A 115,343-nucleotide genomic window follows, 5' to 3' on the forward strand; every position below is an offset into this window, starting at 1 on the left:
TAACTGCACTCGTTATGTTTACTGGATTTGCAACGCTACTTGGAACTCTCCTTTCAGATATTATTCTAAGCATCGTTGATCCACGTATTCGTATTGATTAAAGAAAGGAGGGTTTTTAATGTTAGCAAACCCTAAAAAACAAACTGAAGTTATTCATTACGAAAAAAGTCCTTCTGGTTTCTCTATTATGTGGCGAGAACTTCGCAAAGATAAATTAGCAATGTTTTCACTTTTTTTCCTAGCAATCTTATTACTAGCGGTATACGCAGCATCTTTTATTATGAAACAAGAAGATATTGTACGAGTTGATTTATTCGCCATTTATGCCCCTCCCTCTGCTGAACATTGGTTAGGAACAGATTACGGAGGACGCGATATTTTCGGCCAACTTATTATTGGTACACGTAACTCATTTACAATTGGACTAGCTATTACTATTCTTTCTTGTTTGATTGGTCTTTCAATTGGATTAATTGCCGGTTATTTTGGAGGAACTATTGATAATATCATTATGCGCGTTATCGATTTTGTCATGGTTTTACCATTTTTAATGCTTGTAATTGTTTTTATTACACTTGTTCCTACATTCAACATTTTTACTTTCATTTTAATTATGACCGTTTTCTTATGGACAGGAAAGGCAAGATTAATTCGCTCAAAAGTATTAACTGAAAAAGAACTCGATTATGTCTCTGCATCAAAAACATTAGGAACACCAAACTGGAAAATCATTCTTTTTCAAGTACTACCTAACTTAAGCTCAATTATCATTGTCAGTGTTACATTAAATCTTGCTGGAAACATCGGCATTGAATCTGGTCTAACTTTCTTAGGGTTCGGTCTACCAGAAAGTACACCAAGCCTTGGTACACTTGTTAGTTATGCTAGAAACCCAGATGTATTACAAGAGAAATGGTGGATTTGGTTACCCGCATCAATCATGATTTTAACATTGATGCTGTGTATAAATTTTATTGGCCAAGCGCTACGCCGCTCGGCTGATGCAAGACAGAGAAAAGGATAAGGGGTGGAGAAGATGACGAATAAACCAAATTTTTTCAAAGTATTAAGTACACTTGCAGTTTCAACATTACTACTTTCAGCATGTGGGGGCAGTGGGGGTAGTGAAAAAACTAGCAGCACAAAAAAAGTAGATACAAATAAATTTAGTACAACTGTTAAAAATGACAAAAAAGAAATTAAAGATGGTTCATTAACATATGGTCTTGTTTCTAACACACCATTTGAAGGCCTTTTAAACTTCGCTGTATATGAGGGAGATCCTGATAATCAAGTCCTTACAATTTTCGATGAATCTTTATTATCAAATGATAAAAACTGGGAATACACTAATGATGGAGCTGCTACATATGAACTTTCTGAAGATAAAAAGACAATTACACTAAAAATTAAAGATAATGTAAAATGGCATGATGGGAACCCTGTTACTGCTGAAGATTTAGAATATTCTTACCTGGTGATCGGTAGCAAACTATATGCTGGTTCTCGCTATGACTCTCAAATGCAAATGATTGAAGGTATGGAAGATTACCATAATGGAAAATCTGAAAAAATTTCAGGTATAAAGGTAACGGATCCAAAAACAATTTCTATTACATTTAAAGAACCAAACCCTTCAGTGAAAACAGGACTTTGGACATACCCTCTCCATAAGAAATACTTAGGAGATGTACCAATCGATAAATTAGCAGAATCTGATAAAATCCGTAAAAATCCAATTGGCTTTGGGCCTTTTAAAGTGAAGAAAATTACGCCAGGGGAATCCGTTGAATTTGAACGTTTTGATGACTATTATGGTGGAAAGCCAAAACTGAAAAGCATGGTTTTAAAAGTTGTCAATCCTTCCGTTGTTAACGCATCCTTAAAAAACGGCGATATTGACATTGCTGAAGTAAGTGCAGATCAATATCCAAATGTAAGTCAATTAAAAAATGCACAATTACTCGGCAAAACCGATTTATACTATAGTTATATCGGCTTTAAATTAGGGCATATGGATAAAGAAAAAGAAGAAGTAGTCATGGATAAAGATAAATTTAAAGATGTTCGTGTACGTCAAGCAATGGCGTATGCTATTGATCGAAAAGAAATTGGTGAAAAATTATATCATGGCCTACGTTATCCGGCTAACTCACCAATCCCACCATCTCTACCAAAATATCATAACAATAAAGTTGGTTCTTATGATAAAGATGTAGAGAAAGCTAAAAAGTTATTAGATGAAGCTGGCTATAAAGATACGAACGGAGATGGATTCCGTGAAGATCCGAATGGTAAAGAATTTAAAGCTAATTTCTTATCAATGAGTGGTAGCGATGTAAGTGAACCACTCGCAAAATTCTTTATTCAATCTTGGAAAGACATCGGCCTAAAAGTAGAGCTTCTTGATGGTCGCTTACATGAATTTAACTCATTCTACGATATGATTAAAAAGGATGATCCAAAAGTTGATATTTTCTCTGGAGCTTGGGGAACTGCATCTGACCCAGACCCTTCTGGTATTTGGGCTAAAAATGCATCGTTCAATTACACGCGTTGGTCTAATGACAAAAATAATGAATTATTAAAACAGGGTATTTCTCCAGCGGCTGCTGATGAAAAGTATCGTAAAGACGTCTACGATAAATGGCAAAAATTAATTCATGATGAAGTACCATTAATTCCACTTCATTATAAATTCGATTTAAAAGGTGTAAACAACCGCGTAAAAGACTATAAATATACACCAGAAGATCAATATAAATGGGGTAACGTTAGCGTAACAAGCGATAAAGCAGAAACAGAGAAATAAGAAAATAGCTCCTAGCACTAAGATACATGCTAGGAGCTATTTTTTATTTATAATACTTCTCTTGCTATTAATAACAACCAATTCCTTCCCTACTCTAAAATTAAAAGATTTGATGAACCATCTTTATTAAAATAGCTAACGTAACAGATGCAGCAAATCCGCCTAAACAAATTAAGCTTACCCCTTGACTATATGATAAATTTTGCAATGATTTCATTACTTCCACCCTCCCTATCTCCCCTTTGATACTCTTATTTTACCAATGGGAAAAATTTCATAACATCGATTTTTCTGACAACAAACTTACAAATTTGTAAGTTAACGATTTCCCTTTAAACTTATATCTAGTATTTCCATAATCTCCCCCCTCTATACATCAAAAAAGACCTCGAATTATATCAAGGTCCTGCTTACACTACATAATATCTCACTCAACTTATTTTATCCCGCTATTCGCCGGGCAGTAAGACCCCCACCTCAAAATTCAGTGAAAGCAAAGAAGTTAGGTCGGGGATGAACAAAACCCCCACTGATTAAAGCTTCACTTTATAATCATCACCGGGCATTTCACACGCTTTGCTATTTTATGACTTACACTACCAAGCACCATCTCTTGCAGTGTATTTAGCCCTCTACTCCCAGCAATAATAAGATCTATATCTCCTGTATTTACATATTGAACAATCGTATCTCCTGGATCGCCATGTAGAATCGTAATTTTGTAGGAAATGTTCTCTTTCTTTAATAAACCCTCAATCTCTTTTAATTTATCTTTTCGACTAGCTGATATTGTTTCTAAATCCGTTTGTCCTTGTATAATATCTGACTTTGCCGTTCTATTATCTACTACGTACACAACTTCAACATGTGTTTCTTCGCTAAATTTCGCAATATATGTTGCATGCTCGGCTGCTCGAAGTGCATGTTCAGAACCATCGCATGCTAATAAAATTTGTTTGTACATATGCTGAATCCCCTTTTCGTTATCCTACCCGTATTATATAATAAAGCCCCCTAAAAAGGAGGCTTCTAACTAGCAATTCTCTTATTATAAGTAGCTAAATTCGCAACGAGCTTCGAGCTACGTTCATTTAACCCTGTGATCCTTACTTTCACACCGTTCTGTTCATACTTCATTATAACTTTATCAATTGCCGCTACTGCTGAATCATCCCATACGTGTGCGTTAGTAAAGTTCATCTCAATTTCTTTCACATCTTCATTGTATGAAAAAGCATTTATATACTCTGCCGTAGATGCGAAGAATAGTTGGCCGTGAATTTCGTATATTTTCTTATTTTCAATATACAAATGTTTCACGTGAATCTTTGCCATATTGAATGCAAATAAAACTGCACTAATTATCGTTCCGATAATTACACCTAATCCTAAATTATGTGTAATTATGACAATCACAACTGTTACGATCATAACAAATGCGTTTCCTTTTGGTACTTTATGAATCGTCGCTACAGAGTTCCAATCAAACGTCCCAATCGAAACCATAATCATAACTGCAACTAAAGCTGCCATCGGAATATGAACAACGTAATCACCTAAAACAAATAGCAATACGATTAAAAAACCACCGGCTACAAACGTCGATAATCTCCCGCGACCACCTGATTTAATGTTAATAACAGATTGTCCAATCATTGCACATCCTGCCATTCCTCCGAAGAAACCAGCAACAACGTTCGCAATCCCTTGTCCACGTGCCTCTTTATGCTTATTACTTTCCGTATGTGTCATATCGTCTAAAACCGACGCCGTTAATAATGACTCTAGTAAACCTATAACCGCTAGCATAACTGAATACGGTAAAATAATTGCTAATGTCTCAAGTGTAAATGGAACATTAGGAATACTAAAGAACGGTAATTCTTTCGGTAAGCTTCCCATATCCCCTACTGTTTTTAACTGTAATCCGCTCATAAGTGCAATGCTTGTCACAATAATAATTGAAATAAGTGTAGACGGAAGAGCCGTCGTAATACGTGGAAATAAATATATAATTGCAAGTCCTAATGCGACAAGTGCATACATTTGCCAAGTTGCATTTTTAAAATGCGGCAATTGCGCTGTAAAAACTAAAATTCCAAGTGAATTTAAAAAACCACTCATAACGGATTTAGGAACAAACTTCATAAATGAGCTCAGCTTGAACACTCCAAAAATAATTTGAACAATACCTGTTACTATTGTCACAGCAAATAAATATTGCAAACCGTGATCCTTCACAAGAGTGACCATTAATAATGCCATCGCACCCGTTGCCGCCGAGATCATCCCTGGTCTTCCGCCGACAAACGAAATTGTAACCGCAATACAAAAGGCCGCGTACAATCCAACCGTCGGATCTACACCTGCAATAACAGAAAAAGCTATCGCTTCAGGAATTAATGCTAAAGCAACAACAACCCCCGATAGCACGTCCCCTCTCATATTTGAGAACCATTCATTTTTTATAGTTTGAAACAAAGTAACACTCCTCCACTCTTTTATCATTTGATTTTCTCCATAAGAAAATCAAGGCCGACTGCACGAAGGCTATTATATAACGAGCAAAGGATGTTGTGCTATGTAAAAGTTTCCTAAAGAAAAGACGCTACCTTAGCAGCGTCTTTTCTCATTTTATTAATGTCCACCGTGACCTTGACCACTTTCCTGAACAATCTCTAACCTCTCATCTAATATCCCTTGTGTTTCAAATGAGATATCACTAGTACTTCCTAATAGGAAACCATGGTTATACGGTCCAAGTGTTGGGTCATCCTTAAACTTCGGCTGAATAGTAGCAAGGAAGTCATAAACTGGTTGTTTTGCTTTTCCTTCCTCAAGCAAAACAACAGGGGCATGTTTACCCATATGTGAAAACGGTGCTCCCGCAATTGCTAAGTCTGGTGTTTTGCTTGAAACAAATGACAAACCGTGACCTGGTTTTGTGAATCCCCAGCCAAATTTCGTTTTTTCATCTTTAAATTTCGCAAATGCAACCGAATTTTCTGTTGGAGTCTCCCCACTAATACGCGTTACTTTCCCGTATTTACTTAACTCTTTTTCTACTTCTTTCGAAACGATTTTTTCTGGTCCTAACACATATATATTCGCTTTATCTTTTCTCGTCTTTAATGCCTCTATTGTCGCTTCTGGCACTTTATTTTTTTCAGTATATAGAAGAGGTTCCGGCATATGAGAAATCCAATTTACAGCTGGTGTTGTATATAAACGTCCTTCTTCTTCAGACGAACCGATAATAACGCTATTTGGATAATTTCCTGTTATATCGGCATATTCTTTATCAACATCTTTAGCAAATTTAGCTGGGTCCGTTTCTTTTATTTGCTTTACTTTATATTCTTTTAATTGCTCTAGGCTAGATGCCCCTATATCCCCCATCACCATAATTTGCGTTCCATCTTTCGTTCCGAGCGGATTTAATCGTTTTATTTCTTTTAACGTCATTTCGGGTACCTTTTCTTTTTCTATAAATAAAATCGGTCCGTTATTCGGGTGATGAATAAGATCCGCACTTGCAATACCTAATTGCCACTCGTTCACTGGCACTAAAATAATAGCGCCTGGCTGATTCTCTTTATGCGTTGCTGGCCATATCGTTTGCGAAGTTAATACTGCCATTTGCAGAGGATCATTTGTATTTAATCTCGTTACATTTTTTAAACTTGTCGTTAATAAATCATTCGATGCACCTTGATTCATTTCTTTCGGCGCAGTTACCTCCTGATTCATTTTCATTTCCTTTTGCTCTGTTTTCTTCTCTTCTGTAGATTCATGATTTTTATGATCTGTACTCGTTTGTCCGCATGCCGCAAGACCGACTGCTGCAATTATTGTTATCCCCAAAATTCGGGTCATCTTTTTCACTATATCGCCTCCGTATTATTCGTTTTCGAGCCAATATTATTACCTAAAATGGAATTTCAACTTTACAATAACAAGCAATTCTGAAGAAATTATGCAGATGCATTATAATCTGCACCATTTCTTCATGATTTTGACTTACAATTTAAGTAATAACTACAAATGCGGAGGTACTCTATGATCGATATACTACTCGTAGATGATGAACCGAGAATGCTTGAATTATTAACGCTTTATCTTACTCCAATCGGATATAACTGCGTATGTGCAGTATCCGGAGAAGAAGCTATTTCACATATAGAAAATCGAAACTTCAAATTTGTTTTACTCGATATTATGATGCCAAAGATGGACGGGTGGGAAACTTGCAAAAGAATTCGATCATTTAGTAACGTTCCTATCATTATGGTAACTGCTCGTGATCAAACGGTAGATGTCGTTCAAGGGTTAAAACTTGGAGCAGATGATTACGTGACGAAACCATTCCACGAAGAGGAGCTCTTCGCAAGAATTGAAGCTGTTTTACGCCGAACCAATCAACATGCACAAATCCAATATCACGGCATTTTATGGGATGAGGCCAAGCATTTCATTTCTGTCCATAATGAAGAACTTCTTCTCACCCCAATCGAATTCTCTTTACTCGGATTATTTTTACGTCATGTGAACTACGTATTAAGCCGTGATCAGCTCATTGAACGAATTTGGGGATTAAATACAAATACAGAAGATAGAACAGTCGATTCACATATTCGTAATTTACGTGATAAATTACGAAAAGTAAATTTCCCCATTGATCACCATTTAAAAACTGTTTACGGAGTAGGATATCGATGGATTGATATTGAAAACTAAGGAGCAAAACGATGAAGCGAATTTCTATTCAACTCGGATTTTATTTTCTAATTGTTACACTTTTAATCGAAAGTGTTCTATTTGTCTTGCTCTATTATAGCCTTGTAAACAATAGAGTGAATGAAGAAATGACTGCTTTATTAAAGCGTGGAAATAGTCACCGAGATGTCCTTGAAAAATATTTTGACAGGCAAACAATCTCCCATGTTGCTTTAATGGAATCCGAAGCTGAAACAACTGTTATTATTACAAATGCAAATAAGGAAATACTAGCTAAATCCAATGAAATAAATACTACTATAAAAAAACATATTGAAGGAATGCAAACACGAACAGATCATGATGGAGCAATTATAGAGAATCATTGGAAAACATCTAATTATATATGTACAGTTAGCCCAATTGTAGTGGCAGGAAAAACGGAAGGCTATGTATATATGTTTCTCGGGACGGAATCAATCGAAGAAATGGTTAACGGGCTCACACGGCAATTCATTATCGCTGGAGTCATTACTTTCCTATTAACAGCCATCACCATTTTTCTATTATCACGTTTGTTAACAAAACCATTGTTACACATGAAACAAGCGACTGAAAAAATGAGTAAGGGCGATTTATCCGTTTCATTAACAACTACTCGAAATGACGAAATTGGTGAACTAGCACAATCTATCCAAACTCTCGCAAATGATTTACATTATATGAAAACGGAGCGAAGTGAATTTCTAGCAAGTGTTGCTCACGAATTACGAACACCATTAACGTACGTAAGAGGTTATGCTGACATTGCATCAAAAGAAAACACACCCCCAGAGCAACGTTTACGATACTTATCCATTATAAAAGACGAGTCTGATTATATTACAAACTTAGTCCAAGATTTATTTTCACTCGCTCAAATGGAAAAGCATAACTTTTTCATTCAAGTACAGGAAGTGCATTTACACACCTTCCTTACTCGCATCACTGAAAAAATAAATGTGATGTACGGAGAAAAACAAATTAAAGTTGTTTTCACATGTCCTTCCTCACTCTTAGTAAAGCTAGATGAGCAACGCTTTGAACAAGTTATGGCTAACATTTTAAATAACGCGTATAGACATTCAAAAGAACATTCTCATATAAATATTTCTGTTACAGAAGAACATAAACGTATTTCCATAACAATTGAAGATGAAGGCGAAGGGATTCCGCCTGAAGACCTCCCTCACATTTTCGATCGCTTTTACCGTGTTGATAAAGCGCGCTCTAGAGCTACAGGAGGCACTGGTTTAGGGCTCTCCATCGTAAAAGAAATCTTAGAACTACACGGCGGGAATATTACTGTCACAAGTGAAATTGATCACGGATCTTGCTTTACAATTTCATTGCCATCTATATAGAAACACGACTATCATCAATAGTCGTGTTTTCTTATCCTTTAGGACTTTACTTTATAATATAAATTTACGAATTGGCCAAAACGTTTCGTATCCGTTAAAGTTAAATTAATTTCTGGATTCTTTTCTTTAAATAACGGAACTCCAGAACCTAATATGTGAGGTGTAATCGTAACAACATATTCATCAATTAAATTATTCTTAAAAAATCCTTTCAGTAGACTCCCTCCACCGACCATCCATATTTTAGATCCTTCCTGCTCTTTCAACCTTTTTGTAAACTCTAATACATCTTCATTTACAAACTCTACATGTTCGTTTGAACCTTTTTCTGAATTAGAAAAAACATAACATTTTTTATCTAGGTACGGGAATGTTTCCGTATGCTCTACCACATAATCGTACGTTCTCTTTCCCATAATTATCGTATCAATTGTTTCGTACATTTCTGTATAACCGTTGTCTCCCTCACCTTCTGTTTCCATTAACCACTCTAAATCATCATCTTCTTTCGCGATAAATCCATCTAAGCTCGCTGCAATAAATAAAACAATTTCACGTGACATATCTTTTCCTCCTTACAGCTTCTATTGATAAAATCATCTTATAAGCACTATACTAACCATAAAACATGACAACTTATGTCATGTTAAAAAAGAAAAAGGTGATATCCTTGTCAAAAGCAAAACGTTTACTAGACATTCTTATATTTGCTTCTGCAAAAAAAACATTTACAGCTCAAGAAATAGCTGATGAATTTAATATTTCCGTTCGTACGGTCCATAGATATATTTTAGATTTAAGTGATATGGGATTACCCATTTACGCTGAACAAGGTCGTAATGGAGGATATAAAGTATTAACAAGCAGCATGCTTCCCCCCATTTTATTTACCGAAGAAGAAGCGGTCTCCATCTTTTTTGCTTTCCAATCTTTAAGCTACTATCGTAACTTGCCTTTTAATACAGAAATCAATTCTGTTACTCATAAACTGTATAGCTCTCTACAAAATGATGCGAAAGCTAAAGTTGATAAAATACGTTCTTATATCGCTTTTTGGAATCCGAAAAGAACAATTGATACACCTCTATTAAACGAAGTGTTAACTGCCGCTATTGAAAATAAAAATTTACACTTTCAATACGAATCTAAATCGGGGATAAAAACAAAACATGTTCATCCTATCGGTGTATATGCTCATGATGGGCTATGGTACTTACCATCCTATGACTTCAGCAGAAAAAAAGTATTACTGTATCGCGTTGATCGTATTCTTTCTATATTATCAACAGAAGAAAATAAAGATACGTTCATGAATTTAGAAGAATGGTTCGAATCTAACTCTAACGTAGTACACACTCCTATCCAATTACATGTTTTATTAACGACAGAAGGCGTGCGCCAATGTAAAAGCGTTCCTTACCTTGAAGAATTCGTGGTAGTAAACGAAGACGGGACAGGTTATATACATTCAACAATTGATAAAGGTGAAATTAACTTTATTACCCCTTTATTTTATAGACTTGGAAAAGATGCACGAGTTTTAGAACCGAAAGAATTAATAGATGGTTTACGTATACGTGCGAAAGAAATTTTACATATGTATGAAGACGAAAAAAGCTGCTAAATATAAGCAGCTTTTTAGTCTAGTTGTTCCTATTATGTTTACTATTGACGAATATCGAACCACCAACGATATTCCGCATTCATATTTTCAGTGCCCCCATTCCCCCTGTAATGGAAAGCATCAAGAAAGATTGAATCTAGTTTATCCTCATCTACAAAATAACCTAAATTAACCTTTACCGTTTGTCCTGGTGTAATACTACCAATATTATAAAAGCTTTTCCCGTCTCCGTGAGGTTCCAAGTAATCAACTTCGCCCGTCATAATACGCGTTGCGTCCATTCCCTCTTCTTTAGCGTAGTTCCATGCATTCCCTTCAAATTTAAGCTGTTTTATAGATGGATGCATATAGATTTCTTCTGTCACCTGTTTACCTATATTTTTCACTGTTGTTGTCAAGTAGACAAATTTAACATTAACTAATTTCGAATCTACTAATGTATCAATTGAATCTTTACCATTCCCTAATTTATATACATCCCGTCTGTACGATAGCAATTTTCCCGTCTGATCTAAAGCCTTCTTCTTGCTTAATATCCCTAAGCCAAGTTCATTAAAGTTCTCTTGTTTAAAATCTTTAATCGAATCAAAAACTTCAACTTTTTCTATCACATATTCAATTTGGCTGTTATCCATAGATATCGTTACTGGAACCTTTTGTCCTATGTGAAATAGTCGTTTACTATCTTTTTTCAAAGGAATCACCTTAGTTTTTTTAGGTTCATCCGCTTCACTAAAATACTTTTTATCATAATCTGTTATATGTGCTGCCTTTTCTTTTGACGTAGGCTCAAGTGAAATGTTCCCTAACACATCCATCATTTGTTCTTCATTTACATCTGATCCAATAAAACTTTCTAACATAATCCCTTCTTTCTCAAAAAAGAGAAAGACCTTCCTATCAAACATTACATTGTTGTTTCCAGTTTCTTTATGAACAATTACTGCTTTCCTGCCATTTATCTCTTTTTCTTCATAGCTTTTTGAATATAAAGTTTGAAAGTCCGCATTTCCCCCTACTCTCCAAAGAGCGAATGAAAATCCACCCATTGCGTCGTTATCTTTAAATGAATATTTCATAGCCGAGTCATCGATTGCTTCCATATTTTCTGGTAATTTACCAACCTTCAACTTATACCACTTATCAATATTTTTCGATTCCTTATTCGTTACTGAAACATTTACTTCGTAATTTTGTTTTTGAACAATCATATTATAGACTTTTACTGCACCAAAAACAGTTGTCGGCATACCAATCAATAAACAGGCCGCAGCGATTAACATACGATGTCTTTTACGCTTTGTCTGTGGTTGCTCGCCTTTCAGCTTCATTTCCTCCATAAACAATTTCTTTTTGTGCGTATATGTATGTGAAAATTCATGTTGTTCATCCAGTTTATCAAAATCATCTAAAGCAATTTTTTCAGCAAGATCATACATTTCTTTGGAGTTCTTTGAATTCGTCATTTTGTATACCTCCTATAATACTTTGTACTCGTTTTCGAGCGCGCTCAAATTGCTTGCGGACATTAGCCTCTGTTATCCCCATTACACTTGAAATTTCTTGATACGTTAAGTTATAGAAGACTTTGTACTTAAACACTTGTCTATTAGATTCATTTAGCTCTTTTAGCAATGTATCAATCTGAACCTCAGACATTATACGTTTTTCCCACTCTTCAATATTTTCATCTACTACCTCTGTTGATTCTCGTTGATATTCTTCTAAAAATGTTTCATGTCGTTTATTTTTCCGGTAACTATCAATCGCCTTGTTTTTCGCGATCCTCAAAATATACTGTTTAAGCTCTTGAGTGTTCAAACTATGCAGCTTTTCCAAATTCTTATAAAGAGTAATAAACGTCTCTTGAACTGCATCTTCAGCCTGCTGAATATTATTTAAAATAGAATAAGCTACATAATAAATTTTTTGCTCATACAACTCGTATAGCTCTTCCATCTTTTCGTAATCTTTGTTTGTAACTTTCATATAATTCCTCCTCTCATTCTATATAACGAATGAGCGATATACTTTGTGACACTGCAGAATTTTTTAATAGAGAAAATTGAATAATAGAATAAAGAAAAGCCCAATTTCTCTATTTTAACTGAGAAATTGGGCTTTTTAATATTAGAATTTTCCTGACTGTCCCCTTAAGAAAACCCCTCTTACGCCTTTTCGCTATGTATTATTTTCTCTATTGCTTCTTTTAATAAATTCTTTGTCTCTTCAAGGTTATGATTCTGCTGTTCTCCTGGCTGCACCGTATAAAACTCAGCAAACGAACGCTCTTTATATCTCGGCACAACATGCATGTGATAATGAGTTAACTCGTTAAAGATTCCACCATTTTGATAAAGTGAAACTTTAATCAGTGGGGGTTTTGTTCATCCCCCACTGATTATTAGTTGAACCAATCGGGCTTTTACGGGCAGTTGGATTCCCAACTAACTTCTTTGTTTTCACTGAATTTTGAGGTAGGGGATCTTACTGCCCCGTTAATGCGGGGCAAATTGTAACTCCGTCTGGTTTATATAATAACTTAATAGCCTTTGAAATAAGCTTAGAAGCATCCATAATCGATTTCGCTACAACATCATCTAATTCGTCCACTTCTAAAACATGCTTCTTTGGCACAATTAAAGTATGTCCTGGGTAGAAAGGCGCATGGTCTAAAAAACAAGTTACATAATCATCTTCATACACTTTATATATAATTTCTTCTTCATTTGCTAATTTACAACCTAAACATTCCATCATTCTTCCCCCTCTGCCAAAAACATAAAAACGTGAGCGCCCTATTCTCACGTTTTTATGTTTCACTTTACTAATTCAATTGTTTCTGTAACTTTTATACTATCCTTTATAGATTGAACAATTGTGCAATTTTTCACCGCAAGTTGCAGCGCCTTGTCTAATTGCTCTTCTGTAATGTTTTGCGCTTTAATTTTATAGTGCAAATGAACACTTTCAACTGGTTTTGATAAAGCTTCACTTCTACCAATTTCAGTTTCAATTGTAAACGTATCGTATGCAATACGTTTCTTTTCTAAAATCGTTCGAAAAACAATTGCACTACATCCTGCGATAGAAGAAACGAGTAATTGTAACGGTGAATATCCGTTTTCTTTCCCAATCGCTAATTGACCATACGATAAATCTGCCTCTATATCATCATGCTTAATTTTTATTTTCATACTTTGCTTCCATCTCCACTTTCATCGGTTTCTTCCGTTTCTTACTCATATAATAATATATGTAGCAGAAAATGATAAATGGAATACCACAATATAACGCCATTCGTTGTTCTGGAATAAACGCTAAACTAATAACAACGATACTATTTGTAATTAAAGCTAAAATTGGAACAAGCGGGTATAGTGGTGTTCTATACTTTAAGTCCTCTAATTTTCCGCCGCCTTTTAAATACTGACTTCTAAAGCGAAGTTGTGATAAAGCAATAATGATCCAACTTGAAACAGCCGATAAACCAGCTATAGATAATAAGTACATATATACTGTATCTTCTGCAAGGAAGCTTGTTAATAAAGAAAGGCCCGCTACTGCAATTGTTACGACTAACGCTGTAATCGGAATACCACGTTTATTTACTTTCTTGAAAGAAGTTGGTGCCATTCCTTCATTTGCAAGTGACCATAGTATACGCGTTGCTGCATATAACCCTGAGTTCGCTACAGATAGAAGAGCTGTAATAATAACGAAGTTCATAATATCAGCTGCATATGGAATACCGATTTTATCAAATACAACTACGAATGGGCTTTCAATTATCCCTGCTTCTTTCCAAGAAATTAACCCTACTAAAATTGTCATTGTTAAAATGAAGAATAACATAATGCGCCATACTGTATTACGAATCGCACGTGGAATTGTTTTTTCAGGATTCTGACTCTCTCCTGCTGCAATCCCGATTAACTCTGTTCCTTGGAAGGAAAAGTTAACTGTAATCATCGTAAGAAGCACTGCAGCTAGTCCATTTGGGAATAGCCCACCATCACTTACAAAGTTAGAGAAAAGAGGCGCTGCTTCTTTTCCATCGTATGGTAAGAATCCTAGTAATGCGCTACCACCAAGTAGAATGAATGCAATAATTGTAACTACTTTAATACTAGAGAACCAAAACTCTAATTCAGCATAACTCTTCGCTGATATTGCATTTGAAGCATATAAAATAACTCCGAATACGAGACACCATACCCAAACATCAACATTCGGAAACCATCTTTTCATCATTAAACCGATCGATGTTAATTCTAATCCTACTGTTACTGCCCATCCAATCCAGTATAGCCAACCGATCATAAATCCAGTTCCTGGTCCAATAAACTTCGTCGCATACTTTTGGAAAGATCCTGAAACTGGCATTGCTACCGTTAGCTCTCCAAGACAAAGCATTGTTAAATACATAATAAATCCGCCCACTAAATATGAAAGGATGGCTCCCCCTGGTCCAGCCTGATTAATGGTGTAACCTGAACCTAGAAAAAAACCAGTTCCGATTACACCACCTAGTGCGATCATAAATAAATGTCTACTCTTCATCGTACGATGTAATTGCTCATTCGTTGTTTGCTGCATCTTAATCCTCCCCCTACAAGTACCCCTATCTCTTTTTAAAATTTTCTGATAATAAAAATATACACGAAAGCGATTACAATTTCTATATAAAATTAAAACTTTTCTGATAAAACAATATAAAAATTCAAATATTAAGAGCTCGCAATACTAATTTGAGGAAAAAAAGGATTTATAAGGAAAAAACTCTTACATTTTTTTGTAAGAGTTAACGTATTTCTAATCTTCTAGATAAAATTGATAAACCGTAGTTTACAACAAAATACATACAGGCTGCTAGTATAAATGTTGGAATCATATAATTTACATTCTGCCCGCTAATAATTTGAGCATTATGCATAAGCTCTGGCAATGATATAACAACCGCTAATGACGTATCTTTTAACAATGAAATAAATTGACTAACAAGCGGGGGGACCATTCTTCTTAATGCTTGCGGCAAAATAATATGCCCAAGCGCTTGCACATACGTTAATCCAGAAGACCTTGCAGCCTCAATCTGCCCTTTTTCGATAGATAATAGACCGCTTCGAACAATTTCAGATATCATTGCCGCTTCAAATATTGTTAAAGCAACAATTGCAGCTGTTATAATTTCTAACTTCAATCCCGCTTCCGGAAGTGCAAAATACGTAAAAAATATAATTAAAAGTAGCGGTAAATTTCGAATGACTTCCACGATAAAGCCTAATATTTGTGAGACGACAGGTATTTTCGTATAGCGCAATATTCCTATTACACTACCAATAATAAAGCTAAGTACAATTGCTATGAGCGCTACCTCTAACGTTATGAGTAATCCTTTTAATAAAAAGAGGATATGATCACCTGTTATCGCTCCTTTAAAATCCATTTATACCGCCTCCTTTGCCAAGCGTTTTTCTAAATAACGCACTAGCATACTTAGCGGAATTGTTAATACTAAATAAAACATCCCGACAAATATATATACATCAAACGTAACGAACGTCTTCGTTGAAATTAAGTCTCCTTGATACATTAAATCCGTTCCAGCAATAATTCCGAGTATTGAAGAGTTTTTTACTAAATTGAGAAATTGATTTCCTAGAGGAGGAATGACGATTTTCATCGCTTGAGGTAAGACGACATGATACATCGCTTGCGTATAAGTTAATCCTGAAGAACGTGCTGCTTCCATTTGACCTTTCGCGACTGATAAAATACCAGCACGAATTACTTCCGCAATAAAAGCCGCTGTATAAACTGTAAGCGCAACTGTCCCTGCTACAAAACCGTTGAAAGTAATTCCTATTACAGGCAAAGCAAAATAGAAAATGAATGCAATTAATACGAGTGGAATATTTCTAACAAACTCTACATAGGCAGAGCCAATCCAATTCAAAATACGAATAGGTGAAATTCGCATCACTGCCATAACAATTCCTAAAACAAAACTTCCTATTAGTGCAACTACACTAGACATAACCGTATATTTAAATCCTTCTAAATACATATCAATGTTATTCGTTAATATAGAAAAATCAGGCACATATTCTCCCCTCTTTCTTTACAAGAAGAGGATGAGTACTCTCATCCTCTCACTCTTACTATTTATCACGAGAAATAAAGTTTCATTTTACTTCTCTTGTTTTTGACCAATCCATTTTTCATACAATTTATCGTATTCTCCATTCGCTTTCATATCTTTTAATAAACTATTAATCTCTTTCGTTAAATCGTCTGCACCTTTTTGTACTGCAATTCCATACGGTTCATCCGTGAAAATTTTCCCTACAACTTCATAATTAGAATCTTGTTTTGCCATTCCGTAAAGAATCGCATTATCTGTAGTTAAAACATCGCCTTTACCTGCTTTTAACGCTGTAAATGCCTCACTATAATTCTCAAACTCTAATACTGTTGCTTCTGGTGATTTTTGGCGAATGTTATTTGTAGATGTTGATCCTTTTACAGCTAATACTTTAACGCCTTGTTTTATATCATCAATGCTCTTAATATTGCTTCCTTTTTTCACAAGTAACGATTGTCCTGCTTTAAAATATACATCTGAGAAATCTACTTCTTTTTTGCGTTCTTCCGTAATTGTCATTGTCGCAATAATTGCATCAATATCACCATTTTTCAGTAGTGGAATACGCGTTTTAGACGTTACTTCTTTTAATTCTAATTTCTTTTCATCTCCAAGGATTTTTTTCGCAAGCGCCTTTGCGATATCAACATCAAACCCTTCTACCTGTCCTGTCGAAGGATTTTTCAAGCCAAATAAGTTCGTATCATTCTTCACCCCAACTACTAGTTTCCCGCGCTTTTTAATTTGCTCAACAGCCCCGTCTTGCTTCGTATTCGTTTCTTTCGCCTCATCTTTTTTACTTCCGCACCCGGCAACGACAAGTACGAATAAACATGAGAATACGATTAAGGTAAACAACTTTTTCATTTTAAGCATAAAATTCCTCCTTTAATGATTTAACACTCTTCTTAAAAATAGACGCGCTCTTTCCTGTTCAGGATTTGCAAAAAATTGTGTTGGTGTCGTATCTTCAATAATTTGACCATCATCCATAAATAAGATCCGATCTGCTACTTCTCGCGCAAATCCCATTTCATGCGTGACAACGACCATTGTCATTCCTTCTTTAGCTAGTGTTTTCATAACATCAAGTACTTCCCCAATCATCTCCGGATCAAGAGCAGAGGTAGGCTCATCGAATAGCATAATTTCCGGCTGCATTGCGAGCCCCCTAGCGATCGCTACCCTTTGCTGTTGACCTCCGGATAATTGATGAGGATATACACCTGCCTTCTCCGGGATTCCTACTTTCTCTAAATAAACCATCGCTGTTTTTTCTGCTTCTTCTTTTGAAGTTTTATTTACTTTAATTGGTGCTAGTGTAATATTTTGCAGAACTGTTTTATGTGGGTATAAGTAAAAATGCTGGAAGACCATACCAATATTTCGGCGTAATTCATTCATATCTGTTTTTTTATTGTGTACGTCTGTATTTTGTACGATTAATTCTCCATCGGTAATCGCCTCTAACTGATTTATACACCGAAGCAATGTACTTTTTCCTGATCCTGAAGGACCAACAACTACTACCACTTCACCTTTTTTCACTTGCATATTAATATTCTTCAAAACTTGGAAGTTACCATAATATTTATTTACATTACGAAACTCTATCACCATACTCCCCCCTCCCCTAAACAAAGCATGTACATTCTTTTTATATTCAAAAATAGGCAAAAAAATAACTTTCATCTTCATTTTGTCCATAAAAAAGAGCAAAGGGATCTCCCTTTGCTCCTTCATTTCTATTCTCTTAAGATACTTCTTCTTTCTTGTCTTTCCCGTATTCATGCTCCCAGAAATCAGCATTTTTAATTCCTAATTTCTGCGGATCGAACACTGGATCTTTTCCTTCTTTTTTCTGCTTTTCATAATCCTTTAATGCGATCAATGCCGGTTTTTGTAATAATAGAATCGCAATAATGTTAACCCATGCCATAATTCCTACACCAATATCCCCTAAAGCCCATGCTGTTTCTGCTGTTTTTACACAACCGTAGAATACAACTCCTAAGAATACAAACTTTAGTACGATAGACATCCAAGGACGGTCTTTATCACGATTTAAGTAAGCTATATTCGTTTCTGCAATGTAGTAATAAGCCATAATTGTTGTAAATGCGAAGAATAGTAAAGAGATTGCTACGAAACCGTTTCCAAATCCAGGGAAAACAGATTCTACTGCTGCCTGTGTATAACCAGGACCTGGCTGTGCACCATTTAATTTATTGACGATAAAGTTTTTTCCGCTTGCATCAAATACGTTATACATGCCTGTAATAATCATCATAAATGCTGTCGCTGAACAAACAAATAATGTATCAATGTAAACGGAAAATGCTTGTACTAACCCTTGTTTAGCTGGATGCGATACTTCAGCAGCTGCTGCTGCATGGGCCCCAGTTCCTTGCCCTGCTTCGTTTGAATAAATACCACGTTTTACACCCCAAGAAATTGCTAAACCAATAATCCCGCCAAAAGCTGCTTCTAATGCAAATGCACTTTTTAAAATTAACATGAAAGCGTCTGGTAATTTTTCAATATTCATACCTACAATTACACAAGCTACTAAAATATAGCCAAGCGCCATAAACGGTACTACAACTTGCGCTACGTTAACAATTCGCTTAACTCCACCAAAAATAATAAGTGCTAATGCCGCTACTAATACCGCCCCTGATACAGAAGTATTAATACCAAAAGCTGTTTCTAGACTTACAGCAATACTATTCGCTTGAACACCTGGAAGCAGCATTCCTGTTGCAAGAATTGTCGCTGCGACGAACACTAATGCGTACCATTTAACACCTAGTCCTTTTTCAATGTAATAAGCAGGACCACCGCGGAATTGCCCTTGATGCTTCGTCTTATATATTTGTGCAAGCGTCGATTCTACATATGCAGAACCAGCTCCTAGAAAGGCTACCGCCCACATCCAAAATACAGCGCCTGGACCACCAAAGGCAACAGCCGTTGCAACACCGGCAATATTTCCCGTTCCAACGCGCCCTGATAACGAAAGTGCTAACGCTTGGAACGAAGAAACACCCGCATCAGACTTTTCTCCCTTAAATGTAAGCTTCACCATTTCTCCTACATGTCTTACTTGTAAAAACCTCGTTCGAATGGAAAAATATAAGCCTACTCCTAAACATAAATAGACAAGTGCGGGACTCCAAACAATATTATTTATCCAACTTACGATAGCCTCCAATACTCCTCTACCTCCTTTTATTAAGAATTTTCAGAATATATAAAAATTATAAATGTATACCGAATCTATGACAATATTATTTTAATAAAACAAACATATTTTTGTATAAAAAAACAAAGTATACATTTATTTTGTATACTTTGTTTCGATATGAATGTATTATATATTCACAATTGCTTCTTTCTTTATAATTCTTTCATAGAGTTGTTCCACTAATTCTATGAAATGATTTGGCATATCTTTCCCTTTAAACTTCTTTTGGAGCGTACCGTATAAACCTATATCACGTAAACGTAAAAATAACGGTAATGATTCATACCAAGTTTCCGCTAGCCTGTGCTCATATTCATACCCTTTTCTTAACACTTGTAACTGTTTACGAGCGAATGTCGTCTTCTCCTCCACTGTCCATGGTGTAAAAAGAACAGAGTAATAAAGAACCATTGCCAAATCATGAATAAAATAATTATAGGCCGCATCATCAAAATCAAAAATTGTTAGCTCTTTTCCATCATAATGAAAATTACCTGGATGAATATCACCATGCATAAGACCGAATGTTTCTCTTTCAATTGGAAGAGCCTTTATTTCCTCCATTAATACAGCAGCAATTTCTTTCACTTTCTCATCTTCTAATTCATTAACAATACTACTTTCATCCTCTTCCCACGTATCACGGTAGTCTGTTTTAGGGTAATTCATTGTAAGGCGGTGCAATTGTCCGATCGCTTTTCCCCACGCTTCAAAGTAAGCATTTCCCCAATAAGGCGATTCTTCTCCTTTTACTTGCTCACCTTTCGCATATGTAAATAAGGAAGCAAAAAAGAAAGTCCCATCCTCTGCTACAATTTCTTCTACAAGATTTTGAGATATTGAATTACGAGGTCCCGCCACTTTCGCTCCATGCTCCGCAACATACCGTAAAAAATCTAGTTCGGCCTCTACCTCTTTTTTAGAACGATGAGAAGAATGAGTTAAGCGTAATACGTAATCTTCATTATTTTTACCCTTCGCCTTAAAAATATAATTTTCAAAATCACCAAGTGGCTTTTCTTCCACCGTTACATGATATGCCTTTGCTGCTCTTGCTAAAATTTCATTCGTAAAAACACGTTCTACCGCTATTTCCATTTGTATCCCTCCTATATATCTTCTTAATTCGACATAAATGTGAGAAGTACTGCTATGAAATTGAATAATGCGTGAGCAACCATAGCTGATAAAATAGAATTTGTTTTCTCATATAACCATGCAAATGCTACTCCGCTTAAAAAATTCACCGGTAATGTGTTATATGTCGGGATATGAACAACGGTAAATATTATTGAACTTATAAGTATACCGCCCCATATGCCATTTCTATCACGAAAAAATGTATAAAAAACACCTCGATATAAAATCTCTTCATAGATTGGTGATATAACTGCTGCTCCAATTACCGCGATACAGAACGCATATATTGATTTATCATTTTGGATCGTCTCCGTTTTACTATTTTCGAAAGAAATCCCCAGTTTCTCCATTATCATTAATACTCCAACACTCACTACAATCAAAGAAATAACCGCTACAAATGTCCACAATAAATCTTTCCATGAAAGCTTCCGAATTCCAATATCTTTCCACGACAGTTTATATCTTTTTATGCAAAAAAGATAAACTAAAAATGTAAATATCACTGCCATTATAAGTCCCATTAATACTCCAGCATATAATGAGTTCCCTATTATTTTTAAAGCATAGTCATAAAAAAGAGATTCAACTGTTACTGGAACAATAATGAATACAAATCCAAATAAATATAAAATTTCTTTCCATCCCCACATATACTTCAAAGTCATCTATACCATCCCCTATATCCTATTTTCTTCAGTATAAAAGATGACGTAACGTAACTTTCAAGCTAATTTTTCCAAATAATTCAAGCGTAATTTTCTCGCAAAATAAAAAAAGGTTGATTCACTCAATCAACCTTTACACTATTAAAAATTCTATTCCTCAATTCCTCATCAATTCATTCTCATATATAACATTTATCTTTATTTCTCTTCACCTTTTGTTTGCATTGAATTGAAGGTCCAATTTAATTTTAATGAATCTCCTTGAAATACATTTTGTTCTTCATCGTTATCTACAAATGTGAACATTACGTAGAAAGTATCATCATCACCAGGAGCAAGTCCATTTCCTTCTCGGTCTACAACACCTTTTTGCACAAGGTCAGAAATACTTCCATTTTGCGTAGCTACCTTTAATTCTGACAATGTAGTAGACCATATTGGAACCTCATTTTTATCCAAATTCCATAAGAAATCAACACGGATATGATCACCAAAATCAGCATTTCCATTATCTCCTTTAGCATCGATTACACTATAATCTGTAAGAAGTTTCACGTCTCCTATCGCTAAGGTTCCTTTGTTAACTAATTGAAAACCGCGCTCCATTTCATCACCTGGTTTAATATTGTCGACATTAATAACAACTTCAGGATTAACACTCAAATCTAAAGTACCCGCTGCGAACGTGTTTTGTGATACTTCTTTATCACTAAAATACGCATATGTTCCCCCGCCAATTAAAGATAAACCAAGCGCTGCAGTTACAACACTCATTCCAAGTTTTTTCTTAATACTCATTTCACAAGTCCCCCTATTTTAAAGTTCAAACTACACCTTATTCCCATCCCACAAACAATATTAATTAAGCAACTACCTTGTCTCATAAAGAAAGCAAACTAGCTTTAAACTATTTACTTCATGTATCCAAACGACTATTACTTTTAAAATAACCGGTAATGTTACCGTAAATCATTACCGGTCATTTGTTAGCCGATCTCATTTAATTTTATGTTCATTGTCTTATTGCTTAATTTACTCTAGAAGTTTACCCACTTATTTTTTTGGTTCTAAACCAATAGAGCGTAAGATTTTATCTAACGTCACTGGCCCTACATTTGCTTTCGGCTTCTGATTTTCTTTAGCATCTGAACCCTTTTTCAAGAAGTTTTTCTCGATAAAACGAATATCTGTTTCATCTACAACACCATCTTGATTTATATCTCCATCTTTTACAGATACTTTTCCTTTTCCATACGATAAAGCTGCTATTCTAGCATCTTGAATATCTACCATTTTATCGCCGTTTACATCACCTGCAAGGTTGTCATCCATGTCAGCTCTAAAGTTTTGTCCCATTAATTCTCCATCTTGTATTTTTCCTATTTTGGTTGTTAATTTACTATTTAAATGGCCTGGCATTTCTACGAAAATATCATATTCTTTATCGCTTACAGGAACATTATGAATTTCAAATTGCCCACTATCACTAACCGTTCCTGTATATTTCTTTCCATCCTTGCCAACTGCGTACACTTTTGCTCCTAGTTTTGTGTAATCATTCTTACCTAAATACCCCTCTTCATGCAAGAATGCTTCTGGTCCAATATACCCTGTAACTGTTGAATGTTTCGAAATAATAGAGAAGGATTTATCCTTAAACACAGGAATTTCAATACCTTCTGATGTACCGGCTTTTGTATAAGAGAATTTATCTGCTCCAAATGCAGTTAAATCATTAAAATATTCATCGCTCGTCATTTCGAATGTAACATCTAAAAATGGTGTATCTCCATCTAGTCCTTTAAATTCTTTTCCTTCTAACGATGCACCAACTTTCACCTTGTTTTCCCAGTTTCCTTCTTCATTTATCACCGAATCTTCTAATTTAATATTCAATCCATGTTGTTTTGCATATTCCGCAAGCGCTGGATTTGGTTTCACATCTGTAAATTTAAACAACTGTTTGCTATAAGGAATGTCAAATGCACCTGACATAAGTTGTTTTACATTATTGAGATTTAAAGTTAATGTAATTTTTCCTCCTAATTTTATGTTACCTTTGTCGTAGCTTGGAACAGCGTATTCTGTCCCTTCTTTTACAAAGACGTAATCTTTAAATCCAGTTGCCATATTCCCTGCAGTTGCGAGGTCATATCCAAATAATCTTAAGTTTAACGGCTCATTTATTTCCTCTGGAAGTACTCCAAATTTAAAATCACCATTTGCTTGAATTGTATTCAGCCAACCTGATGGAAAGGCCGAGTTCTGATAATATGCAATTTGATTAGCTTTTTGATCATACTGCAGGCCTTTTGCCTTTAATGCATCCACTGTAGAATCATAAATATTACCATGCACCCATAATGCCCGCTGGCCGTCTTCTTCTTTGAACATGGAATCATTTACTTCATGAATACCAGGTTGTACATCCGTAAATTTCATTTCAGGTATCAAATTATCAATGATAATACTGTCGCCTTTTGTATAAGATTTTCCATCTTTATCGTATCCAACAAAGTCCAATTGGTAATCTCCGTCAGGCAACATAACTCGCTCGTCTCCAATCGGATGATTCGGATCTCCTGTAAATGGGAATACATATCCCCCCATGCCAGTAAACATGTAATATTCGATATTAGGAGTTAATGTACTTGCATTAAGTGTTCCTACAATTCCTAACGCCTTACCTGTTTTTCGATCTTTTACAACCGCGTCAATTGCTTCCAATGGACTGTTTAATTTAAATGCTAACCCTGAGAATGGTGCTTGCATAAACGGATGAAATTTAGATCCATCTGTTGCCATTGCATCTCTATCCAAATCTACAGATTCAATCCCTTTTTCTGTGAATTTAACTGCAAATGGCACTTGATATACTTCTTTTTCATTGTTTTTATTTGAAATATGAATATACCCCTCATATCTACCGAATTCTGCATTTTCTGGGATGATAATTTCAGGGCTAATTTCCCCTGATGCACCAGGAGCCACTTTAATAGAATCTTGTACGTTCAGCTTCACACCATTCTTAGCTGCATCCTGCACACCTACACTTGTTGGTGAAAACTCTACTTCTAATTTGAACTCTTTTTCGTCTGTTTTACTGTTGTTCTTAATTAGGACTTTTCGACTATCTTTAATAGGTTCATTTCCCAATTGATTTTTATAACCGAATGCAATAGAACCTGTTTTTTCTTCAATTTCTACTTCTTCATCATTTACAACATTTGATGTTTTATCGATAACCTCGATAGATGTATCTGCATGAACTGCACGATACGCATCAATTCGGCCTGATCCCACCTCAAATACAGAGCGCGCTTCTTTTAAGTCAACTGCAGTATTCATAAGCGCTTCTTTTACTTCAAACGGACTATAGTTTGGATGTTCTTGCAAAATGAGTGCTGCCACCCCCGCTGTATGAGGAGTTGCCATAGATGTACCTGACATACGTCCATACGCTACCGGATAATTTTCTCCATCCTTTGGATCATTAATATATTCAGGAACAGTTGAGAAAATAGACACACCTGGTGCTACAATATCTGGCTTAATATCATCTGTTTTAGTTGCAGGACCACGGGAGCTGAAATCAGCTAAGTGATCTCCCTCTGTTTTTATATTACTAAGTTCCCCAAACGCTAACGACACATCTCCTTGTACAGCTTTTGCTTGCAATTTCTCACCATCTACTTTTGTTAAGCGGAACGATGGAATAGATGCAGTACTTTCCCCAAGATAACTTGTAATTTCCCCATCTACATTATTGTATACAATTACCGCCTTTGCGCCTGCTTCCTTAGCATTTTTAATTTTTTCATCAAATGTAATCTCACCGCGTTGAATAAGAGCTAACTTCCCTTTAACATCTTTCCCTGTAAAATCATCTGATTTCCCAAGCCCTGCATATACAACCGATAAGGATTGACCTTTCAAATCTTCAATCTTATCAGTAAAGCTTTTTCCAAGTAGCATCATCTTATCCACATGTAAATCACCTGCATTGGCGGAAAACGTTGGGATAGTCATCGCAGCGTCACTTGCTCCAACTGTAATCGGAAGTGCCGCTGCACTAGGTGATCCAAGCGTACCTTCTCCCGGACCACTATTACCTGCTGCTACTACTGTAACAACACCAGCTAACATCGCATTGTTCACTGCCACAGAAGTAGGATATAAAGGATCATTAATAGACGCACCTAATGATAAATTGATAACATCCATATCGTCTTTCACTGCTTTATCAATCGCAGCAAGAATGCCGCTTGTTTGACCACTTCCATATGGTCCTAATACACGATATGAATATAAGTCTACATCTGGAGCGACTCCCGTAACCGCGTAATCAACATTATTCTTTTTGTCTGCAGAGATTGTCCCAGCTACATGAGTACCATGGGATGTATAGTATGCACTTCCATCATAAATTTCAGGATATCCTCCAGAATTTTGCCAATCCTTATACGTTGTCTCCATTGGATCAGCATCATTATTAACAAAATCCCACCCTTTTATTGAGTTCGGATCTATTTTGCTTGGATCTTCACCTTGCTTTGCACGATATCCTTTATATGCATCCTTCAAATCCGGGTGGTTGTAATCAATACCTGTGTCCAGTACACCTACCTTAATTCCTTTACCTGTTATTTTTTCATCATGCAGCTTGTCCACACCAATTTGCGGTACACTATCTGCCATTTTGGGTTCGGCAGCAGTCTTAGCTGTTTCTTTCGGCAAATCAATTTTGACCTCACTATCTTCCCATACGCGCTTAACAATACCAGTGCGAACTAAGTCTTCAATCATATTCGCAGGTAACGAAATCGCTACACCATTAAAAGCATTCTTATATTCTCTTGTTATTTTGGCAGATTTAAAATTCGTCCCTTTATCTTTATTCTTTTGAAGCTGTTCAAACTCTGATTTAAATTCTTTATGAGATGCTTCTACCTTTTGTTCTGCAGTTGAAAGGGCTATTTTTTTCCCCTTAGCTGCTTGTTTTAACATCTCGATTTTGCTAGGTGCTTGCTTAAACTCTACAATCACATTCACATTATCAGGACTTGCTGTATTGATACCTGGTGAAATAACAAAACCCGGTTTTGTATCTAACGTCTTTAAAGCATTACGTTGTTCCTTTGTAAGACCCTTCAATATAGAGCTTGCATCATCAATTCCAGTTAAAGTAGATGTATTTACCTCTTCTGCCAATACGTTATATGGAATTCCTTGAGACAATAGCATACCAACAGTTAGCGTTCCGATAAGTATTTTTCCGAATTTCCCCTTCTTCATAGCGCATCTCCTTATTATTAAAATTATTTTTTCTAAAATAAATCCTCTGATCTCCTATTTAGCATTGGCAATTCTATCAACCTTGAATCTATTTAAAACAATCGAGAATCTCCAACACTACTAATCTTCTTTCTATAAAAGCCCCCATAAATTGTTTCCAACTACAATGATTTACAACATGAATTATTAGTAGCGTTAAGCAATAATTCTATTTTCATTATTTCACATTTTGATTTTTCTGAATATTGAACAAAAGGAGTAATTTTTTTCTAATGATTCTATGCCCAAATAGTACAAAAGAACTACCTTGCCCTTTATTCTTTGTAATATAGAATAAAGAAACACGATAGTTCTTTTAAACATCTCTTATTTAATCCAACGGAACCAATTGATTTCGAACAGCATAAATCACCGCTTGCGATCGACTTTTTACATTTAGTTTTTTAAAAATTTTATTGATGTGAATTTTAACTGTTTTATCACTAATATATAGAGCTTCAGCAATTTCTTTATTACTAAGTCCTTTTACTAATTCAAAAAGAATTTCCTTTTCACGTTCCGTCAGTTCATTTTCATTTGATTCTAATTTCATTTTTTGCTGATGATATGTAATTAATTTTTTAGTCATACGCGGATGAATAACTGAATCGCCTCGATATAACATTCGAATTGCTGCTATTACCTGCTCCGATGATGAATCCTTCAATAAATAACCATCAGCACCAGCCTGAAGTGCATCCATTAAATACTCATCATGTTCATACATTGTAAACACAAGCACTCGGCAATTTGGATAATTTTTTTTTACTAACTCTGTGGCTTCAATCCCATTTTTCCCTGGAAGATTAATATCCATCAAAATACAATCTGGTCTGCATTCTTCTACTTTTCCTAATACTCCGTCCCCAGAGCTAGCTTCTCCAACCACTTTCATATCAGATTCATCCTCTAGTATGCTCCGAATTGCGTCTCGTAAAAAAGCATGATCATCCACTACTAATATTTTAATCATTTTACGCACCCCTTGTTTGTGAATCTGGAATTAATAGTGTAATTTCTGTCCCTTTCCCTACAGAACTATCAATCTGTAAAGTAGCCCCTAATTGTTCAGCTTGTTCATTCATATGTAATATACCATAATGTGGCTCATTCTTCGTTTTAACCATAGACTCAAATAGTGAAAAGCCGACTCCATTATCCTTAACCCTTAAAAGCACGTGCTCACTTTGATAGCTAAGTAAAACATCAGTCTTTTCTGCTTGTGCATGTTTTACAATGTTTTGCAAACTCTCTTGTAATGTATCAAAAATAACTCTTTCTTTTGAAAAGCTGAGTGCACGTGCATGACCTCTTTCATGATATGTAATATCTAGTTCATATTCTTGTTTTAAAGATTTTATTTTACTTGCTATCGCCTGCTTAAGCCCTAATTGTTGTGTCGGATATGGTTTTAAAGCATAAATAGAATAACGAACTTCTCCTAGGCTTCCTCTTAAATCTTTTATACTTTTCTCTACTATTTGCTGCATATCTATTGGTTTATCACGGTATTTTTTCTGCGCGGATTCTAGTTGGTATATCACCCCGGCCAATGTTTGTGCAATACCATCGTGAATTTCGCGTGCGATTCTATTTCTTTCTTCTAAAATCATTCTTTTTTCCTGTTCAGAAATCAATATTCTTGTTTTAACTACGTTAGCTAATTGGTTAGAAAACGTAGCTAACGACTGTACATCTTCCGGAAAAAAACCCGCAGTTCTACTTTTCCCTGCAACAAACATTCCGACTAGTTCATCATTTACAATAAGAGGAAAATATACAAGCGAGCGTATGACGCTATCAAATATTTCATCTCCAGGAGCCGTACCAGTTTTCCAATCATGAAACACAAGATTTTTAGAGATTCCCTCAAACGCCTCGGATGTTTCTGAATGATCAGAAATATCCAGACGAACTTTCCCATCTTTTAATAGAAGATTCCAGTTCCCATCATCTTTTGTCCATATTACATATGCTTGTATGCCAAAAAAGCCTTTAAGCGCTTGTTTAATATGTTTCAAGTTTCCTCCGGTTAGTCCACGACTAATTTCTGTCGTAATAAGAAACAGCTCATATAATCGTTCCTTCTCCATCCTTATCCGTACAGAAAAAGAACTAATAACTGAAATTGCTACAAGTGGAAAAAAGAAAAACAGTACTGTAATCTCGTTTATTTCCACACTATATGTACTAATTAATACATGCATCAGGGCCGCATAAGAGAAACCAAAAGTTTCGCAAAGAAATACCGTTACAGTTTTTTTATACCACTGATAGATTGAATATGGCTGCGGAAGAATTATCATTAACAAATCGTAAAAGCGGTTGTTGAAGAAGCCAAAAAACACGCAAAATAACAACAAAGATATTAAATTTTCATATAGAACTGACATATCTATCTTGTTAATTAATAAAGACATACATTTATTTGAAAACCATTCGGTCAAGATCAAACTAAGCGCATGCTGAGTACTATTAAATAACATTCTTTGTATCGGTGAACGACGATGCAGGTGAATAATTAGCGTTACGAGTACAATAGCAATAATAGTCATATGGATTCCAAACTGCCAACTCATAGCGTAAATTATCGGAAAGGTAAGCGAGCTAGTTCCTCTCCAAAATCGTACAGGAAAATACTCTGCAATCCCCATAAATATTAATAACAATATTAATATCGTTGGATAAGAAGGGATTTTAATATCAAGTAAAGATATGGTTATAGTAATCAAGCCAAGAAAAGAAATAAAATAAAGATAAGAACTAGCAATCTTTTCTCTCATAAAGATAGAATTTACATCCTTCAAAACAACCCCTTCTTTCTTTATAAAACTTCATTTTCTCTATTATCCAACAAAAAACCGGCACTGGCAAAATGGAAAAACCTCCACTAGCCAATCACCGGCTGTGTACTACACCTAAAAAGGCAAGACACAATATTAGTATAAATCGATTCTCATAAATTTCCTATTCATCAAACGATGTAATTATGCATACCGCTAGGCTTATCCTCTATAGTACAAAAGATATATATTAATATCGCTAATCTAATATACGCTTTCTTTCCATCCCCTATATCCTATTTTCTTTAGTATAAAAGATGACGTAACGTAACCTTCAAGCTACTTTTTTCAAATAATCCAAGCATAATTTTCTCACAAACAACAAAAATTAACAGAAACAATTTCAATGTAAAGGAGATGGAAATTATGGCCGAACAGAAAAATTCACAACAAGATAATAAAAAAAAGCATATGTTTCCATCACTTCCGGAAAATATTAATTACATTGAAAATAAGCTCTGTCATTCAGATGATATAAAAAAATTAGATGTCCTTTTCCAAAATGGAAAAGGAACAATTATATATATCGAATCTTTAGCAGACCCAAATTTAATTCATCAATTAGCTCTTGAACCATTATTAACTCGATCGGATCTGTCTTTAGATAAAGCTTTTGCCACATTAAATATGAAAAAAGAAACAAATTTAAATTATGGTGTGCAGCTTTTATTACAAGGTAAATCTTTATATTTTCATGAACACGTCGACAGTTTTTGTATTTTCGAAACAGCTCTATCTTTAAAGAGAGATATAACAGAACCTGATAATGAAGGGATTGTCCGTGGACCGCATACTGGTTTAGTAGAAGATTTAGCAACCAATTTAGCTTCTATTCGTAAACTCATAAAAAGTCCACATGTCGTCGTTAAATATTTCACACTCGGTGAAGAAATGCATACGAAAGTGGCAATTGCTTATATGCAAAACATAGCTAATGACGATCTAGTTACAGAAGTAAAAAGAAGGTTAGAAACGATTAAGACAGATGCACTTATGCCTCCAGGATATATACAAGAATTTATAGAGGATACGTCTTTCTCACCCTTTCCGCAACAATTAAATACAGAGCGTCCAGATAGAGTCGCAGCAAATTTAATGGAAGGACGAGTTGCTATTTTATCTGATGGAGATCCAACTGCACTTATCGTTCCTGTTACGTTATTTGCTTTCTATCAATCACCAGATGATTATAATAACCGCTGGATTGTCGGTTCTTTCATCCGAATGATTCGCTTAGTCAGTTTCTTGATTGCCTTTCTCTTGCCCGCTATATATATCGCAACAGTTGCTTTTCATCCTGATGTGTTGCCGCTCGAACTTGTTTATACGATTAAAGCTTCATTAGAAAAAGTGCCACTTCCTCCTATTTTTGAAGCTCTCTTAATGGAATTAATCTTTGAATTATTACGGGAAGCTGGTATTCGCTTGCCAAGCCGAGTTGGACAAACAATCGGTATTGTAGGTGGTTTAGTAATTGGTGATGCAATTGTAAAAGCCGGTCTCGTTTCTTATACAATGATTATCGTTGTAGCTTTAACTGCAATCTCATCTTTTCTTGTTCCATCAAATGATATGAGTTCCGCAGTTCGGATTCTTCGTTTTCCGTTAATGCTCCTTGCTGCCATATTCGGCTATGTAGGAATATCATTCGGTCTCATTATAACTTTCGTTCATTTATGCCAGTTACATTCATTTCATACCCCCTATCTTTCTCCTGTTGCTCCGATGCGGATAAAAGATATGAAAGACTCTTTTGTACGACTACCAATTTGGTCGTTTTGGGAACGACCACATGATTCAAAACCGAAAAAAATGCAACGACAACATGTAACGAGAGAGGATGAGAACGGTGACAAACACGCAAAGTAAAATTTCACTTGTTCAATTTACCTTTTTCGTTATTCAATGCCAAATCGGAGTTGGTATACTTTCTCTACCAAACCGTCTTCACCCAATAGCGAAAGGTGGCGGATGGATTTCTGCTCTCATCGCTGGTCTTGCAATTCAACTTATTATTTTACTTATGTGGCTTTTCTTAAAACGATTTCCTGATGCAGATATGTATGAAAGTGTTTGTATGCTATTTGGGAATAAGTTTGGAAAACTATTAGGTTTTGCTTATGTTTTTTATTTTACCCTTATCGGTATGACGGTTATGTTAAATGCTTGTAATGTCATTAAAGTTTGGATATTACAAGCAACTCCTTGGTATGCCACCCTCATGCTATTTACAATAGCTTGTTGTTACATAGCTTATAATACGTTCAAAGTCATCGTACGGTTTTACGTCATGGCTTCTATTCTCATTTTACCAATGGCTCTTTTAATTGCCCTAGGGCTTACACGAGCTGATTTTTCTTACATTTTTCCAATTACAGAAGCCGGATGGTGGAATATTATTCAAGCATCAAAAGAAACCATTACAGCTATGTATGGTTTTGAAATTATTCTTATCGCTTTCCCAAAAGTAAACGGGAGTTCTGTGGCAAAACTGAAAGCAATTTCTATCGCTAATGGATTTGTAACTCTTTTTTATACTTTTACTGTTTGGATTTGCTTTATCGTATTTAGTCCAAAACAAGTTGAACTTATTCCAGAGCCAGTTGCTTACTTATTGCGTTCTCTGCATATTGGGATTATAGACCGAACCGATTTACTATTCATCCCAATATGGATGATAACTGTTGTAGCTTCTATTGCTAGTTATTACTGTGCTGCTTCTATAGGAATTGGACATATCTTCAATCTGGCTAATCATAAAAAGGCTGTTCCAATCGTTGGTATTATTGCTTTTAGTGTAGCCCTATTTATAGATACACCTGAAGAATTAAAAGTAATTGCAACTTTTACTGATAAGTTCACGTATATTTTCATAGTTGTCCTCCCTCTTTTATTTCTACTTTATTCAGTAATAAGGAATAAGAAAGGAGAACAGTATGTTCCAAAAAAGAGTTAAATTACTTTTTATATTATGTACTAGTGCATTCCTTTCTGGCTGTTGGGATCAAGAACCATTAAGAGAAGCGAGATTAGCTTATAGCATTGGATATGATATTACGGAAGAAAATAAACTTCAGCAAACGCTTGAACTCGTAAAAAGTTCAAGCGGAGAGCAATCTTCATTCGAGAATGAAATACATTCAGCAAACGGGCATAACATAAGGGATACAAGCGATGCCCTAAAAAAAAATGTGACTGGGAATATTCGCTATTTTAAATATGGTGTTCAATTACTAGGAACCAAAATTCTAAAAAAAGGTATACTCCCCTATTTAGATGTCAGCTTTCGGGACCCAACAAACCCAACTGCTTTAGTAAAACTTATTGCAGTAGATGGTGAAACATCCGAGATACTAGAAAAAAAGAAGGTAGGAAATTTACTAATTGGAGATTTTCTAAAGAAAAAAGTGAAAAGCTTAGAAGATATGAGTGTATTTCCAAAAGAAACTTTAGAAACAGCTGCTACAAAAATGTTAGATCCCGGTAAAGACTTTACCCTCCCTTCTATAAAAATAAAAGGAAAAGAAGTAATTACAAACGGGTTAGCTTTATTTAACAACGATAAATTAACTGGGCATTTACCTTTGAAACAATCTGTTCTATTCGTGTTATTAACCGGAAAAATGGGAACAAGTGCCCGTATAACCCAAAAACTTACTAGCGATGAATCAGAGAAGACATCTGATTATTTAACAATGGAAGTTAGTAATCGAAAGTTAAAGCGAGACTTAAAAATAACAACAGATAGAAAAGGAAATGTATATGCTCACATTAAGCTTCAACTAAAAGTTATAGCCCTTGAGGCTCCAAGAGATAATATTTACAAAATGGAAGAAAGAAAAAAATTAAATGAAAAATTATCTAAACAACTTACAAAAGAAGCAAAACAAATAACGAACAGGTTACAAAAAGCAAATTGTGATGCTTTCGGTATAGGTAGAAATCTTATCGCTTATCATCCAGAGTTATGGAAGAAAAAGAATTGGAATAAAGATTATGCAAAGGTAAAATTTAAACCGGAAGTAGAAGTAAAGATTTTATATAGTGGCGTCTTAAAATAAAAAGGTTGGACGCCCGCCGGCATCCAACCTTTTATTTCATATAACGATATACAATTGACTCATACGGTCTTAAGTTAAGATTGGTAATATCTTTACTTGAATCTTTGTAATTTGATAATAATACTTCTTGTTTCATACCATCTAATTGAACATGAACTGGTACAGAATACGTTATTTCTTCTCCATAGAAGTTATTTATAACAAGTAATACTTCATTATTTACAGTACGTGTATACGCCCAAATGCTAGGATGATTTCCATCTAAAATAGCATATTTCCCTTCTGTAAGGACATCGTATTTTTTTCTAAGTTCAATTAGCTTTTTATAATGATAAAATACAGACTCTCTATCTTCTAATGCCTTCTCTACGTTTATTTCTTTAAAATTTTCAGCCACAGAAATCCAAGGTGTACTTGTTGTAAAACCACTGTTCACCTCTTCATTCCACTGCATCGGAGTACGGGAATTGTCACGAGATTTTTGTTTTAAAATCCCGATAATCTCTTTTTTTGATAATCCTTCTTCTAGCTTTATATCATATATATTTAACGATTCTACATCACGATATTGCTCGATGGACTCGAATTTAGGATTCGTCATACCGATTTCTTCACCTTGGTAAATGTAAGGCGTTCCTTGCAACATATGCATAGCTGTCGCTAACATTTTCGCAGATTCATTTCGGTACTTCTCATCATCACCAAACCGTGAAACGATACGAGGCTGGTCATGATTACACCAGAATAACGCATTCCATCCTCCGCCCTTTTGCATTTCAATTTGCCAATTAGACATAATTTCTTTTAATTTAATGAAATCAAAATCAGCTTTCGTCCACTTATCACCATTCGGATAATCTACTTTTAAATGATGGAAACTAAACGTCATGCTTAGTTCATTGCGCTCAGGATTCGAATATTTAATACAATTATCAATTGTCGTAGATGACATTTCTCCAACTGTAATTACATCTTTCCCTTCAAAAACATTTTGGCTCATCTCTTGTAAATATTCATGGACGCGTGGACCATCTGTGTAATATTTACGCCCATCACTTGTAGCAGTGGTGCCTTCATCACTTAAAAATCTTTGATCTTTTGAAATTAAGTTAATAACATCAAGGCGGAATCCTTTTACACCTTTCTCCAACCAAAAGCGCATCATATCGTACACTTCTTCACGAAGCTTTTCATTTTCCCAGTTTAAATCAGCTTGCGTCTCATCAAATAGATGTAAAAAATATTGCCCTGTTTTCTCATCATATTTCCAAGCAGATCCTCCAAATTTAGACTGCCAATTATTCTTTTCATCACGCCAAATATAATAATTTCGATACGGACTATTCTTATCTTCTTTTGCTTCTTTAAACCACTTATGCTCCGTTGAACTATGATTTACAACGATATCAAGCATGATTTCAATGTCACGTACTTTCGCTTCTTTTAAAAGCTCTTCAAACTCTTCCATCGTCCCGTAAGATGGATCAATGCTGTAATAATCACTTACATCGTATCCATTGTCATTTTGTGGTGATCGGTATATCGGTGTTAACCAAATATAATCCACTCCAAGTTCCTTTAAATAATCTAATTTCTCTGTAACTCCCTTTATATCACCGGTTTCTTTATTATAGTAACTATTAAAGCTCTTCGGATAAATTTGATAGACTACACTTTTATGCCAATCTTTCATGCTTAATTTCCTCCTACTTCTGTTTTACTCGTTTCGCAAATAACCATGTTAATGTAAATGGAATTACTACTGCGATTATCATCCCTACAATAAACATTGGAATCGATTTCGGAATGATAGAAATAAATGCTGGCAATCCGCCAATTCCGATTGCTGGTGCTAATACACCATTTAATGTAATAAATATCGCTGCTATAGCAGACCCAATAATCGCTGCATAGAACGGGAATTTATTTCTTAAATTCACACCGAACATCGCTGGCTCTGTAATACCGAAGTACGCTGAGATTGCTGATGTTGATGCCATACTTTTATCATTTTGATTTTTAGAAATCCAGAACATCGCTAGTGCCGCACTACCTTGTGCAATGTTAGAAAGAGCAATCATCGGCCAAATAAATGTACCGCCGTGCTGTGCAATTAGCTGTAAATCAATTGCAATAAACATATGATGCATTCCTGTAATTACGAGCGGTGCATATAATGCTCCAAATAATACTGCTCCAAGTACTGGTACCGTTTCATATACGCCAACTAATCCAGCCGTTAATAAATCGCCAATATGACGTGTAACTGGACCGATAATTCCTAACGCTAACACACCCGTTACAACGATTGTTGTAATTGGTACAACTAATAATTGAATTGCGTTTGGCACATGTTTCTTTAAGAAGATTTCAACTTTACTTAATACGAATGCTGCTACTAAAATGGGTAAAATTTGACCTTGATACCCTACCTTTTCAATTTGGAATAGCCCTAAAATATCGAAGTACTCAATCTTTTGTCCCTCTAAACCAGTCGCTGCTTTTCCATAATCCCACGCGTTTAATAAGGCCGGATGCACAAGCATTAATCCCATAACAATCCCTAGTATTGGACTACCACCAAAGCGCTTCGTTGCTGACCAACCAACAAGTGCCGGTAAGAATACGAATGCTGTATTGGCCATCATATTAATTAAATCCCAAAGCCCACCTAAGTTCGGATATACTTCTAATAAATTTTTCCCATCAAAAAATAAGTCCTTTGCCCCTAACAGGTTATTAATCCCCATTAGTAAACCTGCCGTAATAATTGCTGGCAAAATCGGCATAAATACATCTGAAAATACTTTTACAAACTTTTGAACTGGATTTAATTTTTTATCCCCTGAACCTTTTACGTCAGCTACTGTCGATTCTTCCATACCTGCAAGCGTTATCAATTCAGCGTATACTCGATCGACATCACCTGGACCAATTACAATTTGAAATACCCCAGCGTTATGAAACGCTCCCTTTACTAATGAAACAGACTGTAATTTATCATTATCTATTTTATTTTCATCTTTTAAAGCGATACGTAGCCTCGTTACACAGTGCGCAGCTTGTTCAATATTGTCTTTCCCACCAATATACTGCAACACTTCTTTTGCTGTTTTACGATAGTCTTTCCCCATATTCCCGTCCCTCTTTTCTTTTTTTGATACCGTTTACACTTACATATTAACTCGTATATATAAGTTAGTCAACACTCGTATATATAAGTTGATGATTTTTTATAAAGTGAAACTTTAATCAGTGGGGGTTTTGTTCATCCCCCACTGATTATTAGCCTTCACCAATCGGGCGTGGCAATTGATCTCCCACCTAACTTCTTTGCTCCAGCTGAATTTTGAGGTGGGAGTTTTACTGTCCACAAATAGCGGGATAAATAAAGAGATGGAACGATTATTTCGCTCCATCTCTTTATTTTCTTCGCGCCACATCCGAAAAGTGAAAAATATCTAAACGGTGACGTGATTCCGTATATTCGAACTGACTCCCATCGTATAAATGAGTAAAGTTTTTTACAACGACAACATAGTCTGTTCCATTTAAATCCAAATACTTTCGGTCATCCTCTGTACATGGTTGCACTTCAATTACCCGCTGTGAATAGCTAATATGTAGCCCTAATTCTTTCTCAATGTATTTATAAATCGATGCAGTTGCAATTTCTCTCGTTAATCCTGGAATATATTCCGATACAAAATGGTTTATATCTAAAATTACTTTTTCTCCATCAATATTTCGTACACGTTTAATATGATTTATTTCCGTTTTTTCTTTCACGTTTAATAGCTTTGCTATATCTTGTGTCGCTTTCATTTTCTCTATTTCCACGACTTCTGTAATACAATGACGTCCTAAACGTTCATTTTCTTCTTGAAAACTTACAATACCACCAAAGTTAAATTCAATGTTTTTGCGCTTTAATACAAAAACACCTTTTCCGTGTATTTTTTGAACATATCCACGCTCTTGCAATAAATCTACAGCTTTTCTTACAGTACCCCTACTTGCCTCATACTGCTTCATTAATTCCGTTTCTGATGGGATTTTACATCCTTCTTTTAATTGTTTATTATCAATAGACTTGCTGATTTCTGTATAAATTTGTTCATACTTACTCATCATCTACAATAGCCCCTTGTCACCTTCTAGTTCTATATATATTATACCACGCTATACTCTTCTGCCAATCTCTCACTTATTTTCCAGTACAAGAAAACTATAGGTAAATATTTAGTCTCTAAAACGTATTTTTATAAATTTTTCTTTTCATTCAAAAAAACATGTAGTATACTAACTTCAAAATCAGAGGAGAAAGGGAGCAAGGAACTATGCTTACTTATACAACTGTAGTTACATTTGCACAAAAACATCATCATCATACTTAACCCTTGAAACCTAGCGGAAAAATTACGCGTAGGTACAAGGGTTATTCCCGTTGTACCTACGCTTTGGCAAAGAGCCATGTAGGTATTTTTTATCTACATGGCTCTTTTTTTATTGCCAAAAATGCTAGTAAAAAATGATGTTTAAGCAAAACTTACTACAAAGGAGTTAACAAAAATGGAAACGAAAAAATGGGGATTATGGATTTTAACAGCTTTTGTTATCGGGAATATGGTTGGCGGTGGCGTATTTATGCTCCCAGCAAATTTAGCACACGTATCAGGTCCAATGGGATCTACACTGGCATGGAGTATTACAGGACTTGGTGTATTTATGATTGCACTCGTATTTGGAAATTTAGCAATTCGTAAACCAGAATTAAAAGCAGGACCACAAAGTTACGCCCAAGCAATGTTTACTTCTCAAAAGACAGGTAAAGTTGCAGGATATAGTATGGCTTGGGGATACTGGGCTGCTAACTGGGCTGCTACAGCATCTGTAATTATTTCCTTTGCAGGATATTTATCAACATTCTTCCCAGTTTTACAAAGTAAGCAAATTCTCTTTTCAACAAACGGATTTTCATTAGAACTTGGAAAAGCTTTAACCTTCATAGTATGTAGTATGATGCTATGGGGAATTCAATATATTCTTTCTCAAAATATTGATAGAGCCGGAAATATGAACCTTCTGGCAACAATCGCTAAAATCATCGGATTTACAATGTTTATTGTAATCACATTATTCATTTTCAATGCCTCTAATTTCGGGGACGGTCAAACATTTATGAATGAAGCTGGACAACCTATTTCGTTGGGTGGACAAATAAATTCCGCTGCTATTGCAACACTTTGGGCGTTTATCGGTATTGAGTCAGCAGTTATGCTCTCTAACCGTGCAAAATCTCAGCACGATGTTAAGAAAGCTACGATTTTCGGATTAATCATCGCTCTTCTTATTTACATGGCAATTACTTTACTAACAATGGGCGCTCTTCCACAAGACGCTTTAAAAGAGTCTCAAAAACCATTAGTAGATGCATTAAATTTAGCAATTGGTACTAAAGGTGCTTATATAATGGCCTTACTTGCACTCGTATCTTTATTCGGCTCTACTGTAGGATGGATCGTTGTTAGCTCAGAAGTACCTTACCAGGCTGCTAAAAATGGCCTTTTCCCTAAGTTTTTCAGTAAAACAAATAAAAAAGGTAGTCCTTCAAAATCATTATTTATTACAAATGTGATGACGCAAATTTTCTTATTCTCAACGATTTCTGGTACTGTTTCAGAAGCATATAATTTCGCTATTGTTGTAGCGACATTAGCATATTTAATCCCGTACCTTGTTTCTACCTTGTATCAGTTAAAATTAGTTATTACGGGGGAAACGTATGATATAATGCCGGGATCTCGAATAAAAGATGGAATCATTACTGCATTAGCATTTTTATATTCCATATGGGTTATTAAAACGGGAACTGCTGATTTAAAAACATTCTTCTTAGGCATTGGTTTGTTTGTATTAGGTCTTATTCTTTATCCAGTTTTAATGAAAGATTCACAAAAAAAACAATAAAAAAGAGAAGCTTTTCGCTTCTCTTTTTTTATTAAAAATCAGTTAATAACTTTTCTTTTAGTTCCCCTATATCTAACGGTTTCGCATAATAAAAACCTTGTACAAAGTCGCAACTCATTGATTTTAATAAACTTTCTTGTTCTACCGTTTCTACCCCTTCAGCAACCACTAATAAATTTAAACTATGGGCGATTTCAATAACCGATTTTACAATCGTTCGCTCTGGTTGTGCATGATCATAATGAAACTCACGAATAAAATTACGATCAATTTTCACAATATCAAGTGGTAGTTGTTTTAAATAATATAATGAGGAATACCCTGTTCCGAAATCGTCTAAAGCGATTAAAATTCCCATACTTCTCAATTCTTGTAATGTAGCAATAATATAATCAAAATGGCGTACAGCTATACTTTCTGTTATTTCTAATATTAAACGATTTGGCGGAAACCCTGTTCGCTTCAATATACTACGAACAGATAAAATAAATCGCTTTTGCATCAATTGTTGTATTGATAAATTAACAGATAACTTCAGTCCCTCTTGATAATCTGGTAAAGTTTTAAACAGTCGACATGACTTTTCTAGTACCCAGTCTCCTAGTTTTATAATAAGTCCACACTCTTCAGCTACAGGGATAAATTCACTTGGTGAAATAGGACCTTCTTCTGTCTTACAGCGTACTAAAGCCTCAATACCAGTACATTTCTTTGTTTTCAAATCAATAATGGGTTGTAATGCCACTTTTAATTCTTCGTCACGAATCGCTTTTTGCAAAGCAAATTCTATTTTCATTCTACGGTTTATTTTCGCACGTAATTCATCTGTAAAGAAGCACGCCGCATTTCTTCCTTGCTCTTTCGCACTATACATGGCTAAATCCGAATTTTTCAATAACGTTTCAACGTCTTTTCCATCTTGCGGATAGGAACAAAGTCCTAGACTAGCTGAAATATATACTTCATGACCTTCAAGCATAAATGGCGCTTGAAAGCATGATAACACGGATGTCGCTAACTGCCTCATCTCATCATGTGTATGAGTTTTTGTTAACAGCACAAATTCGTCGCCACCAAGCCTAGCCAGAACATCTTTCTCTCCTAGCACATAATGCAACCGTGAAGCAACTTCGCTTAAAAGTAAATCTCCTATCATATGACCTAACGTATCATTCACTAATTTAAAACGATCTAAATCAAAGTAAATCATGCCAAACTCTATTTTCTCTGCAATCATCTTATTTACAGTCGTAATTAACTGTAAACGGTTCGGTAAACTTGTTAACGCATCATGATAAGCAAGTTCCCTATAACGACTTTCGCTTAATCGTAATCTTTGTTCTGCTTCTTTCCTACTACTTATATCATTTCGAATTGCAATAAATTGATAAGGTTCTCCCTTTTCATTTAAAAATGGAACAATTGTTGTTTTAACCCAATAATACGTACCATCTTTTGCTTGATTTCGAATTTCCCCTGTCCAGACTTTTCCACTCAAAATACGCTTCCATAGGATTTGAAAAAATGCTTTCGGATGATATCCGGAATTTAAAATACGGTGATCTTTTCCTATTAACTCTTCTCTTTTATATTTTGAGATTTTACAAAATTTATCATTCACATATGTAATAAGACCATTTCGGTCTGTAATAGCAACAATTGAAGACTCATCTAATGCTAATTTTAAATCTTGCAATGAAGAGTCATATAATGCATGACCTCTTTGTTCTAGCATGCGCACCTCTCCTTGCTTCCTATCTGACTAAAACACAACTCGTTTCTCTTCATAGAAATAGAGATATTTCATTTTCTAACAATACGCCTTTACATAAAATGAAACTTTAATCAGTGGGGGGGTTGTCCATCCCCCACTGATTATTAGCCTTCACCAATCGGGCTTTTATCTCCCACCTAACTTCCTCACATTCACCGAATTTTGAGGTGGGAGTCTTACTGCCCGTTAATGCGGGATAAATCACAATTTTTTTCTAAATAGGCCGATTAAAATAACATAATATTATTTATAAAAAAAAGCAATATGGTGCTGTTTTAATTATAGTAGAAGCTTCTCATCTCTCTACTTATCTAAGCTTATTATACAGTATTCTCTTACATTCTTTGAATTTGTAAAGTGACAATTTCATCACTATTAGCCTCTGCTCCCTACTAATACGACCTCACACCTAACCTCTTTTATTTCATTAAATGTTAAGATGTAAATCTAACTGCCGATACATAATGAAATAGAGATTAATATACAAAATGCAACGATTCACGAATAATAATATAAAGTGAAACTTTAATCAGTGGGGGGTTTGTTCATCCCAACTGATCACCAATCGGGCTTTTACGGGTAGCAGGGCTTCCACCTAACTTCTTTGTTCCAGCTGAATTTTGAGGTGGGGGTTTTACTGCCCACAAATAGCGGGATAAAGCCAAAATTTGCATTTAACATATTGAATTATAATAATAAAATATTAACATATTTTCACCTTGTTTTTGGAAATATTTTATAAATAAATTATTAAACTAAAAAAGAGGATATCCTCTTTTTTAGTTTAATACTGATATGGTATTTGCTGATAACCCGGGTATGGCATTGGATATGGTGCTGGGTATGTTACTGGGTACGGTGCTGGATAGTAGCCTCCACCTGCCGCACCCGTTAATGCGCCAGCTGTAAGCCCACCTAACATGCCTCCAGCAAAACTTCCTGGGAAAAATCCTCCGCCCCACGAGCCGCCACCCCAGCCCCATCCACCACCGTGATGATGATGATCATAATGATTGTGTCCTCCATGGTGATTATGCCCTCCATGGTGATTATGCCCTCCCCCACCATGATGATTACGATAATATCCTCCGTGATTTAGCATATAGTTCATTTCTCTTCCTCTCCTTTTCAATTTCCCTACTTTAATATGTGTTGTATGAATAGTAAGGATACTGTTAATAATCCGTATAGTATGGATAGCAATATCCGCCATAACCAAACGCAGGACTAAGTAAAGCCCCTTCCAGGAAAGAATCCTCCTCCTAAAAATGGAGAATGTACAAACCCACCAAATGGAAGATCGTACATTTTATTCATCCCCTTTTCTATATAAAAATGTAATAATATACTGTATGTAGGACAAATGCGGAAAGCATGGGGAAAATGTCTATATTTTGTAAAAAAAACAAAACACTTTATAATAAGAATGTCAGATTACACCTTTTATATAAGAAGTCTATATTTAAGAAAGATTTGAGGAATTTTATAGAAATGAAGAAACCTATCGTTCAATTATTATTAATATTTACAATCGTATCTATCGTTCTTTTCCTATTAAATACATCGGTTATTTCGTTATATACGTTTGTTGGTGCTCTATGGTCCATCACAATCGTAGGAATTTCATTCGTTATTTTTATCGAAAATAGATCACCCCAAAGTACCTTAGCGTGGTTTTTAGTATTAGCACTTCTTCCTGTTGTAGGTGTACTTTTATACTCTATTTTCGGGCGTAGCCGTTGGAGAAGAAAAAAACATCTTCATCGTTCAGAAGAACAAAGAAAGTTATTCCGCGAAATATTAGAAGGAAGACGACTAGAATTATCACTCACAGTCCCATTACATGAACGTTCTATACATTTAACAGAAGTCCTACAAAAATTCGGAGGCGGGCCTGCCGCAGATAGAACGACAACAAAACTTTTAACAAACGGTGATCAAACCTTTTCAGAAATTTTGAACGCAATCGAGAATGCAAAACATCACATACATATTCAATACTATATTTATAAATCTGATGAGATTGGTACAAAAGTACGAGATGCTTTAATACAAAAAGCAAAAGATGGTGTTATTGTACGCTTCCTTTATGATGGACTCGGAAGTAATACGTTAAGACGACGATTTTTACAACCTATGAAAAAAGCTGGAATTGAAATTGTCGAATTTGACCCTATTTTTTCAGCTTGGTTACTCGAGACAGTTAATTATCGTAATCACCGTAAAATCGTCATTGTAGATGGAGAAATTGGTTTTACCGGAGGGCTCAACGTCGGTGATGAATATCTTGGTCGCTCAAAAAAATTCCCTGTTTGGCGTGATAGTCATTTAAAAATAGAAGGAAAAGCATTGTATAAATTACAAGCCATCTTTCTAGAAGATTGGCTTTATGCGTCTAGTGGATTAAATACTTATTCTTGGGATCAATTTATGAATAGACACTACTTCCCAGGAAAAGAAATTCCGGATGCAGAAGGTGCGGTGCAAATTGTAGCAAGTGGACCAAGCTCAGATGATAAAAGTATTCGTAATACATTACTAGCTGTTATGGGCTCAGCCAAAAAATCTATTTGGATCGCTACACCATACTTTATTCCGGATCAAGAAACTTTAACATTATTACGCTTAAGTGCAATATCTGGCATAGATGTACGCATTTTATATCCTGGTAAGAGTGATAGTATTATTAGCGATCAAGCATCTCAATCCTACTTCACTCCACTTTTAAAAGCTGGTGCTTCTATTTACAGTTATAAAGATGGATTTATGCACGCAAAGATTGTACTCGTTGACGATAAAATTGCAACAATCGGAACAGCAAATATGGATGTACGTAGCTTTGAATTGAATTATGAAATTATTAGCGTACTATATGAATCAGAAACCGTTCATGATATTAAACGCGATTTTGAAGAAGACTTTAAACACTCCACTGAAATTAAATGGAACTCGTTCCAAAAAAGAAGTATCAAAAAACGAATATTAGAGTCCTTTATGCGACTCATTTCTCCTTTACTATAAGCAATCAATGTGATATTGATTGCTTTTTCTTTTATATTTCCCCCTTCTCCTTTTCTTTGCATACCATATTAAAACAAGTTATCATAAGATGTATTACTTTATGAAAATAATGTTAGGTGGGAAATACATGTTAGAACAATTTCATATACATTCTGATTTAAAACAGCAGCTTTCTACAATTCATGAAAAGAATAAACAAGAAGCTGGTGAAAATGCACATTTAATTGGCAAGAAAATATATAAAGCATCTGATAATAGCATTATTGAAGATGCCATTACAGCACTTTTACTTGGTAAAAACATTCTATTAAAAGGGCCAACTGGTAGTGGTAAAACAGTACTAGCGGAAACTCTTTCTTCTTTATTCCAAAAACCAATGCATAGCATTAACTGTTCTGTCGACTTAGATGTAGAAGGTATTTTAGGATACAACACATTACAAGCAAAAGACGGCGCATCTGAAGTTACGTTCGTTAACGGTCCTCTTATGAAGGCAATGAAAAACGGTCATTTCCTTTATATTGATGAAATCAATATGGCAAAACCTGAAACGTTACCACTTCTTCATGGTGCGTTAGATTACCGTAAAATGATTACAAACCCATTTACACAAGAAGTTGTATACGGTGATGACGAATATCGCGTAATTGCTGCGATTAACGAAGGTTATGTTGGGACAAGTGAACTAAACGAAGCGTTAAAAAACCGTTTCGTTATTATTGAAGTTCCTTACATTCAAGGTGATACATTAAAAGAACTATTACTATCTGAATCAAAATTAAATGATGTTGCAACAATTGAAAAGTTCGTTGCATTCGCAAGCGATCTTATGCCTTTAGCTCGTGATGGGCGCGTAAGTGAAGAAGCAGCTAGTATTCGTGGCATTATCGATGCATGTGATTTAGGTGTATATATTCCTGTTATGCGTGCAATTGAACGTAGTATTATCGCAAAATTAAACGATGAAACAGAACAAATGACTGTCCGTGAATTAGCAGAAAGTTATTTCTTTGAGGGATAATTCATGAGACAAATTTTTAGTGACAAAAAAATTGATGCGTCGCTGTTTCTACAAATGGAAAACTTAATGTATGCTCTTCTAAAAGAAGACGATGCCTATCTTGAGTATGGCTATAAAGCATACTACGACGAAATTGAAAAAAAGGTTGTCATTAGTCACTTTTGGGATGATCGAAAAGAAGAGGATACAGTAATCGGATTAAAAAGCGAAGTGTTCTTAAAGGCACTTGGTAATAAACATTACTCGGACATGACTTTAATTCGTTCTTATGCGATTGAGTTACAAGAATCGCCTCTAAAAAAGTTTTTAACACAATTATTTGTTCTATTAGAAGATTTACGTGTTGAGGAAATCGTCAAAAATTTACGTCCTGGCACAAAACATATTTTTAAACGCCGAAAAGAAATGTATCGCAATTACTTTGGCTCACAAAATGAAATAAATCGTGTTCGTAACTATCACGGTGATCGTCTATTTTGTCTATGCTATCTTTCATTAACGAGTGATAAATATGAAATGTTTAATAATGAATATTTCGAGCAAATTGAATCAATTTTGCATGAAACATTCCAAGCTCGTAATACGGAAGATATTATGTATATTGTTGAGAAAATTCGCTATCGTTTAGAAGGACTTCTTGAAAGTGATATGCTTAATAATTATTTCGGACATGCACCGCTTTATTTATCTGTGATTGCAGATGAGAAAGACAGTCGCGCTGAAAAATTAGCAAATGATGATACGCAGCTCCTAGATGACGATGATAACAAAAACAAAATGGATGAAAGCTTCTCGACATGGCACCGTGAAAATAAAAACAATGAAAACGAGAACTTTTTACGCTTTGATTTAGAAAGCGGAACAAAAACAAATATGATGGGTGATACTGCTCGTGAATCAGAAGATGGTGACCAAGCACTTGGTTCTGTACAAGGTACTTCCCAAAAAAGTACACAATCTAACTTTGATGGTGCTGATACAGAGGAAGCAAGAGCGTCTCATGCTTCTAGCCAAAACGACGGTGCATACGGCAAGTATAATGTGGGAGCTTCTCATACATTTAAAGAAGCTCGCAAATCAAATCCTGATGAGAAAAAAGATTACCAAGCTATCAAATCAGTCGTTAATAAAGATGTAAAAGAATTAAAGAAAATTATCGAAAAAACAATTGAAAACAAAACGAATGCAAACAGTGATAAATATTACGGAAGGCTTCGTAATAAATTCCTTCGTATTTATACTGAAAAGCAGCCGCGTATGTTTTATAAAAAAGGACAAGAATCACAAGAGCTCGACGTTGCATTCCAACTATTAGTGGACTGCTCTGGTTCTATGTATAACAAAATGGAAGAAACGAAGAAGAGTGTGGTCCTATTCCATGAAGCTTTAAAATCTTTAAAAATCCCGCACGCTATTAGTGGATTTTGGGAAGATGCTTCTAGTGCTAAACCTGAAGATAAACCGAACGTTATCCATGAAGTTGTTACGTATAAAAACTCAACGTTACCAAACGTCGGTCCAGAAATTATGCAACTTCGCGAAGAAGAAGATAACCGCGACGGGTATATTATTCGTATCGTTTCCGAAAAGCTTGCGAAAAGACCAGAAAAACATAAATTCTTACTTGTCTTTACAGACGGTGAACCTTCTGCACTAGACTATCAACAAGACGGAATTTTAGATACGCACGAAGCAGTCAAACTTGCTCGTAAAAGTGGTATGGAAGTCATCGGCATCTTTATCGAAGAAGGCGAAGCGAAAGAAGCGACTTATCAACTAATGAAAAACATTTATAACCATCACTTCTTAGTTGCAAATCATGCTGAAGATTTACGCCTGAAGATTAAACCATTGTTGAAGAAACTATTACTGAAGACGATTGAATAGAAAAACAGGAGCCCCGAGGCTCCTGTTTTTTCGTTCACTCACTGTGTTTCTGGTTGAAATTTATATGGAATGGCTACTTCTAACAATGCTTCAAATCCCCCCTCGTAGAATGGGAATCGTTCATTTGCGATTGTCCGATCCACCCACTCGATTGCGGAAATTTCTTCTTCATCTTCTGCACCAAGTTCACCTGTTACAACATTTGCTCGGAATGTAAAAAATAACGCATGATTCCCTGGTTCTTCAAAGAATTTTTCATTGATCGCAACAAGTCCACCTGCCGCAGCAGTTAAACCTGTCTCTTCTTTCACTTCTCTTACTAGTGCTTCCTCTAATATTTCACCTTTTTCAACAGCCCCGCCTGGCAATGACCAAACGTTTTGTTCTATATTATGTACCATTAATATTTTATCTTTTTCGCTATCGTGTATTAATGCATATACGACATCAACTCTTTGCATGTTGCTTTTCTCCCTTCCTAAAATAATTAAGAGCCAATTCCTAAGAATCGGCTCTTCTTATTAATTCATTACTAACTCAGATGCGAGCTTTTTTTTTAACTTAGCCAGCATATCAGTTGTCATTCTGTCTAAATCATATTCTGCCTTAAAGCCCCACTCTTTCATTGCTGCTGTTGCATCAATAGAGTTCGGCCAGCTATCAGCGATTGTTTGACGAGCTGGATCTACTGCGTAATCCATTGTAAAGTTCGGAATGTGTTTACGGATTGATTCTGCAATTTGCTCTGGTTCAAAGCTCATTGCTGTAATGTTAAACGCATTTCTATGAACTAGTTTATTTGGATCAGCTTCCATTAATGAGATGATTGCTTGTAAAGCATCTGGCATATACATCATGTCCATGTATGTTCCTTCTGCAATGTATGAGGTGTATGTACCTTTTTTAATCGCCTCATAATAAATTTCAACTGCATAGTCAGTTGTTCCGCCTCCTGGAGGAGCTACGTAAGAAATTAAGCCAGGGAAACGTACACCGCGCGTATCAACGCCAAACTTTTGATGATAATAATCACATAATAATTCTCCTGCTACTTTGTTTACCCCATACATCGTAGTAGGACGCTGAATTGTATCTTGTGGTGTATTATCTTTTGGCGTTGATGGACCAAATGCACCGATAGAACTTGGCGTGAAAAACTTACAGTTTAATTCACGTGCTGCTTCTAATGCATTTACAAGTCCACCCATATTTAAATTCCAAGCAAATAACGGATTTTTTTCTGCAGTTGCTGAAAGTAAAGCCGCTAAATGAATAATTGTATCTACTTCATTACGCTTTGCAATATCATGTAATTTTTGTCCATCCGTTACATCTAACGTTTCAAATGGACCAGACGTTACTACTTCACTGTCTGTTTCACGAATATCTGTTGCAATAACATTTGATGCGCCGTATACATCACGAAGTTTCATTACTAGTTCAGAACCAATTTGCCCTAAAGAACCGGTTACTAGAATTTTTTTCATTTTTCCCACTCCCCATTTGCAAGCTATTCAAAAGATGTCGTTAATTAAATGATACCCATTTCTTTCCCTACTTTTTCATACTTACGAATTGCTTCATCTAGCATTTCTTTCGTATGAGCTGCTGTAGGCATATTACGAACGCGTCCCATTCCTTTTGCTACGGTTGGGAATACGATAGATTTTGCGTATACGCCTTCTTCATTTAGACGTTTACTAAATTCTTGTGTTAATACTTCATCACCAATAATACAAGGTGTAATTGGTGTTTCACTTTCTCCAATGTTAAAGCCAAGTTCTTTTAACCCTTGTTTTAAATAGCGACCATTTTCCCATAAACGATCGTGTAACTCTGTGCTTTCCATTAGAATTTCAATTGATCTCATACAAGCAGCTGCATCAGCTGGTGTTAAAGCTGTTGAGAATAAGAATGGACGTGAACGCACTTTTAACCAATCGATTAAGTTTTGTTTCCCAGCTACATATCCACCAATTACCCCAATTGCTTTTGATAATGTACCAATTTGGAAATCAACTTTATCAGAAAGGCCGAAATGTTTTACAGTACCTGCACCTTTGCCAAGTACACCTGAACCGTGTGCATCATCTACATATGTCATTAAATCCAGCTCTTCTGCAATTTCAACAATCTCTGGTAATTTTGCAATATCTCCATCCATTGAGAAAACACCGTCTGTAATAACCATTAATTTATTATAAAGACCTGATTCTTTTGCCTCGATTGCTTTTTTGCGTAAATCTTCCATATCAGAATGCTTATAAACGATGATTTTCGCTCTTGATAGACGACTACCATCAATAATAGATGCATGGTTTAATTCATCTGAAAGAATCGCATCATTTTTATCCATAACAGCTGAAATCGCTGCCATATTACAGTTAAATCCTGATTGATAAGCAATTGCTGCTTCTGTATGTTTAAACTTTGCAATTGTTTCTTCTAATTTAATATGCAAATCTAAAGTACCGTTAATTGTACGAACAGCTCCTGCTCCAACGCCGTACTTATGAATTGCACCAATTGCTGCTTCTTGTAAGCGATTATCAGTCGCTAATCCAAGATAGTTGTTTGAAGATAAGTTGATATATTCTTTTCCGCCAATTGTAATAATCGGTCCATTTGGACTTTCAAGCGGATCAATTACGTTATAAAGCCCCTTTGATTTTAAATCCTCTAAATTTTCTTCTAAAAAGTTTGCAAGTGTTTTACTAGACATCGTGAAGCCTCCCATCGTTCATGTAAGCGGATTATTATCTTAATAGTTCTAATAATCCCTCTACTAGCTTAACACGTTTTCAGAATTTATTATAGAAAAATAGTTTAAAGAAACCGCTTACATTTTTAGATTATATATGATTCATTACAAGAAATCTATCATTTACTTTTTATATTTGATAGAATTAAAAAAATATTTAGGAGGCTTTTAAAATGGCATTTACTGAATCTGATGTATATAATAACGAATCGTTTTTAGAGCAATATATGCAGCGAAGATATCGAGAAAATAGTCCAAACGAATCCCTTGAAAAACCAGCATTCTTTCAGCTCATTGGCAATGTAACAGGAAAACAAATCCTCGATTTAGGTTGTGGTGATGCTAAATTCGGCGAAGAATTATTAGAACATGGATGCCACTCTTACACTGGTATTGAAGGCTCCGAGCTTATGTATGAAAAAGCTAAAAAACAACTAGAAAATAAAAATGGCACCGTTCATTTTTTAAACCTCAAAGACTACACATACCCTCCTTCTACTTTTGATTTAGTAACATCTAGACTCGCCTTACATTATATTGAACACCTTGATATCATTTTTCAAAATGTGTTTCAAACTTTAAAAACCAACGGAACCTTCACCTTTAGCGTTCAACATCCCGTTATTACCTCTTCATTTGAAAGCTTGCAAACGAGTGGTAAAAGAACTAGTTGGCTCGTCGATGATTATTTCGAAACAGGAAAACGAGTTGAGCCATGGATTGATCAAGAAGTTATTAAATATCACCGGACTACGGAAGAATATTTTACATTATTACAACAAGCCGGATTTACGATTACAAGCTTAAAAGAAGCTACACCAAATCGAAACTGTTTTCAAGATGAAAAAGAATATGAACGACGTTTACGTATTCCCCTTTTTCTATTATTTTCTTGCCGAAAATAAAGTGAAACTTTAATCAGTGGGGGATGTTCATCCCCCACTGATTATTAGCCCGCACCAATCGGGCTTTTACGGGCAGTTGATCCCCCAACCAGCTTCTTTGCTTTCGCTGAATTTTGAGATGGGGATCTTACTGCCCACAAATAGCGGGGTAAAAAAGACGATGAATCCTCATCGTCTTTTTTCGTTATCTCATCGTCTGAACAGCCTCTTTAAATACACGTCTTCCTCTTCCATGCGGGATACAGAGCGGTGTCCCAAATAACGGATCAGCGCTTATTTGACACTCCATACGGAATACATCCCGAACTAACTTCTGGTCAATAACTTCTTCTGGTTTACCTTGCGCATATATTTGTTTATCTTGAATAGCTACAATGTTGTCTGCATAACGACATGCCAAATTTAAATCGTGCAATACCATAACAATCGTTCTTTGCTCTGTTTCATTTAATTCGAATAATAAATCTAACACTTCAATTTGGTGCGTCATATCTAAATATGTAGTCGGCTCATCAAGCAAAATAATATCTGTATCTTGTGCAAGGGTCATTGCAATCCAAGCACGTTGACGTTGTCCACCTGAAAGGGCATGAACATCACGCTCAGCAAATTCTGTCATACCCGTTGCAGCAAGCGCTTTTTGTACCATTTCCTCATCTTTTTCGGACCATTGCTTCAGCCATGTTTGATATGGATAACGTCCTTGCTTTACAAGTTGCAATACTGTAAGTCCTTCTGGAGCTTGTGGCCCTTGCGGTAAAATTGCCATTTGGCGAGCAATTTGCTTCGTTTGCATACTTTGAATTGCTTGATTATCTAACAAAATGTCACCGGTTGTTGGCTTTAATAATCTAGCTAGTGAACGTAATAAAGTTGATTTCCCACAACCGTTAGAACCGATGAAGATTGTAATTTCCCCTTTTGGAATTTCTAAATTCAGCTCATCAATAATAATCGTTTCACCATACGACAGCGTCAAGCGTTTCGTCTCCAATGCTTTTTGCATATTCATCTCCCTTTATGAATTCCGACTTTTATAAAGTAAATAAATAAAATAAGGTGCACCAATTGCTGATGTAAATACCCCTGCTGGAATTTCAAGTGGTGCGAAAACTGTACGCCCAATTAAATCTGCAGCGAGTACTAGAATTGCACCGATAATCGCCGCAACTGGGAGCAATGCACCGTAGAAAGAGCCAACTAATCTTCGCGAAATATGAGGTGCCATTAAACCAACAAATCCAATTCCTCCTGCAAAGGCAACTGCCCCGCCAATTAAAGCTGTACTAAGTAACAACATAAATACACGCGACTTCGTTAAAGGAACACCAAGTCCCACTGCTATATCATCTCCTAGTTCTTGTGCATTTAAATGTCTCGCAGCGATAAATGATATTGTCGTTAAAATGAGAACCCACGGCGCAAGTACCATAACATTTTGCCATGAAGAACCGTAAACAGTACCTGTGATCCATACATTCGCTTGACTTGCTTGATAAATTGGCGCTAACAACATAAATAAAGTTGTTGCTGCTTTCGTTAATGCCCAAAATCCAACACCAATTAAAACAAGACTAATCGGTGATAATCCATCATTTTTCCAGGCAAATAAATATACAAAAAACGCTACAATTGTTGCCCCAGCAAAAGCTGCTAGCGGCATATAATGAATGCTTACTGTTAACGCATTGTTTTTATCACTAAATATAGCTAAAAAGAGTACAACTGCAACACTTGCCCCGCCCGTAATTCCGATGATATCAGGAGAAGCAAGCGGGTTTCGAACGAGCCCTTGTAAAATACAGCCCGCTACCGCAAGCGCAATTCCTACGAGGATAGCAATTAAAATACGCGGCATACGAAATTTATTTACAACCATATTTGACATCGCATCACCATTTCCAGTAATCGCTTGCCATACGTCATAAGGAGCAATTTTCATATCCCCCATACCTGCACTCGCAAAAAATAATCCTATTAAAACAACTAGTAAACTCAATAAGACGAGACAAGCTCGTTTATACATTAAAAACGAGAGCTCGCCTTTTCCAATACGAAACGGAATATACTTCTTCATTTGCTAAGCCCTCTCTTACGTGCAATATAAATAAAGAATGGGGCCCCGATAAATGCTGTCATAACCCCTACTGGTACTTCTTGTGGCATAATGACATATCTTGCTGCTATATCAGCCAAGATTAATAGTATTGCACCTAACAATCCGCTATAGGGTACTCTCCATCTGTGATCTACCCCAACAAGAGCTCTTGCGAAATGAGGAGTAACGATGCCAATAAATCCAATTGGACCAGCAACCGCAACTGAACCACCAGACAACAGTACAATAATAAGTAGTACGAATGATTTCATTAAAATTGTTCGTTGTCCAAGTCCTTTTGCAACGTCTTCCCCCATCATTAATGTATTTACTTTTCCTGCCATCATAAAAGATGCAATCCAGCCTATTAATAAATACGGGAATACAGATTGTAAAATCTCTAACTTTCTTCCTTGCACAGATCCGGCAAGCCAAAATAACACTTCTTCAAATGCTTTTTCATTTAAAACAAGTAACCCTTGTGTTAATGATGAAAATAAAGCGCTTATCGCTACACCTGCTAATGTTAACTTAAGAGGCGTTGTCCCTTCTTTTCCTAAAGAACTAGAGGCAAATACAAGTACTGCTGCAACTGCCGCTCCTAAAAAGGCAATCCATGTGAAAGCTGATAATGATGTCACGGAAAAGAGTACAATTGCTACAACTATAAAGAACGCAGCGCCTGAATTTAATCCAATAAAATCTGGAGAAGCAAGCGGATTCTTTGTTAAAGTTTGCATTAAACAACCCGCAATGGCTAAACTAGCACCAACACTTGCTGCAATTAACGCCCTTGGTAGACGCACATTTTGAATAATAATATGCTCATTTGAACCATTAAAATGGAAAAAAGCATCTAAAGCTAATTTCCAGCTCGTATTTGTATATCCGAAAATAATACTTCCCCAAATACAAATAACGACTGCAACGATTCCAACAAATAATCCAATCCATTTTGCTTGATTTGTTTTTAATAACATGCAGCGTTTCCCCTTCAATGTATAATGATACGTTGTAAGTGTATTTCAACTTAATTCTCATTGTCAACGATAATGAGAACTATTTTCAGTAATATATATTGACAATCAAAAGATAAAGGCTTAATATCATGCTTGCTATTGAAAAATATTCTCAACATGTAGGGGGTACATAATGAATTTCATGCAAAAGAAATCGTTTACAGTATTTATATTTCTACTAGCTTTTTCACTTCTTTTAAGTGCTTGTGGAAAATCAAATAACAAAGAAGAATCAACAAAAGAAGATAATAAAAAAGAAATGATTACCGTTGAACACGCAATGGGTAAAACAGAGGTTCCTGCTAATCCAAAACGTGTAGTTATTTTAACGAATGAAGGAACTGAAGCTTTACTTGAATTAGGTGTGAAACCCGTTGGTGCTGTAAAGTCTTGGACTGGTGATCCGTGGTATCCACATATTAAGGACAAAATGAAAGATGTAAAAGTTGTTGGCGACGAAGGACAAGTTAACGTTGAAACGATTGCTTCTTTAAAACCAGACTTAATTATCGGTAACAAAATGCGTCACGAAAAAGTGTACGAGCAACTAAAAGCAATCGCACCTACTGTGTTCTCTGAAACATTACGCGGTGAATGGAAAGATAACTTCACATTTTATGCAAAGGCTTTAAATAAAGAAAAAGAAGGTCAAAAGGTTTTAGCTAATTACGAAAAACGTATGAAAGATTTGAAAGGCCAACTTGGCGATAAAGTAAATCAAGAAATTTCTATGGTACGTTTTATGCCTGGTGATGTTCGTATTTATCATGGCGATACATTCTCTGGTGTTATTTTAAAAGAACTTGGATTTAAACGTCCTGGAGATCAAAACAAAGATGATTTCGCAGAACGTAACGTATCTAAAGAGCGTATTTCGGCAATGGATGGCGATGTATTATTCTACTTCACATTCGATAAAGGCAATGAGAAAAAAGGTTCTGAACTAGAAAAAGAATATATAAACGATCCTCTCTTTAAAAACCTAAATGCAGTAAAGAACGGAAAAGCATACAAAGTTGACGACGTTATTTGGAATACAGCTGGCGGTGTAATGGCTGCTAACTTACTACTAGACGACATTGAAAAACGCTTTGTTAAATAATTTCATTCTAACCAGCTCCCTCTTTTATGGAGCTGTTTTTTTTCATTTCACTGAAGTGTCACATTATTTCATTTTGTATTTTTATTCCCGATATGTTATATTATAAAAGTAAATATAGTATATTTTCTCTATATCAGAATAAATATTCTAATCTAAATTTTCTGATTTATCACTATTTTACTTTATTTTAGAATTCAATTACTACATTTGAAAACGCTTATTATCTTGTTTTCAGGGGAAAATATAATAACGGTTGAAGAAAAATAGATTTTTTCATAAATTTTCTTGCTATTTCCATATAATTCTATTGACTTCTAAATATTTTGTGAATTAAAATAATTACATAAATATCCGTTATACAGGATTAGGGGGAAACAAACATGGATGCAGCTTTAAAATTAGACAAAGCTGGAGAGCAACAATCACCAAAAAAACATCCACCAGGATTATATTTGTTGTTCTTTACAGAGGCATGGGAAAGATTTAGTTATTACGGAATGCGTGGCTTATTAGTTCTTTATTTAACAACGAGCTTAGTAAGTGGCGGTTTAGGCTTTGATAAAGCAGTTGCTGTACAGATTTACGGTATTTTCACAATGTTAGTATACTTCACACCTATTATTGGTGGTTGGCTAACTGACCATTTCATTACGAAACGACACGCCATTACCATCGGCGGTATCATTATGGCACTTGGTAACTTCGTACTATTTTCAATGAACACGAAAACTGGACTATTTTTAGGATTAGGATTATTAGTTATCGGTAACGGATTCTTCAAACCAAATATTTCGACTTTATTAGGTCAATTATATAGCGACAACGATTCTCGTCGTGATAGTGCCTTCACTATCTTCTATATGGGAATTAACTTAGGAGCTCTTATCGCTCCATTCATTTGCGGTTATTTCACAGATTATAGATACGGTTTCTTAACAGCTTGTATCGGTATGATCATTGGACAGATTGCATTTAACTTATTAGCACCTCGTTACTTAGGATCAGCTGGAACAACTGTTGTCGGTAAAAAATCTAAAGAACAAAATGCAAAACCTATTGAGAAAAAACCTTTAACAACACAAGAGAAAAAGCGTACAACTGCAATTTTAATTTTAACTTGTTTCGTTGTATTCTTCTGGGCAGGATTTGAACAAGCTGGTAGTTCTTTAACACTTTACACAGATAAGTTCGTGGATCGTACAATTGGTGGATTTACAATTCCAACACCTTGGTTCCAATCTGTAAACCCACTATTCATTATCTTACTAGCATTACCAGTTTCTGCATTATGGATTAAACTTTCAAAAACAAAAAATGGTGATTTGAAAATCCCTACAAAAATGGCTTTTGGTATGATTTTACTAGGAATCGGATACTTAGTTTTAACTTTAGCTGTTCTAAAAACTGGTAGCGATGAAGGTAACATTACAATGAAAGCAAACTTACTATTCATTGTATTCACTTACATGTTCCACACAATCGGTGAATTATTCTTATCACCAATCGGATTATCTATGGTAAGTGCAATCGCACCTCTTAAATTAGCATCTTTATTAATGGGTGTATGGTTAGCTGGTACTGGCTTTGCAAACTTATTAGCAGGACAATTAGCTGCTTTCACTCAATCTTTAGGATATTTAGAAGTATTCGCAAGCATCGGTGTTATCGTAATCGTGCTAGGATTAGTACTTCTTATGTTCTCTAAGAAAATTGCACATATGATGGAATAGTAAATAAAAAAGACGCTTCTACAATTAGAAGCGTCTTTTCTATTACATCTCTTCTAAAGCCGTCACATCCACGTGAACGCTCTCTCCTGGGTTGGATACGTCATACACTTGAGCACTACCCTTCTGCTCATCACAGCTCTCAATCCATACGGGGACTCCCTCGTATGTAACATCAATTCTACTTGAAGAAGATAATATCTGTTTCACACGTTTTACATCCATTATATTATTCCTCCTTTGGCTTACAACACTCCTTTCTATCTTTTCATATCCCTTCAGAATATATTCCGTCAATTTAGCACTTCAACCGATAGTTTGTTTCTTTCTAACACGCTAATATATACGCTCTCAAATCTTCCTATTATTAGATTCTTTCCAAATAAAAAAAGACGTATATTTCACACGTCTTCTTTCCATAATATTCAAAAATTAAGAAAATAATGTTTTTACTACTTCACTTACTTTATCGTTATGAATTTGATAGTACACTTCTAACCCGCGTCTCTCAAAGCGTACTACTTTATTTTGTTTTAATTTCGTTAAATGCTGCGAAACAGTTGATTGCGGAATTTCTAATACCTCTTGTAATTGTGTTACATTACATGTTCCACGCTGCATCAGTTCCATTACTAAACGTAGACGAAGTGGATGAGCTAATGCTCTTAACATCTGTACGTCTTCTTCTGAAATACGACAGTCAAATTGGTTTTGGTTCATAAAATTCCCCTCATTTTCATTTTTTATTTTCTCTTTATTTATTTATATATCTGTTCTTATATTTCCTGTTACGACATAACTTTATCAACCTATAATGCTGAGAAAATTTTCCGACTTTTATCAGCACACAGTTCAAGAAAAAATCCCACCTGATTTTGAATATTATACTATATGATACAATAAAAAAGCAAAACAAAGGGCTAGCAATACTTTGCTTACAAACGTTGTTTTATCAGGCTTTTTGTTATATTTTCACCTTACTGAAATGTACAGTAATGATATTGTAAAATATCGTCCATAATTGATAACCTATCGTAAAGTAATTTGACCATATTTAACCACTTTGTTACGATAAAAAGGAAATTTAAGTAAGGAGGATGATGTAATATTAAAAAATGGTTTATTTTTGCGTTAATTAGCATTGCGGTTGGTTGGACCATTATCAATCACTTCCTATACAAAAAAGAAGATATAGCTTCAAAATCAAACATCCCCATTGGAACTGAAGTTGGCAATGTTGCCCTCGATTTCCTTCTGGAAACAACCACTGGTCAAGAAGTTCGTCTTACAGACTATAAAGGAAAAAAAGTAATATTGAATTTTTGGGCAAGCTGGTGTGGTCCATGCAAAATAGAAATGCCTGATATGGAAAAGTTTTATCACGATACTAAAGATATGGGGATTGAAATTGTTGCTGTAAATGCGACAGCTACTGAAAAAGACCCGAATAATGTAAAACAATTTCTTGAAGAAAACAAATATACCTTCCCCGTCCTATTAGATCAGAAAGGCCAGGCAAGTGCCACATATCAAATCATCAGCATTCCAACATCTTTTGTCATCGATACAAACGGTGTCATTCAATATAAGCATGTAGGACCAATGACATATGAAAAAATGAAAGAATATGTAAATAATTTATAGAAGCGTAATCAAATCAATTTGATTACGCTTTTTGTCTACTTTATGAACAAAATGTTACTTTTAATACTATTATGGAATAATTATACTTTTTCACGTTGACAATAGTGTTGAAGGAGAATATACTAAGCATGTAAGTTGATTGTGAATAGTTTCACAAATAATGTGAATTTCTTCACATATAATAGATAGGAGTTGTCATTATTATGAGTACTTGGACACAAATTTATGACCCATTAAACAATATTTGGTTATCTGCACTAATCGCAGCACTCCCAATTTTTTGCTTCATTATTTGTTTAGTGGGATTCAAAATGAAAGGTTACATGGCTGGGCTTTATAGTGTGATCGTCGCTATTATTCTTGCTATATTTGTTTATAAAATGCCCGCAACTGTAGCTGTAGCATCTGCCGGATTCGGTGTTTTATCTGGATTTTATCCAATTTGTACTATCGTTATCGCAGCTATCTTCCTTTACAAATTAACTGTTAAAACAGAACAATTCAATGTCATTCGTGATAGCATTTCAAGTATTACAAATGATCAACGTTTACAAGTATTATTAATCGCTTATTCTTTCGGTGCTTTCTTAGAAGGCGCAGCTGGTTTCGGTGTTCCAGTTGCTATTACAGCTGCATTACTTGTAGGTATGGGCTTTAATCCATTAAAAGCAGCAGGTATTTGCTTAGTAGCTAATATCGCTGGTGGTGCTATGGGTGCTATGGGTATTCCAGTTACAGTACCTGCACAATTAACTGGGATAGATGCATTAACTGTCGGTCGTCAAGCTGTTTACATTTTGCCATTCATTAGCATTGTTTTACCGTTCTTACTTGTTTCAATGGTAGATGGATTTAAAGGCATTAAAGAAACTTGGCAAGGTATTCTTGTAAGTGGTGTTTCTTTCGCAATTACTCAGTTCCTTGTGACTTACTTCTTAGGCGCTGAACTTACTAATATTTTCGCAGCAGTCGTAAGTATGGTCGCTCTTACATTATTCTTACGTGTTTGGCAACCAAAATCTTCTGCTAAAGAAGAAAAACAAGAAGAAAAAGAATCTCATACATTCAATCAAATTTTATATGCTTGGTCCCCATTCGTATTCTTAACTGCATTTGTAACAATCTTTAATTTAAAACCAATTAAAGCTTTATTTGCTCCGGATGGTCCATTGGCAAACTTAGTATTTAACATTCAATTCCCTGGTCTTCATAATGCGGTTATGAAAACTGCACCAATTACAAAGGCTGATACACCTTTCGCAGCGATTTTCAAACTAGATGTATTCTCTTCTACAACTACTGCGATTGTATTAGCAATCATCGTTTCACTTATCGTCTACCGTGTAAACGGCAAAATGATTAAAGAATTAATGATCGAAACAATAAAAGAACTAAAAGTTCCAGTATATACAATTTGTAGCGTTATCGCTTTAGCTTACGTAGAAAACTACTCTGGTATGTCATCTACACTTGGACTTGCATTCTCTTCTACAGGAAATGCATTCCCAGTTCTTTCTCCAATCTTAGGATGGATTGGCGTATTCATTACAGGTTCAGTCGTATCAAGTGGTTCATTATTCGCACCACTTCAAGCAGTAACTGCCGATCAGTTAAACATCGTACCATCTACTCTCGTTTCATTAAACGTAGTTGGTGGTACAATCGCAAAAATGGTTTCACCACAATCTGTAGCAGTTGCTTGTGCAGCAGTTGGACTAGTTGGTCAAGAATCTGCTCTATTTAAAATAGTAATGAAATATAGTTTAATCTTCTTAGCTATTATTAGCTTACTTCAACTTAACTCTGTATTTAATATCTTCTAAAAAAAAGCACCGATCCAAATGGATCGGTGCTTTTTACATTACATTTTTTTAGTCTTTAATAAAGAAGCACCAGCAATTTCAGGATGCGTCATTTCGTATGGATCCAAAATAATATCAAGCTCTTCTGCTGTAAGTACACCATGTTCTAAACATAGCTCCCTAACAGATTTTCCTGTCGCAATTGCTTCACGTGCAATGCGAGAAGCTGCTTCATAACCAATATGAGGATTCACTGCTGTAATAACTCCAACACTTTTTTCAACATATTGCTTAAGCAACTCTTCATTCGCTGTAATTCCCTTTATACAGTATTCACGGAATACACGGAAACCGTTATTCATAATACTGATGGATTGAATTAAATTAAATACTAATACCGGCTCCATTACATTTAACTCTAATTGTCCAGCTTCTGACGCTAAGCAAATTGTATGGTCATTTCCAATTACTTGGAAAGCAACTTGGTTAATTACTTCTGCCATAACTGGATTTACTTTCCCCGGCATAATAGATGAACCTGGTTGACGAGCTGGTAATTGAATTTCCGCCAACCCAACACGTGGACCAGACGCCATAATACGAAGGTCATTTGCAATTTTAGACATATTCATCATACATACTTTTAGTGCTGCAGATACTTCTGTATATGCATCTGTGTTTTGCGTCGCATCAACTAAGTGCTCTGCACCAACAAGAGGGAAACCACTAAAAGTTCGTAAATGCTTCACAACTTGTTCTATATAAGTAGGGTTTGCATTTAATCCCGTACCGACAGCTGTCGCACCCATATTAACTTCGTATAAATGTTGACGAGACTGTTTAATTCTTTTTATATCACGCTCTAGCACTCTGCTATATGCTTCAAATTCTTGCCCAAGGCGAATTGGAACTGCATCTTGCAAATGCGTACGCCCCATTTTAATAACGTGATCAAACTCTTTTGCTTTATCATGAAAAGCAGAGTGAAGTTCTTCCATTGTAACAAGAAGTTCTTCCAGCATCATAAGAGTTGCTATATGAATCCCAGTTGGGAACGCATCATTTGTTGATTGGGCCATGTTCACATGAGTGTTTGGGCTAATTTTCGCATATTCACCTTTTTCGTATCCCATACGTTCCAAGGCTCTATTTGCAATTACTTCATTAGTATTCATATTAATTGAAGTACCTGCTCCACCTTGAATCGGGTCTACGATAAATTGATCATGGAACTTTCCATCAACAATCTCTTGTGCCGCTTCTGCAATTTCTTGTCCGATATCTTTAGCTAAGTAACCTGTATCTATATTCGCAAGCGCTGCCGCTTTTTTTACAATTGCCATTGCCGTAATGAGTGACGGATGAATGCGGTATCCTGTAATAGGAAAGTTTTCTACGGCACGTAATGTTTGTACACCATAATAAGCTACACTCGGTACTTCCTTTTCACCTAAAAAATCTTTTTCTATACGTATATCCTTCGTTGCTATCATTTTTCATCACCTATACTTTTCATTCTAAATCCTTATCTAAAGAATTCGCCCTATAAAATACGAGTATCATTAAATGAATTCTTCAGTATCCACTTTCACTATATAGCACCTTTTTTGAAAGCGCAAACATTTATTTTTCTATATATACTTTTTATTAAAGTTTATATAATAGAAAATCCATTCATTCTTCTACTTTCTTTATTTCAACTCGCTTAATTTGATGCATATCCTTTTCAAGAACTTTAAAAGAAAAGCCGTGTTTTTCAATAATATCTCCTTCAGCAACGATTTGCTTTTGTACCATAATCCAGCCACCAATTGTATCTACATCATCAGCGATTAAGTGTATGCCAAATAAATCATTTACTTCACTAATAAGCACTTTTCCCTCTACGATTTTATACCCTTCACTTATATGCTCTATAGGCGGGTGTTCATCTTCATCGTATTCATCTCGGATTTCTCCAACAATTTCTTCTAAAATATCTTCTAGTGTAACGATCCCCGCTGTACCACCATATTCATCATATAATACGGCTAATGGAATTCGTTTTCTTTGCATTTGTAATAGCAAATCATGAATAGGGATATTTTCTAACACTTCAATAACTGGTCTTGTATATGGCGTAATCGAGCACCCCTCGTCTCGATTACCATCCATATAACGAATAAATAAATCCTTTACATTAACCATCCCAATAATTTCATCTTTATCTTCACCAAATACGGGATATCTCGTGTACTTTTCTTGTGCGATTATTTTAATATGTGTTTCAAATGGTTCGTCCTCATATAAACCTACAACTTCCGTACGAGGTACCATAATTTCCTTTGCGACTCTATTATCGAATTCAAAAATATTATTTACATATTTAAATTCCCTTTGATTAATCTCTCCACTCTCATAACTCTCAGATAAGATTAATCGTAATTCTTCCTCCGAATGAGCTACTTCATGTTCAGAAGCCGGATGTAATCCGAATACCCCTGTTACAAGCCTTGCAGAACCATTTAAAGCCCAAATAAACGGATACATTACTCGGTAAAAGTAAATAATTGGATTCGATAATAATAAGCTAACTTGCTCTGCCCTTTGTATAGCGAGCGTCTTCGGAGCAAGTTCACCAATGACAACATGTAAAAACGTAATAACTGCAAAGGCAATAATCAATGAAACTGTACTTGCAATTGCAGGAGATAGGTGTAGTTTTAAAAACAACGGCTCAAGTATATGTTTTATAGTGGGCTCTCCTAACCACCCAAGCCCTAAAGCAGTAATTGTAATACCTAACTGACATGCTGATAAATACTCATCTAAATTCGAAGTTACTTTTTTAGCTGCCAATGCTCCTCGGCGTTTTTCACTAACGAGTTGATCAATACGACTGCTACGCACCTTAATAATTGCAAACTCAACAGCCACAAAAAATGCTGTTAACGCAATAAGAATGGCTACCATCAGTAATTTTAAAATATCCACATATGTCCTTTAGCTTTCTTAGCTAAAGTTACACCTCCTTTAAAAAAGAAGTTTCACTTTAGTTTCTTCATTTATTTGAAAGCAACCCTATATAAAATTCACCAATTTCAAGCCTCATACAATTCTAAAGGCAAGCCATCAGGATCTTGGAAAAAGACAAATTTTTTATCCGTAATTTCATCCATACGTATCGCTTCAGTCTCCACACCGCATTGTTTTAAATGGTTTACAGCTTCTTCTATATTTGTAACAGCAAATGCTAAATGTCTAAGTCCAGCTGCTTCTGGAAAACTTGGGCGCTCAGGTGGACTAGGAAATGAAAATAATTCAATTTGATACTCTTCCCCTACACATAAATCTAACTTATAAGAATCTCGTTCTTTTCTATATACTTCATTTATCGCTTTAAAACCTAATATCCGAGTATAAAAATCCTTTGACAGTTCATAATTCGAACAAATAATTGCAACGTGGTGCACTCTACATATATTCATGCTCTCTCTATTCCTTTCTTTACCAAAGATGCATATTCTCCCTTGAAATGAAAAACATATATAGCAGAATATCTCTTTTAGGGGGCTTACTATGAAATTTATTACTTTTTTCGTGGGACTTATCGTTGTTTTCTTCCTTGCTTATATTGCTAGCAACAATAAGAAACATATTAAATTTAAACCAATTTTTATCATGCTTATTATACAATTAATTTTAACCTATTTATTATTAAATACAGAAATTGGTCTCATACTTATTACGGTAATTTCTAGCCTGTTTACGAGGCTACTTGAGTATGCTGCCAGTGGTATAAATTTTGTATTTGGCGGTCTTGCAAATAAAGGGGAAATGCCATTTTTCCTTAACGTATTATTACCGATTGTCTTTATCTCCGTCTTAATTGGTATATTACAACATTTCAAAATACTACCATTCTTTATTCGTTGGATTGGTTTCTTTCTTAGTAAAATAAACGGTCTTGGGAAATTAGAATCTTACAACGCCATCGCTTCCGCTATTGTCGGCCAATCAGAAGTTTTTATTACGGTAAAAAAACAATTAGCCCAAATTCCAAAACATCGACTATATACACTTTGCGCCTCTGCTATGTCAACAGTGTCTATGTCCATTGTCGGTGCCTATATGACAATGATTGAACCAAAATATGTAGTAACCGCACTCGTTCTCAATTTATTTAGTGGTTTTATTATCGTACTCATTATTAACCCTTACGACGTTAACGATGATGAAGACATTTTGGTAATAAAAGGGGAAAAACAAAGTTTCTTTGAAATGCTTGGAGAATACATTCTTGATGGTTTTCGTGTAGCAATTGTCGTCGGTGCTATGCTCATTGGATTCGTCGCATTAATGAGTTGCATTAATGACCTATTCCTCATTATATTCGGCATTACTTTCCAACAATTAATAGGCTATGTATTCGCCCCTATTGCATTTCTTATCGGCGTACCAAGTTCTGAAATTGTCACAGCGGGTAGCATTATGGCAACAAAGCTTGTAACAAATGAATTTGTAGCAATGATGGATCTTAGTAAAATTTCCAGCACTCTCTCTATCCGTACAGTTGGTATTATTTCTGTCTTCCTCGTTTCTTTTGCCAACTTTTCTTCCATTGGAATTATTTCCGGTGCGGTAAAAGGGTTAAACGAAGAACAAGGAAATGTTGTTGCCCGCTTCGGCCTAAAATTACTATACGGCGCTACTCTTGTTAGTATTTTATCTGCGATTATTGTAAGTATTATGCTTTAATTAGGTAAAATTTTATCATTTTCTTATCCCTGTCTTTTGTATACAATAACGAATAGATGTCTTATAAAGTGAAACTTTAATCAGAGGGGGCTATCCCCCACTGATTATTAGTTGAACCAATCGGGCAGTTACGGGCAGTTATCTCCCACCTAACTTCCTTGCATTCGCTGGACTTTGAGGTGGGAGTTTTACTGCCCGTTAATGCGGGATAAATAATCAATACATCTATTTTTTATACATGTACAATACCTTTTATTTAGCGTAAAATATTTTTTATGTGTTTTAATACGCTTCTAGATGTATACACTTTGATTGTTTTAAAGGAGAAAAAATGATGAAATCCGACATTAACAACGAAACTCGAGCCAAAAAAGGACGCTCAAAGAAAAAGCGCCTACTTTGGTTCATTCTTATTCCCTTACTTATTGTAGCAATGGGAGCAGGAGGCTATTCCTTCCATATATACAGTAAAGCAAAATCCGTCTTAAGTAACGCTTATTCTGAACTCGGCCGAGGAGATAAATCCAGCAAACGTGAAAAAGCTGTTAAACCTATGACTGATAATATTTCTGTCCTGATCATGGGTGTTGATGAAAGTGATATCAGGGAAAAAGGTTACGGAAAAGCGACTCGTACAGATGCATTACTACTTGCAACAATTAATAAAAATGATAAATCTGTTAAACTAGTCAGCATTCCACGTGATTCACGCGTCTTCATTAAATCACGTGATAAATATGATAAAATTACACATGCACATGTATTTGGTGGTGTAGACAGCACAATTGATACAGTAGAAAAATTTTTAGATGTACCAGTTGATTACTATGTAAAATTTAATTTCAAATCCTTTATCAAGATTGTTGATTCTCTAGGTGGTATAACTGTCGACGTTCCAGTTGAGTTCACAGAACAAAATAGTAGCGACGAAGCAGATGCAATTCACCTAAAAAAAGGGCGTCAACATTTAAATGGAGAAGAAGCACTTGCACTAGCTAGAACGCGTCATATTGATAGTGATTATATGCGTGGTCAACGACAACAACTTGTTTTAGAGGCTATTGCTGAAAAAGCCCTATCTCTCAATTCCATTAATAAAATCGGAAGCCTATTAGATGCTGTCGATACAGACTTAAAAACAAATTTAACTTTTGATGATATGATGACTATTGCAAAAAATTCAATGGATTCAAATTTAAAAATGGATAAATTGCAAGTGGAAGGTACTGATAAATATATAGGTGGTATTTATTATTACGTTCCAAACGAAAAGAGTGTTAATGATATATCGACAACACTTCAAGAACATCTTGGTGTTACGAATAAAAATGAGCATAAAAAATTATAATAAAAAGGCTGCTAGATTTTTCTAAGCAGCCTTTTTATTATAATTTTCAACATATTTCTCATGCATATTGTGACAAAAAGAGACAATTATTACAGCAGTGTAACGTTTTTTATGAAAACATTACACACGTAGTGAAAATAATAGTATACTAGGACGTACATAATGTTATTTTCATCATTTTTATACAAAAAATGTAATACATATATTTATAAAAATTTTTCTGGGGGGAAATAAATGAAGCTAAGCAAAATACTGATTGGTTCCGCTATTGCTGGTGGCATATTACTTTGTGTTGGTGGTATTGGTGGATATCAATATGTATCCAAATTAAATAATCAACTAAATACAACTGCACTACCAAACACTACATTTGAAGGTATTTCTCTTGATGGAAAAAATAAAGCAGATATTCAAGCCCTTGTTAATCAAAAGATGAATGAATTAAATCAAAAATCTCTTAACTACGTATTCCAAAATGATAAGCAAAATTACACGTGGAAAGATTTAGGAGTAGATTATAAAGAGAAGGATATTGTCGACAATATCTTTAAAGAACAAGAAGGGAACGTAATGAATCGTTACAACATGCGTAAGCAAGCTGAAAACGGTGAAGTAAAACGTGACTATAAATTAACACCACAATTAAATACAACAACTTATGAAACCTTTATAAAGGATAAATATAATGAAACATTAAAAAATCCTGTCAACGCCGAATTAAGTGTTGAAGGCTCTACAGTAAATATTAGCCAAAGTCAAAATGGAGAAAAAATTGATAAAGGAAAATTAACCGATTTAACAAGCGCAGCTATTACTTCTGGCACACCCGATGTTGTATTACCAGTTACACTAATAAAACCTGAACGTTCTACAGAAGATATACAACAAATGGGGATTAAAGAAGTGATTGCTGAATATTCTACCCCAATGGCTGGCCGTAATGGAAATCAGTCCTATAACGTAAATAAGTCAGCTAATACGTTAAGTGGAGTTATTGTAGCACCTGATGAAACGTTTAGTTTTAATGGCCGTGTTGGCGTAACTGATGCTGCACATGGTTATAAATCCGCAGCAGTATATTCACAAGGTAAAGTTATACAAAGTGCAGGCGGAGGCGTTTGCCAAGTAAGTAGTACTTTATACAGCGCAGCTTTAAGGGCAGATTTAGGAATTGTTTCTCGAAGCAATCATTCTATGCCCGTAAATTATTTACCACTTGGGCAGGATGCAGCAGTGGCAGATTATGGTCCGGATTTAAAATTTAAAAACAATACAGGTAAGCATATTTACATTCAAGCATTTTCAAATGGCGGTAGTATTACTACACGTATTTTCGGTACAAATACTGGTAAAAATGTTGAAGTTTCTTCTCAAGTAATTAGTAATACTGGTGATAAAATAACAGCGGTTACGTATAAAAAAGTAACACAAAACGGTGAAGTACTCTCAAATGGACAAATTTCAAAAAGCGTATATAAAAGTGCCCCAAAACAATGAGATAATATCAAACGGACAAATTTCAAAAAGCGTATACAAAAAGGCGTGATCCACTCACGCCTTTTTCTTTTGCAATAATAGTAAAAAAATTTCCAGATGATCTTTCGTTTCTTCTAAAGACCACACACGATTGCCTTGCTTCGCAGCTAATACGCACGCTTCTTCCCACGCGTTCTTTTTCTTCATATTTACTAATTCATCGCGTAATTTCAAAACAATCTCTTCGTCCTCTTGCTCTATAAACTCTTCCATCACGCTTACTATTTCATCCTCATGAATACTTAACGTACAGTACGATTTAAGAAAGTATTGTAATGTTGGATACATATATACTCCCCCCTTTATTTATCTGATGGATAAGAAGTAATAATCTTAAATCCTAGATTTCCTGATTTATCTCTCGCTAAAACAGTAACAGTCTTTACTAGTTTGTCTTTTACATTCATATTTTTCTTTATTACTGTTTTTCCAACTGGGAATGAATGAGTTGTATTCAATACAAGACGAGCCTCTTTAGAGTTTTTCAACCAATCCTGAATTTCTTTATCATGTTGTTTTAAACTATCTTTCACAGCCTTTGTCGCTGTTTCCTTATCGTAGTATGTACTTGCCGCTGAAACTTTATCTGTCTTCAAACGATTCTTCAAATCCTCTTCTGATTTGCCTACATGCCTTTCAATCGTATGACCATTTTTAGGTGGCCCTTCCATTTCATCTAAAATATTATCACTAATTTTTTCTACTGATGTAGAATGATCCTCTTTTGGTTTTTCTGTTTTTTGTTCTTTTCCTGCACATCCACTCAAAATCAGCATTAGTGCCAATAAACTACTCAAGAAAAGACTACTTAATCGTTTCATCGTATCACCTCTTCCATGATTATTATCGTAACTCCACTAAAAGTCAATTTCACAAAGAAAAAATGTATACAGTTTTAAAATCCTCATTCATTTTGCTATATTTTCCACCCCCCTTTCATCAAATCACTGTTTTTCGCCCTTTTTAAAATATACCCCCATGTTTTTATAATTATTTCCCAGATGAAAACACCAATCGGAACACTCCACAAACCCTTTAAATACAGGATTTATGGAGTGTTTTTTAAACAAACTAAATATACCCCTATTTTCATATACCCAATACCTATATAAGGTATAAAGTTCCCTTTCTATCAACAGTTTCCTACATTATGTAAATTTGCACTTGCCTACACAATAGAAATATGGTGTAATGCAAAAAAAGATAAAGGATTTTAAACAATGGCTGAAACAATTCAAAACTTCTTAACAGACTATTATTCAATCGCAATTCCACTTAGTATCTTAATTAACATCATCATCAGTCTTTTAGGTTTTATCCCTAGTATTTTTTTGACCGCTATTAACATACAGCTCTTTGGTGTAACAAACGGAACCATTATTTCGATCGCAGGTGAGGCCTTAGGGGCTATTATCTCGTTTTATATTTATCGTATAGGCCTTCAGAAATTCACTCACAACAAAGTAAATAAGTATCCAAAGGTAGAACGCCTACTTTATGTAGAAGGTAGAGAGGCCTTTCTACTCGTTCTATCGTTTCGATTCATACCTTTCATCCCATCAAGTATCGTTACTTTATTTGCAGCTCTAGGCAAAATGTCATTACTCTCTTTCAGTATTGCCAGCACAATAGGGAAAATACCGGCTTTATTGATTGAAGTATATTCTGCATATCATGTCATTAACGGAACAAATGAAGCGAAATGGATTATTACAATCGCAGGTTGTGTTGGATTATTTTATTTGTGGAAAAAATGGAGAAAAAAATAAAGAAGGAGCCTATGCTCCTTCTTTATTTTTTGAAGTATATTCTATTAATATATATATATCTTACGAATAGAAATATCTTAGTTTACACCAACAGCACTAAATGATTGCTTAACTGCTGTTACTTCAGCAGAACTCGCACCATATAAATCAGCTGCAGCTTGTACTGCACCAGCACGTGCTTGACTAAATGTAGTAGATTGCGTGAAATACTGTGTATTTGCACGGTAGTAAATCGCACCTAATTTATCTTTACCGATACCAGTTACAGTTACACCAGAATGCGTACCACCATTTGCTAATAAATAAGCTTGTTTGTTAATAATACCACTGTTTGTATGAACGCCACCGTTATCACTTGAACCAGTGTAACGCTTAGAATAATGATCTGGATCACCATACTTCGCAGGATCACTCATAGAACGAAGTGCATCTCCTGCTTGTCCAGGTGTATAAATATCTTCACCAATCTCCCAATCTGGGTTACGGTTATCATAGAATTCTACTAAAGTACCAAAAATATCAGAAATTGCTTCATTTAACGCTCCTGATTCATTTTGATAAATTAAATCCGAGCTATTTTCCGTAACAGCATGTGTTAATTCATGGCCAATTACATCAATGCCACCAGATAATGAAGTGAATGTTACACCATCACCATCTCCGTATACCATTTGTGAGCCGTTCCAGAATGCATTATTATACTTACTTCCGTAATGAACTGTTGATTTTAATGGTGCTCCTGCATCATTAATAGAGTTTCTGTTAAATGTAGCTTTATAGTAATCATATGTTTTACCTGCATAGTAATGAGCATCTACTGCCGCTGCATCATACGCTGCATTGAAAACATTATCTGCATCTGCCCATAATGTTCCTGGTAACGTCGAACGATTTTTCGCATCATATGTGAAAATCGTTGCTCCGCGCGTATTATCCTGTAAGTAGTAAGACGATCCAGATAACGTTGTATTAAGCGATTTTGTATCTCCTAATACACCTTTACCAGTTCCAACTTTATTCGTCCCTGTTACAGGCTTTACAACCGCTTTCGCTTCCTGTTTAGGAGCATCTTGCTTAACTGATGACTTATCATCATTCGTTACATGATCAAGTTTATTATATTTATTTAACACTTTACCGCTTTCCGCTTCAATGAAATAGTAATAGTTTCCTGGATTTGGCTCTAAGAAGTTTAAATTCACAACGTATGCATATGTTGTTTCTTCACCATTTTGATATACATATAAGTCCGCTTTTGGATCCACTTCATATTTAGGTGTTACTCCTAAATCTTGTTGCGCAATTTCAATTGCTTTTGCGCCTTCAATCTTATTTTTGTTTTTTAACTTTTCCTTCTTGTCTAAATCAGGCGCAACTGTTCCAGACAATACTTTTAAAGAACCATCTTTACTTACGTGAGCTACTTGAGTAGAACCCCATACAGGCACTCCCTCGTAAACTTGTTGCATACGCACTACCGTTGAATCAGTTACTGCATCTTTCTTCACTTGTTTCACTTTGAAAGAATCTTGCGCACTCTTTTCCCCTAGCTTATAATCACCTTTTGCTGCGTTTAAGTAATCAAACACCACAGATTCCGCTTTCTTACCAGTCGCTCCAGTTAGATCACCAGAAATAAACTCAGGTGACTGTACCGTCTCATTGTACTTCTTAGTAGAGAGTACATTTTTAGAATCCGCAAACGCAGAGCCTGTCCCTCCAAATGTTGTAACTGCCATTCCTGTCGCTAAAACTAATGCTAAACTCTTCCTTTTCATATAACCTTCCCCCTAATAAAAAATTTTTGAAAAAGAGTAATTTCATATTAGCATTATGTTTCCACTATTAATATACTAAAAATTCAATTAATTTCTTTCTCAAGTGTTGTAGAATTTTGAGGAACAAATATTGAAAAAAAACCCTTTCCGTTGGGAAAGGGTTTTTTTTATAAATTAATTTGTTCAACTGTTTTAGCTTCTTGCCCTAGAGTATCCGGCTTCCAAGCATACTGAATATCCAATACTACAGCTGCAATTGCCATAACCACAAATGTTCCTGCAATTAACTTTTTCATACTATCCCTCCTCTTTACTCTTCTAATAAAGTAATCGCTAATTTATAATAGCGATTACTTTCTTTAAAATCTGAGCATTCTTCTAAGTATTCAGCTAGTTCTAAGTATACTTTCTTTAAATCTTTTATATTTTCCTCTGTTTTAAAGAAAGGAACTACTTCTGTTTCTAGAAATTTTTTATAGAGGTCTCTTTCTTCAAAATATTTATATCTTAAATTTAACAATAAATATAACATCCCTTTGTATCTATCATCTTTCCTTGCAGCAAGGATACCTTTTTCAATCCATTCAGCCGCTTCCTCAAGTTCTCCTAATTGAATACACTGTAATGAGAGCTCATACATGGCATCAATATAATTCATATCCTCTTCTTTTTTATACTTTAAGCATTCTATATAATACTCTTTCGCCTTGGCATAATTTTTTTGTCGGTAGTACAGATAACCAATATTATTTAAAGCAATAGAAAGAATATTATCTTTATCAGCAAAAGAAGTTGCTTCTCTTATGATATGATTATAGATTTCCATAGCTTCATTATATTGTTTTTTTCTAGTATAACTAAACGCAATTAAAAACTTACAATTAATTATATTTCTAAATTTATATTCACTTTTAAAACCTTCTAATGCCACATTAGCAAAATATAATGTCATATGGTCTATTTCCATCTGACTATATGTCAATGCCAAATTATAATATATTCCTGTTTCATAATATCCTAACTCTTTCGCCATCGATTCCGTCTTTAACAGATATTCTAATGCCTGCGTATATTTGTACTGCACAGAATATAATAATGCCTTATTATACGTATATAACATCTTCTGAAAAGGCGAGTATTTCTTATACACTTTCTTCAATCCGTCCAATTCTTCTTCAACAGCAGGGAGATCCCGCTTCATCATTAAATAACGTGTATACAGCAGTTTATAATAATTTATAATTTCAAAATCCAACACATGCTTCATTTCACCTTGCAACTCTTCGTATATGCGCTCTACTTGTTGCTTGTCCAAATGAACTAATGCATTCAACCACTCGTCCAACTTCACTTTCACATCTTCTTCTACATCTCTCAAATCCGTCACAGCAATTTCTAGTCTTGTGCAGAGCAATTGTAGAATTTCTTCTGATGCTTCAATCTTTCCATTTTCGATCTTACTTAAGTATGAGACAGAACAAATGCCCTGACATAATTCTTCTTGTGTCATTTTTTGCTGTAGCCGTTTATAAAAAACTTGCTTGCCTATTTTTTCTAATGTTTGTTGCATTGTCCTCCTCCATTCTCATTACCCCCATTACTCTAATAATACATAAAATCTCGAGAAATATAAATTGATAAATGTAAATTTTCTAAAAAATATGCATTATTTCATTTTTTTCTCCCTTGACTTCAATCCCCTATTACTTCTTTGCTACGAAAGGGGGAAAATTGGTATACTATAACCAAATTGCGGAGGTGTTTTCACAATGAATCATTATAAAGACGATAGTTACGCCTTACATACAGATTTATATCAAATCAACATGGCTTATACATATTGGAAAGATGGTATTCATACTCGCCGTTCTGTTTTTGATCTATACTTTCGAAAGCTTCCATTCGAAAACGGCTATGCTGTTTTTGCTGGTCTTGAAAAAATTGTAGAGTACATAGAAAATTTCAGCTTTACCGAAAGTGACATCGCTTATTTAGCAGAGCTGCAATTTGAAGAAGACTTCCTTCATTATTTACAAAACATGAAATTTACTGGCACGATTCGTAGTATGCAAGAAGGCGAAGTTGTTTTTAATAACGAACCATTATTACGTGTTGATGCACCGCTTGGCGAGGCACAAATAATTGAAACTGCCCTCTTAAATATTGTAAATTACCAAACATTAATTGCTACAAAAGCTGCACGTATGAAGCACGCTGCAAATAATGATGAGCTTTTAGAGTTCGGTACAAGACGCGCTCATGAGTTTGATGCTGCCCTTTGGGGAACACGAGCTGCCTTTATTGGTGGTTTTTCATCTACAAGTAACGTTCGCGCAGGGAAACGATTTGGCATCCCTGTAGCTGGCACACATGCCCATTCTTTCGTTCAAGCATATCGCGATGAATATGTTGCATTTAAAAAATATGCTGAAACACATAAAAAATGTGTATTTCTTGTCGATACATACGACACATTAAAATCTGGTGTTCCAAATGCGATTCGTGTTGCAAAAGAGTTCGGGGATCGTATCGATTTTTATGGCATTCGCCTTGATAGTGGTGATATGGCATATTTATCAAAGGAGGCCAGAAAACAACTTGATGCAGCTGGATTTACAAACACAAAAATTATCGCTTCTAGCGATTTAGATGAATATACGATTATGCACTTGAAATCTCAAGGGGCAAAAATTGATGTATGGGGTGTTGGTACAAAGCTGATTACATCCTTTGAGCAGCCAGCATTAGGGGCTGTTTACAAACTAGTTGCGATTGAAGATACTGACGGGGAATTAAATGACACGATTAAAATTTCATCTAACCCTGAAAAGATTACAACTCCAGGGCTTAAACGAATTTATCGTATTATTAACCGTGTTAACGATCATGCAGAGGGCGATTATATTGCTTTAGAGTCAGAAGAACCCGGAAAAGAAGAGCGTTTAAAAATGTTTCATCCAGTTCATACATATATAAGTAAATTCGTAACAAGCTTTGAAGCACGCGAACTGCATCAAGATATTTTCATTAACGGTAAAAGAGCGTATGAATTACCTAATATATTAGATATTCAAAAGTATAATGAACGCAGCCTCTCACTATTTTGGGAAGAGTATATGCGAACTTTAAACCCTGAAGAGTACCCTGTCGATTTAAGCCAAGAATGTTGGGATCATAAAATGAATTATATTCAAACTGTTCGAGAACAGGTTGAAAAAAACATACAAAAATAAAGTGAAGCTTTAATCAGTGGGTTTTGTCCCTCCCCCACTTCTCCATTTTTCAATACTATATGGATATTTGTAAAAAATATATTGAAATAATAAGAAGAATATTATTATTTTGCAAATTTATATATTACATTGTTCAAAAACAAAATAATATTTGATATTATTTTCTTGAGTCCATTTCAACAAAATAACCAATAAAAAAGAGGACGCAATTGCGTCCTCTTTTTTATAAATCTTTTACTCTTAATACACGCATTGCATTTAATACTGCAAGTAACGTCACACCAACATCTGAGAAGACTGCTTCCCACATTGTTGCAATACCAAAGGCGCCGAGTAATAACACTAACCCTTTTACCCCTAATGCAAATATAATATTTTGCCATACGATGCTACGTGTACGTTTTGCAATTTTTACTGCTGTCACAATTTTTGAAGGCTCATCAGTCATAATAACGATGTCAGCAGCTTCAATTGCTGCATCTGACCCTAAGCCGCCCATCGCAATACCAACGTCTGCCCTTGCTAGTACTGGCGTATCATTAATACCATCACCGACGAATGCAATCTTTTCTTTACCGCGTTTTGCTGCATCAATTTTTTCGATTTCTTCTACTTTTTGGTGTGGTAATAATTCGGCATGAACTTCATCTAAACCTAATTCTTTACCAACAGCTTCCCCGACTGATTTTGCATCACCAGTTAACATGACTGTCTTCTTAATACCTAGTTCTTTTAACTTTTGAATTGCTTGTTTTGAATCCTCTTTTACCTCATCAGAGATAACAATATAACCTGCATATTTACCATCTACAGCAACATGAACTAGTGTACCTACTGTATTTGGTTGCTTAAATGTAATGTTTTCTTTGCTCATTAATTTAGCATTACCTGCGAAAATTTCTTTTCCTTGTACTTTTACAACCGTACCATGACCAGAAATTTCACTATAGTCTTCAATAGCATTTTCATCGATTGATTTTCCATATGCATTTCGAATAGATTGTGCAATCGGATGATTTGAATATACTTCTGCAAATGCTGCATATTCTAATAGCTCTTCAGCTGTGATACCTTCACTAGGCTCCATCTTCGTAACTTTAAAGACACCTTTTGTTAATGTTCCTGTTTTATCAAAAACGATATATTTCACATCATTCAATGCTTCTAAATAGTTACTTCCTTTTACTAAAATACCACTTTTAGATGCCCCACCAATACCGCCAAAGAATCCAAGAGGAATCGATACAACGAGCGCACATGGACAAGAGATTACTAAGAACACTAAAGCTCTATAAATCCAATCGGAGAATGTAGCACCCTCTAAAATAAGTGGTGGAATAAATGCCATTATTGCTGCTGTTATAACTACAACAGGAGTATAATAACGTGCAAACTTTGTAATAAAGTTTTCTGTTGGCGCTTTTTTGCTACTTGCATTTTGTACTAAGTCTAAAATTTTCGATACAGTGGATTCACCGAACTCTTTTGTAACTTCGACAATTAATACACCATTTTGGTTTACAAAACCACTTAATACGTCATTACCAACTTCTACTTCCCTCGGTACAGACTCACCTGTTAACGCTGAAGTATCCATCATTGATGTTCCCTCAACTACTTTCCCGTCTAACGGTACTTTTTCACCTGGTTTTACGATAATATACTCACCAATTTGCACATCTTCTGGTGATACTTGTTTCGTTTCGTTTCCAACTTTCACATTCGCATAGTCAGGACGAATATCCATTAATGACGTAATTGATTTTCGAGAACGATTTACTGCAATACTTTGGAAGAGTTCCCCTACTTGGTAAAATAGCATAACTGCTACCGCTTCTGGATATTGTTGAATCGCGAAAGCTCCTAAAGTTGCAATTGCCATTAAAAAGTTTTCATCGAACACTTGGCCGCGAGTTATGTTTCTTACCGCTCTCCAAACGATATCTCCACCTATTAATAAATAAGCAAGGACGAATAATGGAATTGTTATCATTTGCGGTAATCCGGCTAACGCAGCAATTCCTGTCAAAATTCCACCGACTACTAATCTTCCTATCATCTTTTTCACATTTCCATCACCATGATCATGGTCGTGTCCTTTTTCCTCTTCACGAACAACTTTTACATCAGGCTCTAACTTTTGAACAACATTTTTTATATTTTGTACAGTCGATTCAAGTTCTCGTTTATTTGCAACTTCTACTCGTAATTTCTTTGATACGAAATCAACAGTCGCTTCTGAAATTGTTGGCATTTCCTTTACCTTATTTTCAATCTTCATTGCACAATTTGCACAGTCTAAGCCTTCTAATACAAATACTTCTTTTACTGATTTTGTTTTTTGCTCTTCTTGCACTTTAATATGTGGCTCTAATTTTGTAACAAGTTGCTTCGCTTCCGTAACAACTTGATTTTCTTTATTTTGCGGTGTTTCTAAAAGCATCGTTTTTGTTGCAAAGTTTACGGAACAAGATGTTACCCCTTCTATATTCCCAACACCTTTTTCAATTTTCATTGCACAATTTGCACAATCTAAACCTTCTAGCATAAGTTTTTTTTTCACTAATGCTTCTGCCATCGTTCTCCCTCCTCGCTTTTTTATTCTTCCTCGTTTACGTGTTCAAACGCTTGCTCGAAGATATGAATTACGTGTTGATCAGCTAATGAGTAATAAACTACCTTTCCTTCTTTACGGTTCTTTACAAGCTTTGCTTGCTTTAATACACGAAGCTGATGTGAGATTGAAGATTGCGTCATTCCTAATAAATAAGCTAAATCACAAACACACATTTCAGCTTCAAATAATGCATGTAATATTCTCGTACGTGTACGGTCACCTAATACTTTAAATAATTCTGCTACTTTACTTAAACTTTCATCAGTCGGAATTGTTTTTTTTACTTGATCCACGATTTCCTCGTGAATTACCGTTTGAGAACATGCTTCCTGTTGCGTTTCTATTTTATTTCCAGCCATTATAGCTCACCTCTTTAATTGAACATATGAACAATTATTCATATATCTTATACTCTTATTATATGAGCGTCTGTTCATATGTGTCAATAAAATCCGTAAGATTTTTTTGACAATTTCGTTCACATTTCAAAATAAACACATAAATATTCTCCGCATCTATCATGCTCTTCATACAAAAAGGATGCACGAAAGCTATCGTGCATCCCTTCTTATTTATCCCGCATTAACGGGCAGTAAGACTCCCACCTCAAAATGCAGCTGGAACAAGGAAGTTAGGTGGGAGATTAACTGCCCGTAAAAGCCCGATTGGTGAGGGCTAATAATCAGTGGGGGATGAAGCCCCCCACTGATTAAAGTTTCACTTTATTAACTTTCACTGCATCCACAATTAACGAAGCGAATCCTAATTTACCATCTTGATTTCTATGATCAAAACGTTTCGATCGATAAATAAATCCACCGTTCTCTTCCCAATCACTATAATGAAACTGGCCATTCTCATCACAGTATTCTAAAAGCTTTACTTGAAAACCTGCTGCTTCAAACATAGATATAATCGTTTTGTAGTTATGTACAATTTTATGACTTGCAGCTGGATGATCTAACGGACCGGGTCCTCCCACTTGCACACCACGCTGATATTCTTCATTGGGGAAAAATGCATCCGGCACTGCACAACGAATATAACCATCATCTTGTAAAAACTCAAAGCATATTTTAGCTGCTTCTATACCTTCTTCATACGATAAATGCTCCCATACGTGTTCAGCTAAAATTACCGATAAAGAATTAGGCTGAAATTTATTAAGCCACGTTTCTCTTTTTAATAAATTTAATTCTTCTTCATTCGTATGTAACCAACCTGGGTTATTATTATATCCCTCTGCTCCAACGACAACTTTCGTCTCCATCTTTCCACCCCTTCTTATATTCCGACATAAAAATTCGACAACATAACATTGGTCTCCTTTATTTCCCCAAAAGAAAAAGCCTTGCGCGCTCCCTAGACGCACAAGGCTTACTAACTTTATATCCCTTTAATTAGCTTTTTCTAAACTATCTTGCGAACTTCCATCGTCTTTTAAATGACTATGTTTTTTCGAATAAACAAAGTATACAACCACTCCGATTGCTAACCAAACACCGAAGTATATCCATGTTTTTAACGGTAGATTTACCATTAAGAATAGACAGCTTGCAACTGAAATAATCGGTAAGATTGGTACAAGTGGTACCATAAATCCACGTTGTAATTTCGGATGCGTTTTACGAAGAATGATGACAGTTACACCAACCATCGCAAATGTTAATAACGCTCCAATATTCGCTAAATTCGACAATTCTTTTAAATCGATAAATCCGGCAATTAAAGCACTACCAATTCCTGTTAACCAAACTGAAAATGTTGGTGCTTCTGTCTTCTTGTCAATTTTCGCAAAAGATTTTGGCAATAAACCGTCACGGCTCATAGCGAAGAATACACGTGTCGTAGCGTAGATGTATGCGAAAATTACAGCCATAATACCAATTACAGCTCCAATAGCGATTACACCAGCCACTTTATCTTGTCCTACAACTTCTAATACATAGGCCATCGCTTCAGGTACATCTAATTCCTTATAAGAAACCATACCTGTCATAACGAGACAAACTACAACATAAATGATTGTACAAATGACTAATGAAGCAATAATACCAATCGGCAAATCACGTTGTGGATTTTTCACTTCTTCAGCAGAAGTTGCTAATGCATCAAATCCTAGGAAAGCGAAGAATACTGCTGCTCCTCCGGCAAAGACTCCACTTAAGCCGTACGGTGCAAATGGTATCCAGTTTTCTGGTTTCACATAGAATACACCAACTGCAATGAATAAAACAACAATACCAATTTTAATTAATACCATTATGTTATTCACACGCTTACTTTCTTTTGTACCTCGTGATAATAACCAAGTTATCACCAACGTAACGATAACTGCGGGTAAGTTCACCATACCACCTTGCGATGGAATCGTTAACAACGCTTTTGGAATTTCAAGTCCCAATCCACTCACTAAATTATTGAAATAACCTGTCCATCCGCCAGCTACTGCGGCAGTCGTTACGACATATACGGATAACAATGTCCACCCCATTAAATGGGCAACAAACTCACCAATTGTTGCATATGAATATGTGTACACACTACCTGAAACAGGAAGTGCAGATGCAACCTCTGCATAACATAAAGCTGCAAATCCACAAACAATTGCTGCAATCATGAATGAAAAAATAACTGCTGGACCAGCATCTCTTGCTGCTACTAATCCCGTTAATACTAGAACTCCTGTACCAATTATCGCACCAATCCCTAGCATTGTTAGGTCAAATGCCCCTAGCGTTTTCGTCAAAGTTTTACTTTTACTTTCCCCTAACAATTGCGTAACGGATTTCTTTTTAAATAGGTTGGCCACGATGAATGCCCCCTTTTACCAAGAAGAGCTAAGAGGTATTATCTCTTAGCTCTTATCATGTTGTTTTATATATTGTTCGATTTTGTTTTGTATAATGCTTCTATTAGCAAGATACTGTTTCTGCTTCTAATAATTCTTTAGCACCTTTGTACTCTACACCGTGAGCTTCTGCAACTGCTTCGAATGTTACATAGCCTTCTAATGTGTTAATACCTTTTAATAATGCAGAGTTGCCTAGGCAAGCTTCTTTGTAGCCTTTGTTAGCAATTTGTACTGCATATGGTACTGTTACGTTTGTTAATGCAAGAGTTGATGTACGTGGAACCGCACCTGGCATATTTGCAACTGCATAGTGAACAACGCCGTGTTTTTCATAAGTTGGGTTATCATGAGTTGTAATACGGTCAGTTGTTTCGAAAATACCACCTTGGTCAATCGCGATATCTACAACAACAGAACCTTGTTCCATTGATTTAATCATTTCTTCTGTTACAAGTTTTGGCGCTTTTGCACCTGGGATTAATACTGCACCGATTACAAGATCAGATTCTTTTACAGCTTCTGCAATATTGTAAGGATTAGACATTAAAGTTTTTACTTGGTTTCCGAAAATGTCATCTAATTGACGAAGACGTTCTGCACTTAAGTCGATGATTGTTACATCCGCACCTAGTCCAACTGCAATTTTAGCAGCATTTGTACCAGCTTGTCCACCACCGATAATTGTTACTTTACCACGTTTAACTCCTGGAACACCTGCAAGTAAGATACCTTTACCGCCTTTGTTTTTCTCAAGGAATTGCGCACCGATTTGTGCAGCCATACGACCAGCTACTTCACTCATAGGTGCAAGTAATGGTAATGAACGGTTTTCTAATTGTACTGTTTCATATGCGATAGCAACAACTTTCTTTTCAATTAACGCTTTTGTTAATTCTGGCTCTGGAGCTAAGTGTAAGTATGTGAATAAGATTAAACCTTCACTGAAATGTTTGTATTCGCTTTCAACTGGTTCCTTAACTTTCATAACCATTTCCATGTTCCAAGCTTCTTCAGCTGTATCAACAATTTTTGCTCCCGCTTCAACATACTGAGCATCTGTGAAACCAGATCCTACACCTGCATCCTTTTGAATGAATACTTCGTGATTGTTACGAACTAAATGTACAACACCTGCTGGTGTCATTGCCACACGGTTTTCGTTGTTTTTAATTTCTGCTGGTACCCCAATACGCATAATGAAATGCCCCCTTATAATTAACAGAAAAAAGAAAGTCTTTTTTCTTTTTGTAATAATTAATAACTTATGTCCTTATTCTAGCATAACTTAAAAATTATGAAAACGCTAACATACTATTTTTTTAAAGTTTATATATTTAGAATAGTGTAAATATACAAAACATTGATTCTATTGGGTTGTTTGTACTATCTCATTATCTATCACTCTATTTACATTATATCCATTCAAAACGCATAGTAATTATTTATTATTTGACAATAATGTAACAATGCAAAAAAACTAAGTAGTTACGTATACATATACACTTATTACTTTGTACAATACTTTAGAAATATATTCTTTCCATAAAAAAACAGCTACTAGCATTTAGCCAGCAGCTGGATAGATCATAAATAACTTTGAAAATAGATCTTCTGTCGTCTCGGTAATTTTATCAAACATATCACTTTCACGATCTTCTTGCTCTTTTAACATCTTAATTGTTTCACGTGCGTCTTCAGGATAATCGGTAATGATACCATCCACGTTTAACTTATAATATGCCTTTAAACTTTCCATATCATTTACTGTCCATACGTAAATTGGCTTGTTTATCTTCCTTGCTTCTTTTACTAATTTCTTATTTAACATGTATTCTTCTGCTACATAAAAATCAGCCTTCACATTCTTTAAGTCAGCTCTACTCGCATACAGTATATATCCTACTTTTATATTTGGATTTGCACGTTTAAACTCTTTAATAAGCGGATAGTGTAACGTTTGAATGACACATTGCTTCTCAAATTCATTATCTTTAATCGCTTTTAATACTTTGTTTACGAAATCTTTTTCGCCACCATGGAGCTTCACTTCAATATTAAGTTTGATTTTTCCTTTTGCCAGCTTAATGATCTCATCAAGTGTACTTATTTGTCCTGAAAACCCATCTTGACTAAGGGTAAGCTGTCTTAACTCCTCCATCGTTAAATCTGACACGTGAACATTAGCATTCGCAAGACGTTTTAGCTTCAAATCATGTATAACTGCTAGTTCACCGTCTTTTGTTTGCAGTACATCAATTTCAGCGTAGTCTGCTTTGGCATCAATAGCCCCCTGCAGAGCTTCTTTCGTATTCTCTACACCTTTTGAAATATAACCACGGTGAGCCATAATAATTGGTTCTTTATATGAATTTGAAATAAACGTTACAATGAAGGCAACGACCATTCCGGCAGTAATAATTCCTACAATATATACACCAATAAATTTCCAACGATGTTTTTGGAAGAAACATTTATCTGCTTTTGTTTTCGAATAATCTAATCCTTCTTCTAATAAAACATCTTCAACCGGAACCTTTTGTAAATACAATCGTGTTATTGCCATAATATAAAATGGCGTCACGATAAAACTAAATAAATACAATGTACTCGTTAAAAATACAGACATTGTTGATTCTGCTAATAATGCAAATGTTCCCTGTGGATTTGTAAATTCATACATGCCCCATAGACACAATAAATACATTCCAAAAAATACACCGTACACAATCCCTATTGAAATAAAAAATCCTACTAAAAAGAATAGTACTTTAAAAAAACTTTCTTTTACTAACGTTGCACTTTTACGTGCTGCTGTGCGAAACGGCTTTTGCTCTAAAACAACAATAGGTAGAACAAAAATCCAGCGAAGGTTCAAATACGCAACTACAGCAAAGAACGTGTAATAACCAACTTGTCCCATCGTTGTCTTAAACAGTTCTCCTGTAATAAAGTTAGGAATTTGAATTTGCGGAATTAATGCCGTTTCATATCCAAGATTTAAAAGAGGTAACAATACGACAGCATATAAAATAAATCCTGGTAAGCAATATGTGAAAAGAGTAGGTAAATACGTTACGGTTTTATATAAAATCGGACGTAATTTCACCTTTTGTCTTTTATGAGCGAAGTACGAAATGATAATAAGCACCGCAAATTCCGTAAAGATAAGAAACAGTGCTAACAATGATAAAATTACGATTGCCAAAATGCCGTATGGTGTCTTTAAAAACGCTAATAATTCATCATTCGTCGCATTTGCATAACCACCAAAATACAATAACTTATTAAAAATGATCCCAAATAGCGGGACAAATACAATCGCTGCTAATAATTTATAAGCAAGTTGAAAGGTTAATACATTCCAAAAAGCAAATCTAACTGTTTGAAAGGAATGTCCCATTACCCCTGGTATAGATAGTCTTTTACGGTGTTGCATATATTCCTCCACATTCTAAAACGATATTTGAGATGGATTCCATATTTCCATTTCCAACCCATCTTTTTAATAATAATATATTCCGCTTAACATGAACACTCTTATACATACAATGAAAAAGTGATGGCTACTTGCCATCACTTTTTCATTTACTCTATTTTTTCTCTAACCCTTGACCAAATGCTTTCAAGAAGCTAAAACCGAATGTAATTGCTCTATTGATATCTGGATCTTTTAACACTTTAAAGAAATCCATCACTTTTGTTTTTTTACCACTATTTAATTCCTCTGTTGCAAATTGTAATCCAGTGACTAAACTAGATGTTATTTGTTTCGTTATTTCTGGGTCCACTGAAGATAATGCCTCTCCTGCCCCCATCATATTGTTTAATGCGTTTTTTACTGGTTCACGATTCAATTGTTCAACAGCTATTTTGGAAACATCTTCTTTTGCAGCAAGTAAACTAATTGCTGCATCTAAAATTCCTGCTTTTTGCAACTGCGCTAATAGCTGCATCGTCTCTTCTACTGCTTCTCTATTTTCAGCTAGATCATTTAACAACTCATCTGTTACTTGCTGTTTTTTTTCTTCTTCTGTTACAATCTTCTTTTTAATTAAAGTAATCTCTTTTGCCATTATCTCCGCCCCCTAATTCTGGTCCACAAGTGATACGTATTGTTTTCTTTGCCACTTTCGCTCGATTTCAACACCATTTTGCGGATGACGTTTTTTATCTCTCGGGTTTGAAGATGGTAACGGACGATTTCCTTTTTCACGTAATACGCGCAGTTTCACCATTGTTTGTTTATAAGCTGGTGTACACGTATAAATGTCTGTTGCTGTTCCTGTTAAAATATTGATTGCCTCTTCATTTACTGTCGCATGCATCGGCAAATATAACTCATTTCCAGTTACGCGATCTGTAACAAGCGCTTGTACTTTGATTTTTCCAAATGGTGATGCTAACTCTACAAGACCACCATCTTTCACATTGCGTTCTTTAGCAAGTTCAGGTGAAATTTCAACAAATACTTCAGACACTTTAGATAAAATACCAGCCGACTTATTCGTCATATTCCCTTCATGGAAATGCTCTAGCATACGGCCATTATTTAATAGTAAATCATACTCATCTGGTGCTATAACTGGCGGAACCCATTCATCTAGTGATAAACGTGCTAGTTTGTCTGGGAAGTTAAATCCATCTACATATAATAATGGTGTATCACTACCATCATGGCTACCCCAACATAAACTATTCCAGCCTTCTAGACGGTCGTACGTCGCTTGAGAGTATAACGGTGCAAGCGATGCAATTTCGTCCATAATTTCACTTGGACTTCCATAATTCCAGTCTCCGCCCAGTGCACGAGCTACTTTTTGTAAAATCCACCAATCTGGCTTAGAATCACCAAGTGGCTTCAATACTTCATACAATCTTTGAATACGGCGCTCTGTATTCGTAAACGTTCCTTCTTTTTCTAAGCTTGGTGCTGCTGGTAAAATAACATCGGCGAAACGAGCTGTTTTCGATAAGAACATATCTTGAACAACAAGGAAGTCTAAATTCGCTAAAATATGTTGTACATGGTTGGCATTTGAATCTACTAAAGCCATTTCTTCTCCCATAACATACATACCACGCAGTTTTCCTTCTTCGGCCGCAAGTAACATTGCGATATTATTTAATCCCGGTTCTTTCGGAATCGTAGTACCGTATGCTTTTTCAAATTTCGCACGATGCACATCATCTGAAACAGCTTGGTAACCCGGAAGCCAGTTCGGTAATGTCGCCATATCACAAGCACCTTGTACGTTATTATGCCCGCGTAACGGATACGCACCGGCACCAGGACGACGGTAGTTACCTGTAACGAGAAGTAAATTTGAAATTGCTGCTGACGTTGTACTTCCTCCTGTATTTTGAGTTACACCCATTCCCCAAAGTACACAAGTACCATCTGCTTCATATACCATACGAGCCATTTCTTTTAACTGAGCTTTAGAAATCCCTGTAATTCCCTCAGTATAATCAAGCGTATATTTTTCTAGCATTTTGCTATATTCATCAAAATTCTTTACATTTTCAGCTATGAACTTTTTATCGTGCCAATCTTGATCGATAATGTATTTCGTTATCCCAGCAAGCCATACATAATCCGTCCCTTGACTCGGGTGAACAAATATATCAGCACGCTCCGCCATTTCATGTTTACGAAGGTCTGCGACAATTAGTTTTTGTTCATGTAATTTATGAGCACGCTTCACTCTAGTTGCAAGTACAGGATGTCCTTCTGTTGGATTTGCCCCAACAATAATAACAAGACCTGCCTCAGCAATATCTTTCACTGTTCCAGCATCTCCGCCCATACCGACAGTTTTAAATAAACCGTCTGTTGCTGGAGATTGGCAATAACGGGAACAGTTATCTACATTATTTGTTCCATATATTTGACGAGCTAGTTTTTGCATAAGATAGTTTTCTTCATTTGTTACTTTCGAAGAAGAAATAAAACCAAACGCATCGCTACCATACTCTGATTTAATATGTTGCATATTAGATGCAACAACTTCAAGAGCCTCTTCCCATGAAGCCTCAACAAACATATCCCCTTGGCGAATTAACGGCTTTGTAATACGCTCTTCACTGTTCACAAAGTCCCATCCGAATTTTCCTTTTACACATGTGGAAATACCATTAACCGGTGCATCTGAAACAGGTTGCACTTTTAAAATTTGACGATCTTTCGTCCATACTTCAAATGAACAACCTACACCACAAAATGTACAAACTGTTTTTGTCTTATTAATTTTCGTCTTACGCATCGCGGACTCTACTTCTGAAACTGCTAAAATACTGCTATATCCAGGCTCTACATCTTTTACAAAATCAATCATTGGATTAAGCACATCTGGTTTTAAACCAGTCATAAATCCAGCTTCTCCTAGCATCGTTTTTTCCATTAATGCATTACAAGGACAAACTGTTACACATTGCCCACAGCTAACACAAGACGAGTCATTTATACTCACACCATTGTCCCAAATAACACGTGGACGGTCTAAACTCCAATCAATCGATAAAGTTTCATTTACTTGTAAATTTTGGCATACTTCTACACACTGCCCACAAGCAATACATTGATTTGGATCGTATCGATAGAATGGATGCGACGTATCCACTTCGCATGCACTTACTTTCGGTTCATATGGATATTTCTGTTCTTCAATCTCCATCATATGTACTGTATTATGGACTTTACAGTTACCATTATTGTTATCACATACTGTACAATACAATAAATGATTCTCTAATATTCGATCCATCGCTTCAGTTTGTGCTTCCTTTGCACGTTCCGATTGCCTCTCAATATGCATGCCATCTTCCAACTTCGTCGAACAGGCACGTAATAAACTTCCATTCACTTCTACAATACATGTATCACAAGTTTGAATAGGATCTACCTCTGGTACATGACAAATTTGAGGATGTTCTAAATTACTTTCGTTAAACAATTGGAGTATCGTCTTTTCACCTGATACGAAAAATTCTTTACCATCAACGGTTACACGGGCTGTCTGTTCTGTCATAGTTTCCCCTCTCCTTACAACTAACTGTACAACACAATTATGAATCCGTTTTCATAATTGTGTTGTACATATTTTTGAAGCGCCCTGTTGAAATACTTTCCTTTGGAAGTCGATTCTAGATGTTATAAGGTATAACTACGAAAGCTTGAAAATGTCGCTATTCTACAAATCTATTATATCGTACATATACAATAATAACCAAAATAATCTGCCATCTTCTTGTTAGTAGATGCTTTTGTTTTTTCGATGTTTTATGATAAATATAGGGAAAAATACATATAAAGGGGAATTTAATATGGGGCCTATTCAAGAAACATATACAATTGTACGTTATCAATCTGGTACATTTTCAAAACAAACCGATGAGGTTGTTACGGAATCTCCCATTACAATTAAATTAAATAGCGAAGAATACGTAACAGTTGTATGCACTCCTAATTACATTGAAGATATGGTAACCGGTTTTTTAATTTCTGAAGGAATTATTTCTTCTTATAAAGATATTGAAGAATTATGGATCCAAAAAGAAAACGGAATTGTCCATGTAAAATCATCAAAAATTAATCCGCTCTATCAAACTTTATATAATAAACGGTACGTAACTTCTTGTTGCGGGAAAAGTAGACAAGGTTTTGTTTTCGTCAACGATGCAGCAAAAGCAAAAAAGTTACATGATATACATATAACTATTACTCCGGAAGAATGTTTTCACCTAATGACTTCCTTACAACAATCTTCAACTACATTTCGCCAAACGGGTGGTGTGCATAATACCGCTTTATGTGATCGAAATAACATTCTTTTATCAAGAATGGATATCGGAAGACATAATGCGCTAGATAAAATATACGGTCATTGTTTACGAAACAATATCTCTGTTCAAGGGAAAATCATTGCGTTTAGCGGACGCATCTCATCTGAAATTTTGTTAAAGGTTTCAAAAATAGGTTGCGAAATTGTTCTATCTAAATCAGCTCCAACTAAACTAGCCCTGCAACTCGCCCACGATTTAGGTATTACCGTAGTAGGATTTATTCGAAATGGATCTTGCAATATTTATACACATCCGGAACGAATCGATGGCTACAAAATAAACGATTGAATACGTAAAAGAAAGTGAAAATTTAATCAGTGGAGGGTTTTTCCCTCCTCACTGATTATTAGCCCAACCAATCGGGCTTTTACGGGCAATCCGACTCCCACGAATATTTGGATAAAAATGACTCCTTTACAAAGCGGGAATTTTAGTTATAAAAATGTAACATATTAAAACCTTGAATAGTTAATAAAGTTAATATATAATTTCATTACATAAAGTGAAACTATAATCAGTGGGAGGTGTTCATCCCCCACTGATTATTAGCCTTCACCAATCGGGCTTTTACGGGCAGCAGGGCTCCCACCTAACTTCTTTGCTCCAGCCGAATTTTGAGGTAGGAGTTTTACTGCCCACAAATAGCGGGATAAATAAAATGAAAACATAGTAGCATAATCTTTTCATTCTTTTACAAATTAAGAAAGAATAGTCACAGAATACATTTAACTAAACTTAATCTTACAAAGCTAATGAATTAAATTTGAATCAATCTAGGAGGTTACAACTATGGAAATTCGCTTATTAACAACAGAGGATGCAGAAATTTATTTGAAAGTGTGTATAGAAGGTTTAATGAAAAACCCTGAGGCTTTTAGCTCTTCTTATGAAGATGTTCTTAAACAGGAAAACCCTGTCGCTGCTATGGCAAAGCGATTAAGCAATCCGGATAAGTATACTCTAGGTGTCTTCAAAGATAATGATTTAATCGGTATTGCTACTCTAGAAACAAAGCCATTTATTAAGCAGGAGCATAAGGCAAAAATCGGCTCAGTTTTTGTTTCTCCAAAAGCGCGTGGCCTCGGTGCAGGACGAGCTTTAATTAAAGCGATTATTGAAAATGCCGATAAATTACATGTAGAACAGCTTATGCTTGATGTTGTCGCTGATAACACTGCTGCAAAAAAATTATATGAGTCCCTCGGCTTCCAAACTTACGGTGTGCAAGAACGGTCCTTAAAACATAATGGCCAATATTGGGACGAAGAGCATATGGTTTTATTCTTAAATAATTAACATTTTAATATAATTTTTCAAAAGCATCTTCTTATTAATTAAGATGCTTTTTTCATTACAACAATGTAATCTTCATGTCACCTTTATCGATCGTTCCAATCCTTTCCATTCGTTATACTAAAAATATAAAGTGAAACTTCACTCAGCGAGGAGGATCCGTCTCCCGCTAATTATTAAATGAACGTATAGCATGCAATTGATATGTAGAGGAGAATGTAACATGAAACAAAACAAACAAGCTATCTTTTTAATATTTGCTACAGCAATTGTAACTTCTGGACTGGCAATTCTACCCTGGTTTATTATATAGAACACATTAAAAAAGCTTATTGCTTCTTAAGAAGCAATAAGCTTTTTTTCTATTATAAAATCCCGAAAAATTTATTTACACAACTTATCATAATAAGCATAGATACCGCAACACACATTACAATCGCATTACGATCTTGCTTTTCTTTTTGTAAACGTTCTACTTTTTTACTCATGTGTACAATCCCCTTTATATTAAAAAAAGTGTGAGATAGGAAATTTTTCTTATCCGATGCGAGGTGAATACGAAAACCCTCTCTATCTCACATACACAATAGAATGGAATTGTCATTTTATAAATAAAATGACATGACGTTATGTCGCAACATAGGGTATTTGTGTCGCTACATTTTCTATTATAAAAAATAGTTGTGCAAAACTAGTGCATTTTTTATGTCAATTGCCCTGATTGAAAAAATCAGCCATCCATTCAATCACATAAAAAGAGTTTTTTATTATTTTCATGTAAACTATACAAGTAGAATGAATAGTTTGGGGTGCACAAGATTATGGTGAAAATTTTATTAGTAGACGATGAAGAACGTATGTTGCGATTGTTAGATCTGTTCTTAAGCCCTCGTGGCTATTTTTGTATGAAAGCTACTTCTGGCCTTGAAGCGCTAGAATTAATCGAACAAAAGGACTTCGATATTATTTTATTAGATGTTATGATGCCGAATATGGATGGGTGGGATACTTGCTATCAAATCCGTCAAATTTCCAACGTTCCAATTATTATGCTAACAGCTCGCAACCAAAATTATGATATGGTCAAAGGTCTAACTATGGGAGCAGATGACTACATTACAAAACCATTCGATGAGCATGTATTAGTCGCGCGAATCGAAGCTATATTACGTCGCACAAAGAAAGATGGCTTTGTTAGCTTCAATGGTATTGAGTGGGATAAAACGAAACATACTGTTACAGTTTATGGTGAAAGAATCTCACTAACTCCTATTGAATTCTCGTTACTTGGACTCTTTTTACAAAATACAAACCGTGCTTACAGCCGTGATGATTTAATTGAAAAAATTTGGGGCTATCAAACAGACATCGAATACAGAACTATCGATTCACATATTCGTAATATCCGTGATAAATTACGCAAAAAAGAATTTCCAGTTGAAGATTACTTAGAAACCGTCTATAAAGTCGGATATAAATGGAAAAGTGAATAATTACTTTAATCAGTGGGGATGGATAAAACCCCACTGATTAAAGTTTCACTCTATATGAAATAAGGTATGGTGAGAAAATGAGCAAACTTTCCCTTAAAGTTGGGACATACTTTTTAATATTAGCTTTATGTATTGAAACAATTGCCTTCGTATCTTTTTATAAGAACCTTTCAAACATACGCATTGAAGAGGAAACCCTTGCTCTTTTAGAGAAAGGAAATCGCTATAGTAAAATGATTAAAAACCGCGCGAAGTGGGGTGCATATTCTAAAGAACGGAAACTCACAGAAAGCGCTGAACACAGTAAACGGCCTAAACGTGCTGTGTACCCCGAGTTTGATATCAACACTGAGGCTGAACACTTAGTTGAATCAGAATTAATTGCTAACTCTGATATAGCTATCATTATAACAGACAATAACGGCAAAATTATTTCTACCTCAGAACCCGTAACGAAAGAAATGCAAAAACAACTTACTTGTAAAACAGAGACTATCCCAGAAGGTGGATTAATCGTTGAAAAAAACTGGAAAAAATCAAAATTCATCTCAACAGTAAGCCCGCTGGAAATTCAAGGATTTCAAGGTAAGTTATATATGTTATTAAAGACATCTTTCTTAGAAAATATGTTACTTAAACTCATGAATCAATTTCTTATCATTAGTGTTTTGACAATTATTTTAACTACTATTTCTGTCTTTGTTTTTTCTCGTGTTATTACAGAACCGCTTATAAAAATGAAGCGGGCGACAGAAAAAATGTCAAAATTAAATAAGCCGATTCAATTAGGAATTAAACGAAATGATGAACTTGGAAGCTTAGCAAAAACGATTGAAGATTTATCTAGTGAACTTACGTATATGAAAAAAGAACGAAACGAATTTCTCGCTAGTGTAGCGCATGAATTACTAACTCCATTAACGTATATGAAAGGTTATGCAAAGGTAGCAAAAAGAGATTCTCTAACGAAAGAAGAACGTGAAGAATACTTACAAATCATTGAAGACGAAACGGATAGTGTAACCGATCTCGTACAAGATTTATTTATGCTTGTACAATTAGAGCAACACCAGTTTGTTATAAAAAAACAAAAAGTAATTCTTAAACCATTTTTAGAACGAATGGTTGAAAAAACAAAAACAACATTAACAAACAAACAAATGCAACTCCATGTACATTGCAAAGATGATTTAGAAGTTTGCATAGACGAAAGACGTATGGAACAAGTTATGTTAAATTTATTACACAACGCTTATCAACATTCACCAGAAAACACTTCTATAATAATACGTGTACTAACCAGTGCGAATACTTTTACAATAAGTGTACAAGATGAAGGTGAAGGTATTCCAAAAGAAGATATCCCACATGTTTTTGATCGCTTTTACCGTGTCGATAAATCCAGAACACGAGCTACAGGTGGAAAAGGTATCGGACTGGCTGTTGCAAAAGAAATTGTAGAACTTCATAATGGTTCTATTGAAGTTAAAAGCGAATTAGAAGTCGGAACAGAATTTATAATTGAATTACCATTTGTATAATATATGCGTGAAATCACCAGTAGTAGTCAACACTACTGGTGCTATTTTATTTATAAAACCAACTATTATAAGCTAAGCTTTTGAAATTATTCTTATTTCAATATAAAATATAGGTATAACTGTCAAAGATTTGGAGGGTGATACAATTGGATATCCATGTATTAACAAAAGACGAAGCAGAAATTTACTTAGAACTTCGAGTAGAAGGATTAAAACAAAATCCGGAAGCTTTCAGCTCTTCTTATGAAGATATTATTAATAAAGAGTGTGCTATTGAATATAAAGCCCAAAAATTAGCACAAGATGAGAACTATACACTAGGTGCATTTAAAGATGGCACTTTAATCGGAGTTGCAACACTGGAAACGAAACCATATGTAAAACAAGAACATAAAGCAAAAATCGGTTCAGTATACGTGTCTCCAAAAGCACGCGGACTTGGAGCGGGAAAAGCACTTATTAAAGAATGTCTTGAGCTTGCTAAATCTTTAGAAGTAGAGCAAGTTATGCTTGATGTTGTTGTCGGAAACGATGGTGCAAAAAAACTTTATGAGTCATTAGGCTTTAAAACATTTGGCGTGCAAGAACGTTCATTAAAATATAACGGACAATATTGGGATGAAGAGCATATGGTTCTTTTCCTAGATGAAGAAAAATAATAAAAAAACATCCTCCATTTATGAGGATGTTTTTTTACTTTCTTGTAAACCATGCTGTATATAATAATTGAATGGCCTCTTCAATTTCTTCCTCTAATAAAGTCGCAAATCCAAGCAATACTGTACTTTTGGGAGAAGTCCCTTCCTTATAATATATCGAAGCAGGATACACTTTAATACTCCTTTCAGCTGCAGCTTCCATTAATTCTTTCTCTTCCATCCCATTATGCACTTTTAATAAAATATGTAGGCCGGAATCTTCCCCTATTACTTCAATGCGATTAGAAAAATATTTTTCTAATACCGAAACAAGACGGTCTCTCTTCTTTCGGTACACAACACGCATTTTATGAATATGTTTTTCCCAATGCCCGTCATTTAAAAATTTCCTAATGATCTCTTGATCCATTCTTGAAACGCTTTGTGTGTAAAATAAATATTGTTGTTGATACTTTTTCATCAATTTCTTTGGTAACACCATATAGCTCATCCGTAATGATGGCAACAATGCTTTAGATAGCGTCCCCATATAAATAACTTTCCCGTCTGTATCTAACCCTTGCAGTGCCGGTATAGGTTTTCCCGAATAACGAAATTCACTATCGTAATCATCTTCAACAATATACCTACCTTCTTCTTTCTTCGCCCATTGTAAAAGCTGCATCCTTCTCGTGATAGGCATAATCATCCCATATGGAAACTGATGAGAAGGTGTAACAAACACAATATTAGCTGAACTATTTTCTAACTCTGAAATACAAATACCATCTTTATCTAAAGATAACATTTGAACATTTTGTTCACCCTGCTCGAAAACAACCATCTTTCGGTGGTAGCCTGGATTTTCAACTGCATAACCACTTCCTTTTAACAATTGAAATAACAACTTCACTAATATTTGCGTACCAGCTCCGATTACAATTTGACTAGCCGAACATCGCACACCTCTAGATTCATACAAATAGCTCGCGATTGCTTCTCGTAAACTTACCTCCCCTTGCGGATGTCCAATAAAAAGTAAATCTTTATTTTCAAATTGCCATACCTCGTTCGTAATTTTTCGATATACATGAAACGGAAAAGTGCTAGTATCCACACCCGTTTGAGTGAAGTCAAATTTATACACCTGCTCTTGAAAAGGTACTTCCCCTATTACCTCTTCGCTACCTTCCGCATGAATCATTTGCTCGATTTCACATACAAAATAACCTTTTCTAGAAATCGACTCAATATATCCTTCGGCAAGAAGTTGCTCATAAGCTGCCTCTACTGTATTTTTACTTACTTGTAAATATGTTGCTAGCTTCCTCTTAGCCGGTAATTTCGTAAAAGATAGAATCGTTCCATCTTTAATTTCTTTTTTTATATACTCATACAACTGCACATACAATGCCTTCTTACTATTCATATTTAAATTAGGCGTTAATTCTAACATAATATCTGACCCCTTAATAAAACTAAAATCTGATACTTTTTACAGTACCAGATTTTATATATAATTCCTTTTATCATGTCACACATAAAAAATCAAATACTAAAGAGGAGATGCATGATCATGAACAAAAGTAGACGTATCGGACTCATTATGATTATTACAGGAGCCACATTATGGGGATTATCTGGACCGATGATTCAATGGCTATTTCAACATACGAACGTATCATCAATTGATTTTTTAACAATTCGCTTGTTGCTTGCAGGAGTATTTATTTTGTCTTTCTTACTAATAAAGAAACAAAACATATTTCAAATTTGGAGACACCCTAGACATTCTATACAGCTTATTATTTTCTCTATTCTTGGCATGCTTGGTGCGCAGTACGCTTTTATCGAAACAGTTCATATTAGTAATGCCGTAACGGCAACGCTATTTCAATTTCTAGGCCCTGTTCTTATTACCATTTACGTTGCGTTTGAGCAAAAGAAATTCCCTGCTTCTATGCAAATACTCGCAATTATAACTGCTCTAACAGGAACATACTTTATTATTACAAATGGCTCAATCGAAAATATTGTTTTATCTAAAGCAGCTATTACTTTCGGCCTATTAACAGCGATTGGTTTTGCGTTTTATACCCTTCATCCGGCTTCCCTTATTAAAGAATGCGGAACAACTATAGTAATTGGCTGGGGGATGTTAATTGGAGGGATTGCACTGCTTATTTGTAATCGTTCTTTTGGATGGAATCAGATTTCGCAAACTTTCACACTTCAAACTTTTTCTATGCTTATTCTTATCATTATAAGTGGCACTCTTTCTTTCCTTCTTTATATCGGGAGTCTTAAATATTTAGCAGCAACAGAAACAAGTATTTTATCTAGCATTGAACCACTTGTAGCTGCCATCGTTTCAATCGCTTGGCTTAATGAATCTTTTGGAGCATATCAATTATTAGGCGGAGTATGTATCGTCCTTTCTGTTATTTTCTTAACAATGCCTCAAAAAGAGAGAGAACCAACCTTTTCAACTGAACAAATATAAAGTGAAACTTTAATCAGTGAGGGGTTCCATCCCCCACTGATTATTAGCCCTCACCAATTGGGATAGAAAATGTCAAAAGAGGTCGTACAAAACTTACGACCTCTTTTTATGATTTAAAGGAATTGTCTCGTCTTCTAGCAAATACAATTACACTAACAATAAAAATTAGGAGTGTGGCACCATGAAAAAAATCGGAACTATGCTACTTTTCTCCTTCCTCATTACTGGCTGCGCGCAATCGCAACCCGATTCAACAGCACCTAAAAAAGAAGTAATAGAAACGTCATCCTCTCAAATTAACGCACCTTCCTTTTTTCACCTTAGTGTCTTAAAAGATGTAAATTGGGAAGAAGCACCATCATTCGTAGAAGGAAAAATACCGTTAAAAGGCATTGAAAGAAAAATTGCAATGGCTGATAGCTCTATTATCGCAAATGAGCAAAATGAAATAATGTGGTTCTTCCTGGATCCTGAAATGCCAACTGGAAAACTATCTATTATCGCGTTAAAACAAGGAACTACAACTCCAACACCAGTACTCTTTCAAAAAGAAACCTCCAAACAAACTTGGACTACTTCAAATACAGTCGATACAACCGTAAAGGAACTCCCTCTCGTAATGTCACTACCTTCATCTGGATTATGGGTATTAAACATATATGTGAATGAAAGATATTATGATCAATTTGTAATCAATGCCGAATAAAGTGACAAAACTGAAACACTTCCTTACAACAATGTAATTTCTACGTCACGTACTTCGATAGGTGGATTATCTCTCTTCTCTTATACTTAAAGTAAGAAATGACGCGAGGAGAGATGAGAGATGAAAAAAATGATAGAAGTGATCGTAGCAGTAACTGAGGTTTTAATAAATGGTAAACAAGTTGCAATGGAGTTAAATAAATAATGAAAGGGGCTTGAATAAATTTACACTTCTTCATTATTTTGATTTCTTATCTCAAAAAAAGCAGTGCCTTTTTAAGGCGCTGCTTTTGACTATTTATAACTTGGCATTTTCGTAATCTGTGCCACACCTGAATCAATGGCTGCTTTCGCTACTACTTCTGCAACACTTGGAACAACTCTTTTATCTAATGGATTTGGAATTACATAATTCGCATTACGCTCTTCGTCCGTAATTATATTAGCGATCCCATATGCTGCTGCTAATTTCATCTCTTCTGTAATATCAGTCGCGCGTACGTCTAATGCACCACGGAATATACCAGGGAACGCTAATACATTATTTACTTGATTTGAATAATCAGAACGACCAGTTCCAACTACAGCAGCTCCAGCTTCTAATGCATCTTCTGGGAATATTTCTGGAATTGGATTCGCCATTGCAAACACAATCGCTTTCTCATTCATCGTCTGTACAAGTTCTTTCGTTAATACGTTAGGCGCCGATACACCAATGAAAATATCAGCCTGATGAATTGCTTCCTTTAATGTTCCACGTACGTATTCTCGATTTGTCTTCTTTGAAACTTCGATTTGTGCTCCATTCATCCATGTTTCACCTTCACAAACAATACCTTCTAAGCTAACTAACGTAATGTGCTTTGCACCAGCTTTTAATAACAATTTTCCAATTGCAATTCCTGCCGAGCCCGCACCGTTAATAACAATTTTCACATCATTCATTTGTTTACTTACAACTTTTAGTGCATTAATAACAGCTGCTAAAACGACAATAGCCGTCCCATGCTGATCATCATGAAATACAGGAATATTCGTTTCTTCTTTTAATCGTCTTTCAATTTCAAAGCAACGTGGTGCTGCAATATCTTCTAAATTAATTCCTGCAAATGTAGGCTCTAGATTTTTCACAAGGGTAACGATTTCATCCACATCAGTCGTACCTAAACATAGCGGGAAAGCATCTACATTCGCAAAATTCTTAAATAAAATACTTTTCCCTTCCATAACAGGCATAGCTGCTTTCGGTCCAATGTTCCCTAAACCAAGTACTGCAGTTCCATCTGAAACAACTGCAACCATATTACCACGTGCTGTATAGTCATAGGCTGTTTCCTCATCTGCCGCAATTGCTTTACAAGACTCTGCTACCCCCGGTGTATAAGTCAAACTTAAATCGTCCGCTGTATTCACTTCTACTTTACTTGTAATTTCAATTTTCCCTACTAATTCTTTATGCAATAACAATGATCTTTCATTAATTTGTTTTTCTAACATACTTATAATCTCCCCTTAATTTGACAAGCTAGCTATATGAATATAGCTAGCTTGTTTGATCATGAAAACATTTTTAATAAAATTGTCGCTGTTACGACCATTGCTGCCCCGCCTAAACGCGTTGAAATTTGTGCGAACGGCATTAATTCCATACGATTTGAAGCTGATAAAATAGCAACATCTCCAGTTCCACCTAAACCACTATGACATCCAGTTACAATCGCTGATTCAACTGGATACATTTTCATCACTTTCCCTACAAGAAAACCTGACGCTACCATTGTAAGAACAACCGATGCGCATACAACAACATATCCTACCGAAAGAACTGCTGCTACGTCTTTTAAAGGAATATATAGCAATCCTAAACCGACCATTAATGGCCATGTTAAATTCTTTGAAATGAATTTATATAAATGGAATGCTCCTTGCTCCATTTTTGCTGGCATTAGATTAAAGTACTTCACAATTGCCGCTGAAAAAATCATAATGATTGCTCCTGGAATACCGATAAACTTAGAAGCGAATCCTCCGAAAATAAAGAATGTACATGCAATCAATAATCCTGCTCCCATTAATGAGAAATCAATTGGTTTTTCTGTATTTTGCTCCTTTAATAAATCTGCTTGATTGTCTGTTTTTACTAATACACCATTCCCACTAAGCTCCGGTTTCTTCTCACCTAAACGCTTCATATACCCTGCACTCACGATTGCAAACATATTTCCAATAATAGCTGCCGGAATAAGCTGTGATACAAATGTTGCTGATGATTCATTTAAAATATCACTATAAGCTAGCGACAATGGTAAAATCCCTTCTCCGATACCACCACTCACAATTGGTACGATGATAAAGAAGAATGTCTGCTTCATTTCAAATCCAAATAGTGAACCGACTAATAAGCCTACTGCTACAGAAGCTAACGTCCCTACTACTAAAGGAATAAACATACGAACGAAACCTTGTACTAATACTTTACGGTTCATTCCTAAAATACTTCCAACTACTAAACAAGAAATATATAAATATAAAAAGTTCGATTTTTTCATTAACATGGTCGCAGCTTCCATTGAAGCTGGATTCATCCAGTTAAAAAATACAAGTAACGATGGAATAAATAATGAGAGAATTGCTGGACCACCGATATTTTTTAATATTGGAATTCTCATCCCAATGTCACCTAAGAAAATACCCATGATCATAATAACTGCAAAACCACCAATCATATCTGCTGGTAATTTATTATATACAGATGCTCCATAAATAATAGCAGCCAATACGACATATAACGGTAAAGGTATAACACCGATTTTAACGTTCATAATTTTAGAAGCGAAAGATTCACTTTTCAATTCATTGCCTTCAGAAAATGATACCGCTTCCACATTTTTTTGAATTCCCATATGGCACCCCCTTGTTTTCTTAATAACAATATTAAAACGCTTTCAATAGTAAAAATAGTTTTTGTAAGTTTTGTAATTGGTTTTGTAATTAAAAAAAGTATAAGCGACTTATAATAAGCCGCTTATACGTAAAATTCTATTTTATTCCGGTCAATACACCTTAATTTACTCACCGGTCTTCCCACATTTTGATACACCATTTCATTCTCTAATACTCCGATTTCAGTCAAAAACATTACATACTTTCGAATAGAAACTCTCGAAACCCCTACTAATTGCGCCATTTCATCAGTTGTAAATGCTTGTCCATTAAGCGATTCGATTTTCTGCCAAATGAGTTGCAATGTTTGCTTTGTTAATCCTTTCGGAAGCTCTTTATAGTCAAAGGACTCTCTTTTTTCTTTTTGTAAAATTAACGAATCTAATTCCGATTGACTAATTTTTTGTTGTTCTTTCATGAAAGTAAATTTTTCTCGATACACCGTTAATGCTTCCTTAAAGCGTTCAAATGTAAATGGTTTAATTAGATAGTCTACAACTCCATATTGTAATGCTTTTTTAATACTTCCCATATCATGTACAGCTGAAATCATCATAATATCAATTTCTTTTTCTTGATTTCGAATATACATTAAAAGCTCAAATCCAGTCTCCTCAGGCATAAAAATATCAAGTAATATGAAGTCTACTCGTGACCTCTCTAACACTTCTATCGCTTCTTTAACTGAGTTAACTGCATGGACAAGTTCAAACCCTCCCACTTGCTCTAAATAATGCGTATTTAACATCGCAACCATCGGATCATCTTCTACAATTAAAACTTTAATCATATTTGCTTCTCATCCCTACCTTTAGGTATTTCAATTGTTATCGTTGTTCCCTCTCCTAATAAGGAGGAAATGTGAATCTCCCCATTTATTCGCTGTATACTTTCTTTTACAAGATACAAACCATAACCGCGATTATCCCCTTTTGTGGAATAACCTTTTGTAAATAATGCATCCACTGCGTCTTCTTCTATACCTTTCCCCGTATCTTGCACTGTAATAGTTAATGCATTCTGATATTGTATCCCAACTTCAACTTGTTTCTTTTTGCAATGTATCACTGCCTCTAATGCATTATCTATTAAGTTCCCTACAATCGTAATAAGTTCATGAGTAATACTTTCATCATATATTTCCGGCAAGTAAGAATCTTCACTTATAATTAACTTTATATTTTTCTCCCTAGCATAGCTAAGTTTACCTAGTAAAAAACCAGCAAATACTGGACTTTTTATTCTTTTCATAACCCCACCAATTTCATATTGATGCTCTGATACCATACTACTTACATATTTCTGCAATTCTTCATACTGTTTCATATGTGTGAGCCCTAATACGACATGCATTTTATTCATAAATTCATGAGATTGTGCCCGTAACGCTTCCGCATATAGCCTAATACCAGTTAGTTCCTCTGCTAATTTTCTAATTTCTGTTTTATCACGAAATGTTGCGATCGCGCCAACTATTTCTCCTTTTACATATAAAGGAACACGATTTGTGACAATCGTAATTCCGTAAATATTTTGTTCTTCGTTTAATTGTACCTCGCCTGTTTGCAACACTTCTTTTATACGTGAATTTGGCATATACAATTCAACATCTTTACCAATAAAGTCTTCTTCCAGTCCACTTTTTTTAAATAGCCGTTTCGCTTCATTATTTATTAAAGTTACATTCGCCTCTTTATCTACAGCAATAATACCTTCTTTCACCGAAAGCAACATCGTATTTCTTTCTTCAAGAATTTTTGCTATCCTATGCGGCTCAAGACCAAATAAACTTTTCTTTATATGTCTAGCTAGCAATATTGCTCCTATAATCCCAACTAATACTCCAACTCCGACACCAATATAAATAATATGTCTACTTTGCTTAACTCTTTCTTTTACATTATCTGCTGAAATACCGACAGCTACTGCTCCAAGCTGTTCCCCTGTTTCAGAAAATATTGGTACAAACACTCGCATTGAAATACCTAAAGTTCCTTCTGCTAGCGATACATGTTCCTTCCCTTTCAATGCAGGTCCTTCATCTCCCCCAATAAAATGATGACCTATTTTTTGAGGATTTGGATGAGATTTTCTTATTCCATCCATATCCATAACTACAATAAATTGAACACCTGTATTTTTTAATATCCTATTTGTATACGTTTGGATTGCTGAAGTATCTGCTTTCCCAATCAAACCATTGATTACAACTGAATCATTCGCCACAATATGTGCAATTGTTTTCGCTTTCTCTGCCTGGCTATCCTCCGTTGTCCGCTCTACATTATGACTAATTAATATATCTGTAACAAGTAAAGAAAAAATTACAACCGTACAAACTAACAATGTAATCGTTTTCCATAAATTCCATAGTCTTTTTCTTTTTTTCATCCCGTTAATGACTCCCCTAATTACTGAATATAAAAATAAGTAAGGTAATATTATTTTCACCTTACTTATTTGCTGTTATTATACTTTAAATTTACTAGTCATTGCTTGTAGTTCTTCGGCCATCTCAGCTAAGTTTTGCGAAGCCGAACTAATTTCTTCCATCGAATTTACTTGTTCTTCTGTTGAAGCTGCAACACTTTGCATACTAGCTGTATTTTCTTCTGCAGCCGCTGCAATTTCATCAATAGCATTTGTTACTTCGTTTGCATCTCCAGCTATACTCTTCGTTGTTTCTACCATTTGATTAACTTGAGAAACAATATGAGTAGTAGAACTTAAAATTTCTGTAAAACTTACTTTCGTTTTTGTTACAACATCTAAGCCTTGTTGAACTTCCCCACTCACATTATCCATTGCCTTAACAGTATGTTCAATATCAGCCTTAATTTCCGTAATTAAATTCGCGATTTCTCCGGATGACTCTCCTGATTGCTCTGCTAACTTTCTTACTTCATCTGCTACAATAGCAAAGCCTCGGCCCTGTTCCCCTGCTCTTGCCGCTTCAATAGCTGCATTTAAAGCTAATAAGTTCGTTTGAGTAGCAATGTTTTGAATTGCTTCAGAAATAGCTCCTACCTGCTTTGATTTCTCATCAAGAAGTTTAATAATAGCATCTGACTCGGATACCGACCTAGAAATAGACTGCATTTGTTTTGCGGTTTGTTCAACTAAATCTTCTCCCTCTTCAGCTCTTTCTCGCGCATGTAATGAGGAAATAGAAATTGACTCTGCGCTTCCAGTTACATCTTGAATTGCTGTATTTACTTGTTGTAATGTAGCCGCGCCTTCTTCAACACCTTGGCTTTGTGATTCAGCCCCACCTGATACTTGTTCCATTGCAATTGTAATTTGATCTGTCGCATCATTCGCTTGCTGTACGCTCGCTGTTAACTCTTCTGCCGATGCTGCAACATGTTCTGCTGAAAAGCTAATTTGGGTGATCACATCTTGTAAAGACGTAGACATTTCATTAAATGCATTCCCTAGTTTCCCTATATCATCCTTGGAATGGATTGTAATTTTTTCTGTTAAATCTCCCTTACTAATTTTATGTGCCGATTCAGCTATTTGTCGTAATGGCCTTGTAATAGAATTTGTAATGAAATAAATTAATACACTACCAAATGCAATAGCGATAGCTATGACAATCAAAGTCTTATAAAACACTGGACTGGCAGCTTGCATAATTTCTTCGTCAAACATAACTCCAACTATTTTCCATCCTGTTTTCTCATTTGTTGTAAAGATTAAATTCTTTTTATCATCTTGTTCTGTATAAGATACATTTCCTTGTTTGTCTTCATAAATTGGTTTAATCCAAGGATCAGTAACCTTTGAACCTGGCTTTCTAGACGGATGACTAACAATTTGCTTATTTTGATCTAAAATAACTGCATAGCCTTTTTCACCAATATTAATCATTTTTGAAACCTTGAGGATGTTATCCAAATTCAAGTTAATACCTATAACACCTTTACCATCTTTTACTTCTTTAGCAATTGTCACTACCATATTTTTTGTAGATGCTGATTGATACGGTGCAGTAACAATTACCTTTCCTTTATTTTCATGCGCTTCTTTATACCATGATCTATCTGTTGGGTTATAGCCATCAGACATTTGAATAAATGGTTCTCTTATAAACTTACCCGTCTGCGTTCCAATATAAATACCTTCTACTTCTGGATGAAGCTTTATATATTGTGCTAACTTCGTTCTTACTATTTCTTCTTGTCCATTTGGATATGTATCCTCTGTTAAGATGTCTGAAAAGTACGTCGCATCAACAAATTTCTCTTCTATATTTTGAGAAATAACAGTATTTAAAACTGAAATATTCTCCTTTGCTTTATCGGTCATTTGATGTTCAAAATTTGTTTTGGCAGTTTGATATGAAACACCACCGATAATAAGTCCTGGTATAGTTAAAATAATAAAAAATGAAATGATTAATTTTTTCTTGATACTCATACTTTTAACCCAGTTAAATATATTTTGCATAATAAGCCTCCTTTATGTAATAGAACACTTGTGTAATTTTATACAATCAACATGTATAAAACAATATATAATGATAACATGTAATTTTTTCGTCAATTATGCATTTTTACATATCCACTTCTCCTAAACATTTTAATCCTAAAAAACAAGAGAACTTTAGCATATATAATAAGCTAAAGTTCTCTTGTTTTTTAACAGCTTCTCTTACAATTCCTTAAATCTTTATCCTTCACCTTATAGTTATATAGTTCATGCTCTTCTTCCTAATTTATTTGGATTTATTTACATAGCTAATTGCCTGACTCCCCATCTGCACCCATGCCTGTTCAAATTTTTCTCTTGGCACTTTTACATCTAAGCTATCATCGAGGGGATCTCGAATATATACAGATTCCTTATCGTACCCAACAAGTACAACACAATGTTCATTATACGTAATAGAAACATCCCCACTATTTGTTTCCCATGTAGTAAATTCATCTTCATCTAAAGGAGCATATGTTGCATTCGTAATCATGACTACCGGGTGCCCTGCTTTTACACTCTTATAAATTTCTTCTATACTCTTCCCTGTTAAGTCCACAGCTTTATTCGGTAAATATTTTTTTGCTAATTGAAAAAGTGGTCCGTGATATACACCGTATCCGGATTCAGAAAAGGTATAAATATTCCCTACAAATCCTTCATTCGGATTCCCACGTACACCATCTTCCATAAAATTAACTTTTTTTATTTCATTTGCTAATTTCATCTTATCTACAGAAACACCTGCGTATTGTAACATCATCGCTAAACTTGTTACTTCGCAGCCTCTATCTAACTCTGGTAATTGCTGAATTAAAGGCACATTTGATAACATGACTTTTTCATCGTTATTACTAAACTCTATTCGTTTTTGACTTTGTACACTTGAAAATAGTAACCCCTTTACTTTCTCCACATACTTTGTAATTCCATTTGTATATGCACCCCATACCCCTATACATAGTAAGGCCATACATATATACCACTTCCATTTTCGTATCACTCTCACGCCCTTTTTAATTCGTTAAATACGAATAAAACGCATTAGCATCTGTTTGAACCATAGGAACAAACTTAAGCTCTTTTCCCTTTTCAGGTTGTTCAAGATTTATCTTCTCCGCTAAATCTTGAATCTTCAAATTCGTTCTATCCATACCTAGCTCATCTGCTATTTCTATTACCTTTTGCTCATTTATTTCTCTTAATACTTGATATATATCTTTGCCATATAAATCAATATGATATTTTTTTGCTTCTTCCTGTACTTTTTGTTCGTACACTTCCCCTGCTAACTCTTCCATCTCTTTTCCTTGTTGAGCAATACCTAGCTTTTCTGCTTCTTCTCTAACTTTCGTTCCGTAGATTTCTTCCTCAATCTCTTCTATTTCTTTTCCTTCAGTTGAAACACCAAGCTTTTCTGCTTCATTATTAATTTTAATCTTATTAATTTGATCAATTAAACTTACAATCGACGTATTCTCTATAGATATTCCTAGTTTCAACGCTTCTTTCCTCACTTTTGTTTCATAAATTTCTTCTGAAAGAATTCCAACATCTTTCCCTTCTGCCGAGATACCTAATTGATTAGCTTCTCTTCCTACTTCCGTCTCATGAATTTCTTTTTCTAACGTAATTTGTTCTTTCCCATCCGTTTCAATGCCTAACTTTTCCGCTTTTTCTTCCGTATGCATTGCATGTATTTTCCCATCATTTAATTGTTCTTTACTACGCTGCGTGTAATCTGTCTTTCCTTTTGTCATTCCAGAAGGGGAGGCACCCCCTAATATACTTAAACTCATTACTCCAATAGTGAATACCGTCATCATTTTCTTTTTCAAGACTTCTTCCTCCCTCTCACGCTTTCTTTTTCCAGCTTTCCCATATTTTTTTTTATACTATACATAAACTTCATCTCTGTTAGAAATAACCTTATGATTTATCCAGTTCATTCAAAAAAACTTACATCTTTTCTTTCCATCACAAGTTTCCATTATGTAATACATGCTACAAGTTATTCCTTAACTTTCCCTTAAAAAAGACGACCTTGTAAAAACAAGGTCGTCTTCTCACTTATAATCTTTGATTTTTTGGGAAAATCACTTCAAAACAAGTTCCTTCTCCCCATTTGCTCTCTACCGATATTTTTCCATAATGCTTTTCTACAATCCAATTAGCGATTGAAAGACCTAACCCAGCTCCTTCTGACATACTTCTTGCTTTGTCTCCTTGATAAAAACGATCAAATAAATTTGGAATATCTTCTTCTTTAACTCCTATCCCATTATCTTTCACCCGTATACGAATTGAATTACTCGTTTGTGTGCAATCAATTTGAATATGCCCATCTTCATTCGTATACTTCATCGCATTATCTAACAATATGACCATCATTTGATGGATTCTCTCTCTATCACCCATAAACGTTATATCACGTTCTACTTTTAATATCATCGCTTTTTCTTGATAAGAGGCAATTTCTTTATATGGATTTATAATTTCTTCTAACAACTTATCCAGTTCAAATGTTTTCTTATCCATCTCAATTTGATTAGAATCCGAACGTGCTAACAACAATAAATTGCTAACGAGTTTCGATAGCCGCCTACATTCTTTTGAAATTGTAGAGATATCCACGGCTTTTTCTTCTATCGTAGCGGATGGGGACTGGAATAATACATCCGTTTTTGATTGAATAACTGCAAGCGGTGTTCTTAATTCATGTGATGCATCGGAAACGAATTGCTGCTGTTTCTCCCATGAATTTTGAATAGGTATGAGTGCCCTGCCAGCTAGGAAAAAACCGATACCTATTGCACATAGACTTCCTATGCTACAACCTATTATGAGAATTAAAAATAAAGTATTTAGCATTTCTTCTTCAGCTGTTGTATCACGTACAATTTGAACTATTTTTCCATCTTCTTGAAACGCAAACGTTCTAAAATATCGTCCTTGCACTTCAATATCTTGCAAATCCCCTACCTTTTTTGGAGAAAACTTTTCCAAATCCCCTTCAAAGTTAGAGCGAAATTTATGGTTATCGCCTCCTATCTCCACTATTTTTCCATTCCAAGTTATTATAGTTGTCCGTGGGTCTCGAATTTTGATATTCTCTATACGTTTTCTTGGTGGTGGCATTTTAACATCAAATTTTTCTCTATACTGAGTTATCATTTTTATAGATTGATCCACTTCATTATAAGTACGCTTGTATGTGTACGAATAAATAATACTACCTAATACACCTATTAATAGGATAAATACTAACGAATTCAATATAGTTAGACGAATACGTGTCTTTTGAAACATGCTTCCCTTTCTCATTGTTCTTTTAATATATATCCAATACCACGAACGGTTTGAATATCTTTCTGATAACCGAATGGTTCTAATTTTTTACGTAAATGATGTACATACACTTCTACAATTGCTACTGTCGTATCTGAATCAAATCCCCAAACACGATCGAAAATTTGTTCACGCATTAAAATCTTCCCGCTATTTTGAATGAGATACTCTAGTAGCTCGTATTGTTTTAATGTCAGCTTAATACCTTGTCCATCTACTTGAATGTCTTTATCTTTTCCGAACAATTCAATTCCTTTATAGCGAATGGTCTGCTGTGTTGTTAAACTACCACTTCTGCGTAGTAATGCACGAATTCTCGCTTTTAATTCAGGGGCCTGAAACGGTTTAACAATATAATCATCTCCACCAAAGTCCAATCCTTTCACTCGATCTTCTAAAGAATCTCTCGCTGTCAAAAACAGGACTGGCGTTTCAATCTTTTCATCACGTATTTTTTGAATCACTTCAAATCCGTCCATTTCTGGCATCATCACATCAAGCAAAATTGCATCATAAATGTTTTGCAGCGCCAAAAACAAGCCGTCTTCCCCATTCATTGCCGTATCCACTTCAAATTCATCACGTAAAATTTGTACGATAGACTCTAATAACGAGGCATTATCTTCTACTACAAGTAAGCGCATATTCTCACCTTCCACAATCTATTTCAACTCTCTTTATTATTGCATCTCTTCTCTTCATAACGAAATAATGTAATCATATTATGTAATTTCATTTTCAACTATTTCCTTCTAAAGTTTTGCTCGATATAAAATTTTGAACCTTTATTATAAAGGCTCTTTCTTAAATTTTGCTTAATAAAAAATTGAAAGAAATAAGATTACCCTTATCTCTTTCAATTTTTTACTACATACACCTTTTTACTCGGCAATTCTAAACAATTTAACTGACCACCATAAACCGCACCGCCATCAATTCCAATAATACGATTACTACCAAAATACACTCCGCAATTCTCACTACCATGAAGCGTTTTTGTTTCCGTATGGCCAAATACAACAACCTTTTCGCCGCTATATCCATTATGAAATTCATTACGGATCCACATTAACGTATATGGTTCAGATTCAGAAACTCGGTTCATCGGCTCAACACCAGCATGTACAAAGATATACTCTTCTGTTTCAATGTAATGATCTAATTCTTGAATAAACGTTACATGTTCCTCTAATATATGAGATTGTAAAATCGGTTTTTGGAAGTTTTCCTCATTAACCGCAATGTCTTCTTCTACAAATCCATAGCTATATAACGTTTTATCTCCACCATTCCTTTTTACCCAATGGTTCCATGAACGTTCCTCATCAGTCGTTAACGCCTTGATCATCATATCTTCATGATTGCCCTTTAGAACGAGGGCTCCCGCTTCTTTTAACTCTTTTACCTTTTCAATTACTGCACGCGCATTTGGACCACGATCTACATAATCCCCTAATAAAATCAATTGATCCTGTCTTGCATCGTATTGAGCTTCTTCCAATAACTGTTCGAACTTTTCTATTTCTCCATGAATATCACTAATAACAAGTATTCTCTTCATTTCTTCCCCTTCTTTCTAAACCATTCTCTTTCTAATTATAGATTAAAACGACAGAAATTTCTGAATCACAATCCGAAATAGCATTTATTACAAATAAAACTATTATCCTTACAACAATGTAAGTCTCTTGTCATCCAATTCGATGGTTGCAATTACTGCATTTCCTTATACTAAAAGTAAGAAATGAAACAAAAAACAAGGAGAGATGAGATATGAAAAAAGTGATGGAAGTTGTAGTAGCGGTGGCAGAGGTTTTTGTAAATGGGAAACAAGTTGCAATGGAGTTAAACAAATAATGAAAAAGACAAAATTCATTCTAGACCCTTTACTCATATAAACGAGATAAGACTTCATCATTTCTTTGATCCCTTATCTCCCAATAAAGAAAGCCGCATCCTGAAAAAGGATGCGGCTTTCTCTTATTTTTGACTCGTACGAGCTGAAATACTAATTGCTCTATCTGTTGCTTTTGCAGCTTCATCTAAAGCTTCTTTACTATTCTTTCCGTCATACATTGCTTCTAATGCTTTTACAACTGCATCTCTTGATTCTGGGAATACACTAATTAATGCCCCTTGAGTTGCTGGAGATTGCTTCGTTGCTTGTAATTGCTCTACCGTTACTTTTAACTGCGGATACTTTTCATACTGCTCTTTTACTAACGGCTCATTATATGCATCTGGATTAATTGAGAAATATCCTGTTGCAGTATGCCATTTTGCTTGTACATCTGGCTTCGTTAAATATTTCATAAAGTCCCAAGCACCTTGCTGCGTTTCTTCTGAAACCATATTCGTCATCCATAATGATGCACCGCCAATAACAACACCATTTTGTTTCGAATCTTCTGGATACGGAATATACGAAACGCCTACATTAAACTTAGATGCATCAATTAAATCACGAACACCAGCTGAAGAATCTAAATACATAGCAACTTGTCCAGACTGGAACGCAGCACGAATATCATCCCAACTTGCTCCATACTTTCCAAGTGCACCAGCTTTATTTAATTCATCTAACATCCCAAATACTTTTTGACCTTCTTTTCCGTTAAATACCGCTTTCTTTGCAGCATCTTTACGGCCATTTTCGTTGTCTACATATAAAGCACCTTGTGTCGCTAACAACTCTTCAAAGAACCAACCATAATTCAGCATTGAAAATCCATACTGCTTTACATTTCCGCCTTCTTTAATCGTTAACTTTTTCGCCGCTTCTTTTAACTCATCATATGTTTGCGGAGCTTTCTCTGGATCTAATCCAGCCTTCGCGAAAGCATCCTTATTATAAATTAATACTGGTGTAGATGAATTAAACGGCATAGAATACATTTTTTCATCAACTGAATAATAGTTCGTAATTGCTTTTTCTAATTTTGATGTATCGTACTTATCTTTTTTAATCCAGCTATCGATAGGCGTAATCTTTTTGCTATCAATCATATACTTCGTTGTAATTTCACTCGATTGAACAAGAGCTGGCGCTTCTTTCGTTGCAGACATCGTTTTAAATTTCGTTAAAGACTCTTCGTATGTTCCTTGGAACTCTGCCTTTATCTCGTATTTATTCTGCGACTTATTATAGTCTGCAACAAGCCCATCTAGTACACCTTGTGTTTTTCCACCCATTGCATGCCAGAAACGAATTACAGTTTTATCACCATTCTTTTCAACTGGAGCTACTTTTGCCTGTGCTTCAGGTTTCCCCTCTGTTTTACTATTTGAACAAGCTGCGCCGGTTAATGCCATTGTGGCTGCCATTAAAAGAGCAGCACTTTTTTTCAATAAACTCATCTCAATCCCACCTTTTCCTATGTATGCTTATTTAATTGCACCTTTTGTTAATCCTTTTTGTAATTGCTTTTGCCCTAAAAATAGTAAAATCAACGTTGGAATGACGATAACCGTAACACCGGCCATTACACTGCCCCAATCAGTTGCAACTTCTTGAGATTGAAGCTGCTTTACACCAATTTGAACCGTTCTTACTTTTTCATCAGTGGTTACTAAGAGCGGCCACAAATACATATTCCACGTTGTTAAAAAGCTATATACTCCAAGCGTAATAAAACTCGTTTTACAATACGGAATTACAACACTGAATAAAAACCTTACATTTCCAATCCCTTCAATAAAAGCAGCTTCTTTCAGTTCATTCGGAAGTGTCATAAAATGTTGACGTAGTAAGAAAATACCGAAAGCTGTTGCAAAAAATGGCACCGTCATCCCAGCAAAACTATTAATCCATCCGAAGTTTTGAATCGTTAAAAAGTTCGGTACCATCGTTGCTTCCCACGGAATAAGCATTGTTGAAATAAACAAGAAGAAAATTAAGTTTCTGCCTTTAAACTGAAGAAAAACAAAAGCATAAGCTGCTAAACTGGATACGATAAGTTGTCCAAGCATAACAACTGTCGATACAATTAAACTGTTATATAAGTATGTAAAAAGAGGTACTTTTTGAAAAATATTAATGAAATTATCAAAAGTAAATTGAGTTGGAAATAACCTTCTCATTTGAATATCGTCTGGTGTCATAAAGCTTATTAAAAACGCATACAGTACAGGAAAAAACACCATTACTGCACTAATAATGAGCAGCATGTATAATAGGAAATTTTGTTTCCACTGTTTAACGATCATTTATAATGCACCTTTCTCTCAGCAAACTTAAATTGAATCAATGTAGCAATAAAAATGAAAATAAATAATACCATCGCTTGTGCACTTGCTGTTCCAAATTGATGATTCACAAATGCCTCTTTATAAATCGAGTACACAATTAAATTCGTTGCATCATTCGGTCCACCGTGCGTTAAAATATCAATTTGTCCAAAGCTTTGGAATGCACTAATTAACGTTACTGTCACGATAAAAAATAAAGTTGGTGATAGCATCGGTAATGTAACGCGGCGAAGCTTATATAAATAACTAGCACCATCTATAGATGCACTCTCATATAAAGACGTATCAATATTTTGTAAACCACCTAATATAACTAAAAATGCAAATCCTGTATTCACCCAAACCGTTGTAACCGATACAGAAAACAGTGCCCATTCTGGACTCGTTAACCATGCGATTGCAGGAAGATTCATAGAGGCTAATATATTATTAAATAACCCTACACTTGGATGAAATAAAAATAGCCAAATCACTGCACTAGCAGCTACTGATATTCCCATCGTTGAAGAAAACAGTACTCGGAATAACCCGATCCCTCTTACTTTTTCATTTGCAATTAATGCAAGAAATAAGGCGAATACAATGCTAGTAGGAACTGTATATAAAACAAATAATAAAGTTGACTTTATACTTTTGTAGAAAGCAGGATCCGAAAATAAATATTGATAATTTTCTAAGCCAACGAAAAGATTAGCTTCTCCGTGTATATCTGTTAAATAAAAGCTATAGTAGATCGTCCTAAACAATGGATAGAAAAGAAAAATTGAAAATAACAAAATAGATGGCGCCAAAAACAATAATCCTATTCTTAAATCTTTCGTTCTGCCCCATAAACTCTTCTTTTTTGACACTGTTGTTTGAACTGGTAACTTACCTACTTCAATCATTATTTCGCCACCACTTTCAACTCTTCTTCAGCCACCACTTTTAATCGTTCATTCGTATTTTGGTGAAAGAAGCATAGTTTTTCTTGCGAGAATAATAATTTTACTTTGTCACCTTTGTTCAGGAGTAACTGTCCGATGACTTTCGCACTCCAAGTTGTTCCATTTACCGCAAAGTTTAATATAGATTCATTCCCTAATACTTCTACAGATTGCAGTGTCACTTCTTGTCCTTCCTCAGACAGTGCAATATGCTCAGGACGCATACCTATTCGAATAGTTCCTTCTGGTAATTGCTTTAGCTGTCCAATAGATAATGGGATTTGCAATTGCCCTATATGTAATATGCCTTTTTCTTTATCCACTTCCCCATCATTTATATTCATAGAAGGAGAACCTATAAAACTTGCAACAAATTCGTTTGCTGGTTCGTTATATATATCAAGCGGTGTTCCAACTTGTTGTATACTTCCTTTATTTAAAACCATAATACGATCTCCCATAGTCATTGCTTCTATTTGATCGTGAGTAACGTAAATCATCGTAATTCCTAATCGTTGCTGAATTTCTCTAATTTCAATCCTCATCTGTGCACGTAATTTCGCATCTAAATTCGAAAGTGGTTCATCCATTAAACAAATCGGTGCTTGACTGACGATGGCCCTAGCAAGTGCAACACGCTGTCTTTGCCCGCCTGATAATTGGCCCGGTTTCATTTTCACATACTCTTTCAGTCCTACCATTTCAATAGCTTCCATTAATCGCTTTTGTCGCTCTTCTTTTTGTACCTTCCTTACCTTAAGTCCAAATAAAATATTTTCTTCTACAGTTAGGTGTGGATATAATGCATAATTTTGAAATACCATTGATAGATTACGGTCTTTCGGCTCTAAATCATTTGCAACATGTTCATTAATAATTAAATCTCCCGAAGAAATTTCTTCTAAACCAGCCAGCATTCGTAATAATGTACTTTTTCCACATCCCGAAGGTCCAACTAAAACAAAAAATTCTCCTCTTTTAATATGAACTGATACGTCTTTAACTGCTGTCTCTTCCGCATTTTTATATACCTTTGAAACATTTTTCAATTCAATCACAAGGTTGCACTCCTTTTTTCTTCTTGTATCCACACTTCATAATGACTCGTTGAAATTGCACTTGCTCCTGCACGAATTGCGATTTCTGCATCCTCTCGCGTTTGAATCAGCCCACCTGCAATAATAGGGAATTTTATTTCCTCCGCTAGCTGTTTAATAATAGAAGGCATAATGCCAGGCATAATCTCTACTGCATTCGGTTTAGTCGTTTTACAATTTTCAATTGATTTTGTAAGAGATAAAGTATCAACAATAAAAATGCGTTGAATCGTTTTCAATCCAATTTTATTGGCATTTCGAATTGTCGATCCCTTTGTCGAAATAATACCTTGTGCTCCGATAACATCTTGAATATATAAAAGTGCTTCCTCTGTGTTCGTATTTAAGCCTTGTATAAAATCACAATGAAGAAATACATCGTGTCCATGTTTCTGTAGTTCATATACACGCTCTGGTAACTCCAGCATTGAACCAGTCATAAGAAAAACTGTTTTCGGTAATTTTTTGTATGTTTTGTACCCTTTCCAATCCTTTATCATCGCAATATAAGGTTCTTTAAACATTCATTCCACCTATCTTTTCTATTTTTATCCAAACTAAAAACACCTACTTACATAGAACACCTTTCTCCTTATTTGAACTCTAGGGAATAGAGCACACTTAAGAAAGCGGCACGTTATATGTAAGCGGGTGTTCTCAAATGTTCTCTACCCTAGTTATTTTGTTATCTTTACTATATTACGCATTTATTAAGTCAGTTTTGATAAATTGTTAATTAGATGTTAATCGAATGTTAATATTCACCATATCACTTTTACAATAATCTAGATATACGAATAAATCCCAACAGAACACAACAATGTTTAAAATTCAATCAATGTGTAAATTCATTCCATAGTTAATGAGTTTTAGTTTTCTCGCCACTGCTTGCGAAGCAAAGTTATCCCAAGAAGTACTATAAAGCGGAATGCGCTTTTCCTCTTGTATTGATAGTGCCCAGGCTGTAACGACATCAGCACCATATCCATTCCCTTGAAACTCCACTAAAGTTTCCACACTTGCCTCAGCAGCTACGGGCGTACTTCTGGCACTGCAACATATAGAAACTACCTTTTCATTTTTTACAATTGCAAAATAAGGTCGCCTCCATTCCATCTGTTCTATTAGATTAGAAAAATTTTCTCGCAAAAGCTCTTTATTCTTCTCTGTTATTTGTATTGTTCTAGTTGGCTTATGTAAATTATTAGGGAACATGAAAGCAGGACCCACCCAAATATTCTCCACCGTTCTCTCTTCATTTAATACTTTAATAATCTTTGCTATCTCAATGTGATTTGAGCATTCTCGAATTAATTTCTCAATCTTACTTATCATTTCACCATGCAGTTTATAATGATACCTCGTTATATTCCCTTCACGAGTTCTGCTAAGAAAAAAACGTGGTGCTTTCAGATTTCCATTTTCATTTACACACTTTATTCTTCCTACTTGATTATGAACAAATAAAACTTCTGCCTGAATTGCTATTAACTCAAGTTCTGAAAATCGCATTTATACCCTCCTTAACTACTATTTGTAGCCTTCTCGATATAGCATCCATCCATTTTTTCAAAACAAAAATCCCATTTAAATACACATTACTGAATCCATCATACTAAAATGACTTCTTCATTCTGTCTATCTAAATGGGATTATCTCGTGCTTTTTATTTCTTCAGCTTGTTATTCTGC

98 protein-coding genes and 3 pseudogenes (2 of these 101 cut by a window edge) are annotated in these 115,343 nt (G+C 35.2%); 30 read left to right on the plus strand and 71 right to left on the minus strand.

The features are described 5' to 3' along the window. The 3 genes in view from opp4B to opp4A are tightly spaced (at most 17 nt apart) and all read left to right on the plus strand, a layout consistent with a single transcriptional unit that may run on beyond the window. Nucleotides 1-101 carry the end of an oligopeptide ABC transporter permease gene (gene opp4B / locus NSS74_RS20465; protein WP_012260312.1) on the plus strand. The gene continues 868 nt to the left of window position 1, outside the view, so only the last 101 of its 969 coding nucleotides appear in the window; its start codon lies off the left edge, out of view; it ends in the stop codon at nt 99-101. A gap of 17 nt (nt 102-118) precedes the next feature. Continuing rightward, nucleotides 119-1,024 carry an ABC transporter permease gene (locus tag NSS74_RS20470; RefSeq protein ID WP_002140379.1) on the plus strand — a complete coding sequence of 302 codons (906 nt, stop codon included), beginning with the start codon at nt 119-121 and terminating at the stop codon, nt 1,022-1,024. Between the two features lie 12 nt (nt 1,025-1,036). Continuing rightward, nucleotides 1,037-2,812 (plus strand): oligopeptide ABC transporter substrate-binding protein, encoded by a 1,776-nt coding sequence (gene opp4A, locus NSS74_RS20475; protein WP_002140378.1) that lies wholly within the window; start codon nt 1,037-1,039, stop codon nt 2,810-2,812. Between the two features lie 100 nt (nt 2,813-2,912). Here the strand turns inward: opp4A and NSS74_RS20480 are convergent, their stop codons facing one another. From NSS74_RS20480 to NSS74_RS20495, 4 genes are all read right to left on the minus strand, one after another. Next, nucleotides 2,913-3,029 carry a DUF4027 family protein gene (locus NSS74_RS20480; protein ID WP_002096854.1) on the minus strand — a complete coding sequence of 39 codons (117 nt, stop codon included), beginning with the start codon at nt 3,027-3,029 and terminating at the stop codon, nt 2,913-2,915. 324 nt (nt 3,030-3,353) lie between these two features. Continuing rightward, complete coding sequence (locus NSS74_RS20485; RefSeq protein WP_002140377.1) at nt 3,354-3,776, minus strand: universal stress protein; 423 nt, start codon at nt 3,774-3,776, stop codon at nt 3,354-3,356. Between the two features lie 65 nt (nt 3,777-3,841). After that, nucleotides 3,842-5,293, minus strand: a complete 1,452-nt coding sequence (locus NSS74_RS20490; RefSeq protein ID WP_002140376.1) for a SulP family inorganic anion transporter — start codon at nt 5,291-5,293, stop codon at nt 3,842-3,844. A gap of 156 nt (nt 5,294-5,449) precedes the next feature. Continuing rightward, a complete protein-coding gene (locus tag NSS74_RS20495) occupies nt 5,450-6,697 on the minus strand; it encodes a cell wall-binding repeat-containing protein (RefSeq protein ID WP_002140375.1) in 1,248 nt (415 codons plus the stop codon). A 174-nt stretch (nt 6,698-6,871) separates the two neighbouring features. Between NSS74_RS20495 and NSS74_RS20500 the strand changes: the two genes are divergently transcribed. Both NSS74_RS20500 and NSS74_RS20505 read left to right on the plus strand, forming a co-directional pair. Further along, nucleotides 6,872-7,549: a response regulator transcription factor gene (locus tag NSS74_RS20500; RefSeq protein WP_002029819.1), complete on the plus strand. Its 678-nt coding sequence runs from the start codon at nt 6,872-6,874 to the stop codon at nt 7,547-7,549. Between the two features lie 11 nt (nt 7,550-7,560). After that, entirely contained in the window at nt 7,561-8,931 is a 1,371-nt protein-coding gene (locus NSS74_RS20505; protein ID WP_340814182.1) for a sensor histidine kinase, read from the plus strand. Between the two features lie 38 nt (nt 8,932-8,969). Here the strand turns inward: NSS74_RS20505 and NSS74_RS20510 are convergent, their stop codons facing one another. Next, nucleotides 8,970-9,494 carry a dihydrofolate reductase family protein gene (locus NSS74_RS20510; RefSeq protein WP_002140373.1) on the minus strand — a complete coding sequence of 175 codons (525 nt, stop codon included), beginning with the start codon at nt 9,492-9,494 and terminating at the stop codon, nt 8,970-8,972. A gap of 65 nt (nt 9,495-9,559) precedes the next feature. On the opposite strand from NSS74_RS20510, the gene NSS74_RS20515 reads away from it, so the two are divergent. After that, nucleotides 9,560-10,555 (plus strand): helix-turn-helix transcriptional regulator, encoded by a 996-nt coding sequence (locus tag NSS74_RS20515; RefSeq protein WP_193339758.1) that lies wholly within the window; start codon nt 9,560-9,562, stop codon nt 10,553-10,555. A gap of 41 nt (nt 10,556-10,596) precedes the next feature. Here the strand turns inward: NSS74_RS20515 and NSS74_RS20520 are convergent, their stop codons facing one another. The 17 genes and pseudogenes from NSS74_RS20520 to NSS74_RS20600 form a co-directional block, all read right to left on the minus strand. Beyond that, nucleotides 10,597-12,021 (minus strand): DUF4367 domain-containing protein, encoded by a 1,425-nt coding sequence (locus NSS74_RS20520; protein ID WP_002140371.1) that lies wholly within the window; start codon nt 12,019-12,021, stop codon nt 10,597-10,599. After that, a complete protein-coding gene (locus NSS74_RS20525; RefSeq protein ID WP_061689165.1) occupies nt 11,987-12,544 on the minus strand; it encodes an RNA polymerase sigma factor in 558 nt (185 codons plus the stop codon). The genes NSS74_RS20520 and NSS74_RS20525 overlap by 35 nt, the downstream gene beginning before the upstream one ends. Nucleotides 12,545-12,723: 179 nt before the next feature. Beyond that, nucleotides 12,724-12,909 (minus strand): annotated as a pseudogene (locus tag NSS74_RS20530) (HIT family protein); the annotation flags it as partial. Between the two features lie 154 nt (nt 12,910-13,063). Continuing rightward, nucleotides 13,064-13,312 (minus strand): annotated as a pseudogene (locus tag NSS74_RS20535) (HIT family protein); the annotation flags it as partial. A gap of 62 nt (nt 13,313-13,374) precedes the next feature. After that, entirely contained in the window at nt 13,375-13,752 is a 378-nt protein-coding gene (locus tag NSS74_RS20540) for an OsmC family protein (RefSeq protein ID WP_002140367.1), read from the minus strand. Further along, nucleotides 13,736-15,154, minus strand: coding sequence for an amino acid permease (locus tag NSS74_RS20545; RefSeq protein ID WP_002114084.1), 1,419 nt, complete (start codon nt 15,152-15,154; stop codon nt 13,736-13,738). The genes NSS74_RS20540 and NSS74_RS20545 overlap by 17 nt, the downstream gene beginning before the upstream one ends. A 205-nt stretch (nt 15,155-15,359) precedes the next feature. Continuing rightward, nucleotides 15,360-16,004: an amino acid ABC transporter permease gene (locus NSS74_RS20550; protein ID WP_340814184.1), complete on the minus strand. Its 645-nt coding sequence runs from the start codon at nt 16,002-16,004 to the stop codon at nt 15,360-15,362. Continuing rightward, nucleotides 16,005-16,661, minus strand: a complete 657-nt coding sequence (locus NSS74_RS20555) for an amino acid ABC transporter permease (protein ID WP_002090963.1) — start codon at nt 16,659-16,661, stop codon at nt 16,005-16,007. A gap of 87 nt (nt 16,662-16,748) precedes the next feature. Next, entirely contained in the window at nt 16,749-17,579 is an 831-nt protein-coding gene (gene glnH, locus NSS74_RS20560; RefSeq protein ID WP_340814185.1) for a glutamine ABC transporter substrate-binding protein GlnH, read from the minus strand. A 12-nt stretch (nt 17,580-17,591) separates the two neighbouring features. Continuing rightward, nucleotides 17,592-18,446: an amino acid ABC transporter ATP-binding protein gene (locus NSS74_RS20565; protein WP_321170127.1), complete on the minus strand. Its 855-nt coding sequence runs from the start codon at nt 18,444-18,446 to the stop codon at nt 17,592-17,594. A 10-nt stretch (nt 18,447-18,456) separates the two neighbouring features. Next, the gene (locus NSS74_RS20570) at nt 18,457-19,917 is read right to left on the minus strand and encodes an alanine/glycine:cation symporter family protein (RefSeq protein ID WP_002029764.1); all 1,461 of its coding nucleotides are present in this window, start codon (nt 19,915-19,917) and stop codon (nt 18,457-18,459) included. 159 nt (nt 19,918-20,076) lie between these two features. Further along, the gene (locus NSS74_RS20575; RefSeq protein ID WP_002140364.1) at nt 20,077-21,048 is read right to left on the minus strand and encodes a phosphotransferase enzyme family protein; all 972 of its coding nucleotides are present in this window, start codon (nt 21,046-21,048) and stop codon (nt 20,077-20,079) included. 23 nt (nt 21,049-21,071) lie between these two features. Beyond that, a complete protein-coding gene (locus NSS74_RS20580) occupies nt 21,072-21,758 on the minus strand; it encodes a CPBP family intramembrane glutamic endopeptidase (RefSeq protein ID WP_002140363.1) in 687 nt (228 codons plus the stop codon). A gap of 198 nt (nt 21,759-21,956) precedes the next feature. Continuing rightward, nucleotides 21,957-22,556, minus strand: coding sequence for a TasA family protein (locus NSS74_RS20585; protein ID WP_002140362.1), 600 nt, complete (start codon nt 22,554-22,556; stop codon nt 21,957-21,959). A 255-nt stretch (nt 22,557-22,811) separates the two neighbouring features. Beyond that, entirely contained in the window at nt 22,812-27,053 is a 4,242-nt protein-coding gene (locus NSS74_RS20590) for a S8 family serine peptidase (RefSeq protein WP_340814188.1), read from the minus strand. Nucleotides 27,054-27,423: 370 nt separating this feature from the next. Further along, nucleotides 27,424-28,065, minus strand: coding sequence for a response regulator (locus NSS74_RS20595; RefSeq protein ID WP_002035350.1), 642 nt, complete (start codon nt 28,063-28,065; stop codon nt 27,424-27,426). A gap of 1 nt (nt 28,066) precedes the next feature. Then, nucleotides 28,067-29,899, minus strand: a complete 1,833-nt coding sequence (locus NSS74_RS20600) for a GAF domain-containing sensor histidine kinase (protein ID WP_340814190.1) — start codon at nt 29,897-29,899, stop codon at nt 28,067-28,069. Nucleotides 29,900-30,301: 402 nt separating this feature from the next. On the opposite strand from NSS74_RS20600, the gene gerKA reads away from it, so the two are divergent. From gerKA to gerKC, 3 genes are read left to right on the plus strand one after another with little or no spacing between them, the layout of a single operon-like run. Continuing rightward, nucleotides 30,302-31,804 (plus strand): spore germination protein GerKA, encoded by a 1,503-nt coding sequence (gerKA, locus tag NSS74_RS20605; RefSeq protein WP_002140357.1) that lies wholly within the window; start codon nt 30,302-30,304, stop codon nt 31,802-31,804. Continuing rightward, nucleotides 31,785-32,891 carry a GerAB/ArcD/ProY family transporter gene (locus NSS74_RS20610; RefSeq protein WP_000185782.1) on the plus strand — a complete coding sequence of 369 codons (1,107 nt, stop codon included), beginning with the start codon at nt 31,785-31,787 and terminating at the stop codon, nt 32,889-32,891. Before gerKA ends, NSS74_RS20610 begins: the two co-directional genes overlap by 20 nt. Continuing rightward, nucleotides 32,872-33,996 (plus strand): spore germination protein GerKC, encoded by a 1,125-nt coding sequence (gene gerKC, locus NSS74_RS20615; protein WP_002125191.1) that lies wholly within the window; start codon nt 32,872-32,874, stop codon nt 33,994-33,996. The genes NSS74_RS20610 and gerKC overlap by 20 nt, the downstream gene beginning before the upstream one ends. A 31-nt stretch (nt 33,997-34,027) precedes the next feature. On the opposite strand, the gene treC is transcribed toward gerKC, so the two are convergent. From treC to treR, 3 genes are all read right to left on the minus strand, one after another. After that, nucleotides 34,028-35,689: an alpha,alpha-phosphotrehalase gene (treC, locus tag NSS74_RS20620; protein WP_002188285.1), complete on the minus strand. Its 1,662-nt coding sequence runs from the start codon at nt 35,687-35,689 to the stop codon at nt 34,028-34,030. A 13-nt stretch (nt 35,690-35,702) separates the two neighbouring features. Further along, a complete protein-coding gene (gene treP / locus NSS74_RS20625; RefSeq protein WP_002010521.1) occupies nt 35,703-37,130 on the minus strand; it encodes a PTS system trehalose-specific EIIBC component in 1,428 nt (475 codons plus the stop codon). 289 nt (nt 37,131-37,419) lie between these two features. Next, nucleotides 37,420-38,130, minus strand: a complete 711-nt coding sequence (treR, locus tag NSS74_RS20630) for a trehalose operon repressor (protein WP_002029746.1) — start codon at nt 38,128-38,130, stop codon at nt 37,420-37,422. A gap of 438 nt (nt 38,131-38,568) precedes the next feature. On the opposite strand from treR, the gene NSS74_RS20635 reads away from it, so the two are divergent. Next, nucleotides 38,569-39,966 carry an amino acid permease gene (locus NSS74_RS20635; RefSeq protein WP_002010500.1) on the plus strand — a complete coding sequence of 466 codons (1,398 nt, stop codon included), beginning with the start codon at nt 38,569-38,571 and terminating at the stop codon, nt 39,964-39,966. Nucleotides 39,967-39,997: 31 nt separating this feature from the next. Here NSS74_RS20635 and NSS74_RS20640 read toward each other — a convergent pair whose 3' ends face one another. Beyond that, nucleotides 39,998-41,701: a putative bifunctional diguanylate cyclase/phosphodiesterase gene (locus tag NSS74_RS20640; RefSeq protein WP_002010499.1), complete on the minus strand. Its 1,704-nt coding sequence runs from the start codon at nt 41,699-41,701 to the stop codon at nt 39,998-40,000. Between the two features lie 823 nt (nt 41,702-42,524). Continuing rightward, a complete protein-coding gene (locus tag NSS74_RS20645; RefSeq protein ID WP_012260301.1) occupies nt 42,525-42,851 on the minus strand; it encodes a hypothetical protein in 327 nt (108 codons plus the stop codon). A 380-nt stretch (nt 42,852-43,231) separates the two neighbouring features. Here NSS74_RS20645 and NSS74_RS20650 point away from each other — a divergent pair, with 380 nt between their 5' ends. From NSS74_RS20650 to NSS74_RS20660, 3 genes are all read left to right on the plus strand, one after another. After that, a complete protein-coding gene (locus NSS74_RS20650; protein ID WP_002169170.1) occupies nt 43,232-44,761 on the plus strand; it encodes a cardiolipin synthase in 1,530 nt (509 codons plus the stop codon). 127 nt (nt 44,762-44,888) lie between these two features. After that, nucleotides 44,889-45,782, plus strand: a complete 894-nt coding sequence (locus NSS74_RS20655) for an ATP-binding protein (RefSeq protein ID WP_012260300.1) — start codon at nt 44,889-44,891, stop codon at nt 45,780-45,782. 3 nt (nt 45,783-45,785) lie between these two features. Beyond that, nucleotides 45,786-47,669 (plus strand): vWA domain-containing protein, encoded by a 1,884-nt coding sequence (locus NSS74_RS20660; RefSeq protein ID WP_002140353.1) that lies wholly within the window; start codon nt 45,786-45,788, stop codon nt 47,667-47,669. Between the two features lie 38 nt (nt 47,670-47,707). On the opposite strand, the gene NSS74_RS20665 is transcribed toward NSS74_RS20660, so the two are convergent. From NSS74_RS20665 to NSS74_RS20675, 3 genes are read right to left on the minus strand one after another with little or no spacing between them, the layout of a single operon-like run. Then, nucleotides 47,708-48,130: an NUDIX hydrolase gene (locus NSS74_RS20665; RefSeq protein ID WP_002140352.1), complete on the minus strand. Its 423-nt coding sequence runs from the start codon at nt 48,128-48,130 to the stop codon at nt 47,708-47,710. Between the two features lie 60 nt (nt 48,131-48,190). Beyond that, a complete protein-coding gene (locus NSS74_RS20670) occupies nt 48,191-49,156 on the minus strand; it encodes an L-threonine 3-dehydrogenase (protein WP_012260299.1) in 966 nt (321 codons plus the stop codon). 44 nt (nt 49,157-49,200) lie between these two features. Further along, on the minus strand, nt 49,201-50,391 hold the full coding sequence (locus NSS74_RS20675) for a glycine C-acetyltransferase (RefSeq protein ID WP_000095918.1): 1,191 nt from the start codon (nt 50,389-50,391) through the stop codon (nt 49,201-49,203). 212 nt (nt 50,392-50,603) lie between these two features. Here NSS74_RS20675 and NSS74_RS20680 point away from each other — a divergent pair, with 212 nt between their 5' ends. Beyond that, nucleotides 50,604-51,335 (plus strand): class I SAM-dependent methyltransferase, encoded by a 732-nt coding sequence (locus NSS74_RS20680; protein ID WP_340814191.1) that lies wholly within the window; start codon nt 50,604-50,606, stop codon nt 51,333-51,335. 184 nt (nt 51,336-51,519) lie between these two features. Here NSS74_RS20680 and NSS74_RS20685 read toward each other — a convergent pair whose 3' ends face one another. Genes NSS74_RS20685 through NSS74_RS20695 form a run of 3 tightly spaced genes read right to left on the minus strand, consistent with a single transcriptional unit; the run spans nt 51,520 to nt 54,413 of the window. Beyond that, nucleotides 51,520-52,341 carry an ABC transporter ATP-binding protein gene (locus NSS74_RS20685; RefSeq protein WP_002140348.1) on the minus strand — a complete coding sequence of 274 codons (822 nt, stop codon included), beginning with the start codon at nt 52,339-52,341 and terminating at the stop codon, nt 51,520-51,522. A gap of 12 nt (nt 52,342-52,353) precedes the next feature. Next, complete coding sequence (locus NSS74_RS20690; RefSeq protein WP_002140347.1) at nt 52,354-53,412, minus strand: FecCD family ABC transporter permease; 1,059 nt, start codon at nt 53,410-53,412, stop codon at nt 52,354-52,356. Continuing rightward, a complete protein-coding gene (locus tag NSS74_RS20695) occupies nt 53,409-54,413 on the minus strand; it encodes a FecCD family ABC transporter permease (protein WP_002010489.1) in 1,005 nt (334 codons plus the stop codon). Before NSS74_RS20695 ends, NSS74_RS20690 begins: the two co-directional genes overlap by 4 nt. 172 nt (nt 54,414-54,585) lie before the next feature. Here NSS74_RS20695 and NSS74_RS20700 point away from each other — a divergent pair, with 172 nt between their 5' ends. Further along, a complete protein-coding gene (locus tag NSS74_RS20700; protein WP_002140346.1) occupies nt 54,586-55,554 on the plus strand; it encodes an ABC transporter substrate-binding protein in 969 nt (322 codons plus the stop codon). Between the two features lie 380 nt (nt 55,555-55,934). Further along, the gene (locus NSS74_RS20705) at nt 55,935-57,284 is read left to right on the plus strand and encodes a peptide MFS transporter (protein WP_002140345.1); all 1,350 of its coding nucleotides are present in this window, start codon (nt 55,935-55,937) and stop codon (nt 57,282-57,284) included. Nucleotides 57,285-57,326: 42 nt separating this feature from the next. On the opposite strand, the gene NSS74_RS20710 is transcribed toward NSS74_RS20705, so the two are convergent. Both NSS74_RS20710 and NSS74_RS20715 read right to left on the minus strand, forming a co-directional pair. Continuing rightward, complete coding sequence (locus NSS74_RS20710) at nt 57,327-57,506, minus strand: acid-soluble spore protein H (protein WP_002010492.1); 180 nt, start codon at nt 57,504-57,506, stop codon at nt 57,327-57,329. Between the two features lie 207 nt (nt 57,507-57,713). Further along, the gene (locus NSS74_RS20715; protein ID WP_001075217.1) at nt 57,714-58,001 is read right to left on the minus strand and encodes an ArsR/SmtB family transcription factor; all 288 of its coding nucleotides are present in this window, start codon (nt 57,999-58,001) and stop codon (nt 57,714-57,716) included. A gap of 495 nt (nt 58,002-58,496) precedes the next feature. On the opposite strand from NSS74_RS20715, the gene NSS74_RS20720 reads away from it, so the two are divergent. Together NSS74_RS20720 and NSS74_RS20725 are read left to right on the plus strand one after the other, a co-directional pair. Then, the gene (locus NSS74_RS20720; protein ID WP_080019354.1) at nt 58,497-58,925 is read left to right on the plus strand and encodes a TlpA disulfide reductase family protein; all 429 of its coding nucleotides are present in this window, start codon (nt 58,497-58,499) and stop codon (nt 58,923-58,925) included. Between the two features lie 203 nt (nt 58,926-59,128). Next, nucleotides 59,129-60,748, plus strand: a complete 1,620-nt coding sequence (locus NSS74_RS20725) for a lactate permease LctP family transporter (RefSeq protein ID WP_002188268.1) — start codon at nt 59,129-59,131, stop codon at nt 60,746-60,748. Nucleotides 60,749-60,786: 38 nt separating this feature from the next. Here the strand turns inward: NSS74_RS20725 and aspA are convergent, their stop codons facing one another. From aspA to gloA2, 3 genes are all read right to left on the minus strand, one after another. After that, nucleotides 60,787-62,220, minus strand: coding sequence for an aspartate ammonia-lyase (gene aspA / locus NSS74_RS20730; protein ID WP_002029742.1), 1,434 nt, complete (start codon nt 62,218-62,220; stop codon nt 60,787-60,789). Between the two features lie 181 nt (nt 62,221-62,401). After that, complete coding sequence (locus tag NSS74_RS20735) at nt 62,402-63,700, minus strand: hemolysin family protein (RefSeq protein WP_340814192.1); 1,299 nt, start codon at nt 63,698-63,700, stop codon at nt 62,402-62,404. 107 nt (nt 63,701-63,807) lie between these two features. Further along, nucleotides 63,808-64,194: an SMU1112c/YaeR family gloxylase I-like metalloprotein gene (gene gloA2, locus NSS74_RS20740; protein ID WP_001017670.1), complete on the minus strand. Its 387-nt coding sequence runs from the start codon at nt 64,192-64,194 to the stop codon at nt 63,808-63,810. Between the two features lie 91 nt (nt 64,195-64,285). On the opposite strand from gloA2, the gene NSS74_RS20745 reads away from it, so the two are divergent. The 3 genes from NSS74_RS20745 (at nt 64,286) to NSS74_RS20755 (ending at nt 68,309) form a co-directional block, all read left to right on the plus strand. Beyond that, complete coding sequence (locus NSS74_RS20745) at nt 64,286-65,464, plus strand: NupC/NupG family nucleoside CNT transporter (RefSeq protein ID WP_000668860.1); 1,179 nt, start codon at nt 64,286-64,288, stop codon at nt 65,462-65,464. A 331-nt stretch (nt 65,465-65,795) separates the two neighbouring features. After that, nucleotides 65,796-66,812 (plus strand): LCP family glycopolymer transferase, encoded by a 1,017-nt coding sequence (locus NSS74_RS20750; protein WP_002029713.1) that lies wholly within the window; start codon nt 65,796-65,798, stop codon nt 66,810-66,812. A gap of 234 nt (nt 66,813-67,046) precedes the next feature. Then, a complete protein-coding gene (locus NSS74_RS20755) occupies nt 67,047-68,309 on the plus strand; it encodes a VanW family protein (RefSeq protein WP_002010475.1) in 1,263 nt (420 codons plus the stop codon). A gap of 54 nt (nt 68,310-68,363) precedes the next feature. Here the strand turns inward: NSS74_RS20755 and NSS74_RS20760 are convergent, their stop codons facing one another. After that, a complete protein-coding gene (locus NSS74_RS20760) occupies nt 68,364-68,636 on the minus strand; it encodes a hypothetical protein (RefSeq protein ID WP_002091014.1) in 273 nt (90 codons plus the stop codon). 14 nt (nt 68,637-68,650) lie between these two features. Beyond that, nucleotides 68,651-69,169, minus strand: coding sequence for an RNase A-like domain-containing lipoprotein (locus NSS74_RS20765; protein WP_002125157.1), 519 nt, complete (start codon nt 69,167-69,169; stop codon nt 68,651-68,653). Between the two features lie 399 nt (nt 69,170-69,568). On the opposite strand from NSS74_RS20765, the gene NSS74_RS20770 reads away from it, so the two are divergent. Continuing rightward, nucleotides 69,569-70,117: a TVP38/TMEM64 family protein gene (locus tag NSS74_RS20770; protein WP_002029716.1), complete on the plus strand. Its 549-nt coding sequence runs from the start codon at nt 69,569-69,571 to the stop codon at nt 70,115-70,117. A 77-nt stretch (nt 70,118-70,194) separates the two neighbouring features. Here NSS74_RS20770 and NSS74_RS20775 read toward each other — a convergent pair whose 3' ends face one another. The 3 genes from NSS74_RS20775 to NSS74_RS20785 form a co-directional block, all read right to left on the minus strand. Beyond that, entirely contained in the window at nt 70,195-71,895 is a 1,701-nt protein-coding gene (locus NSS74_RS20775) for a M4 family metallopeptidase (RefSeq protein ID WP_002140339.1), read from the minus strand. Nucleotides 71,896-72,062: 167 nt separating this feature from the next. Then, nucleotides 72,063-72,191, minus strand: a complete 129-nt coding sequence (locus NSS74_RS20780) for an NprX family peptide pheromone (RefSeq protein ID WP_000733136.1) — start codon at nt 72,189-72,191, stop codon at nt 72,063-72,065. A 14-nt stretch (nt 72,192-72,205) separates the two neighbouring features. Further along, nucleotides 72,206-73,465 (minus strand): tetratricopeptide repeat protein, encoded by a 1,260-nt coding sequence (locus NSS74_RS20785; RefSeq protein WP_002010467.1) that lies wholly within the window; start codon nt 73,463-73,465, stop codon nt 72,206-72,208. A 199-nt stretch (nt 73,466-73,664) separates the two neighbouring features. Between NSS74_RS20785 and NSS74_RS20790 the strand changes: the two genes are divergently transcribed. Beyond that, nucleotides 73,665-75,128 carry a nicotinate phosphoribosyltransferase gene (locus NSS74_RS20790; RefSeq protein WP_002140337.1) on the plus strand — a complete coding sequence of 488 codons (1,464 nt, stop codon included), beginning with the start codon at nt 73,665-73,667 and terminating at the stop codon, nt 75,126-75,128. Between the two features lie 223 nt (nt 75,129-75,351). Here NSS74_RS20790 and NSS74_RS20795 read toward each other — a convergent pair whose 3' ends face one another. The 8 genes from NSS74_RS20795 to fdhF form a co-directional block, all read right to left on the minus strand. Next, nucleotides 75,352-77,706, minus strand: coding sequence for a heavy metal translocating P-type ATPase (locus NSS74_RS20795; RefSeq protein ID WP_002140336.1), 2,355 nt, complete (start codon nt 77,704-77,706; stop codon nt 75,352-75,354). A 20-nt stretch (nt 77,707-77,726) separates the two neighbouring features. Next, entirely contained in the window at nt 77,727-78,104 is a 378-nt protein-coding gene (locus tag NSS74_RS20800) for an ArsR/SmtB family transcription factor (protein WP_002140335.1), read from the minus strand. A 350-nt stretch (nt 78,105-78,454) separates the two neighbouring features. Continuing rightward, the gene (locus NSS74_RS20805; protein ID WP_002140334.1) at nt 78,455-79,015 is read right to left on the minus strand and encodes a class I SAM-dependent methyltransferase; all 561 of its coding nucleotides are present in this window, start codon (nt 79,013-79,015) and stop codon (nt 78,455-78,457) included. 126 nt (nt 79,016-79,141) lie between these two features. Continuing rightward, the gene (locus NSS74_RS20810) at nt 79,142-80,557 is read right to left on the minus strand and encodes an amino acid permease (protein ID WP_002125151.1); all 1,416 of its coding nucleotides are present in this window, start codon (nt 80,555-80,557) and stop codon (nt 79,142-79,144) included. Between the two features lie 103 nt (nt 80,558-80,660). After that, nucleotides 80,661-81,794 (minus strand): alanine dehydrogenase, encoded by a 1,134-nt coding sequence (gene ald, locus NSS74_RS20815; protein ID WP_002140333.1) that lies wholly within the window; start codon nt 81,792-81,794, stop codon nt 80,661-80,663. 369 nt (nt 81,795-82,163) lie between these two features. After that, complete coding sequence (locus NSS74_RS20820; protein WP_002125149.1) at nt 82,164-84,035, minus strand: glycerophosphoryl diester phosphodiesterase membrane domain-containing protein; 1,872 nt, start codon at nt 84,033-84,035, stop codon at nt 82,164-82,166. A 154-nt stretch (nt 84,036-84,189) separates the two neighbouring features. After that, nucleotides 84,190-84,672: a DUF1641 domain-containing protein gene (locus tag NSS74_RS20825; protein WP_002140332.1), complete on the minus strand. Its 483-nt coding sequence runs from the start codon at nt 84,670-84,672 to the stop codon at nt 84,190-84,192. Between the two features lie 12 nt (nt 84,673-84,684). After that, nucleotides 84,685-87,627 carry a formate dehydrogenase subunit alpha gene (fdhF, locus tag NSS74_RS20830; protein ID WP_002029706.1) on the minus strand — a complete coding sequence of 981 codons (2,943 nt, stop codon included), beginning with the start codon at nt 87,625-87,627 and terminating at the stop codon, nt 84,685-84,687. A gap of 295 nt (nt 87,628-87,922) precedes the next feature. Between fdhF and fdhD the strand changes: the two genes are divergently transcribed. Both fdhD and NSS74_RS20840 read left to right on the plus strand, forming a co-directional pair. After that, the gene (gene fdhD, locus NSS74_RS20835) at nt 87,923-88,729 is read left to right on the plus strand and encodes a formate dehydrogenase accessory sulfurtransferase FdhD (protein ID WP_002125147.1); all 807 of its coding nucleotides are present in this window, start codon (nt 87,923-87,925) and stop codon (nt 88,727-88,729) included. A gap of 501 nt (nt 88,730-89,230) precedes the next feature. Beyond that, entirely contained in the window at nt 89,231-89,737 is a 507-nt protein-coding gene (locus NSS74_RS20840) for a GNAT family N-acetyltransferase (protein WP_002140328.1), read from the plus strand. A gap of 362 nt (nt 89,738-90,099) precedes the next feature. On the opposite strand, the gene NSS74_RS20845 is transcribed toward NSS74_RS20840, so the two are convergent. Further along, complete coding sequence (locus tag NSS74_RS20845; RefSeq protein WP_002029704.1) at nt 90,100-90,222, minus strand: hypothetical protein; 123 nt, start codon at nt 90,220-90,222, stop codon at nt 90,100-90,102. 333 nt (nt 90,223-90,555) lie between these two features. Here NSS74_RS20845 and NSS74_RS20850 point away from each other — a divergent pair, with 333 nt between their 5' ends. From NSS74_RS20850 to NSS74_RS20860, 3 genes are all read left to right on the plus strand, one after another. Continuing rightward, entirely contained in the window at nt 90,556-91,227 is a 672-nt protein-coding gene (locus tag NSS74_RS20850) for a response regulator transcription factor (protein ID WP_002010439.1), read from the plus strand. 77 nt (nt 91,228-91,304) lie between these two features. Next, the gene (locus NSS74_RS20855; protein WP_002029701.1) at nt 91,305-92,768 is read left to right on the plus strand and encodes a sensor histidine kinase; all 1,464 of its coding nucleotides are present in this window, start codon (nt 91,305-91,307) and stop codon (nt 92,766-92,768) included. 146 nt (nt 92,769-92,914) lie between these two features. Further along, nucleotides 92,915-93,427, plus strand: a complete 513-nt coding sequence (locus NSS74_RS20860) for a GNAT family N-acetyltransferase (RefSeq protein ID WP_002029700.1) — start codon at nt 92,915-92,917, stop codon at nt 93,425-93,427. Nucleotides 93,428-93,461: 34 nt separating this feature from the next. Here NSS74_RS20860 and pdxR read toward each other — a convergent pair whose 3' ends face one another. After that, a complete protein-coding gene (gene pdxR / locus NSS74_RS20865; RefSeq protein WP_002140325.1) occupies nt 93,462-94,862 on the minus strand; it encodes a MocR-like pyridoxine biosynthesis transcription factor PdxR in 1,401 nt (466 codons plus the stop codon). Nucleotides 94,863-94,982: 120 nt separating this feature from the next. Between pdxR and NSS74_RS20870 the strand changes: the two genes are divergently transcribed. Together NSS74_RS20870 and NSS74_RS20875 are read left to right on the plus strand one after the other, a co-directional pair. After that, the gene (locus NSS74_RS20870; protein ID WP_002140321.1) at nt 94,983-95,909 is read left to right on the plus strand and encodes a DMT family transporter; all 927 of its coding nucleotides are present in this window, start codon (nt 94,983-94,985) and stop codon (nt 95,907-95,909) included. A gap of 181 nt (nt 95,910-96,090) precedes the next feature. Then, nucleotides 96,091-96,615 carry a DUF4871 domain-containing protein gene (locus tag NSS74_RS20875; RefSeq protein ID WP_002029695.1) on the plus strand — a complete coding sequence of 175 codons (525 nt, stop codon included), beginning with the start codon at nt 96,091-96,093 and terminating at the stop codon, nt 96,613-96,615. Nucleotides 96,616-96,908: 293 nt separating this feature from the next. On the opposite strand, the gene NSS74_RS20880 is transcribed toward NSS74_RS20875, so the two are convergent. The 18 genes and pseudogenes from NSS74_RS20880 to NSS74_RS20960 all read right to left on the minus strand — a co-directional run. Then, the gene (locus NSS74_RS20880) at nt 96,909-98,111 is read right to left on the minus strand and encodes an NAD(P)-dependent malic enzyme (RefSeq protein WP_002029693.1); all 1,203 of its coding nucleotides are present in this window, start codon (nt 98,109-98,111) and stop codon (nt 96,909-96,911) included. A gap of 59 nt (nt 98,112-98,170) precedes the next feature. Beyond that, complete coding sequence (locus NSS74_RS20885; protein WP_002029691.1) at nt 98,171-99,517, minus strand: 2-hydroxycarboxylate transporter family protein; 1,347 nt, start codon at nt 99,515-99,517, stop codon at nt 98,171-98,173. A 122-nt stretch (nt 99,518-99,639) separates the two neighbouring features. Next, on the minus strand, nt 99,640-100,347 hold the full coding sequence (locus NSS74_RS20890; RefSeq protein ID WP_340814197.1) for a response regulator: 708 nt from the start codon (nt 100,345-100,347) through the stop codon (nt 99,640-99,642). Further along, on the minus strand, nt 100,344-101,948 hold the full coding sequence (locus NSS74_RS20895; RefSeq protein WP_002125131.1) for a sensor histidine kinase: 1,605 nt from the start codon (nt 101,946-101,948) through the stop codon (nt 100,344-100,346). The genes NSS74_RS20890 and NSS74_RS20895 overlap by 4 nt, the downstream gene beginning before the upstream one ends. 78 nt (nt 101,949-102,026) lie before the next feature. Continuing rightward, nucleotides 102,027-102,974, minus strand: coding sequence for a methyl-accepting chemotaxis protein (locus NSS74_RS27980; protein ID WP_443650646.1), 948 nt, complete (start codon nt 102,972-102,974; stop codon nt 102,027-102,029). Beyond that, nucleotides 102,966-104,009, minus strand: a pseudogene (locus NSS74_RS27985) (HAMP domain-containing protein); the annotation flags it as partial. The pseudogene NSS74_RS27985 and the gene NSS74_RS27980, both read right to left, overlap by 9 nt. A 268-nt stretch (nt 104,010-104,277) precedes the next feature. Then, the gene (locus NSS74_RS20905; RefSeq protein WP_002140316.1) at nt 104,278-105,006 is read right to left on the minus strand and encodes a C39 family peptidase; all 729 of its coding nucleotides are present in this window, start codon (nt 105,004-105,006) and stop codon (nt 104,278-104,280) included. Nucleotides 105,007-105,049: 43 nt separating this feature from the next. Continuing rightward, nucleotides 105,050-105,871 (minus strand): hypothetical protein, encoded by an 822-nt coding sequence (locus NSS74_RS20910; protein ID WP_002140315.1) that lies wholly within the window; start codon nt 105,869-105,871, stop codon nt 105,050-105,052. 232 nt (nt 105,872-106,103) lie between these two features. Further along, nucleotides 106,104-107,342 (minus strand): sensor histidine kinase, encoded by a 1,239-nt coding sequence (locus NSS74_RS20915; RefSeq protein WP_340814200.1) that lies wholly within the window; start codon nt 107,340-107,342, stop codon nt 106,104-106,106. Nucleotides 107,343-107,353: 11 nt separating this feature from the next. Continuing rightward, nucleotides 107,354-108,025, minus strand: coding sequence for a response regulator transcription factor (locus tag NSS74_RS20920; protein WP_002091066.1), 672 nt, complete (start codon nt 108,023-108,025; stop codon nt 107,354-107,356). Between the two features lie 212 nt (nt 108,026-108,237). After that, nucleotides 108,238-108,942: a metallophosphoesterase family protein gene (locus tag NSS74_RS20925; RefSeq protein WP_002029682.1), complete on the minus strand. Its 705-nt coding sequence runs from the start codon at nt 108,940-108,942 to the stop codon at nt 108,238-108,240. A 419-nt stretch (nt 108,943-109,361) separates the two neighbouring features. Continuing rightward, complete coding sequence (locus NSS74_RS20930) at nt 109,362-110,738, minus strand: ABC transporter substrate-binding protein (protein WP_002029681.1); 1,377 nt, start codon at nt 110,736-110,738, stop codon at nt 109,362-109,364. 27 nt (nt 110,739-110,765) lie between these two features. Next, entirely contained in the window at nt 110,766-111,587 is an 822-nt protein-coding gene (locus NSS74_RS20935) for a carbohydrate ABC transporter permease (protein WP_002125118.1), read from the minus strand. Continuing rightward, the gene (locus NSS74_RS20940) at nt 111,584-112,516 is read right to left on the minus strand and encodes a carbohydrate ABC transporter permease (RefSeq protein ID WP_000573576.1); all 933 of its coding nucleotides are present in this window, start codon (nt 112,514-112,516) and stop codon (nt 111,584-111,586) included. Before NSS74_RS20940 ends, NSS74_RS20935 begins: the two co-directional genes overlap by 4 nt. Next, entirely contained in the window at nt 112,516-113,613 is a 1,098-nt protein-coding gene (locus tag NSS74_RS20945) for an ABC transporter ATP-binding protein (protein ID WP_002134297.1), read from the minus strand. The genes NSS74_RS20940 and NSS74_RS20945 overlap by 1 nt, the downstream gene beginning before the upstream one ends. Then, nucleotides 113,610-114,176, minus strand: coding sequence for a glycerol-3-phosphate responsive antiterminator (locus NSS74_RS20950; RefSeq protein WP_002010401.1), 567 nt, complete (start codon nt 114,174-114,176; stop codon nt 113,610-113,612). Before NSS74_RS20950 ends, NSS74_RS20945 begins: the two co-directional genes overlap by 4 nt. A 307-nt stretch (nt 114,177-114,483) precedes the next feature. Then, nucleotides 114,484-115,164 carry a GNAT family N-acetyltransferase gene (locus NSS74_RS20955; RefSeq protein WP_002125110.1) on the minus strand — a complete coding sequence of 227 codons (681 nt, stop codon included), beginning with the start codon at nt 115,162-115,164 and terminating at the stop codon, nt 114,484-114,486. 170 nt (nt 115,165-115,334) lie between these two features. Further along, on the minus strand, nt 115,335-115,343 hold the end of the coding sequence (locus NSS74_RS20960) for an ankyrin repeat domain-containing protein (protein ID WP_002029673.1). 864 nt of this gene lie beyond the right edge of the window; the window shows 9 of its 873 coding nt (coding positions 865-873); its start codon lies beyond the right edge, outside the window; its stop codon occupies nt 115,335-115,337.

This window comes from Bacillus sp. FSL E2-8868, assembly GCF_038005505.1.
In the GTDB taxonomy this organism is placed as follows: domain Bacteria; phylum Bacillota; class Bacilli; order Bacillales; family Bacillaceae_G; genus Bacillus_A; species Bacillus_A mycoides.

Coding starts and splice junctions, on each gene's coding strand:
- NSS74_RS20725 (WP_002188268.1), top strand. CDS start 59,129: ATGAGTACTTGGACACAAATTTATGACCCATTAAACAATATTTGGTTA.
- fdhD (WP_002125147.1), top strand. CDS start 87,923: ATGGGGCCTATTCAAGAAACATATACAATTGTACGTTATCAATCTGGT.
- NSS74_RS20920 (WP_002091066.1), bottom strand. CDS start 108,025: ATGCGCTTACTTGTAGTAGAAGATAATGCCTCGTTATTAGAGTCTATC.
- opp4A (WP_002140378.1), top strand. CDS start 1,037: ATGACGAATAAACCAAATTTTTTCAAAGTATTAAGTACACTTGCAGTT.
- NSS74_RS20515 (WP_193339758.1), top strand. CDS start 9,560: ATGACAACTTATGTCATGTTAAAAAAGAAAAAGGTGATATCCTTGTCA.
- NSS74_RS20845 (WP_002029704.1), bottom strand. CDS start 90,222: ATGAGTAAAAAAGTAGAACGTTTACAAAAAGAAAAGCAAGATCGTAAT.
- NSS74_RS20675 (WP_000095918.1), bottom strand. CDS start 50,391: ATGTCTAGTAAAACACTTGCAAACTTTTTAGAAGAAAATTTAGAGGAT.
- NSS74_RS20950 (WP_002010401.1), bottom strand. CDS start 114,176: ATGTTTAAAGAACCTTATATTGCGATGATAAAGGATTGGAAAGGGTAC.
- NSS74_RS20870 (WP_002140321.1), top strand. CDS start 94,983: ATGAACAAAAGTAGACGTATCGGACTCATTATGATTATTACAGGAGCC.
- NSS74_RS20695 (WP_002010489.1), bottom strand. CDS start 54,413: ATGTTATTAAAAACAAATCAAGCAAAATGGATTGGATTATTTGTTGGA.
- NSS74_RS20655 (WP_012260300.1), top strand. CDS start 44,889: ATGTTAGAACAATTTCATATACATTCTGATTTAAAACAGCAGCTTTCT.
- NSS74_RS20505 (WP_340814182.1), top strand. CDS start 7,561: ATGAAGCGAATTTCTATTCAACTCGGATTTTATTTTCTAATTGTTACA.
- gerKC (WP_002125191.1), top strand. CDS start 32,872: ATGTTCCAAAAAAGAGTTAAATTACTTTTTATATTATGTACTAGTGCA.
- NSS74_RS20875 (WP_002029695.1), top strand. CDS start 96,091: ATGAAAAAAATCGGAACTATGCTACTTTTCTCCTTCCTCATTACTGGC.
- NSS74_RS20485 (WP_002140377.1), bottom strand. CDS start 3,776: ATGTACAAACAAATTTTATTAGCATGCGATGGTTCTGAACATGCACTT.
- NSS74_RS20585 (WP_002140362.1), bottom strand. CDS start 22,556: ATGAGTATTAAGAAAAAACTTGGAATGAGTGTTGTAACTGCAGCGCTT.
- NSS74_RS20670 (WP_012260299.1), bottom strand. CDS start 49,156: ATGAAAAAAATTCTAGTAACCGGTTCTTTAGGGCAAATTGGTTCTGAA.
- NSS74_RS20890 (WP_340814197.1), bottom strand. CDS start 100,347: ATGATTAAAGTTTTAATTGTAGAAGATGATCCGATGGTTGCGATGTTA.
- NSS74_RS20825 (WP_002140332.1), bottom strand. CDS start 84,672: ATGGCAAAAGAGATTACTTTAATTAAAAAGAAGATTGTAACAGAAGAA.
- NSS74_RS20500 (WP_002029819.1), top strand. CDS start 6,872: ATGATCGATATACTACTCGTAGATGATGAACCGAGAATGCTTGAATTA.
- NSS74_RS20855 (WP_002029701.1), top strand. CDS start 91,305: ATGAGCAAACTTTCCCTTAAAGTTGGGACATACTTTTTAATATTAGCT.
- NSS74_RS20885 (WP_002029691.1), bottom strand. CDS start 99,517: ATGGGAATTCAAAAAAATGTGGAAGCGGTATCATTTTCTGAAGGCAAT.
- NSS74_RS20755 (WP_002010475.1), top strand. CDS start 67,047: ATGAAGCTAAGCAAAATACTGATTGGTTCCGCTATTGCTGGTGGCATA.
- NSS74_RS20820 (WP_002125149.1), bottom strand. CDS start 84,035: ATGCAACACCGTAAAAGACTATCTATACCAGGGGTAATGGGACATTCC.
- NSS74_RS20935 (WP_002125118.1), bottom strand. CDS start 111,587: ATGATCGTTAAACAGTGGAAACAAAATTTCCTATTATACATGCTGCTC.
- NSS74_RS20685 (WP_002140348.1), bottom strand. CDS start 52,341: ATGCAAAAAGCATTGGAGACGAAACGCTTGACGCTGTCGTATGGTGAA.
- NSS74_RS20795 (WP_002140336.1), bottom strand. CDS start 77,706: ATGGCAGAAGCATTAGTGAAAAAAAAACTTATGCTAGAAGGTTTAGAT.
- NSS74_RS20575 (WP_002140364.1), bottom strand. CDS start 21,048: ATGGAAATAGCGGTAGAACGTGTTTTTACGAATGAAATTTTAGCAAGA.
- NSS74_RS20650 (WP_002169170.1), top strand. CDS start 43,232: ATGAAGAAACCTATCGTTCAATTATTATTAATATTTACAATCGTATCT.
- NSS74_RS20545 (WP_002114084.1), bottom strand. CDS start 15,154: ATGCAGCAAACAACGAATGAGCAATTACATCGTACGATGAAGAGTAGA.
- NSS74_RS20930 (WP_002029681.1), bottom strand. CDS start 110,738: ATGAGTTTATTGAAAAAAAGTGCTGCTCTTTTAATGGCAGCCACAATG.
- NSS74_RS20565 (WP_321170127.1), bottom strand. CDS start 18,446: ATGAAGGAGCAAAGGGAGATCCCTTTGCTCTTTTTTATGGACAAAATG.
- NSS74_RS20540 (WP_002140367.1), bottom strand. CDS start 13,752: ATGAAAATAAAAATTAAGCATGATGATATAGAGGCAGATTTATCGTAT.
- NSS74_RS20525 (WP_061689165.1), bottom strand. CDS start 12,544: ATGAAAGTTACAAACAAAGATTACGAAAAGATGGAAGAGCTATACGAG.
- NSS74_RS20480 (WP_002096854.1), bottom strand. CDS start 3,029: ATGAAATCATTGCAAAATTTATCATATAGTCAAGGGGTAAGCTTAATT.
- NSS74_RS20700 (WP_002140346.1), top strand. CDS start 54,586: ATGAATTTCATGCAAAAGAAATCGTTTACAGTATTTATATTTCTACTA.
- NSS74_RS20635 (WP_002010500.1), top strand. CDS start 38,569: ATGGAAACGAAAAAATGGGGATTATGGATTTTAACAGCTTTTGTTATC.
- NSS74_RS20770 (WP_002029716.1), top strand. CDS start 69,569: ATGGCTGAAACAATTCAAAACTTCTTAACAGACTATTATTCAATCGCA.
- NSS74_RS20880 (WP_002029693.1), bottom strand. CDS start 98,111: ATGTTAGAAAAACAAATTAATGAAAGATCATTGTTATTGCATAAAGAA.
- ald (WP_002140333.1), bottom strand. CDS start 81,794: ATGCGTATTGGGGTACCAGCAGAAATTAAAAACAACGAAAACCGTGTG.
- NSS74_RS20715 (WP_001075217.1), bottom strand. CDS start 58,001: ATGAACCAAAACCAATTTGACTGTCGTATTTCAGAAGAAGACGTACAG.
- NSS74_RS27980 (WP_443650646.1), bottom strand. CDS start 102,974: ATGTCTACGTCTTTACAAGATGTGATCACCCAAATTAGCTTTTCAGCA.
- NSS74_RS20710 (WP_002010492.1), bottom strand. CDS start 57,506: ATGGATGTAAAACGTGTGAAACAGATATTATCTTCTTCAAGTAGAATT.
- NSS74_RS20580 (WP_002140363.1), bottom strand. CDS start 21,758: ATGACTTTGAAGTATATGTGGGGATGGAAAGAAATTTTATATTTATTT.
- NSS74_RS20785 (WP_002010467.1), bottom strand. CDS start 73,465: ATGCAACAAACATTAGAAAAAATAGGCAAGCAAGTTTTTTATAAACGG.
- fdhF (WP_002029706.1), bottom strand. CDS start 87,627: ATGACAGAACAGACAGCCCGTGTAACCGTTGATGGTAAAGAATTTTTC.
- NSS74_RS20915 (WP_340814200.1), bottom strand. CDS start 107,342: ATGTTTCAAAAGACACGTATTCGTCTAACTATATTGAATTCGTTAGTA.
- NSS74_RS20590 (WP_340814188.1), bottom strand. CDS start 27,053: ATGAAGAAGGGGAAATTCGGAAAAATACTTATCGGAACGCTAACTGTT.
- NSS74_RS20665 (WP_002140352.1), bottom strand. CDS start 48,130: ATGCAAAGAGTTGATGTCGTATATGCATTAATACACGATAGCGAAAAA.
- aspA (WP_002029742.1), bottom strand. CDS start 62,220: ATGATAGCAACGAAGGATATACGTATAGAAAAAGATTTTTTAGGTGAA.
- treC (WP_002188285.1), bottom strand. CDS start 35,689: ATGAAAGATTGGCATAAAAGTGTAGTCTATCAAATTTATCCGAAGAGC.
- NSS74_RS20800 (WP_002140335.1), bottom strand. CDS start 78,104: ATGGCTGGAAATAAAATAGAAACGCAACAGGAAGCATGTTCTCAAACG.
- NSS74_RS20925 (WP_002029682.1), bottom strand. CDS start 108,942: ATGAAGAGAATACTTGTTATTAGTGATATTCATGGAGAAATAGAAAAG.
- NSS74_RS20640 (WP_002010499.1), bottom strand. CDS start 41,701: ATGCTAGAACAAAGAGGTCATGCATTATATGACTCTTCATTGCAAGAT.
- treR (WP_002029746.1), bottom strand. CDS start 38,130: ATGATGAGTAAGTATGAACAAATTTATACAGAAATCAGCAAGTCTATT.
- NSS74_RS20470 (WP_002140379.1), top strand. CDS start 119: ATGTTAGCAAACCCTAAAAAACAAACTGAAGTTATTCATTACGAAAAA.
- NSS74_RS20940 (WP_000573576.1), bottom strand. CDS start 112,516: ATGATTGAAGTAGGTAAGTTACCAGTTCAAACAACAGTGTCAAAAAAG.
- NSS74_RS20745 (WP_000668860.1), top strand. CDS start 64,286: ATGAAATTTATTACTTTTTTCGTGGGACTTATCGTTGTTTTCTTCCTT.
- treP (WP_002010521.1), bottom strand. CDS start 37,130: ATGGGGAAAGACTATCGTAAAACAGCAAAAGAAGTGTTGCAGTATATT.
- NSS74_RS20780 (WP_000733136.1), bottom strand. CDS start 72,191: ATGAAAAAGTTAATTGCAGGAACATTTGTGGTTATGGCAATTGCAGCT.
- NSS74_RS20905 (WP_002140316.1), bottom strand. CDS start 105,006: ATGGCCTTACTATGTATAGGGGTATGGGGTGCATATACAAATGGAATT.
- glnH (WP_340814185.1), bottom strand. CDS start 17,579: ATGCTTAAAATGAAAAAGTTGTTTACCTTAATCGTATTCTCATGTTTA.
- NSS74_RS20955 (WP_002125110.1), bottom strand. CDS start 115,164: ATGCGATTTTCAGAACTTGAGTTAATAGCAATTCAGGCAGAAGTTTTA.
- pdxR (WP_002140325.1), bottom strand. CDS start 94,862: ATGTTAGAATTAACGCCTAATTTAAATATGAATAGTAAGAAGGCATTG.
- NSS74_RS20595 (WP_002035350.1), bottom strand. CDS start 28,065: ATGATTAAAATATTAGTAGTGGATGATCATGCTTTTTTACGAGACGCA.
- NSS74_RS20805 (WP_002140334.1), bottom strand. CDS start 79,015: ATGGAGACGAAAGTTGTCGTTGGAGCAGAGGGATATAATAATAACCCA.
- NSS74_RS20690 (WP_002140347.1), bottom strand. CDS start 53,412: ATGAAGAAGTATATTCCGTTTCGTATTGGAAAAGGCGAGCTCTCGTTT.
- NSS74_RS20705 (WP_002140345.1), top strand. CDS start 55,935: ATGGATGCAGCTTTAAAATTAGACAAAGCTGGAGAGCAACAATCACCA.
- NSS74_RS20760 (WP_002091014.1), bottom strand. CDS start 68,636: ATGTATCCAACATTACAATACTTTCTTAAATCGTACTGTACGTTAAGT.
- NSS74_RS20660 (WP_002140353.1), top strand. CDS start 45,786: ATGAGACAAATTTTTAGTGACAAAAAAATTGATGCGTCGCTGTTTCTA.
- NSS74_RS20775 (WP_002140339.1), bottom strand. CDS start 71,895: ATGAAAAGGAAGAGTTTAGCATTAGTTTTAGCGACAGGAATGGCAGTT.
- NSS74_RS20895 (WP_002125131.1), bottom strand. CDS start 101,948: ATGAAAAAAAGAAAAAGACTATGGAATTTATGGAAAACGATTACATTG.
- NSS74_RS20645 (WP_012260301.1), bottom strand. CDS start 42,851: ATGAACTATATGCTAAATCACGGAGGATATTATCGTAATCATCATGGT.
- NSS74_RS20680 (WP_340814191.1), top strand. CDS start 50,604: ATGGCATTTACTGAATCTGATGTATATAATAACGAATCGTTTTTAGAG.
- NSS74_RS20550 (WP_340814184.1), bottom strand. CDS start 16,004: ATGGATTTTAAAGGAGCGATAACAGGTGATCATATCCTCTTTTTATTA.
- NSS74_RS20850 (WP_002010439.1), top strand. CDS start 90,556: ATGGTGAAAATTTTATTAGTAGACGATGAAGAACGTATGTTGCGATTG.
- NSS74_RS20520 (WP_002140371.1), bottom strand. CDS start 12,021: ATGACGAATTCAAAGAACTCCAAAGAAATGTATGATCTTGCTGAAAAA.
- gloA2 (WP_001017670.1), bottom strand. CDS start 64,194: ATGAATATATGTAGAGTGCACCACGTTGCAATTATTTGTTCGAATTAT.
- NSS74_RS20840 (WP_002140328.1), top strand. CDS start 89,231: ATGGAAATTCGCTTATTAACAACAGAGGATGCAGAAATTTATTTGAAA.
- NSS74_RS20765 (WP_002125157.1), bottom strand. CDS start 69,169: ATGAAACGATTAAGTAGTCTTTTCTTGAGTAGTTTATTGGCACTAATG.
- gerKA (WP_002140357.1), top strand. CDS start 30,302: ATGGCCGAACAGAAAAATTCACAACAAGATAATAAAAAAAAGCATATG.
- NSS74_RS20750 (WP_002029713.1), top strand. CDS start 65,796: ATGATGAAATCCGACATTAACAACGAAACTCGAGCCAAAAAAGGACGC.
- NSS74_RS20510 (WP_002140373.1), bottom strand. CDS start 9,494: ATGTCACGTGAAATTGTTTTATTTATTGCAGCGAGCTTAGATGGATTT.
- NSS74_RS20790 (WP_002140337.1), top strand. CDS start 73,665: ATGAATCATTATAAAGACGATAGTTACGCCTTACATACAGATTTATAT.